At 57.7% G+C, this 115,343-nt stretch carries 97 protein-coding genes and 9 pseudogenes (2 of these 106 running past the window's edge); 65 read left to right on the top strand and 41 right to left on the bottom strand.

Annotated elements, in window-relative coordinates:
• The 6 genes from hisD to ACZ47E_RS19255 all read right to left on the bottom strand — a co-directional run.
• On the bottom strand, positions 1 to 336 hold the beginning of the coding sequence (gene hisD, locus ACZ47E_RS19280) for a histidinol dehydrogenase (protein ID WP_107327328.1). It extends 993 nt beyond the left edge of the window; 336 of the gene's 1,329 nt are visible here — the first part of the coding sequence; its start codon is at positions 334 to 336; its stop codon lies off the left edge, out of view.
• A gap of 37 nt (positions 337 to 373) precedes the next feature.
• Positions 374 to 1,174 (bottom strand): ABC transporter permease, encoded by an 801-nt coding sequence (locus ACZ47E_RS19275; RefSeq protein WP_100911121.1) that lies wholly within the window; start codon positions 1,172 to 1,174, stop codon positions 374 to 376.
• The gene (locus tag ACZ47E_RS19270) at positions 1,171 to 2,115 is read right to left on the bottom strand and encodes an ABC transporter permease (protein ID WP_112554247.1); all 945 of its coding nucleotides are present in this window, start codon (positions 2,113 to 2,115) and stop codon (positions 1,171 to 1,173) included. Before ACZ47E_RS19270 ends, ACZ47E_RS19275 begins: the two co-directional genes overlap by 4 nt.
• A 125-nt stretch (positions 2,116 to 2,240) precedes the next feature.
• Entirely contained in the window at positions 2,241 to 3,356 is a 1,116-nt protein-coding gene (locus ACZ47E_RS19265; protein WP_063947077.1) for an ABC transporter substrate-binding protein, read from the bottom strand.
• 33 nt (positions 3,357 to 3,389) lie between these two features.
• A complete protein-coding gene (locus ACZ47E_RS19260) occupies positions 3,390 to 4,520 on the bottom strand; it encodes an ABC transporter ATP-binding protein (protein ID WP_100911119.1) in 1,131 nt (376 codons plus the stop codon).
• Between the two features lie 282 nt (positions 4,521 to 4,802).
• Positions 4,803 to 5,570, bottom strand: coding sequence for an SDR family NAD(P)-dependent oxidoreductase (locus ACZ47E_RS19255; protein WP_100911118.1), 768 nt, complete (start codon positions 5,568 to 5,570; stop codon positions 4,803 to 4,805).
• 125 nt (positions 5,571 to 5,695) lie between these two features.
• Here ACZ47E_RS19255 and ACZ47E_RS19250 point away from each other — a divergent pair, with 125 nt between their 5' ends.
• Together ACZ47E_RS19250 and ACZ47E_RS19245 are read left to right on the top strand one after the other, a co-directional pair.
• A complete protein-coding gene (locus ACZ47E_RS19250; RefSeq protein ID WP_278067533.1) occupies positions 5,696 to 6,805 on the top strand; it encodes a histidinol-phosphate transaminase in 1,110 nt (369 codons plus the stop codon).
• Positions 6,806 to 6,950: 145 nt separating this feature from the next.
• Positions 6,951 to 7,256 (top strand): annotated as a pseudogene (locus ACZ47E_RS19245) (DUF4172 domain-containing protein); the annotation flags it as partial.
• A 70-nt stretch (positions 7,257 to 7,326) separates the two neighbouring features.
• Here the strand turns inward: ACZ47E_RS19245 and ACZ47E_RS19240 are convergent.
• The 4 genes from ACZ47E_RS19240 to ACZ47E_RS19225 all read right to left on the bottom strand — a co-directional run bounded on the left by ACZ47E_RS19240 (position 7,327) and on the right by ACZ47E_RS19225 (position 11,258).
• Positions 7,327 to 8,076, bottom strand: a complete 750-nt coding sequence (locus tag ACZ47E_RS19240) for a GntR family transcriptional regulator (protein WP_278067532.1) — start codon at positions 8,074 to 8,076, stop codon at positions 7,327 to 7,329.
• Positions 8,077 to 8,231: 155 nt separating this feature from the next.
• Positions 8,232 to 9,362, bottom strand: coding sequence for a sugar phosphate isomerase/epimerase family protein (locus ACZ47E_RS19235; RefSeq protein ID WP_278067531.1), 1,131 nt, complete (start codon positions 9,360 to 9,362; stop codon positions 8,232 to 8,234).
• A 102-nt stretch (positions 9,363 to 9,464) separates the two neighbouring features.
• Complete coding sequence (locus ACZ47E_RS19230; RefSeq protein ID WP_278067530.1) at positions 9,465 to 10,319, bottom strand: amino acid ABC transporter permease; 855 nt, start codon at positions 10,317 to 10,319, stop codon at positions 9,465 to 9,467.
• A 3-nt stretch (positions 10,320 to 10,322) separates the two neighbouring features.
• A complete protein-coding gene (locus ACZ47E_RS19225; RefSeq protein WP_278067529.1) occupies positions 10,323 to 11,258 on the bottom strand; it encodes an ABC transporter substrate-binding protein in 936 nt (311 codons plus the stop codon).
• Between the two features lie 633 nt (positions 11,259 to 11,891).
• On the opposite strand from ACZ47E_RS19225, the gene ACZ47E_RS19220 reads away from it, so the two are divergent.
• From ACZ47E_RS19220 to ACZ47E_RS19195, 6 genes are read left to right on the top strand one after another with little or no spacing between them, the layout of a single operon-like run.
• Positions 11,892 to 13,007 (top strand): ABC transporter ATP-binding protein, encoded by a 1,116-nt coding sequence (locus tag ACZ47E_RS19220; RefSeq protein WP_107341180.1) that lies wholly within the window; start codon positions 11,892 to 11,894, stop codon positions 13,005 to 13,007.
• Positions 13,008 to 13,026: 19 nt separating this feature from the next.
• Positions 13,027 to 14,067, top strand: coding sequence for an ABC transporter substrate-binding protein (locus ACZ47E_RS19215; RefSeq protein WP_278067528.1), 1,041 nt, complete (start codon positions 13,027 to 13,029; stop codon positions 14,065 to 14,067).
• A 9-nt stretch (positions 14,068 to 14,076) separates the two neighbouring features.
• A complete protein-coding gene (locus ACZ47E_RS19210) occupies positions 14,077 to 14,904 on the top strand; it encodes an ABC transporter permease (protein ID WP_107327340.1) in 828 nt (275 codons plus the stop codon).
• Positions 14,897 to 15,718, top strand: a complete 822-nt coding sequence (locus ACZ47E_RS19205; protein ID WP_107327341.1) for an ABC transporter permease — start codon at positions 14,897 to 14,899, stop codon at positions 15,716 to 15,718. Before ACZ47E_RS19210 ends, ACZ47E_RS19205 begins: the two co-directional genes overlap by 8 nt.
• A gap of 31 nt (positions 15,719 to 15,749) precedes the next feature.
• Complete coding sequence (locus tag ACZ47E_RS19200; protein ID WP_278067527.1) at positions 15,750 to 17,174, top strand: Xaa-Pro peptidase family protein; 1,425 nt, start codon at positions 15,750 to 15,752, stop codon at positions 17,172 to 17,174.
• Between the two features lies 1 nt (position 17,175).
• On the top strand, positions 17,176 to 17,850 hold the full coding sequence (locus ACZ47E_RS19195) for a flavin reductase family protein (RefSeq protein ID WP_464017132.1): 675 nt from the start codon (positions 17,176 to 17,178) through the stop codon (positions 17,848 to 17,850).
• A gap of 94 nt (positions 17,851 to 17,944) precedes the next feature.
• Here the strand turns inward: ACZ47E_RS19195 and ACZ47E_RS19190 are convergent, their stop codons facing one another.
• A complete protein-coding gene (locus ACZ47E_RS19190; protein WP_107341144.1) occupies positions 17,945 to 18,958 on the bottom strand; it encodes a LacI family DNA-binding transcriptional regulator in 1,014 nt (337 codons plus the stop codon).
• Between the two features lie 195 nt (positions 18,959 to 19,153).
• On the opposite strand from ACZ47E_RS19190, the gene ACZ47E_RS19185 reads away from it, so the two are divergent.
• The 12 genes from ACZ47E_RS19185 (at position 19,154) to ACZ47E_RS19130 (ending at position 35,143) form a co-directional block, all read left to right on the top strand.
• Positions 19,154 to 21,082: an ABC transporter substrate-binding protein gene (locus ACZ47E_RS19185; RefSeq protein ID WP_464017131.1), complete on the top strand. Its 1,929-nt coding sequence runs from the start codon at positions 19,154 to 19,156 to the stop codon at positions 21,080 to 21,082.
• A gap of 103 nt (positions 21,083 to 21,185) precedes the next feature.
• Positions 21,186 to 23,300 carry a family 10 glycosylhydrolase gene (locus ACZ47E_RS19180; protein WP_464017130.1) on the top strand — a complete coding sequence of 705 codons (2,115 nt, stop codon included), beginning with the start codon at positions 21,186 to 21,188 and terminating at the stop codon, positions 23,298 to 23,300.
• A 28-nt stretch (positions 23,301 to 23,328) separates the two neighbouring features.
• On the top strand, positions 23,329 to 24,315 hold the full coding sequence (locus ACZ47E_RS19175; protein ID WP_034499467.1) for an ABC transporter permease: 987 nt from the start codon (positions 23,329 to 23,331) through the stop codon (positions 24,313 to 24,315).
• A 10-nt stretch (positions 24,316 to 24,325) separates the two neighbouring features.
• Entirely contained in the window at positions 24,326 to 25,501 is a 1,176-nt protein-coding gene (locus ACZ47E_RS19170; RefSeq protein WP_278067525.1) for an ABC transporter permease, read from the top strand.
• Positions 25,502 to 25,512: 11 nt separating this feature from the next.
• The gene (locus ACZ47E_RS19165; protein ID WP_278067524.1) at positions 25,513 to 27,225 is read left to right on the top strand and encodes an ABC transporter ATP-binding protein; all 1,713 of its coding nucleotides are present in this window, start codon (positions 25,513 to 25,515) and stop codon (positions 27,223 to 27,225) included.
• Positions 27,226 to 27,236: 11 nt separating this feature from the next.
• Positions 27,237 to 28,022, top strand: coding sequence for a 2-oxo-tetronate isomerase (otnI, locus tag ACZ47E_RS19160; RefSeq protein WP_064263905.1), 786 nt, complete (start codon positions 27,237 to 27,239; stop codon positions 28,020 to 28,022).
• A gap of 3 nt (positions 28,023 to 28,025) precedes the next feature.
• Positions 28,026 to 28,877 (top strand): 2-hydroxy-3-oxopropionate reductase, encoded by an 852-nt coding sequence (locus ACZ47E_RS19155; RefSeq protein ID WP_278067523.1) that lies wholly within the window; start codon positions 28,026 to 28,028, stop codon positions 28,875 to 28,877.
• A 350-nt stretch (positions 28,878 to 29,227) separates the two neighbouring features.
• The gene (locus tag ACZ47E_RS19150; protein WP_100911101.1) at positions 29,228 to 29,512 is read left to right on the top strand and encodes a YMGG-like glycine zipper-containing protein; all 285 of its coding nucleotides are present in this window, start codon (positions 29,228 to 29,230) and stop codon (positions 29,510 to 29,512) included.
• Between the two features lie 206 nt (positions 29,513 to 29,718).
• Positions 29,719 to 30,393 carry a response regulator gene (locus tag ACZ47E_RS19145; RefSeq protein ID WP_044459318.1) on the top strand — a complete coding sequence of 225 codons (675 nt, stop codon included), beginning with the start codon at positions 29,719 to 29,721 and terminating at the stop codon, positions 30,391 to 30,393.
• Between the two features lies 1 nt (position 30,394).
• A complete protein-coding gene (locus ACZ47E_RS19140) occupies positions 30,395 to 31,744 on the top strand; it encodes a sensor histidine kinase (protein ID WP_278067522.1) in 1,350 nt (449 codons plus the stop codon).
• 247 nt (positions 31,745 to 31,991) lie between these two features.
• Positions 31,992 to 33,185, top strand: coding sequence for an efflux RND transporter periplasmic adaptor subunit (locus tag ACZ47E_RS19135; RefSeq protein WP_464017129.1), 1,194 nt, complete (start codon positions 31,992 to 31,994; stop codon positions 33,183 to 33,185).
• Positions 33,186 to 33,193: 8 nt separating this feature from the next.
• On the top strand, positions 33,194 to 35,143 hold the full coding sequence (locus ACZ47E_RS19130; protein WP_464017128.1) for a MacB family efflux pump subunit: 1,950 nt from the start codon (positions 33,194 to 33,196) through the stop codon (positions 35,141 to 35,143).
• Between the two features lie 255 nt (positions 35,144 to 35,398).
• Here the strand turns inward: ACZ47E_RS19130 and ACZ47E_RS19125 are convergent, their stop codons facing one another.
• From ACZ47E_RS19125 to ACZ47E_RS19115, 3 genes and pseudogenes are all read right to left on the bottom strand, one after another.
• Positions 35,399 to 36,136 carry an SDR family NAD(P)-dependent oxidoreductase gene (locus ACZ47E_RS19125; protein WP_278067437.1) on the bottom strand — a complete coding sequence of 246 codons (738 nt, stop codon included), beginning with the start codon at positions 36,134 to 36,136 and terminating at the stop codon, positions 35,399 to 35,401.
• Positions 36,137 to 36,228: 92 nt separating this feature from the next.
• Entirely contained in the window at positions 36,229 to 37,182 is a 954-nt protein-coding gene (locus ACZ47E_RS19120; protein ID WP_464017127.1) for a zinc-binding dehydrogenase, read from the bottom strand.
• A gap of 67 nt (positions 37,183 to 37,249) precedes the next feature.
• Positions 37,250 to 37,855, bottom strand: a pseudogene (locus ACZ47E_RS19115) (NADPH-dependent F420 reductase); the annotation flags it as partial.
• Between the two features lie 182 nt (positions 37,856 to 38,037).
• Here ACZ47E_RS19115 and ACZ47E_RS19110 point away from each other — a divergent pair.
• Together ACZ47E_RS19110 and ACZ47E_RS19105 are read left to right on the top strand one after the other, a co-directional pair.
• Positions 38,038 to 38,967, top strand: a complete 930-nt coding sequence (locus tag ACZ47E_RS19110; RefSeq protein WP_107327356.1) for a LysR family transcriptional regulator — start codon at positions 38,038 to 38,040, stop codon at positions 38,965 to 38,967.
• 166 nt (positions 38,968 to 39,133) lie between these two features.
• On the top strand, positions 39,134 to 39,898 hold the full coding sequence (locus tag ACZ47E_RS19105) for a 3-oxoacyl-ACP reductase family protein (protein ID WP_278067513.1): 765 nt from the start codon (positions 39,134 to 39,136) through the stop codon (positions 39,896 to 39,898).
• 267 nt (positions 39,899 to 40,165) lie between these two features.
• On the opposite strand, the gene ACZ47E_RS19100 is transcribed toward ACZ47E_RS19105, so the two are convergent.
• Positions 40,166 to 41,308, bottom strand: coding sequence for a LysR family transcriptional regulator (locus ACZ47E_RS19100; RefSeq protein ID WP_278067440.1), 1,143 nt, complete (start codon positions 41,306 to 41,308; stop codon positions 40,166 to 40,168).
• On the opposite strand from ACZ47E_RS19100, the gene ACZ47E_RS19095 reads away from it, so the two are divergent.
• The 8 genes from ACZ47E_RS19095 to ACZ47E_RS19060 all read left to right on the top strand — a co-directional run bounded on the left by ACZ47E_RS19095 (position 41,289) and on the right by ACZ47E_RS19060 (position 50,127).
• The gene (locus ACZ47E_RS19095; protein ID WP_278067441.1) at positions 41,289 to 42,275 is read left to right on the top strand and encodes a zinc-dependent alcohol dehydrogenase family protein; all 987 of its coding nucleotides are present in this window, start codon (positions 41,289 to 41,291) and stop codon (positions 42,273 to 42,275) included. The genes ACZ47E_RS19100 and ACZ47E_RS19095 overlap by 20 nt on opposite strands.
• Positions 42,272 to 42,604 carry an antibiotic biosynthesis monooxygenase family protein gene (locus ACZ47E_RS19090; RefSeq protein ID WP_278067442.1) on the top strand — a complete coding sequence of 111 codons (333 nt, stop codon included), beginning with the start codon at positions 42,272 to 42,274 and terminating at the stop codon, positions 42,602 to 42,604. The genes ACZ47E_RS19095 and ACZ47E_RS19090 overlap by 4 nt, the downstream gene beginning before the upstream one ends.
• 114 nt (positions 42,605 to 42,718) lie before the next feature.
• Positions 42,719 to 43,441, top strand: a complete 723-nt coding sequence (locus tag ACZ47E_RS19085) for an alpha/beta fold hydrolase (protein WP_107327361.1) — start codon at positions 42,719 to 42,721, stop codon at positions 43,439 to 43,441.
• A 98-nt stretch (positions 43,442 to 43,539) separates the two neighbouring features.
• Positions 43,540 to 44,652: a Gfo/Idh/MocA family protein gene (locus ACZ47E_RS19080; RefSeq protein ID WP_464017126.1), complete on the top strand. Its 1,113-nt coding sequence runs from the start codon at positions 43,540 to 43,542 to the stop codon at positions 44,650 to 44,652.
• A gap of 888 nt (positions 44,653 to 45,540) precedes the next feature.
• Entirely contained in the window at positions 45,541 to 47,439 is a 1,899-nt protein-coding gene (locus ACZ47E_RS19075) for a S9 family peptidase (RefSeq protein WP_464017125.1), read from the top strand.
• A gap of 12 nt (positions 47,440 to 47,451) precedes the next feature.
• Positions 47,452 to 48,201 carry a MerR family DNA-binding transcriptional regulator gene (locus ACZ47E_RS19070; protein WP_107341164.1) on the top strand — a complete coding sequence of 250 codons (750 nt, stop codon included), beginning with the start codon at positions 47,452 to 47,454 and terminating at the stop codon, positions 48,199 to 48,201.
• Positions 48,202 to 48,362: 161 nt separating this feature from the next.
• Entirely contained in the window at positions 48,363 to 49,280 is a 918-nt protein-coding gene (locus ACZ47E_RS19065) for a LysR family transcriptional regulator (protein WP_172873519.1), read from the top strand.
• 124 nt (positions 49,281 to 49,404) lie between these two features.
• Entirely contained in the window at positions 49,405 to 50,127 is a 723-nt protein-coding gene (locus tag ACZ47E_RS19060) for a L,D-transpeptidase (protein ID WP_107341182.1), read from the top strand.
• A 50-nt stretch (positions 50,128 to 50,177) separates the two neighbouring features.
• Here ACZ47E_RS19060 and ACZ47E_RS19055 read toward each other — a convergent pair whose 3' ends face one another.
• The 4 genes from ACZ47E_RS19055 to ACZ47E_RS19040 all read right to left on the bottom strand — a co-directional run bounded on the left by ACZ47E_RS19055 (position 50,178) and on the right by ACZ47E_RS19040 (position 55,228).
• The gene (locus ACZ47E_RS19055; protein WP_464017124.1) at positions 50,178 to 51,155 is read right to left on the bottom strand and encodes a LysR family transcriptional regulator; all 978 of its coding nucleotides are present in this window, start codon (positions 51,153 to 51,155) and stop codon (positions 50,178 to 50,180) included.
• Positions 51,156 to 51,185: 30 nt separating this feature from the next.
• On the bottom strand, positions 51,186 to 52,202 hold the full coding sequence (locus tag ACZ47E_RS19050) for an aldo/keto reductase (protein WP_278067446.1): 1,017 nt from the start codon (positions 52,200 to 52,202) through the stop codon (positions 51,186 to 51,188).
• A gap of 122 nt (positions 52,203 to 52,324) precedes the next feature.
• Positions 52,325 to 53,425 (bottom strand): Gfo/Idh/MocA family protein, encoded by a 1,101-nt coding sequence (locus ACZ47E_RS19045; protein ID WP_278067447.1) that lies wholly within the window; start codon positions 53,423 to 53,425, stop codon positions 52,325 to 52,327.
• Between the two features lie 123 nt (positions 53,426 to 53,548).
• Positions 53,549 to 55,228, bottom strand: coding sequence for an MFS transporter (locus ACZ47E_RS19040; RefSeq protein ID WP_278067448.1), 1,680 nt, complete (start codon positions 55,226 to 55,228; stop codon positions 53,549 to 53,551).
• 334 nt (positions 55,229 to 55,562) lie between these two features.
• Between ACZ47E_RS19040 and ACZ47E_RS19035 the strand changes: the two genes are divergently transcribed.
• From ACZ47E_RS19035 to ACZ47E_RS19010, 6 genes are all read left to right on the top strand, one after another.
• Entirely contained in the window at positions 55,563 to 56,288 is a 726-nt protein-coding gene (locus ACZ47E_RS19035) for a pirin family protein (protein ID WP_278067449.1), read from the top strand.
• 262 nt (positions 56,289 to 56,550) lie between these two features.
• Positions 56,551 to 57,669 (top strand): NAD(P)-dependent alcohol dehydrogenase, encoded by a 1,119-nt coding sequence (locus ACZ47E_RS19030; protein WP_107341184.1) that lies wholly within the window; start codon positions 56,551 to 56,553, stop codon positions 57,667 to 57,669.
• A gap of 43 nt (positions 57,670 to 57,712) precedes the next feature.
• Entirely contained in the window at positions 57,713 to 58,792 is a 1,080-nt protein-coding gene (locus tag ACZ47E_RS19025; protein WP_278067450.1) for an MBL fold metallo-hydrolase, read from the top strand.
• Positions 58,793 to 58,917: 125 nt separating this feature from the next.
• Positions 58,918 to 60,111 carry an aldehyde dehydrogenase family protein gene (locus tag ACZ47E_RS19020; RefSeq protein WP_278067451.1) on the top strand — a complete coding sequence of 398 codons (1,194 nt, stop codon included), beginning with the start codon at positions 58,918 to 58,920 and terminating at the stop codon, positions 60,109 to 60,111.
• Positions 60,083 to 60,373: an aldehyde dehydrogenase family protein gene (locus tag ACZ47E_RS19015; RefSeq protein WP_464017123.1), complete on the top strand. Its 291-nt coding sequence runs from the start codon at positions 60,083 to 60,085 to the stop codon at positions 60,371 to 60,373. The genes ACZ47E_RS19020 and ACZ47E_RS19015 overlap by 29 nt, the downstream gene beginning before the upstream one ends.
• 202 nt (positions 60,374 to 60,575) lie before the next feature.
• Positions 60,576 to 61,136, top strand: coding sequence for a hypothetical protein (locus ACZ47E_RS19010; protein ID WP_278067453.1), 561 nt, complete (start codon positions 60,576 to 60,578; stop codon positions 61,134 to 61,136).
• Positions 61,137 to 61,334: 198 nt separating this feature from the next.
• On the opposite strand, the gene ACZ47E_RS19005 is transcribed toward ACZ47E_RS19010, so the two are convergent.
• Entirely contained in the window at positions 61,335 to 62,234 is a 900-nt protein-coding gene (locus ACZ47E_RS19005) for a LysR family transcriptional regulator (RefSeq protein ID WP_112416852.1), read from the bottom strand.
• Between the two features lie 402 nt (positions 62,235 to 62,636).
• On the opposite strand from ACZ47E_RS19005, the gene ACZ47E_RS19000 reads away from it, so the two are divergent.
• Positions 62,637 to 63,230 carry a nitroreductase family protein gene (locus tag ACZ47E_RS19000; protein ID WP_278067514.1) on the top strand — a complete coding sequence of 198 codons (594 nt, stop codon included), beginning with the start codon at positions 62,637 to 62,639 and terminating at the stop codon, positions 63,228 to 63,230.
• Between the two features lie 513 nt (positions 63,231 to 63,743).
• Here ACZ47E_RS19000 and ACZ47E_RS18995 read toward each other — a convergent pair.
• From ACZ47E_RS18995 to ACZ47E_RS18985, 3 genes and pseudogenes are all read right to left on the bottom strand, one after another.
• A pseudogene (locus tag ACZ47E_RS18995) lies at positions 63,744 to 63,925 on the bottom strand (nitrate ABC transporter substrate-binding protein); the annotation flags it as partial.
• Between the two features lie 198 nt (positions 63,926 to 64,123).
• A complete protein-coding gene (locus tag ACZ47E_RS18990; RefSeq protein WP_278067454.1) occupies positions 64,124 to 64,855 on the bottom strand; it encodes a response regulator transcription factor in 732 nt (243 codons plus the stop codon).
• 98 nt (positions 64,856 to 64,953) lie between these two features.
• Positions 64,954 to 67,041 carry a sensor histidine kinase gene (locus ACZ47E_RS18985; protein ID WP_464017122.1) on the bottom strand — a complete coding sequence of 696 codons (2,088 nt, stop codon included), beginning with the start codon at positions 67,039 to 67,041 and terminating at the stop codon, positions 64,954 to 64,956.
• A 302-nt stretch (positions 67,042 to 67,343) separates the two neighbouring features.
• Between ACZ47E_RS18985 and ACZ47E_RS18980 the strand changes: the two genes are divergently transcribed.
• Positions 67,344 to 70,448, top strand: a complete 3,105-nt coding sequence (locus ACZ47E_RS18980) for an IPT/TIG domain-containing protein (RefSeq protein ID WP_278067456.1) — start codon at positions 67,344 to 67,346, stop codon at positions 70,446 to 70,448.
• A gap of 738 nt (positions 70,449 to 71,186) precedes the next feature.
• Positions 71,187 to 73,883, top strand: a complete 2,697-nt coding sequence (locus tag ACZ47E_RS18975) for an autotransporter family protein (RefSeq protein WP_464017121.1) — start codon at positions 71,187 to 71,189, stop codon at positions 73,881 to 73,883.
• A gap of 409 nt (positions 73,884 to 74,292) precedes the next feature.
• Here the strand turns inward: ACZ47E_RS18975 and ACZ47E_RS18970 are convergent, their stop codons facing one another.
• Positions 74,293 to 75,021: a DUF2971 domain-containing protein gene (locus tag ACZ47E_RS18970; RefSeq protein WP_464017120.1), complete on the bottom strand. Its 729-nt coding sequence runs from the start codon at positions 75,019 to 75,021 to the stop codon at positions 74,293 to 74,295.
• Positions 75,022 to 75,217: 196 nt separating this feature from the next.
• Positions 75,218 to 75,673, bottom strand: coding sequence for a pyridoxamine 5'-phosphate oxidase family protein (locus tag ACZ47E_RS18965; protein ID WP_107341176.1), 456 nt, complete (start codon positions 75,671 to 75,673; stop codon positions 75,218 to 75,220).
• A gap of 1,593 nt (positions 75,674 to 77,266) precedes the next feature.
• On the opposite strand from ACZ47E_RS18965, the gene ACZ47E_RS18960 reads away from it, so the two are divergent.
• Together ACZ47E_RS18960 and ACZ47E_RS18955 are read left to right on the top strand one after the other, a co-directional pair.
• Positions 77,267 to 77,551, top strand: coding sequence for a toxin-antitoxin system TumE family protein (locus tag ACZ47E_RS18960; protein WP_022563989.1), 285 nt, complete (start codon positions 77,267 to 77,269; stop codon positions 77,549 to 77,551).
• A pseudogene (locus ACZ47E_RS18955) lies at positions 77,548 to 77,871 on the top strand (HVO_A0114 family putative DNA-binding protein); the annotation flags it as partial. The gene ACZ47E_RS18960 and the pseudogene ACZ47E_RS18955, both read left to right, overlap by 4 nt.
• Before the next feature lie 72 nt (positions 77,872 to 77,943).
• Here ACZ47E_RS18955 and ACZ47E_RS18950 read toward each other — a convergent pair.
• Positions 77,944 to 78,864, bottom strand: coding sequence for a nucleotidyl transferase AbiEii/AbiGii toxin family protein (locus ACZ47E_RS18950; protein ID WP_077985963.1), 921 nt, complete (start codon positions 78,862 to 78,864; stop codon positions 77,944 to 77,946).
• A complete protein-coding gene (locus ACZ47E_RS18945) occupies positions 78,851 to 79,681 on the bottom strand; it encodes a type IV toxin-antitoxin system AbiEi family antitoxin domain-containing protein (RefSeq protein ID WP_108081358.1) in 831 nt (276 codons plus the stop codon). Before ACZ47E_RS18945 ends, ACZ47E_RS18950 begins: the two co-directional genes overlap by 14 nt.
• A 365-nt stretch (positions 79,682 to 80,046) precedes the next feature.
• On the opposite strand from ACZ47E_RS18945, the pseudogene ACZ47E_RS18940 reads away from it, so the two are divergent.
• The 3 genes and pseudogenes from ACZ47E_RS18940 to ACZ47E_RS18930 all read left to right on the top strand — a co-directional run bounded on the left by ACZ47E_RS18940 (position 80,047) and on the right by ACZ47E_RS18930 (position 82,656).
• Positions 80,047 to 81,241, top strand: a pseudogene (locus ACZ47E_RS18940) (IS256 family transposase).
• Positions 81,242 to 81,801: 560 nt separating this feature from the next.
• Positions 81,802 to 82,152 carry an MbcA/ParS/Xre antitoxin family protein gene (locus ACZ47E_RS18935; protein ID WP_022563984.1) on the top strand — a complete coding sequence of 117 codons (351 nt, stop codon included), beginning with the start codon at positions 81,802 to 81,804 and terminating at the stop codon, positions 82,150 to 82,152.
• 6 nt (positions 82,153 to 82,158) lie between these two features.
• Positions 82,159 to 82,656, top strand: coding sequence for an RES family NAD+ phosphorylase (locus tag ACZ47E_RS18930; RefSeq protein WP_045535503.1), 498 nt, complete (start codon positions 82,159 to 82,161; stop codon positions 82,654 to 82,656).
• Positions 82,657 to 83,434: 778 nt separating this feature from the next.
• On the opposite strand, the gene ACZ47E_RS18925 is transcribed toward ACZ47E_RS18930, so the two are convergent.
• Complete coding sequence (locus ACZ47E_RS18925) at positions 83,435 to 83,689, bottom strand: transposase (RefSeq protein WP_108081356.1); 255 nt, start codon at positions 83,687 to 83,689, stop codon at positions 83,435 to 83,437.
• A 267-nt stretch (positions 83,690 to 83,956) separates the two neighbouring features.
• On the opposite strand from ACZ47E_RS18925, the gene ACZ47E_RS18920 reads away from it, so the two are divergent.
• Both ACZ47E_RS18920 and ACZ47E_RS18915 read left to right on the top strand, forming a co-directional pair.
• Positions 83,957 to 84,412, top strand: a complete 456-nt coding sequence (locus ACZ47E_RS18920) for a pyridoxamine 5'-phosphate oxidase family protein (protein ID WP_045535501.1) — start codon at positions 83,957 to 83,959, stop codon at positions 84,410 to 84,412.
• A gap of 258 nt (positions 84,413 to 84,670) precedes the next feature.
• The gene (locus ACZ47E_RS18915; protein WP_045535499.1) at positions 84,671 to 84,991 is read left to right on the top strand and encodes a hypothetical protein; all 321 of its coding nucleotides are present in this window, start codon (positions 84,671 to 84,673) and stop codon (positions 84,989 to 84,991) included.
• 2,042 nt (positions 84,992 to 87,033) lie between these two features.
• Here the strand turns inward: ACZ47E_RS18915 and ACZ47E_RS18910 are convergent.
• The 4 genes and pseudogenes from ACZ47E_RS18910 to ACZ47E_RS18895 all read right to left on the bottom strand — a co-directional run bounded on the left by ACZ47E_RS18910 (position 87,034) and on the right by ACZ47E_RS18895 (position 88,544).
• Complete coding sequence (locus tag ACZ47E_RS18910; protein WP_108081354.1) at positions 87,034 to 87,576, bottom strand: HipA domain-containing protein; 543 nt, start codon at positions 87,574 to 87,576, stop codon at positions 87,034 to 87,036.
• A complete protein-coding gene (locus ACZ47E_RS18905; protein ID WP_108081353.1) occupies positions 87,564 to 87,869 on the bottom strand; it encodes a HipA domain-containing protein in 306 nt (101 codons plus the stop codon). Before ACZ47E_RS18905 ends, ACZ47E_RS18910 begins: the two co-directional genes overlap by 13 nt.
• A 201-nt stretch (positions 87,870 to 88,070) precedes the next feature.
• A complete protein-coding gene (locus ACZ47E_RS18900; RefSeq protein ID WP_022563974.1) occupies positions 88,071 to 88,274 on the bottom strand; it encodes a HipA N-terminal domain-containing protein in 204 nt (67 codons plus the stop codon).
• Positions 88,271 to 88,544 (bottom strand): annotated as a pseudogene (locus ACZ47E_RS18895) (helix-turn-helix domain-containing protein). Before ACZ47E_RS18895 ends, ACZ47E_RS18900 begins: the two are co-directional and overlap by 4 nt.
• Before the next feature lie 286 nt (positions 88,545 to 88,830).
• Between ACZ47E_RS18895 and ACZ47E_RS18890 the strand changes: the two are divergent.
• A complete protein-coding gene (locus tag ACZ47E_RS18890; RefSeq protein ID WP_045535496.1) occupies positions 88,831 to 89,151 on the top strand; it encodes a hypothetical protein in 321 nt (106 codons plus the stop codon).
• Between the two features lie 90 nt (positions 89,152 to 89,241).
• Here ACZ47E_RS18890 and ACZ47E_RS18885 read toward each other — a convergent pair.
• A pseudogene (locus tag ACZ47E_RS18885) lies at positions 89,242 to 89,645 on the bottom strand (type II toxin-antitoxin system VapC family toxin).
• Positions 89,642 to 89,875, bottom strand: coding sequence for an AbrB/MazE/SpoVT family DNA-binding domain-containing protein (locus ACZ47E_RS18880; protein WP_006700634.1), 234 nt, complete (start codon positions 89,873 to 89,875; stop codon positions 89,642 to 89,644). The pseudogene ACZ47E_RS18885 and the gene ACZ47E_RS18880 overlap by 4 nt, the downstream one beginning before the upstream one ends.
• Positions 89,876 to 90,064: 189 nt before the next feature.
• Here ACZ47E_RS18880 and ACZ47E_RS18875 point away from each other — a divergent pair, with 189 nt between their 5' ends.
• The 6 genes and pseudogenes from ACZ47E_RS18875 to ACZ47E_RS18850 form a co-directional block, all read left to right on the top strand.
• Entirely contained in the window at positions 90,065 to 90,193 is a 129-nt protein-coding gene (locus tag ACZ47E_RS18875; RefSeq protein WP_267900252.1) for a hypothetical protein, read from the top strand.
• A gap of 114 nt (positions 90,194 to 90,307) precedes the next feature.
• Complete coding sequence (locus ACZ47E_RS18870) at positions 90,308 to 90,868, top strand: P-loop nucleotide/nucleoside kinase family protein (protein ID WP_045535492.1); 561 nt, start codon at positions 90,308 to 90,310, stop codon at positions 90,866 to 90,868.
• A gap of 5 nt (positions 90,869 to 90,873) precedes the next feature.
• The gene (locus ACZ47E_RS18865) at positions 90,874 to 91,503 is read left to right on the top strand and encodes a histidine phosphatase family protein (RefSeq protein ID WP_034497753.1); all 630 of its coding nucleotides are present in this window, start codon (positions 90,874 to 90,876) and stop codon (positions 91,501 to 91,503) included.
• 106 nt (positions 91,504 to 91,609) lie between these two features.
• Positions 91,610 to 91,993 carry an ester cyclase gene (locus ACZ47E_RS18860; RefSeq protein ID WP_034497755.1) on the top strand — a complete coding sequence of 128 codons (384 nt, stop codon included), beginning with the start codon at positions 91,610 to 91,612 and terminating at the stop codon, positions 91,991 to 91,993.
• Positions 91,994 to 92,201: 208 nt separating this feature from the next.
• On the top strand, positions 92,202 to 92,861 hold the full coding sequence (locus tag ACZ47E_RS18855) for an outer membrane protein (RefSeq protein WP_022563966.1): 660 nt from the start codon (positions 92,202 to 92,204) through the stop codon (positions 92,859 to 92,861).
• Between the two features lie 395 nt (positions 92,862 to 93,256).
• Positions 93,257 to 93,356 (top strand): annotated as a pseudogene (locus ACZ47E_RS18850) (alpha/beta fold hydrolase); the annotation flags it as partial.
• A 134-nt stretch (positions 93,357 to 93,490) separates the two neighbouring features.
• Here the strand turns inward: ACZ47E_RS18850 and ACZ47E_RS18845 are convergent.
• Positions 93,491 to 94,453, bottom strand: coding sequence for a D-2-hydroxyacid dehydrogenase family protein (locus tag ACZ47E_RS18845; protein ID WP_022563964.1), 963 nt, complete (start codon positions 94,451 to 94,453; stop codon positions 93,491 to 93,493).
• Positions 94,450 to 95,475, bottom strand: a complete 1,026-nt coding sequence (locus ACZ47E_RS18840; protein ID WP_022563963.1) for an NADP-dependent oxidoreductase — start codon at positions 95,473 to 95,475, stop codon at positions 94,450 to 94,452. The genes ACZ47E_RS18845 and ACZ47E_RS18840 overlap by 4 nt, the downstream gene beginning before the upstream one ends.
• 258 nt (positions 95,476 to 95,733) lie before the next feature.
• Between ACZ47E_RS18840 and ACZ47E_RS18835 the strand changes: the two genes are divergently transcribed.
• Positions 95,734 to 97,317: a Na+/H+ antiporter gene (locus ACZ47E_RS18835; protein WP_022563962.1), complete on the top strand. Its 1,584-nt coding sequence runs from the start codon at positions 95,734 to 95,736 to the stop codon at positions 97,315 to 97,317.
• A 112-nt stretch (positions 97,318 to 97,429) separates the two neighbouring features.
• Here the strand turns inward: ACZ47E_RS18835 and ACZ47E_RS18830 are convergent, their stop codons facing one another.
• On the bottom strand, positions 97,430 to 98,242 hold the full coding sequence (locus ACZ47E_RS18830) for a nickel-binding protein (protein WP_022563961.1): 813 nt from the start codon (positions 98,240 to 98,242) through the stop codon (positions 97,430 to 97,432).
• A gap of 164 nt (positions 98,243 to 98,406) precedes the next feature.
• Entirely contained in the window at positions 98,407 to 100,350 is a 1,944-nt protein-coding gene (locus tag ACZ47E_RS18825) for an ABC transporter ATP-binding protein/permease (RefSeq protein ID WP_045534001.1), read from the bottom strand.
• Positions 100,351 to 100,567: 217 nt separating this feature from the next.
• Between ACZ47E_RS18825 and ACZ47E_RS18820 the strand changes: the two genes are divergently transcribed.
• The 10 genes and pseudogenes from ACZ47E_RS18820 to ACZ47E_RS18775 all read left to right on the top strand — a co-directional run bounded on the left by ACZ47E_RS18820 (position 100,568) and on the right by ACZ47E_RS18775 (position 112,349).
• Positions 100,568 to 101,776: an MFS transporter gene (locus tag ACZ47E_RS18820; protein ID WP_034497759.1), complete on the top strand. Its 1,209-nt coding sequence runs from the start codon at positions 100,568 to 100,570 to the stop codon at positions 101,774 to 101,776.
• 137 nt (positions 101,777 to 101,913) lie between these two features.
• Positions 101,914 to 102,423 carry a cytochrome P460 family protein gene (locus tag ACZ47E_RS18815; protein WP_022563958.1) on the top strand — a complete coding sequence of 170 codons (510 nt, stop codon included), beginning with the start codon at positions 101,914 to 101,916 and terminating at the stop codon, positions 102,421 to 102,423.
• A 181-nt stretch (positions 102,424 to 102,604) separates the two neighbouring features.
• A pseudogene (locus ACZ47E_RS18810) lies at positions 102,605 to 104,384 on the top strand (cytochrome c biogenesis protein DipZ).
• Between the two features lie 36 nt (positions 104,385 to 104,420).
• Positions 104,421 to 105,179: an alpha/beta fold hydrolase gene (locus tag ACZ47E_RS18805; RefSeq protein WP_022563956.1), complete on the top strand. Its 759-nt coding sequence runs from the start codon at positions 104,421 to 104,423 to the stop codon at positions 105,177 to 105,179.
• Positions 105,180 to 105,383: 204 nt separating this feature from the next.
• A complete protein-coding gene (locus ACZ47E_RS18800) occupies positions 105,384 to 106,430 on the top strand; it encodes an alpha/beta fold hydrolase (RefSeq protein WP_022563955.1) in 1,047 nt (348 codons plus the stop codon).
• A 94-nt stretch (positions 106,431 to 106,524) separates the two neighbouring features.
• The gene (locus ACZ47E_RS18795) at positions 106,525 to 107,265 is read left to right on the top strand and encodes a response regulator (RefSeq protein ID WP_022563954.1); all 741 of its coding nucleotides are present in this window, start codon (positions 106,525 to 106,527) and stop codon (positions 107,263 to 107,265) included.
• On the top strand, positions 107,262 to 108,605 hold the full coding sequence (locus ACZ47E_RS18790) for an ATP-binding protein (protein ID WP_464017119.1): 1,344 nt from the start codon (positions 107,262 to 107,264) through the stop codon (positions 108,603 to 108,605). Before ACZ47E_RS18795 ends, ACZ47E_RS18790 begins: the two co-directional genes overlap by 4 nt.
• A gap of 116 nt (positions 108,606 to 108,721) precedes the next feature.
• Positions 108,722 to 109,138 (top strand): organic hydroperoxide resistance protein, encoded by a 417-nt coding sequence (locus tag ACZ47E_RS18785; protein ID WP_108081350.1) that lies wholly within the window; start codon positions 108,722 to 108,724, stop codon positions 109,136 to 109,138.
• A gap of 289 nt (positions 109,139 to 109,427) precedes the next feature.
• Entirely contained in the window at positions 109,428 to 110,846 is a 1,419-nt protein-coding gene (locus ACZ47E_RS18780) for an aldehyde dehydrogenase family protein (RefSeq protein WP_034497768.1), read from the top strand.
• A gap of 180 nt (positions 110,847 to 111,026) precedes the next feature.
• Entirely contained in the window at positions 111,027 to 112,349 is a 1,323-nt protein-coding gene (locus ACZ47E_RS18775) for an epoxide hydrolase family protein (RefSeq protein WP_034497770.1), read from the top strand.
• Between the two features lie 117 nt (positions 112,350 to 112,466).
• Here ACZ47E_RS18775 and ACZ47E_RS18770 read toward each other — a convergent pair whose 3' ends face one another.
• The 3 genes from ACZ47E_RS18770 to ACZ47E_RS18760 all read right to left on the bottom strand — a co-directional run bounded on the left by ACZ47E_RS18770 (position 112,467) and on the right by ACZ47E_RS18760 (position 114,581).
• Complete coding sequence (locus ACZ47E_RS18770; RefSeq protein ID WP_034497773.1) at positions 112,467 to 112,673, bottom strand: hypothetical protein; 207 nt, start codon at positions 112,671 to 112,673, stop codon at positions 112,467 to 112,469.
• Positions 112,674 to 113,066: 393 nt separating this feature from the next.
• Positions 113,067 to 114,047, bottom strand: a complete 981-nt coding sequence (locus ACZ47E_RS18765; protein ID WP_034497775.1) for an alpha/beta fold hydrolase — start codon at positions 114,045 to 114,047, stop codon at positions 113,067 to 113,069.
• Positions 114,048 to 114,062: 15 nt separating this feature from the next.
• Positions 114,063 to 114,581 (bottom strand): Dps family protein, encoded by a 519-nt coding sequence (locus ACZ47E_RS18760; protein WP_034497777.1) that lies wholly within the window; start codon positions 114,579 to 114,581, stop codon positions 114,063 to 114,065.
• Between the two features lie 412 nt (positions 114,582 to 114,993).
• Between ACZ47E_RS18760 and ACZ47E_RS18755 the strand changes: the two genes are divergently transcribed.
• On the top strand, positions 114,994 to 115,343 hold the beginning of the coding sequence (locus tag ACZ47E_RS18755; RefSeq protein ID WP_034497780.1) for an FdhF/YdeP family oxidoreductase. Its footprint extends 1,945 nt past the window's final position; the window shows 350 of its 2,295 coding nt (coding positions 1–350); it begins with the start codon at positions 114,994 to 114,996; the stop codon falls past the right edge of the window.

Here is a 115,343-nt window from a genome sequence, read left to right as displayed (position 1 = left end):
TTCCTTCAGCCACATGGCTTCCGGCTTCTGCTCCTCGTGGAAATGGCGGATATTGTCGATGCCGAACTGGATGGATTCGATGACGCTTGCATCAACCAGCTTGAAGGCCGCGTCGAATTCGGCTTCGGTGACTTTGAGATTGGTTTCGGTCACGTCGGCCTTGTCGAGTTCGCGACCGAAGCGAGCCAGTGCACTGTCGCCTTCGGTGCGAACGGCTTCGAGGATTGGGGCAACCTTTTCGATGAAGCTCGAGATGTCGCTTTCCGAACGGCGCAGCAGGGCGGCCTTCTCATCGGCATCGAGCTTGGAATAGTCGTAGAAAGACACTGATGTCATCGTCTTGTCCTTGATAGCTGGCCATACGGCCGATTGGTCACTTCGATTTCAGGAAGATGTCGAGGCCGACGAGGCGGTCGAGCAGCGCGATCGCGATCCCGGCGCAGGCGATGAACACCACGGAAATGGCGGCAAGGTCCGGTGTGATGATCGAGCGGATGGAGTTGTAGATCTGGACCGGCAGTGTGACGCTTCGCGCGTCTACCAGAAGCAGGCTTACGAGGAACTCATTCAACGCCAGAATGAACATCAATAGAGAGCCGGTGATCACGCCCGGCAGGACGGCGGGAAGCGTGATGTATAGGAAACGCTGCAAGGGTGGCGCACCGCAATTTGCGGCCGCAAGTTCCAGATCCGGCGACAGGTTGCTGGCGCTTGCCGTCACCGCCCAGATCATGAAGGGCAGGTTGATGACCGAGCAGGCGATGCCGACGGGCCATAGCTTGCCAAGCACACCCATCTGTCCAAAGGCGAGCATCATGCCGATGCCGGAACCGATCAGCGGAATCGTGAAGGGAAGCAGCAGATAGATCTGGATGGAGCGGGCAAACCGTACCCGATATTTGGCGAGCGCAATACCGGCGAGCGTGCCGACGGGAATGGATACCAGGGTGCAGATCGCCGCGACGATCAGTGAGCGGAAGAAGGCCTGGCGCAGATCGGTGGCGTGGGCGATCTTGCTATACCATTGCAATGAAAACCCGTCCGGCGGGAAGGTGATGATGTTTCCGGAAGTAAACGAGGCACCGAGAACCACGATGGTGGGTGCCGACAACATGAGGAGCGCGGTGGAGACGAAGGCCCAGATGACGATGGATTTGCTGCGGCTGCCGGTCATTTGCGGTCGCCCCCCATGGCAAGCGTGCCTGCACCGAAGACCATGAAGACGACACCGACGAGAATGGAGCCAACCGCGACGAGCAGCAGCGAGAGTGTCGCGCCGAGGCCTTGGTCGGAGGTGCGGAAGAACTGGTCGTAGATCGCGTTAGCGATAAAATCCTGCGTCCCCCCGCCAAGGATCGCGGGAATGGCAAAGTCCGTAAGGGAGAGCGTGACTACGACAAGACCGGCTCCGACGAGGCCGGGGCGCGAAAGCGGCAGGACGACATGACGGAAGGTGCGAAGCCAGCTGGCGCCGAGGGAGGCGGCGGCGGCCTCGAGTTCCGCCGGAATGGCGGTCAGGGCAGGTGCCAGCATCAAAACAGCGAAGGGCAGCATGTATTGAACAAGGCCGAACAGAACAGCCGGGTAGTTATAGAGAAGGCGTATCGGTGAGACACCGACCAGGCCGAGAGCCTCGTTGACCATGCCCTGGTTGCCGAGAATGATCAGCCAGCCATAGGCGCGTACTACCTGACCGATGAAGAAAGGCAGGAACAGCGCAACCAGCAGGAATTTGCGCAGCGCCGAGGAGGACGTGCGCACCATGAGATAGGCGTAAGGGAAGGCGAATATCAGCGTGATGACGGTAACGATGAGCGAGCCTATAAGGCTGCGGCCCGCGACGGTGGCAAAGAACTTTTCCGTGAGCGCCCGCTGGTAATTGGCGAGCGTATAGGTCTCAGACATCAGAAACGTATTCGTGTCCAATGTCCGAAGACTCGTATCGCCGATCTGTATGAGGCCGAGGACCAGAAGGCCAACCAGCACGATGGCCGGCAGCAGCATCAGATAGGGCAAACCCTTCTTGAAGCTGGAAGGCCAGAAAATGGCCGCAAATCGTTCGAGCATATCCATGACGCGCCACGTCAGGGGATATGCGACACGGGAAGCGCGCATGAATACCGATCCTCGAGCGGTCCCGGCAAAGGCTATGGCGCATTTGCCAAAGAGACCGCGTTACCTCTTAACCTCAAGTGGAATGCCCGCCGTCACCTGAACGACGCGACGGGCGGGACAGGGCTTCAGCCCTGCATGATTTCCTTGAACTTGGCGAACCACTGGCTCTCGTTTTCGACCTGGATCTTGGACGAAACCCGGATCAGGTGTTTGAACTCTTCTTCGGTCGTAGGATAGGACGGGTCGCCCACGAGGTCGGCCGGCGGTTTGACGCCCGGAATGACGCCGGGAAGTCCGAGGCCATCAAGCCAGACCTGCTGGGCTTCCTGGGTCAGGGCGTGGTTGATGTACTGCTTCGCCCAGTAGAGTTCGTTCTCCGGCAGGCCCTTCGGAATCCACAGGCCGTCGGTATCGAATTTCGCACCTTCTTCCGGAACCACCCATGCGATCTCGATGCCGTTCTTCTTGGCTTCGCGGGCGTTGGTTGAAATGGTGCAGGCAGCGTCGATTTCGCCTTTCTGGAACCAGGTGGTGAAATCGGGGTCTTCGCCCAGCAGCGGCTGCTGCGCCTTGATCTTCGAAATGAAGTCCCAGGCGGGTTGCATGTTGCCGGGAATGTCCTCGAGCTTGCCGCCACCTGCGACCTGCGCCGGGAAATGGAAGCCGATGCCGTCATTATAGAGCGCGATACGGCCTTTCAGCTTCGGATCGAGAAGGTCCTTCCAGGACTTTGGTGCTCCGTTCGGGAATGCCGAAGGACGGTAGGCCAGCACATAGACGTAGCCATAGGTATTGACGATCGGATAGCCATCGAGACCGACCGGCTTGGCAAGATCCGTGGCATTCTTGAGATTGGGCAGGTCCGAGAGGTCTTCGGTGACGCCACGCAGCGCCGACTTCGTGGCATTCGTCGTGGTGTCCCAGTTAATATGGATCGGCGGAACGCGCTTCTGGGCGACGGCGGCCCAGACCTTCGGCTGGATTTCGTTATCTTCGGTCAGATCGTGGCGCACCGCGATGCCGGTTGCCTTGGTGAAGCTGTCGGAGACGCCCGCCTTCAGCGCATCTACCCAACTGCCACCCCAGGCGCGAACGATTATTTCGGCTGGTTTTTCCGGCTCCTGCGCAAAGGCGCGGCTGACGCCGAGCGTCGACAGTCCGGCATAAGCGCCGGCTGCGGAGAACGACGCTAGCAACGTGCGACGGCGGAGTTGGGCGGTCAGAAATTTATCATGCGACATTGAACATTCTCCTCTGGTCCGACCTTCTGGGGGTCATTTTTGAAAGATATGCATATCCCGTGCATTCCAGCCCAGTCGAACGTCGTCGCCCGGAGCGAATTGCAGATGTGATTCCGGATCGTGGTCGAACACGCGCATTACGACGCCGCCGAGAGCCTGGACCCGGATTTCATAAACCACGCGCTCGCCTTCGAAAATGCAGTCTTCGACCTTGCCCTCGACGACGGTTGACAGGCCTTCGAGGCGGCCATTGGCCGATGCGATGCGAATTTGCTCTGCGCGAACGGCCCCGGCACAGGCCGCGCCGACCGCGAGATTCTCGTCCGAAGCGACACCGAGAAGATTGATGCCTGCCGCCGTGATCGTGACATTGGTTGGTGTGACTTCGGCAACCTTGCCTTCGATGAAGTTGGTGACGCCGATGAAGTTTGCGACGAAGGCATTCGAGGGCGCGCGATAGGTTTCCACCGGCCGTGCCTTCTGCTGGATTTCGCCGCCGTTCATCACGATGACCTCGTCTGACACCACCAATGCCTCGCGCTGGTCGTGAGTAACGTTGATGGTGGTGACGCCGAGTTCCTTCTGAATACGGCGGAACTCCAACTGCATTTCCTCGCGCAGCTTGCGGTCAAGTGCCGCGAGCGGCTCGTCGAGCAAAAGCAGATCCGGTTCGAACACCAGGGCCCGGGCAATGGCGACACGCTGTTGCTGGCCGCCCGAGAGTTCGTTGATGCGGCGGTCACCGTAACCGCCGAGGCGTACGAGGTCGAGATAACGCTCGACCTTCTCGGGAATGGTGCGGGCATCATGTCGGCGCATCTTCAGGGGAAAGGCGACGTTTTCGGCGGCGGTCATGTGCGGAAAAAGCGCGAGCTTCTGGAACACCATACCGATCGCGCGCTGGTGTGGTGGCACGGCACTGACCGGCTGCCCGTTGATGAATATTTCGCCGCTGGTCGGGCGATCAAAGCCGGCAATCATCCGCAGCAGCGTCGTCTTGCCCGAACCGGAAGGGCCGAGGATGGTCAGGAAACGGCCCTTGGGAAGATCAAACGAGGCCTGCCTGACGGCGTGAACATTGCCGAAGGACATTCCCACGTCCCTGACGGACACTGCGATGAGGTCAGCGGAAGGATCGACCGAACGAAGTTCTGCTGCCCCCATGAGATTTCTCCTGTCGCGCTTTGATGGTGGGAAATCCCCTCAAAGCTACCTGTGCGCCTTCAGCGGTATGTGGCCGAGTTATATGTACTTGTATATACATATACGTACAACTAGCGTCAACCGAATTTGCGTAATTTTTCGCCTGAAATTTTGTTGCGCAATATTTGTGCAGATGCGAAAATGTTTAGCGGTCAACTCTGCGACTTTGTTTCTCATCGCGTCGAATGACAAGCGTCGAAGACGTCTATTCGGTACTATTTGGCATTCGTTTGTTTATCGACGTCAGATCGAGGCCAGATAGCCGCCGTCCACCGGAATGCAGTGGCCTGTAATATAGGCGGCCGCGTCGCTGCAGAGGAAAACGGCAACGCCGCCAATGTCACTCTCCTTGCCGAAGCGCCGTTGCGGGATCTTCTCCAGCATCCGCGACTGCCAGTCGTCATTTTCATAGAAAACCTCCGTCATAGCTGTGCGAAAATATCCCGGGGCAATGGCGTTTACCCGGATGTCATGCGCCGCCCATTCACTCGCAAGGGCATGGGTTATGCCGAGCAGGCCGGACTTCGAGGCGCCGTAAGGGGCGGCCGTTGGGATGCCGACATAAGATGTCAGCGAGCAGAGGTTGACGATCACGCCCCCGCCTGTTTCGGCCATGATGCGGCCGGCTGCCTGCGCGCAGAAGAATGCGCCCTTCAGGTTTGTCGACAGGATCGACTCCCAGAGTGCTTCGTCAACATCGAACGAAGCGCGGACGTTTTCGAAGCCAGCGTTGTTGATGAGGATGTCGAGACCACCAAGTTTGTCGGCAGCTTCCCTCGTCACGCGAGCGCATGCCTCGACGTCGCGAACGTCCTGGGTGAGCGCCACGCAGCGTCGGCCCAGATTAACGATGCGTGAATGCGTTTCCGAGAGCGCCTCGATCGTGCGCGCCGTGATGGCAATATCGGCGCCCGCCTGCGCGAGGGCGACCGCAATGGCCTGGCCGATGCCGCGACTTGCGCCGGTCACGAGCGCGCGGCGGCCGGAGAGGTCGAAATTCGGCTGTGTCATGGCGGCACCCTTTATTTATTTAGCTTGTCGATGACATCATTTTCATCATAAAATGTCTATACATATTTACGGATAAGATTTCCCGGTTTATCACTGGCCCATCCGCATCTCATGGAGACTGCAAAATGGAAAAGCCTTCAAGCCCCATCCGCGACGAAATCCGCGCGATTGCCCCTTACAATGCAGGTCTGACGATTGAAGAAGTGCGGGCAAAATACGACGTTGCCGCCATCGCGAAGCTGGGCTCCAACGAGAACCCGCTCGGGCCATCACCTGCGCTGCGTCACCTTTTTCCCGATATCGGCGAACTGGCACGTCTCTATCCCGATCCGCAAGGGCGGGCCTTGTGCAGTCAGCTTGCCGTCCGGTTTGGCGTGGACGACAGTCAGGTAATCCTTGGCAATGGCTCGGAAGACCTCATTGCCGTTATCTGCCGCTCCGTTGTTCGTCAGGGCGATACGGTTGCTACGCTCTATCCTTCTTTCCCGCTGCATGAAGACTACACCACGCTGATGGGCGGTGTGATCGAACGTGTGACTGTGAAGTCAGATTTAACGATCGATATCGATGCGTTGCTGGTGGCTATTGCGCGCAAGCCGCGCATGCTGATTTTCTCGAACCCGATGAACCCCGTGGGTTCATGGCTGACGCCGGCTGAACTCGAAAAGGTAATCGCTGCGCTCGACAAGGATACAATGGTCGTCGTTGACGAGGCCTATGCAGAATATGCGGCCGGCGAGGGCTATCCCTCGGCCGCCGATATGCTGCGGGATGCCAGGGTGAACTGGGTAGTCCTACGAACGTTCTCCAAAGCCTTCGGCCTTGCGGGTCTACGCATCGGTTATGGCGTCGTCAGTAGCGGCGAGCTCTGCAATTTTCTCAACCGCGCCCGAACGCCCTTTAACACCAACGCCATTGCTCAGGCTTCGGCCGTTGCCGCTCTCAACGATGATGCGCATCTGCGGAAATCCGTCGAACTGGCTCTTGTGGAGCGTGCGCGTGTCGCAGGCGAACTCAAATCGTTGGGTTACCGGATGGCGCCGTCGAAATGCAATTTCCTCTTCATCGATGTCGGGGTCAGCGCTGTGCATGTGGCGGAAAATCTGCTCAGCCTTGGTGTCATCGTGAAACCATGGAAACAAACGGGCTTCGAGACCTTCATTCGTGTCAGCATCGGCTCTCGCGAGGAGAATGATCACTTTCTCCGCGCCTTCAACCAAATCATGGTAGGTTAAGGTTGGTACTTCGTAGGCCGTCGATCTTAGTTTGTTGAGCAAGTAGTCCTCTCGACGACGCCTTTCGGCTGCTACCATGTGCCCTCTTTTCGACCCTTCTTAGCGCCGCCAGGCCAACATCCGCCTAGCGCGCAATAGGCCCTGTTCAGAAACGATCCTCGACGCTCAGCGGGCGACGCTTGAGCGCGTAGATTTCTTCATTCAGAAAGCAAAGTTCTATGATCGTTCTCGAGGTCAGTTGAACGAGCGACAGGAAAAAGTAGTCGCCCGCATCATCAAGGAAGGTACGGCAGGCTTCAAGGGGGGGCTAAGTGCCGAAAACTACATTTCGATCACAGACACATCCCGCGCTACAGCAACACGTGACCTTCAGCAGCTCGTTGAGACCTGTGCACTGACGCGTACGGGTGAACGTCGACATACCCGGTACTGGCTGTCATTGCAGAAATAAATTGCTGCTAGCTAATGAACTCCGCCAATGTGATAGTGATTGTTCGATTCCGCTAAAAAGCAAAAGCTGGTCAGGAAAAGCTCTCCAGCACTGCCAGGAAGGTATGGCGATCGCCTTGGCCTTCGGTCAGCCTTACCCGCCCCTCGATATCGGCGAGGTGATGGTCCATCAACTGCTGTGCCTTCGCCAAGTCTTTCGCCTTCAGCGCAGTGACGATCATGCGGTGGTGGTCGGCGCCGCAGTCGTCCTTCTTGTCTTCTTCATAGAGCGCCATGACGAGGGACAGGCGCGCGACGATCTTGGAGAGCATTTCGGTCATGACGGCATTTCCGCCAAGCTCCGCCAGGACGATATGGAATTTCCCGGAAAGCACCGTCTTCGACTTTTCGTCGCCGTGATGGTGAATATGCTCTTCCTCATCGGTCAGTTTTTCCAGTGCATCGAGTTGTTCGCTGGTGGCGCGGGCCATCACAAGGTCGAGGATCGCGTGTTCGATCTTGCGGCGTGCCTCGAACAGAGCCTTGGCTTCTTCGATGCCCGGTTCTGCGACGAAAGTGCCGCGGTTGCGCTTGCGCTCCAGCAGATGATCGCTTTCCAGCACTCCGAGCGCGCCACGAACCACGGTGCGGCTGACGCCGAAATGGTCGGCAATGGCATCTTCGAGGATCTTTGTGCCGGGTTTCAGAGCGCCTTCGCCGATGGCAGTGGCAAGCGTCGTGCGAATGCGCTCGGAGACGTCGTCATTGGCATTTTCTGCCGCTTCGGCGGTGCTCGGCGCCTTGGGGGCAGATCGCGGGATCTGCCGACGGGTCTTCTTCATGTCCTGCTCCGCATGCATTCGAGCGGTCGGTCGCTCGATCTGATTACATCCATACACATATTGTTGCGTACATTGATACGCGCTGGAAATCCACTTGATCTTGGGCTTGGCCGCGATGGCGGCAAAGATCTCCACCGTCATCGCGTGGGTCGAAATCAGGCTGCCTGCCGTTTTGCGGCGGATGCGGAAAGATCGATGCCATTATCGGCGCAGATCGTCTCGATATGCCTGGCCGAATTGCGAATGAAGACGATGGCCGCGTCGAAGCCATAGGCCTGCTTTTCATAGGACGGGTAGCCGTAGTTGGTCGCCTCATAGGTCTCCCAGTCCGGGACCTCGCCAGCAGCAACACGCTTTTCAAAGGCGCTGATGAGCGAGAGATAGGCGTCGAGCTCTTCGGCATCGAGGTCCGGGTGCGCAGCGCGCCACGCAGGGTCGTCAATCTCGATGCACTGACGTGGATTGGCCTTGCGCGGCTTGTCTTCGACCGAGGCGGCAACTTCCAATGAGAGATTGAGATCCGGGTTCGCCGCGGCCAGGATTGGAACGATCGTGGCAAAATCCACGATCCCGTGACCGACAGGGCGGGTCTGGAAATCGAGGCCGCCCGGAGCGAGGCCCACATAGGCGTCTTTGATATGGGTCTGGCGAACGTATGGCGCGACGCGTCTTGCAGCGTAAACCGGATGTTCCCCGCGCTGCAGGCCGTTAGCCGTGTCGAAGACAACGCCCATGCAATCCTCATCGACCTTTTCGATCAGCCTGAGGATTTCGAAGGACGTAATCTCGTCATGGGTTTCCATATTGAGATGGACACCATTGGCGCGCGCTACGGGAGCAAGTTTCAGCAGGACCTTCTCGATCGCCAGCAACTGCTCGTTCCAGGTGACGTCGGTGCGAAAGCGGTCGTTTGCCAGCCTGCCACGATACTCCGATTTGAAATTGCCCGGCGAGGTCCATAGTTCGCGGCAGCCGATGGAGGCGCTTGCCTCGATCATGCGGGTAAAGCCCAGAATGACGTCGCCATCGCCGATCGCACGGAACTCCGGAGCCTCGGCACTGCAATAGGGATTGATCTTGCCGACGCCACTTTCGAGGTAGAGCCCCAGTTCATCGGCTTTCTCGCGGATGTCGCGAAGGGCTCCCTTGTCGAGCGTCGGGCTCATGTCGAGAACTGTCGGGAAGAACAGGCCCGCAAGGCCAAGCTCCTTGACAAGGTCAAGGCTTGCGAGCGGTCCGCGTTTCACGAACTCGGGAAGCTTCTGGCTATCGATACCCAGTCTCATAATGGTCTCTCCTTGATGTTTCCTGATGGGATGCGCTGCAGTGGCGATCCCTTGGTTGGTTGATTTTCTGGCGTCATTGACTGCGCGCTGGCGCCCCGAAGCTCAATTTTTGCCGCTGTTCGAGCGGCCTTTTGGTGCAAGCTTCCGTTCCAGATAGTGCTGGCCGATGGAGGCGATCGTGGTGATCCCGAGATACCAAAGCGAGGCAACGCACAGGAGTTCGATGACGAGGAAGTTGCGGGCGTAGATGGCCTGCGCCTGTGTCAACAAATCCTGCATGCCGATGACGGAAACGATGGCACTCGCCTTCAGCATGCCGATCGCCTGGTTTCCAGTCGGCGGGATGATCAGCCTTACTGCCTGAGGGAGGACTACCTTTCGCAGAGTCTGCAATGGTCTGAGGCCCAGAGACGATGCGGCTTCGCGCTGTCCACGATCCACGGCATTCAGGCCACTCCGAATGATCTCGCTCATGTTTGCCGCCTCGTGCAGACCAAGCGCCAGGAAGCCGGCCAGGGCGGGTGTGACGATGTCGTTTACCGAAACCGACCAGGACCCGAATCCGATCTCGGGGACGAAGAGCGCGATGTTGAACCAGAAGAAGATCTGGACGATCAGCGGTACGCCGCGGAACCACCAGACAAAGGCGACGGCGATCGCCTTGAGAACGATGTTCTGGCTCGTCGCCATGATGGCAACGAGGCAACCGATGACGATGCCGGCGACCATGGCGCCGGCTGTCAGTTCGAGCGTCAGGACGACGCCGCCAAGAATGACGGGGTCAATCATGTAGCGCGGGATCTCGCTCCACTGGACGCTTTGATTGCGCCCGATAGCCAGGACCATGAGGGCCAGCACAAGGATCGCAATGCTACCGGTTGCGACCTGCCTCCAGAGTATCGGCCTGCGGACTGGAGGCACGATGGTCATGCTGATCGGTTGAGCAAATAGTGCCATGGCTCATTCCACCGGCATGGAGGCAGCATCGTTGAACTTGACGGTCTTCACGGCAAGCGGGCCAAGACTCCATTTCTCCATGATGGCCCGATAGGCGCCGCTGTCGACCATGTGTTGGAGCGAGGCGATCACGGCATCCCGGAGCTGTGGATTGTCCTTCGAGACCAGCATGCCAAGATAACCGACGGCGAGGCGGACATCGGGCAAGGCTTGCAGGCCGACGCCTTTGCCGGTCTGCTTCTCGGTGGTGTAGACGCTCGTTGCGTAACCGTTGACGGTCGCATCGGCGCGGCCCGTTCGCACGGCCTGCAGGACGTCAGGCATTTTCGGGATGGACATGATCTCGATGGGCGCGGTCTTGCATTTTGCCGAGGCGGCAACGACCAGCCTGTTCTGGAAGGTCCCGACCGGCACGGCGACCTTCTTGCCGCAGAGGTCTTCCATGTTCTTGATGCCGAGCGGATTGCCCCTGACCGTCATGATGGTTGTTGCGTCATACATGTAGTCGATGACATCGACCTGCTTTTCCAGTTCCACATCGTCGTTGATACCGGAAAGCGTGATGTCGAACCGCTTGGAGAGCACGGCGGGAACGATGGCTGCGCCCGCGCCGACATTGGTCATCTGCACATTAATGCCGAGAATGACGCCTAGCGCCGCCGCTAGATCGGCATCGATACCAATCAGCTTGCCAGCCTCGTCCTGGAAGCTGATTGGCGGCGTCAGATCCGTCGCAACCTTCAGCACCTTCTTTTCCTTGATCTCAGAAGGCAGACGGTCTGACAGTTGCTGATTAAAGGCGATGCCCGGAAGCTTCCCCACATCCTCCTCAGGCACCATCTTCACGGGCGTGCCTTCTGCGGCCTGCGTGGTTGAGGAGAGGAGAGCAAAGGCGATGCCTGCCAGGGCGGCTGTGACGGTCTTCTTGAAACTATGCATGCGGAACCCCTTCTTCACATTTCTATTGTCGTGAATTTTCAAGATTGGGTGATGCAATCAGCATGCCAGTTCGGGGTGATGGTTTTTATATATATGTTTTTATTGATTTATTTTGTACGCCGTAGAATCAACTTAATCTACGAACTAAGTTGCGCATGAATATTCGAAAGTATGTGATGAAAAAAATAGCCCGCATGGCGTTGTCGGATCATTCGTTTACAGTAACAACATTTAACCTATTGAAAAATATTTATAATCTTAAGATTTTTAAGAACGGATACGGTGCCTTGGTCGTCGAGAAAGCTCCGATACTGATACGATTCAAGAGCTCATGAGCCAAAGCTCTGCCCAACAAATCACCGTCATCTATCAAGGCTGCACAATTAATGAATTCCAGATGGTTTGCGATTTTTCATGATTGTGAAGTTGCGAAATAACTTAAAACAAAAATAATTACATATATTCATGTGGTTGCTACCATCAGTTCGGTGTTGGAAGCGTAGTTGGCACGCAGCTTGCAATTCCTTTCCCATGGACCAGCGCGAGCTCAAAATTGCCGATCAACCACATCTCCGCCTGATGAATACGAGAGCCACGTCCTCGTCTGTTCAGGCGCAAACCAAGGGGACATTCATGTCGCAGGCCTCGAATGCATCAGAAGGCAGGCAGCTCAGCGTTCGTGGCCTGACCCACAGCTACGGTGGACAGAACGCGATCAGCGACATCTCTTTCGAGATGAACGCTGGTGAGATTGTCGCACTCCTCGGACCGAGCGGCTGCGGCAAATCCACGGTGTTGCGGGCCATCGCGGGGCTGATCCAGCCGAAAAGCGGCGTGATCCAGCTCGGTGGAGAAGACCTTGCCAATGTTTCGGCCCGTGCGCGCGGTATAGGCATGGTTTTCCAGAACTATGCGCTGTTTCCACACCTGACGGTCGCCGAGAACATCGCCTATCCGTTGGCATGCCAGAAGGTTGGGCGCTCCGAGCGGCGTGAACGGGTCGAGGAGATGCTTTCGCTCGTACGGTTGAAAGGGTTTGGTCATCGGCTACCGCGTGAGCTCTCCGGTGGTCAGCAGCAACGCGTGGCGGTGGCCCGTGCCATTGCCGGACGGCCTTCGCTTCTGCTTCTCGACGAACCCTTCGGTGCCTTGGACCGGGCGCTCCGTTTCGACCTGCAGGTCGAGCTTCTCCATCTGCAGAAGACGCTGGGCATCACCACACTGATCGTCACGCATGACCAGGAGGAAGCGCAAAGTCTGGCAGGTCGTCTCGTGCTGATGAACAAGGGCAATGTCGAGCAGATCGACACCCCGATGGCCGTTTATGACCGGCCGAAAACGCTGTTCGTCAATACGTTTATCGGCCAGGCCAATGTACTGCATGGAACGGTGGATCGCCTGGATGCCGAGGCAACCCTGGTCACGCTTGCCAATGGCAAGGCTCTCGTTCTCCCCCGCCGCCTGAATTTCACCACAGGCTCGAAGGTGACGATCACCTTCCGTCCCGAAGACGTACGCCTGTCTGCGACCTCGAGCGCATCGGCCCTGCCGGCGCGACTGACCGTGTCAGTGCCGCTTGGGCCCACCCTTGTCCATGATCTCCTTCTCGAAGACGGGACAAACCTTCGTTCCTCGGAGGTCCGCGGACCTTCGACCTTCATTCCCGAGCCGGGAGCACAGCTCTTTGCCGAGATAGACACCATGAGGTGTCACGCCTTTCCGAGCGAACCGGAAGCATTCCGTGAATAACAACAACAGAGGTGAGCCGATGCAAGACTTCAACATCACAAGACGCCGTTTCGGACTGCTTGCCGCCGGTGCGGCCGTGGCAGCGACCGTTCCTTTCGCCGCCCGTGCGGCTGGTGGCACGGCGGTTGCCGCGACCTTCCCAGGCAACTGGGAAGACGGCTATCGCACCGTGCTGACGCCACTCGTGAAGGAGGCCGGCTTCGATCTAACGGTCGCTCCGGCAATGGCGCAGGACCAACTCGCCAAGGTCATGGCAAGCCCCGGCAACCCGCCCTATGACACGCTTCTCATGTCGCCCGGTCAGATGGCCATCGCCGTCGAGAACGACCTCATCCAGAAGATCGACCCTTCGAAGCTGAAAAACTGGGGAATGCTCGATCCGGCCTTCCAGGGCGAATATGGCCCGACCGTCACGGTAGAGGTCAACGGCATTGCCTATAATCCCGATCTCGTACCCGCGCCGAAGGGCTACCGCGATCTTTTTGAAAACCCGGTCTATAAGGGCTTGGTCTCGTGGACAGGCTTTGCCTCCAATACAGGCGTAATGGCCTATACCCAGATCGCCAAGATTTTTGGTTCAGGCCCCGCCGACATGGATGCCGTCTTCAAGCTGTTCAAGGAACACCCGGAACAGATCAAGGGCGTGGTGGCCAGCACGAACCACCAGATGACGCTGTTCCAGCAGGGCGAGATTGCAGTCTTCATGTGCTCGACCGGCAACGTCGCCAAGCTGAAGGCTATGGGGCTGAAGGCCGAATTCGTCCAGCCGGAGACGGGCTCGCCTGCAGCCCCTGTCAACATTCATCTGACCAAAGGCGCCAAAAACGTCGACGCTGCCTACGCCTATATGGATGCAGCGATTTCGAAGGCCGCCCAAGACAAGTTGAAGATGCCGCCACAGGAAATGTTCCCGACGAACAAGGAAGTGGAACTGACACCTGGCATCGAGGCTTATGTGAAGCGCGAACAGCTTGCCTCTCTCGTCTATCCGGACTGGGCTGCCATCAACAAGAACCGGCCGGAATGGATCCGCCAGTTCGACGCCCTCGTGGCTGGTTGAGGTAGCACCATGAAAGCGAGCGGCTTCCCCTACGTTATCCCGATGCTTCTGCTGTCGCTGGCGTTCTTCGCGACGCCGCTCGCCGTCCTTGTCGGGTTCAGCTTTATTGGACCCGACGGCCTGTCCCTGCACAATTATGCGCGCTTTCTCGGCGATGCGTTCAATTATCGCGTACTCGTCAACACCGCCAAGCTCGGGGTGCAGACCATCGTCACCACGACGCTGCTCGGTGTGCCGATCGCGCTGTTCTACTGGCACAGCGGCAAGACCACGCGTCAGATTATCATTTTCCTGACGCTGATCCCTATGTTGACCAGCAACGTGGTTCGCACCTTTGCCTGGATCGTGATTCTCGGACGGCAGGGCCCGATCAGCGAACCATTCGTGGCGCTTGGGCTGACTGACCGTCCCTTCACGCTGATGTCGACGGAACTTGGGCTTGTGATGGCCATGTGCCAGATCGACCTGCCGCTGATCATCCTTCCGCTGGTGGCGATTTTGTCGCGCATTCCCGTCACCTATACCGAAGCTGCGCAGGTTTCGGGCGCCGGGCCATGGCGCATTCTTGTCACGGTCCTGTTGCCGATGATGCTGCCTGGACTTCTGGCCGGTTGGATTCTCGTCTTTGCCAGCACCAGTGCTTCCTTCGTCACCCAGGCGGTGATCGGCGGCGCGCGCAACGTCTATGTGCCGCAATTGATCTACCGCGAGGTCGGCACGCTGTTCGACTGGCCGATGGCGTCTGCGATCGCCGTCGTGCTCCTCATGTCAACCGGCATCCTGCTCGTCGCCATGACCATGATTTCCCGTCACCGGAGGCTCGTCGGCCATGCGTAGAAAATCCGAAAACCCGGTCCCCGCCATCCTCTACAAGGTATTCGTCTTCGGCTTCGGCGGCCTGAGCCTGATCTATCTCGTGGCCCCGATCGTCATCGCGATCACCATGTCGTTTACTTCAGGACAGACGCTCAAATACCCACCGGAGGGTTTTTCGCTGCGCTGGTATGAGGCGTTGCTCGATCCTATCCGCTCCGGGACCGAACATATTGCCGCCGGCAACTCGCTGAAGATCGCAGGCCTTGCCGTCCTCGGCTCGCTGCTCTTTGCGGTGCCCGCCACGATCGGCATGGCCCGGCTGCACCGTCGGTCGGTCAACACAATCGAGCCGTTGCTCCTCGCCCCGCTGGTCTTGCCAAGCCTCGTTTATGGTCTGGCTGCGCTGATCGTCGCCAATTTCGTTGGCTTGCAGCCTTCGCTCTGGCTGACTGTCGCCGGCCATGTGGTGGTCTTTGGGCCTTTGATGTACCGCGCCGCTTCGGTCGTCGCGCAGGGTATCAATCCGTCGCTGGCAGAAGCTTCGACGGTAATGGGGGCTACGTGGTTCACCACACTGAGGCGCGTGATCCTGCCCTTGCTGACACCCGGCATTCTCGCTGGCGCATTCCTCGTCTTCATCCAGTCGCTCGACAACGTTTCCGTCTCGCTCTTCCTGGCCGACGCGCAGACGACAGTGCTGCCGCTCAGGATGTTTGCCCTTATTGAGGAATCGCTCGATGTGCGCGTTGCCGCCATGTCGGGCCTGCTGATCGGCCTGACGCTGGTGGTGATGCTGGTGGCAAGGCGGGTGCTGGCGCCTACGCGACAGGCCTGACGAACAAGAACAATATTGAAAGGAATAGCCCATGAACATGACCGCCACCAGAACAGGAGCCTATCGCATCGGCTCGCTGCTCGCCGATTTTCAGCCGGATTTCGATTTCGCAGCGCCCTTGCCCCTCCCGGTCGAGGAATTCGAGGATCGTCTGCGGCGTATCCGCCGCCAGGCAGTGGAGGCCGGACATGACGCCCTGATTGTTCATACCGGCGGTGTGGGCTGGTTTCACACGTCGAACCACTATCTGCGCTATATCTGCGACTGGATGCGGGAAGGCGTGCTAATCATTCCGACGGATGTCGACAAGCCAATGGTGCTTTTGTCCTTCTTTACCCAGTCCGTGCTCCTGCCGCCGGGAGGCGAGCCAGTGCTGGTCGAGGATATCTGGCAGATTGGCCCCATCGGGCGGGAGTATGCCGACCGTCCGGGCGACAGCGTCATCAAGACGGCGGAAAAATGTGCCGCACTCCTGGCGGGAATGGGGTTATCGAAAGCACAGGTTGGCCGTATTGGCGACCGCACCTCGCTGACTTTCTGGGCAGGTCTCGACGCATTGATGCCAGGCGTGAAGTTCGTTGCCGACAATGCCATTCTCGACCGCATGCAAAAGGTCCGCTCGCCGCGCGAAATCGAGATGTTTCGGGCCGCCGCCCAACTGGTCAGCATCGCCACGCAGGCGGCCTATCACGTGGCAAAACCCGGCGTGACCGACCACGAGATCTATGCTGCCTTCACCCAGGCACAACTCTCCTTCGGTGGCGAAACCGGTGACGGTTACCAGATCGGCATCAACGAGTTTGGCACCCATTGCGGCAAGCCTTACGGGCACGTCGTACGATCGGGAGACCTGATCAATCTCTATGTCTCCAACGTGACCTACCGAGGCTACACTGCGCAGACTGCAAGGATGATCGCAATCGGCGAGATCACCAGGCGCCAGGAAGAGGTGCTCGCCGCCTGTACCGAAGGTGTCAAGCGTGCGGAAATGCTGATCCGGCCGGGTGCCTTGATGCGCGATGTCAATAATGCGGCTTTCGAGCCCATGATCGAGCGCCGCTTGCTGGCGTCGCCGGAAGCCCGCACCATGCCCTACAACTGGGCGCCGATGGATGATGGCAGCGCGAGGCTCATTCCGCGCCAATATGTCAAGAATATCGACTGGGAGGCGCAAGGCCGCTCACTCATGCATGTCTATCCAGCGACACATGGCCCGCATAACCCCAACCTCGGTCATTCAGTCGGCATGGCTGGTGGGCAGAACAGTTTCAACATCTCCTCCCATAACTACGATCGAATGGAAGAGGGAATGGTCTTCGTGCTGCATGCGCAGTGGTTGGAACCGCTATCCGCCGGCTGCAATGTCGGTGACATGTATGTCGTGACCAAAGACGGGTTTGAAAACCTGTCGCGCCACACTCCGCTTGAAACCCACCGCATTGCTGCCGAGGCCTGAGATGACCGATACGACCGTTGCTCACAGCCATTTCGATTTCGCCAAGCTCACAGAGCGCGAACGTTACAAGATCCTGATCGGCACGGTCATTCCCCGCCCGATCGCACTTGTAACAACCGCAGACAGAGACGGCCGCCACAATGCCGGGCCGTTCAGCTTCTTCAATGTCCTGACCCATGATCCGGCAATCGTTGCGATCGGCGTCGAAAATTACGCAGACATGCGCTTCAAGGACACTGCCCGCAACATTCGCGAAACGGGTGAATTTACGGTGCATATCTGTGACAACGCACTCGTGGACCAGATGGAGATCTGCGCCATCAAATTCGGTCCAGGCATCAACGAGATGGAGGAGGCGGGGCTCGAAACCGTACCGGGTGAGATGGTGTCTAGCCCACGCATTCTCGCGGCACCCGCAGCACTTGAGTGCCGTCGTCACACGACGTTGCAAGTGGGGCCTGCCCGCGAGATCATCCTCGGCGAGGTCGTCGGCGTCTTCGTGCGCAGCGATGCCGTCAACGCATCCAACTTGCATATCGACCAGCAGATGATGGACGCCGTTGGCCGCATGGGTGGCCACTCCTATACCCGTACCCGCGACCAGTTCGACGTCAAGACGTTGACGCCCCAGGAATGGGAGAGTCGAAGGCTCTCTGGAACTGACGCGGCTGAGTAAAATCTTCGATCATCAGCGCCTTTTTCGGTTGGTAGCTGCATCGCTCAGAGCCTGATCCGTCGTCGGTTCGATTCCAATTAAGAGCGGGTTGTTTTCATCGCTCGAAGGGAGTCAACCATTTCGAATGTCTAGGGGCAGGCCCCGATGAGCGTCGCTCGATAAAGGTCGAGGCGATAAGAATGCGTTTTGCGACGACCGGCTGGCCTCTTGTCTCAATGCGTTCCAACAATAGCCGCATCGCTGTAGCGCCCATCTCCCCGCCTTGTACTCTGATGGTCGTCAGGGGAGGAGATATTTGGGTCGCAGCGGAAAAATCACCAAATCCGACAACGGACATGTCGTCTGGTATGCGGTAGCCACGTGCTAAAAGTTCGGAAACAGCGGTGAGCGCCAACCCATCGTGAGCGCAGAACAGGGCTGTTGGTGCAATTCCGGCAGTTTGAAGAGTTTGCAGTGCAGGGATAAAGCCTCCATCTTCGTCAAAGCGCAGGACATGCAGTCGCGCATCGGCATGTTGCTCTAAACTTTCGCGCAGACCGTGATATCGCTCCATACGACCGCGATAGCCTTCCTGCCCCTGCACGAAAGCGATGTCGCGATGCCCGAGTCCAAACAAATAATCGCCGACCGCTATCCCTGCTTCGTGGTCCGTGCCGCCGACATGATCGGCCTGTTCAAGTGGAAGCACCCACCCCAGTCGAACCGAAGGCAAGCCCGACGCTTTGACAATGTCCAGCGTCTTTTTTTCGTGCGGCCCAACAAGAATGATACCTGCGCTATCTTTCACCATCGCCTCGACCCTGTCGGCGTCATGCGTCCACTGCAACCGTACGGCTTGACCTAGTCGATGCGCCTCCTTCTGCATGCCGTCCTGCAGCATCGTCCGCAACTCGTAGCTCACGCTATCGACCTGATCGTGAAAGATCAGAGTAATCTCGCGTTGCTCGTCGGCGGGCTTCGGGCGCTGGTAGCCCATCATCGCGGCAGCGTCCTCGACGCGCTTGCGCGTCGCCTCACTGACTCCTGCTTTTCCTGAAAGTGAACATGAGACCGCAAATTTTGACAGGCCGGTGTGATTGGCGATGTCCTGCAATGTCACTTTGCGCATAACGCATCCTCCCGCCGTGGAGTTCGTGCCGAAATAAATTAAACATAACGCTTTACCTAACAAATTACATAATACAAGCTAAACAAATTCGGGGATGCAAGCTATTTTTTTGCACCGCAGCCGTCCGAAAAATCGCGGGATCGATCCTGAGGAGGAGAGATAATTCCGCGATGCGTGACTGGAGGAGGAAAACAAATGCAAGGATTAAATCGCCGCGCGTTTCTCGCTGCGAGCACCGCTGCCGTCATACTACCCGCTTTGCCAGCGTTCGCGCAGACCACGACCGTTAAAGACCCCGCCATGCTGGACGCCTTGGTCGGGGAGGGTAAGCTGCCCGCCGTTGTGGACCGCCTGCCGCTCAATCCGCTTGTCATCACGCCGCTTGACCGCGTCGGAACACATGGTGGTGACTGGAACAGCGCGATCGTCGGTGGTGGGTCCCTGTCGATGTTGTTTCGATATCAGGCTTACGAGCCGCTGTTGCGATATAAGCCCGACTGGTCGGGTGTGGTGCCGAATGTCGCAGAGCACTACGAAAGCAATGCCGACGCCACGGAGTTCACCTTCAGATTGCGCAAGGGCATGAAGTGGTCTGACGGTCAGCCGTTCACTACCGAGGACATCATGTTCTGGTACGAAGACATCTTCAATTACGAGGGCCTTAGCGACATCGGCCAGAACCATCTGCGTGCGGGCGGAAAAAAGGCCCGCTTCGAGGCGTTGGACGATGTAACGTTCAAGGTGATTTTCGCCGCGCCCAACGGTCTTTTCCCTCTGCGGCTGGCATGGGCGAACGACGATCAGACCACCCGTGCGCCGAAACACTACCTCAAGCAATTCCACATCAAGTACAACCCAAATGCTGAACAGGAAGCCAAGGCCAAGGGCGCGTCTGGCTGGATTCAATTGTTTCAGCGAGAAGCGGGCCTCGTCGTGGACAACGAGTTCTTTCAGAACTCGCAACGTCCCGTTATCCACGCCTGGAAGATGGCGGTTGCGCCAGGACAGAGCACCGACCGTGCGATCGCCGAGCGCAACCCGTTTTACTGGAAGGTCGATACCGAGGGAAATCAACTGCCCTACATTGATCGCATCGTCTACCAGATGGTCGCAGACGCACAGGTGTTGTTATTGAAGGCGATGCAGGGCGAAATCGATCTGATGGACCAGTATATCGCGACGCCGGCAAACCGGGCAGTGCTTTACGACTCCCAGGACCAGGGCCAGTTTGGCTTATATACGCTGACGTCGACCGAAACCAACGAGATGGTTTTCCAGCTTAATCTAAATCATCCGGACGAAGCCAAACGCAAGCTTTACGGCAACAGGGATTTCAGGGCTGCGCTGTCAATGGCGCTGGACCGGCAGGCGATTATCGATACAGTTTTCATCGGACAGGGAACGATCTCCCAACCGGCCGTGCGGGCGGAGGATCCTCTTTATAACGAACGTCTGGCTACGCAATTCACCCAATACGACCCCGACGCCGCCAACGCGCTGCTCGACAAAATCCTTCCCACCAAGGATGGTGAGGGTTTCCGGCAGGATGAAAACGGCAAGCGTGTGACGGTCATATTCGAGATCGACCAGGCTCGAACCACATTCCTTGACATTTTCCAGCTGGCGCTGCCGATGTTTCACGCGGTGGGTGTGGACGTGCAGATGCGAAGCATGGACCGTTCGCTTTGGGAGGTGCGCGTGCGTCAGGGCATCGACTATGACGCCACTGCACACCGCTTCGGCGGCAATGCCGGCATCGCTGCTATTCTCGATCCGCGCTATTTTATTCCCAACACGACCGAGGCGCTCTACGCCAAGGGCTGGCAATTGTGGTACCGCGATCCTGCTTCCAAGGGTGCGGTCGAGCCGCCTCAGCCGGTCAAGGACGCATTGTCACGCTATGACCGCGTGCTGGGCTCGCCGGACCCGGATGTGCAGCGCAAGCTGATGGCCGAAATACTGGAGATCGCGGCCGACCAGTTTTACGTCTTCGGCGTTTGCCTGCCCAGCGACAGTTACGGCGTGGTGAAGAACAACATGCAGAACGTTCCCAAATCCATGCCGAATTCGTGGGGATATCCCACACCCGGGCCCGCCAACCCCGAAACCTTTTTCAAGGCCTGATCCCACCGTTCCATTCCGGCATCAACTGAACCCGGATGGAAACATCAAACCTTTTAGCCGCCCCCAAAGGGCGTGACGGCATAATATTGTCATTGGAGAACACATGTTGCATCGACCAAACGCCATTTCCGGAGCTGCCGTTCGTTCTCCGGACTGGTTTAAATCCGCCACTCGCTGGACCCAATTGACCTTTGCGGAGGACGACCCGGCGAAATATGACCCCGAGTTCTGGATCGACGTCTTCAAGCGCACCAAGTCGAATGCAGTCTGCCTTTCCGCTGGCGGCTATATCGCCTATTACCCAAGCGAAATCCCCCTGCATTACGTGTCCAGCTTCATTGGCGATACCGATCCGTTTGGCACGATCGTGGAAGGCGCGCGCAAATTGGGAATGCACGTCATGGCGCGCGTCGACCCACATGCGATCCACGAGGATGCAGCACTGGCCCATCCCGAATGGGTGGCCATCAATCAGGACGGAAGTCCGCGTGAGCACTGGGCATTTCCCGGTATCTACGTCACCGATGCGCTGGGAAGTTATAACCGCGACTTCACAACCGACGTCATTCGCGAAGTCGTAACCAAATATGACGTCGATGCCGTGTTCGCCAACCGCTGGCAGGGCCATGGCGTGTCCTACAGCGACGACAATCGCAAACGTTTCAGGCAGGAAACTGGTTTTGATTTGCCGATGAGACCGGATGCGACGGATCCGGCATGGCAGGCGTGGGCGGCGTGGCGCAGAAGCATACTCACCGAGCTTGTGGTCTATTGGGACGAGACGGTCAAATCCATCCGTCCCCATGCCAGCTTCATTCCAAATATGAGCGGTTCGTCACTGATGGAATTCGACCTTTCGCTCATACAGAAACATTGCCCGATCCTGTTCGTGGACCACCAGGCGCGACAAGGTGTGGAGGTTGGCTGGTCTGCTGGACGGAACGGCAAACGCATTCGTGGAACGTTCCGTGACAGACCCGTTGGCCTCATCACCTCCATCGGACCAGAGGAAGAGTACCGATGGAAGGATTCCGTCCAGAGCGGTGAGGAAATCAAGCTCTGGATTCACGACGGCATTGCGCAGGGCCTTTTCCCATGGTTCACCAAATTCAATGCCTGCGTTCCTGACAACCGCTGGGTGCAGCCCGTTGCAGAAGCCTTTAATCTTCATGCGGACATTGAGCCATATTTGGAGGGCATGCAGCCAACTGCCGAAATCGCGATCATTGATCCATCCACGACGTTGCGGCACTGGGCACCGGAGCAACGTCATATCGCCGAACATAATGATCTCGGCTTTTATCATGCGCTGGTGGAAGCGCGCATTCCGTTTGAATTTTTATCCGATCAGGTCATGACCCCGGATGCGCTTGATCGCTTCAAGCTCATTATTCTGGCCAATGCCACCTATCTGTCGGACGGACAATGCGCGGCCATCGAACAGTATGTACGGCGCGGCGGGTCGATCGTTGCCGCGCATGAAACCTCGCTCTGTAATGAAGTCGGCGAGCGGCGCGGTAATTTCGGACTATCAAATGTCTTCGGTGCCTCGCTGGCATCGACGCCACGTGGCCCGGTCAAGAACACCTATGTTGCACTGTCCGATCCGCACCCTGTGAACGAGGGCTACGAGGGTGCCGCTCGCATTATCGGCGGCACACACCTGATTGCCGTCGATGCCAATCCGGACGTTGAAACGCCTTTCCTCTACGTCCCTGATTTTCCGGATCTGCCCATGGAGGAAGTCTACCCACGCGAAGCCCCGAACGGCGCTGCGGTGATTGCGCGTGAGACCGGCCATGGAGGTCGTGTGGTCTACATTCCATGGAACATTGGCGAGGTCTTCTGGAAAGTGCTTGCACCCGATCATGGTAGGCTGATCTCGAACGCCGTGAACTGGGCTCTTGGCCAAGACCATCGTGTGACGGTCGAAGGGAAGGGTATCATAGACATCGCCGTTTATGAAAACGAGGAATCGATGGCAATCTTCCTCGTCAACCTTACCAACCCGATGATGATGAAAGGTCCTTTGCGGGAGGTCTACCCTATCGGTGAGCAGACATTATCGATCGATCTGCCAAAAGGTCGCTCGTCTGCCACGGTGAAACTGCTTGTGAAAAGCGAGGCCGCGTCCTGCAAGATCGTTGGCAACCGTGCAGAAATCACCGTGCCCTCCATCCGGGACCTCGAGACGGTTCATCTGACCTGGCATTCATAAGCCGGATAGCGTGTAGCGGGAGGAACCCATGCTGACATATGTGGCAAAGCGCGTTCTTTACATGATACCGACCCTGTTCGGCATGTCCTTGATCGCATTCATGATCATTCAATTGCCACCAGGCGATTATCTGACCTCGCTTCTCTCCACCATGGCCGATGGCGGGCAAAATCTGGACGAGGCGACGATTGCGCGCCTGCGCGCGCAATACGGTCTCGATCAACCTGTCTATGTCCAGTATTTCGTGTGGATCAGCGGAATATTGACCCGGGGCGATTTCGGATACTCCTTCGAGTGGAACCAGCCGGTCTCGACCCTGATCTGGGACCGGATGGGATCGACGCTGCTGATCTCGCTGGCGAGTCTTTTACTGGTTTGGGCAATATCCCTCCCGATTGGGATCTATTCCGCGGTCAGACGCCATTCCTTCGGCGACCACGCCTTTACGCTTCTTGGCTTTATCGGGCTGGCCGTTCCGAATTTCATCATGGCGCTGACCTTGATGTATGCGAGCTACCGGTTTTTGGGACAAAGCGTTGGCGGCATATTTTCTCCCGCTTTCGTCGATGCGCCGTGGAGCATCGCAAAATTCAACGACATGCTCAGCCATATGTGGATACCTGTGATCGTCATCGCCATGTCAGGCACTGCCGCCATGATCAGAATTCTGCGGGCAAATCTGTCGGATGAATTGAGCAAGCCTTATGTCATCACGGCGCGTGCCAAGGGTTTGCCCGAGCGTAAGGTCATCGTGAAGTATCCCGTCCGCATTGCGCTCAATCCTTTCGTCAGCTCGATCGGCTGGGTGCTGCCGGATCTCGTTTCTGGCGTCACCATCACCGCCATCGTGCTGAACCTTCCAACGGCGGGACCGCTTCTGCTGCGAGCGCTGGTCGGTCAGGACATGTATCTGGCCGGAAGTTTCATTCTCTTAATGGGCGTGCTGACACTGGTGGGCATGCTGATTTCAGACATATTGCTGGCGGTGCTCGACCCCCGCATCCGGTTCAATTGAAGGGGTGGCCATGTCGATCAACCAGAACCCCACCATCGCGCTGGAAACCGGCCCCGCCATCAGCCCTCTGAAGTCCGGGCGCAAGGTAGTAAGCCTCGAGGCGGCAGGGCAATGGACGCTCATTCGCCAGCGCTTCTTTCGCCACAAGGTCGCAGCATTTGCTGCGGGTATTATTCTGTTGCTCTATTTCATCGGTGCCTTTGCCGAGTTCTTGGCACCGGGTCTGCCGAACACGTCGCGCCCGCAATATACCTTTGCGCCGCCGCAAAGCATCGCTTTATTTGCGCCGGCCGCCGATGGCGGTTCCCGCTTTCTGCCACACGTCAAGGGCTACAAGATCGAGATCGAGCCGAAAGCCCTCCGCCGCAGCTTCGTTGTCGATGACACGAAAATCATTCCTATCGGATTCTTCGTCAAAGGGGCGCCTTACAAGCTGTGGGGCATCATCCCGATGGAAACACATCTGGTTGGGCCGCTTGACGCCCGCGATCCGTTGTATCTGTTGGGTTCGGACCGGCTCGGACGAGACCTCATGAGCCGCCTCATCTATGGAACCCGCGTCTCCATGTCCATCGGCCTTGTCGGCGTTGCCATTTCGCTGACGCTCGGCGTCGTGATGGGTGCAGTCTCCGGTTATTACGGCGGCTGGGTCGATACCCTCATTCAGCGTATCATCGAGATCGTCAGTGCCATGCCGACCATTCCGCTTTGGCTGGGGCTGGCCGCCGCCATCCCCCTAAACTGGTCGCCGCTTTCGGTATATTTCGTCGTAACCCTGATTGTTTCGCTGCTGAGCTGGACGGGTTTGGCACGCGATGTGCGGGGACGATTCTTCGCGCTGCGCGGCGATGACTTCGTGACGGCTGCCCGGCTGGACGGTGCAGGGGAAAGGCGGATCATATTCCGCCACATCCTTCCATCACTAACCAGCCACATTCTGGCGGTGGTGACACTTGCCATTCCGACCATGATCGTCGCTGAAACCTCGCTGTCTTTTCTCGGGGTCGGTCTGAAACCGCCGGTCGTCAGCTGGGGTGTGCTGTTGCAGGATGCCCAGAACGTGCGCACGGTTGCCACGGCGCCATGGCTGCTGATCTGGCCGAGCCTTGCGGTGGTCCTGGCGGTGCTGTCCTTCAATTTCTTTGGCGATGGCCTGCGCGATGCAGCCGACCCTTACGATAGCTGAAAGGAAGTGAGATGACGAAGCACGAAACCTTGCTGGCGGTCCAAGACCTGTCCATCGATTTCCATCTCAGAACCCATGTGCTCCATGCCGTTCGCAATGTCAGTTTCAACCTTGAACGCGGCAAGACGCTTGCGCTGGTAGGGGAAAGCGGTTCAGGCAAATCTGTGACCGCCCGCGCCCTGATGCGGATCATCGACAAGCCCGGACAGATGACAGGCGGCCAGATCGTTCTCGATGGGCCCAACGGACCAGTCGATATCGCGAAATTTGCCGCAAGCAGTCGCGAGGTTCTGGCCATTCGCGGTGGACGGATCGGCCTGATTTTTCAGGAACCGATGAGTTCGCTGTCGCCGGTCCATACCATCGGCTCACAGATCATCGAAGCAGTGCGTCTGCACCGCCGCCTATCGAAGAAGCAAGCGCGGGAGCGATGTATCGAACTGCTGCGCCAGGTGGAGATACCGCAGCCGGAAGTGATGGCCGACAGATACACCTTCGAGTTTTCCGGGGGAATGCGCCAGCGGGCGATGATTGCCATGGCGCTGGCCTGCGACCCGGAAGTTCTGATCGCCGATGAGCCGACGACGGCGCTGGATGTGACGACGCAGGCCGAAATCCTCGATCTCATCAAGCGGCTGCAGGTGGAGCGCGGCATGGCGATGCTCCTCATCACCCACGACATGGGCATCGTTGCCGAAGTAGCGGACGAGGTCGCCGTCATGCGCTTTGGAAAGATCGTCGAAAAAGGGCCGGTGGACGAGATTTTCCACGCCAGTCAGCATCCCTACACACGGCAACTTCTGGAAGCGACGGTCAAGCTCGAGAGCGGCGCAGCCACGCGCACGCTGCCGGCGTCGCTGACGGCCAACGTGGCTCCGATCCTGTCAGTGCGCAATCTTTCCAAAGTCTACGGCGCGCCGTCCGGACTGTTTTCGTATGGCGGTGGGCGCGGGCTGGTGGCGGTGGACGATGCTAGTCTTGACCTATTTGCCGGAGAAAATCTCGGCATTGTCGGCGAAAGCGGATCAGGCAAAACCACACTAGGACGAATGATACTGCGGATCGTTGAGCCGAGTTCCGGCAAAATCGCGTATCGCGGATGCCCGGATGCGGCCCCGATGGACGTCACCACGCTGAGCAAATTCGATTTGCGCCGCTACCATCAGGATGTGCGTCTTATCTTTCAGGACCCATTTGCGTCGCTCAACCCCCGTATGACGGTGAAGCAGATCATCGGAGATCCTCTGGTCATCGCCGGTGGCATGTCCGGCAAAGTGGTGGAGACCCGCGTTGGCGAACTTTTGCAGAAGGTCGGGCTCGATCCCTTGGCGATGGAAAGATACCCACATGCCTTTTCCGGTGGCCAACGCCAGCGGATCGGGATTGCAAGGGCGCTCGCCGTCAACCCGAAGGTCATCGTCGCCGATGAGGCGACTTCGGCTCTCGACGTCTCGATACGAAGCCAGATCCTCGACCTGTTGCTCGATATTCAAAAGCAGCTCAATCTCAGCTTTATCTTCATTTCGCACGATATCTCGGTCGTGCGCTATTTCTGCGATCGCGTTGCCGTCATGCACAAAGGCAAGATTGTCGAGATCGGAGATGCGGAAACAATCTGCACCACGCCCTCGCACCCCTATACCAAGCGACTGATCTCTTCTGTTCCCAACCCCGACCCCCGCAACAAGCGCATGCTGCACCGCCTGCGCGCAGACCAAGTTTGAGGTCATTGCCAATGCCGAAATTCGCCGCCAATCTGTCCATGCTTTATACCGAACATCCGTTCATGGAACGGTTCGCCGCCGCCGCTGCCGATGGTTTTGCGGCAGTCGAATATGTCAGCCCCTACGAGGAGGCGGCAGAGACGATTGCAGCGGAGCTCAGGAGGTGCAATCTCACACAGGCTCTGTTCAACCTGCCGCCCGGCAACTGGGCCGCAGGCGAGCGCGGCATCGCCAGCCTGCCGGACAGGGTCTCCGAATTTGAGACGTCCGTTGAAACGGCGATCCGCTATGCAAAAGTTCTGGGATGCCGAAAGATCAATTGTCTGGCCGGTATTCAACCGCCCGGTGTCGATCCGCAAGTTCTGGAAGACACGCTTGTCGGCAATCTCGGTCACGCTGCGCAACGTCTGGCGGATTCCGGAATTGCCCTTGTCTTCGAGCCCATCAACACTCGCGACATACCCGGATATTTCCTCACCAACACCGATCAGGCCGAGCGGATCATGGACCGTGTCGGGCATTCCAACCTGCTGATCCAATATGATTTCTACCACATGCAAATCATGCAGGGCGATCTCGTCGCGACCTTCGAGCGCTTGCAGGACAAAATCGGCCACGTTCAGATCGCCGATAATCCCGGACGTCATGAGCCGGGGACGGGCGAGATCAACCACGATTTCATCTTCAGGCGTCTGGATGAACTTGGCTACGACGGATGGGTCGGCTGCGAATATCGACCGGCGTCGACCACCAGCGCAGGTCTTGACTGGTTGAAAGCATATCAACGGGAGGATTGAGCCATGAAAATAGGATTTATCGGATTGGGGGTCATGGGCCGCCCGATGGCGCAGCATCTGATCGATGCCGGACATGAGCTTTATCTTCACAGGGTCAAACCCGTGTCGAACTCCCTCCTGAAAAGTGGTGCGAGGGCATGCGGTTCAGGTGCAGAAGTGGCGCGCAGCGCCGAGATCGTGATTTTGATGCTGCCGGACACGCCCGATGTGGAAGCGGTTTTGTTCGGTGACGATGGCGTCGCGCACGGCCTCGATGCGGGAAAGCTCGTCATCGACATGAGTTCGATTTCACCGATTGCGACGAAGGATTTTGCCGCCCGTATTGAGGCGCTGGGATGCGATTATCTCGACGCGCCGGTGTCGGGCGGTGAAGTTGGCGCCAAAGCGGCGTCGCTGACCATCATGGTCGGCGGAAAACCGGATATTTTCGAGCGCGCAAGACCCCTGTTTGAAAAGATGGGCAAGAACATCACCCTGATCGGTGACGTTGGAAACGGTCAGGTTGCTAAGGTCGCCAATCAGATTGTTGTCGCCCTGAATATTCAGGCCGTTTCGGAAGCCCTTCGCTTTTCGAAAAAAGCCGGAGCGGACCCCTCGATCGTGCGCAAGGCCTTGATGGGTGGCTTTGCCGCGTCCCGCGTGCTGGAGATTCACGGCGAAAGGATGATCAACGAAACATTCGAGCCCGGCTTTCGCATACGTTTGCATCACAAGGACATATCGCTCGCGCTTGAGTCGGCGCGTCTGCTCGAGCTTATGCTGCCCAACACTGCGATTGTTCATCAGTTGATGAATGGCGCGCTGGAAAGAGGCCTGGGCGACAAAGACCATTCGGCGTTGATCAAAGCCTTGTAGTTCAAACGAGACCTCCTGATTGATAGTCGGCTTTCCAGCGTGAAGCGCGCAAAATCAGTAGATTGGTCCCTCGGTCGGGCCGCAAGACCGTTGGCGAGGAGCCGCATGTAGTCATTTCGGCTTCCCGTTCTGGAGCTCAGCGAGGAACAGCGAGATTCCGGATCCCATGGGTGGGCGGCGGTCACCTGAGAATGGGTGATCGCTAAGACGCGCGTCCTAAATGAATTTGCCCTTTCGACAGGTGTCGATGGCAACAGTTCTGCGTAACTTCCCCGTAATTTTCGGCGGCCATACGTCTCTGCCTCAAAAGTCAATCGACGACCGCCGTGGCGGCGAACGGAAGGATAGGCATGAAAAAGATTATCTCGGGCGTACTCGTTTGCGTGGTATTGACCGCGTGCAGCCAGACGGAAAAGGGCGCCGGCATTGGCGCGGCGAGCGGTGCTATAATCGGCGGGCTGGCAAGCGGTACCTGGGAAGGCGCAGCAGTGGGAGCCGCCGCAGGCGGCGCGGGTGGCGCTGTGATAGGAAACATCAGCGAACGTAACGACAGGAACCGCCGGGACCGTTGGGAACGACGGGATCACCGCGACTACAGCTGCAGATACCGGGATTATTACGGTCGCTGCCGCTAGAGATTGCAGCCGGCTGCCGCACGTCAAAGGCGAGAGTGATATCGAAAAACTCCGGCTCTTCACCCCCCGCAGCCACACCACTTTTATGACATCGGGAAATCTGACGGTCAGGACGTCACGAACGTTGAGCTTATCTCGATCACGGGCGGTCGTTTTGCTGTAAGGATTATCGGAAACGACAGTGCGACTGGAATGAGTAGGCGACTATGAAACTTCTACTTATCGAAGACGATCCAGAAATGACGGATGCCTTGAGGGTGGCCCTCTCGCAGCATGGCATTGTTCTTGATGCCGTTGGCGATCTGGCAACGGCGCGGGAAGCAATCGCCATGGCGGACTACGATATCGTCCTTATCGACCGGCAACTGCCTGATGGTGATGGCAGTACCTTTCTTGCGGATTTGCGTGGCGCAGGTTCAAACACGCGATCGATCATCATCTCCGCTCTGAGGTCCACCGACGAGCGTATATCCGGGCTGAATGACGGCGCTGATGATTATTTACCAAAGCCCTTCGAAATCGCTGAACTGGTCGCGAGAATGAGCGCTGTGCTGAGGAGGGCTCCGACAACGGGATCGTCCCTCCTGGCTGCCGGAAACGTTACCTACAATCGTGTGTCATGCGATGTACATGTCAATGGCGTCCGCCTTGCGCTCACCCGGAGGGAACTGCTGATCATCGAGACGCTTCTGAGAAACCGTGGTCGGACCGTGTTGCGCTCGTCCCTTGAGGGTCAGGTCTATTCCTTTGATGATGAGATCCAGTCGAACTCACTGGAATCCAACATGTCGCGGCTGCGCAGAAAGCTTGGCGAAGCGGAGGCCAACATCGTTATCAAAAACATTCGAGGCATAGGCTATTATCTTCATGAGCAGCAATAGGATGACCAGCACCTCCCTTCGCTGGCGTTTCACTTTCGGTTTTATTGTCCTGCAGCTCTGTGCGGTCATCGCCTCGCTCAGTCTGGTTTTCTATCTCCTTTCCGGCCTCAAGCCCGATGTGGCGATCACGTCCATCTGGCTGTCTCAGGAAATCGCAGATTCAGTCCGTCTCGAGCCGAATGGCCGAGCAAGTCTGATTCCAACGGCTGAACTTAAAGAGATTATGGAAGACTCGCCTAACCTTTGGTTCGTGGCAGACCTGGGCAAAGATATCGTTCTGGCACATGGCGTGCCTCCCGGGAAAATTGCCGATAGCATGCCATTCTTGCGGACGTTCAGAAGTGTCGAACTTCACGGCGATCTAGACGATCCGTTGAGTGTGGGCCGCATGGAGCGTTTCGACACCCAGGCCGGTGAGGCGACAATCTTTGCTGGCGGTGTTCCGATGTCTCAATATGGTGTGACCGTGCTGTTGGGGAACCTTGCTATCGGTATTCCGGCCCTGATCCTCGTGGCCATTTCGCTCATTGGCGCTCCGTTCGTCACACGCTGGGCTTTGCGATCCTTCAGCGACCTGACCGCGCGTCTCGACAGGATCGATCTCGACACACGTGGCGCCCTGGTGGAAGAGCGGGGTCTGCCCAATGAAGTGCTTCGCCTGGTGCGCGACATCAACAGGGCGCTGCGTCGTCTCGATAGCGGCTTCGAGGCGACGGAGCGCTTCTTCGTCAACGCGGCGCATGAACTTCGAACGCCGATCGCTGTCCTGCAGGTGAGGATTGATACGCTTTCACCAAGTTCTGACAAGACCCACCTGCAGACGGCCATCAAGCGACTGACAGCGATCGCGAACCAGCTTCTCGACACCGAGAAGTACCGACAGAAGCCCCAGCAGAACGCACCTGTCGATCTCAACAGCGTTGTTTCGAAGGTGGTTGCCGATCTTGCTCCCCTGGCGATCTCTGAAGGCTACGAGATTTCGTTCGACAGCGATGCGGAAGATCTGTTCGTTCCGGGTGATGCCGAAGCTTTGGAGCGTGCATTCGTCAATCTGGTCCGTAATGCAGTCCAGTACGGAGGCGGAAGAGGACAGATATCAGTGAGCATTGAGGCTGACGGTAGCGTGATGGTCGCCGATCAGGGTTGCGGAATCGCCAGCGATAAGCAATCGCGCATATTCGAACCGTTCTACCGGGTCAGCCCTCACGGCTCAGGCGCGGGCCTGGGTCTCAGCATGGTCAATGAGATCGTGACCCGTCACGGTGGTTACGTTGAGCTTTCGTCCGCGCCAGGTAAGGGCAGCACATTTGCCGTGCGCTGGCGCGAGAAGCGCATTTTCCAGCGTCGGTAGCGGCCGGTGCCTGCGCTAAGGGGTCAGGGCATCCGTATCCGTCGGCGTTGGATGGGCACGGCCGCGATCGCCTGATATGTGGCGGGCAATCTCAGCCCCGCCACCCACACTGCAAACACTCTTTGCCGATCGGTTGATTTTACGGTGCATGCCAAACGGAGCAGCCGCGACGACGGCTCCCCGTAACTTTCAGGTAACTCTCGTGACAGAAAAAGCCCGCAAATTTCATAGCATGGGCCACGACTAAATGACACGAAACATCACCCGCAAGCGTCTCATCCTGTCGGCGGTAACCCTTGTCGGTTTGCTGGTTGTCTGGTTCCTGCTTCTGCGTTCGCCGGCAAAGCCTGAACTGGTGACGGCGCAGGCGCGAATGGGTGACATTGAAGAGGTGGTGCTGGCGACCGGGGTTCTCGAACCGCTCGAGCTGGTGCGTGTCGGCGCCCAGGCGTCGGGACGCATTGAGCATCTTGCTGTCAAGATCGGTGACATCGTCGAGGCGGGCCAATTGGTGGCCGAGATCGATTCCCAGACCCGGCGCAACACCTTGCGGGACCGCGAGGCCGCCTTGGCCAACATCCGCGCCGTTCACGCCGCGCGCCGCGCCGGTCTGGTGAAAGCCGAGAAGGATTTGGAGCGTGAGCGTGACCTGCTGGCAGGTGGTTCCACGCCGCGCGCCCAGTATGACGCCGCGATTGCGACGCGAGACAGCGCGCGGGCTGAGGTTCAGTCGCTGGACGCTCAGGTCATCCAGGCGCAGGTCGCGCTGGAGTCAGCGGGCATAGAACTGGACTATACGCGTATCACTGCACCAATCGCGGGCACTGTGGTCGCGATCGTCACTGACGAGGGTCAAACCGTGAACGCCCTGCAGACTGCGCCGACCATCGTCATGATCGCGCGATTGGACACAATGACGGTACGCGCGGACATTTCCGAGGCTGACGTCGTGCGTGTGCGGCGAGGCCTGCCTGTCTGGTTCAGCATTCTTGGCGATCCGAAGCGCCGTTTCGATGGGGAGTTGCGACAGGTGGAACCGGCCCCGGCGTCCATCGCCAACGAGAGCAACGCCGCTGCTAACCGGATTAGCTCAACCAATGGCGCGGTCTATTACACCGGGCTGATCGATGTGGCGAATGCGGACGGGATCCTGCGGCCGTCCATGACGGCGCAGGTGTCCATCGTCTTGAGCCGCGTCAGCGGCGCCGTGCTGGTTCCGCTCAGCGCAGTGGAAGGGGCACCCCGGGCCGGTGATACGGCGCGCGTGCGGATACTGGACGCGATGGGCGAGGTACAGATCCGGCAGGTCCAGGTCGGCATCGACAACGGCGCGGACATCCAGGTCCTTGGCGGTCTTCAGGCAGGCGAGACCATCGTGCTTGGAGCGTCCACGGACGAACGCACGGATGGCCGGGCGCAACTGGCCGCAGCGAAGCGGTAGGGCGCGCTATGACGGAACCACTGATCCGCGTACGTGGAGTATCCCGCGCTTTCCCCGCAGGCGACGAGATGGTGCGGGTGCTGAAAGACGTTGACCTCGACATCGAGGCCGGCGAGATGATGGCCATCATCGGTGCTTCCGGCTCCGGCAAGTCGACGCTGATGAACATCCTTGGTTGCCTCGATCGTCCGACGGACGGCAGCTACTGGATCGAAGGACGCGAGACCTCGAAGATGTCCGTGGACGAACTCGCGGCACTACGCCGTGAGCGTTTTGGTTTCATCTTCCAGCGCTACCACCTGCTTGGCGATCTCAGCGCGGCCAGCAACGTCGAGGTACCAGCCATCTATGCCGGACGCAGCCGATCCGACCGGCACAAGCGAGCGATCTCCTTATTGACCCGACTGGGCCTGGCCGAGCGAACGGGCAATATTCCGGGCAAGCTTTCGGGTGGCCAGCAGCAGCGGGTGTCGATCGCCCGCGCGCTGATGAATGGCGGCGAGATAATTCTGGCCGACGAACCGACCGGAGCGCTGGATACGCACAGTGGCGCCGAAGTCATGAAGATCCTGCGCGAGCTTCATGCCGAAGGGCACACCATCATCCTCGTCACGCACGACAAGAAGATCGCCGAACATGCGGATCGGGTTGTAGAGATCAGCGACGGCGTCATCATTTCCGACGAGCGCAATATACCCAAATCCGCCGCGACGGCCCGTCCCATCCGCGAGCACGCGCCGGGCGCTGGCTGGCGTGGTGCAATTGACCGGATGACTGAGGCCTTCCGTATGGCGGGCGCGGCAATATGGGCGCACAAGATGCGCTCGCTTCTGACCATGCTCGGTATTATCATCGGTATCGCCTCGGTAGCGGCAATCTCGGCGCTGGGAGCCGGTTCGCAGCAACAAATCCTGAGTAGTATCAGTTCGCTCGGCACCAACACGATAGAGGTGCGGGCCGGAAAAGGTTTCGGCGATCTGGAAGCGGGCAAGATACGGACCCTGGTCCCCGCCGATGCAGAAGCGCTGATGAACCAGCCCTACGTCGACAGCGTGACGCCAACCGTCACGACAAGCGTAACTGTCAAGCGCGCCGCGGTGGCCGTCAATGCGTCAGTCACCGGCGTTGGCGCGGACTTCTTTCGTGTACGGGGTCTTGAGCTGGCGCATGGACAACTGTTCGACGCCCAGGATGTTATCGCCTACAGCCAGAATGTGGTGATCGATGCAAACGCCGCGCGAGACCTGTTTCCAGACGGGGCAAACCCGGTGGGGCAGGTCATCCTTCTGGGCACAATGCCGGCGAGGGTCATAGGCGTGACGAAACGGGAAAACTCCTTCGGCCCGGCGGTTGATACGTTGACTGTTTATGCGCCTTACACAACCGTTATGGGCCGCATGCTGGGTCGTCCGAACGTCGACGGCATAACGGTCCGTATCAGAGACGATGTCGATCCGGGCAATGTCGAGGCCGCAGTTTCGCGCCTTATCGAGCGTCGGCATGGCGCGAAAGACTTCTTCCTCACCAACTCAGCGACCATTCGCGAGACTATCGAGACCACCACGCAAACCCTGACATTGCTGATTTCGTCAGTCGCCGTGATCTCGCTGATTGTCGGCGGCATCGGCGTGATGAATATCATGCTGGTGTCCGTGACCGAACGCACCAAGGAGATCGGCGTTCGCGTGGCCGTTGGCGCACGCCGCTGCGATATCCTCTCCCAGTTTCTGATCGAGGCCGTCATGGTCTGCCTTGTCGGCGGCTTCATGGGAGTGATGCTCGCCCTCGGGATCAGCGCTCTTTTTAATTTCCTGAGCCCCGACTTCAAAATGATCTTCTCCTCTGGCTCCATCCTTGTGGCCTTCGCCTGCTCCACCCTGATCGGAATTGTCTTCGGCTTCCTTCCCGCCCGCAACGCGGCAAAGCTGGACCCAATAGAAGCCTTGGCACGCGAATGATGGCTGGAAAGGATGCGTGATGGCGTCGTGACGAATAGCAGTGGCCATTGCCGTTTGGAATTCCAATTGGGTCCGCCGCTCTGACTCGATCCTCAGCGCGAAGTGCCAATCCGCGCTTGAAGACATGCGATCTGCACTCCGTTCGACCACGCTATGCTGCTGCAAAGTGGAATGAGAAAGGAGAGCTACTAGGTGGTAGTATCCAGTTAGCTCCCACTCTCTTCATGTTTAAATCGTGGACCCGCGGGAGTGCGTTCAGGTCAACGTGCCGCCATCAACGGTCAGGATGGTTCCGGTGATTTGTCGGGCCGCGCCAGATGCGAGGAACGCTACGGCAGCCGCGACATCCTCCGGCTCGCCGTACCGGCCGAGCGGTATCAGGGCGCGCTGAAAATCTCCGAACTCGCCCTCGGCCGGGTTCATGTCCGTGTTGGTTGATCCTGGCTGAATGAGGTTGACAGTGATGTCACGGGGACCAAGTTCTCGCGCCAGACCGCGGGTAAACGATTGAAGTGCCGATTTGGTCATTGAATAAACCGTCGATGGTCCGACAATGCGTTCTGCGCCTGCGGAGCCGATTGTGACGATCCGGCCACCTTTGCCAAGATAAGGCATCGCGGCTTGCGATGCCAGGATCGGGGAGCGAGCGTTGACAGCGAAAAGAGCATCGATCTCGGCAACGGTGAAATCCGCCACATCCTTGTAGATCGCGATAGCCGCATTGTTCACCAAGATGTCGAGGCCGCCCAAGGCTTGCGCCGCTTGATCAACCGACCGCTTAACCGCCTCTGGGTCCATGCTGTCAGCCTTGATAGCCAATGCCTTGCGGCCTTTGCCCTCGATTGTTGCGACGACTTGCGCTGCCCGATCAGCGGCGCGTTCGTACGTGATCGCAACGTCGGCGCCTTTTTCTGCCAGAGCTATCGCTATCGCGGCGCCAATGCCGCGGGACGCGCCAGTCACAAGCGCACGTTTACCTGCTAGTTCACTCATTGATCATTCCTTTCATTGTCGATAGGGGAAATGTCCGCCCGGCCACATTGCGCAGGGCATCGTGCGGCCTGCCGCCGAACGATTATTTTGGTTCAAGCGATCAGGACCGGCAGACCGCTCAAGCGGCGATTGTCCATATCGTCATGCGCTCGGGCTATCTCATCAAACTGATAGCGGATGGTTTCGAGATCATCGAAAATGCCTGAGCGCAGCGCATCCCATAGCTCGGAAGTTGCGGTCTCAACTGCTCGTCCCCGGACATATTGAGGGGTCCCACCACTGCGGACAGCTACCCCCCGACGCACAAGATCTGGGGCCGGCGCTGGCTGACCCGTCGCGGCTCCAATCGCGGCAATCACGCCACCGTCACGTACACTCGATGCGCCCAGAGCAAAGGTCGCCCGGCCAACCAAATCATACACGATGTCGACACCGTGAGGTGCGATCGCACGGATCTTGGCGGCGATGTCTGGCTCGCCAGCGTGGAAGGCATGGGTGGAGCCGGCTGCGACCCTGTCGAACTTGTTCCGCGATCCCGCGACGCCGATCACGGTTGCGCCCAGCGACTTCGCCCAGCGAGACAGGATAGCACCCACGCTCCCCGATGCCCCAAGTACCAGCACCGTCTCGGCGGATTTCAGATCATGGAGACCACGCATCCCCATCCAGGCCGTCGCACCCTTCGCCAGGAAGGTCGCCGCAGTCTCGTTCGAGATATCGGCGGGCAGGCGGATGAGCGGCGCGGTCGGAATGATCCTCTCGGTGGCGTAGGCCCCTTCCGAAAAGAAGTAAGCGACCCGGTCACCGACCGACAGCCCTTCGACGCCGGATCCGACTTCGGAAATCGTCCCGGCCGCTTCAAAACCGGGAACCGCAGGCAACGCCATCGGATACTGGCCTTTCCGTATCATCGTATCGACAAAGTTGAGGCCGATCGCGTCTTGAATGAGCCTGACCTCGCCGGCACGTGGCGCGTGCAGGTCTTTCTCGATAACTTGCAAAACCGACGGTCCGCCCGCCGACTGCATTTGAATGAATCTTGTCACGATATTGTCTCCGGGCTTCAGATGGCGCGCCGCGCACCGATTGCACACGGCTGGAGCGCCGCGATGTTCAGTCGAACTTGACGAGATTGAGAGCGGGCAGGGGACCACCTGGGAACTGAAGCAGCTGGCTGCCGGCTGCAAGCCCGCCGAGATCGATCCCGAAAAAGCCTATGCGATGAATGATGGCAGAGACCTCAGCCTTCGCCCTCATATCGTCGCCCGAGTAAAACAGGACGCGCCTGCCTCCTTCCGAGTGGGGGTCGCCCGTCAGTTGAGTTGGCGTCAGATGGTTGAACGCCTTGACGACGAGCGCGCCTGGCACAAGGGCGGTGAAAATATCCGTAGAGGTGCGGCCGCCAAGGTCCGCAGGCCTGTAAAGCGGCGCTTCGATGGAGTTGTTGGCGTCGATTACGATCCTGTCGTCAAAGTTCAAACCGGCGAGCGCGCCAGGTATCTTTGACCAGGGGACTGCCACGAGAACGATGGCTTGCGCCGCGGCCTCTTGGACGCTTCCAGCCCGGATCGTGCTTCCAAGTTTTGAAACAAGCGCCGTGAGGCTTTCCGGTCCTCGGCTGTTTGCGATCACGGCTTCGATTCCTGCCCTGCCGAGCGCAGTGGCAAATGCGCTCCCGATATTGCCGGCTCCGATAATTCCAATGGTCATCACCCACTCCTTTACGGTTCGTGAGAATTCTGTCTGCGCCGGTCGGTTTTCCCGCTACATCCTGGGCCTGATGCCGGTGGCGTTGCAGAAATTCGCTTTTGCTGTTGATTGGAATATGGCTGGCAAATACACCCAGCATAAGTCATAGATGGATTGTTTTAGTTTCAATCAATGCTTGAAAGTTACGTTTAATGGAGACACTGGCAAACCTCGAAGCGTTCGTTCGAAGCGCAGAAGCGAGCAGCTTTTCTGGGGCTGCACGGCGTCTCTCGATCACGCCGGCGGCAGTCAGCCGGAATGTTGCAATGCTGGAACGCAACCTCGGTATACGGCTCTTTCACCGCTCAACGCGGAAGTTGACCCTGACCGAGGCGGGGGAGTCGTTTCTGACAAGCATCGGCGACAGCCTGAACCACCTTCAGGGGGCAATCGACGGGGCATCACAAACGAAAGGCGAGCCCGTCGGTGTTTTGAAGCTCAGCATGAGTTTGTCATTCGCGATGGGATACGTTCTCCCCGCACTGCCCGACTTTCTGGCCCGTTATCCGGGCGTCCGACCTGACTGGCATTTCGACAGCCGCAAGGTCGATCTTATCGCTGAGGGTTTCGACGCCGCGATCGGCGGTGGTTTCGAACTCAATCCTGGCATCGTTTCCACGACGCTCGCACCCGTGCACGTTATCGCGGTGGCATCGCCCAGCTATTTTGCTGCACGTCGCCGGCCGGCCAGCCCCGCCGATCTGGCCGATCATGCCGGAATCTTGATGCGGTCCTCGAATTCGGGCCGGATCAGGCAATGGATGATGCGGGACGCTCAAGGACGCGAAGAGCGCGCGCTCCTCAACGAGACGATTGTGATGAGCGACGCCGCTCCCATGGTGCAGGCGGCGATCGCGGGGTTGGGCATTGCATTGTTGGCTGTACCCGATGTGCTGCCACATATGGAAAGTGGCGCGCTCGAACGTGTCCTTCCGAAGTGGTATGCCGATGCCGGATCTATCTCGCTCTACTACTCCGGCCGCGCGCTCCAACCGCTAAAAACACGCGCTTTCATCGACTTCTATACTGAGTATTTCCGTCGCGAGCGCCTCAGTGCCCGGCTTGCAGGCAGTCTCGGCTGATGTCCAAACGCCTTGTTAGCTTCCTTTGAAGCCGTGGTCGTTTGACTGCGTCGAATATCCCATATTCAACACATGCTTGAAGATGATCCAACCGATATGATGCTAATATTCTAGGACAGGGATGGGCAAATATATCACTCCACGGACACGCAAAAGGAGTGAAAAAATGACTGAATTAGCCTCGTCTCGATATCTTCCACTGAACGGGAAGATCGCACTTGTCACCGGTGGATCGCGATCTATCGGCGCATCGATCGCACAGCGTCTCGCAGCGGATGGCGCTCAGGTTGCCTTCACCTATCGTGGATCACCTGCGAAGGCTGAGGAAGTTGCTGTCGCCATAGAAAAAACGGGCGCGCGCGCGCTGGCTATTGCCGCTGATGCCGCTGATCCGGACGCGATACGCGCCGCCGTTGCCGCGACGGTCGATAAGTTCGGCGGCCTCGACATTTTGGTGAACAATGCCGGTATTGCCCTTGCCAGTCCCATCGACGACATCGCCTTCGATGACTATCAGGCAATGCTCGCTATCAACGTAACCGGCGTTTTCGTTGCCACGCAGGAGGCCGTGCGCCATATGAAGGATGGCGGCCGTATCATACAGATCGGCAGTTCGATCACGAAATATGCCGGGGCGCCCGGGCTGTCAGCATACGGCCTCACAAAAGGGGCCGTCGCCGGTTTCAACCGGAGTTTGGCTCATGACCTCGGGCCACGCGGCATCACAGTCAACACGGTGCATCCAGGCCCAACCGACACTGACATGAACCCTGTTGATGGCGAATTTGCCGCTATGCAGATCTCGCGTATCGCGGTGGGCCGCTATGGAAAGCCCAAGGAAATTGCGGACGTGGTCGCATTTCTTGCAAGTCCGGAAGCCTCGTTTGTAACAGGTGCCGACATCCGGGCCGATGGTGGCTTCACGTCCTGAAAATGCCGGGGCGAAATGCAAAATTGCTGCGCCAAGCGCAGCGAATTCGACGCCTCACCAATAATCAACGGCTCAAGGCCGGCTTGAACGACGCGGTTGCAAGACGCCGCAGCGGCTTGGCACGATCAAAAACAAGGGTCGCCTTTGGTGGTTTCACCGTTGCGATCTCGATCTGGAATGCGCGCCCAGCCGCCGTTCAAGCGCAAAACCGAACCGTTTCATATGAACCCGTGTTCGCGCGTATCGGAACCGGACAATAAACACGCATCATCGACGGTGATCGAGGATGTTTTCCAGTCCTTTATCCCAGTAGGGTTGATTGCCGAAGCGATTTACAAGCCAGTCGATGAACACTCTCACTTTCGGTGCCAGTTCGCGAGAGCTTGGATACAAGGCCCAAAGCGTCTGGGTTGAGACCAGCGGGTACTCCGGAAGGACCGGAACCAGCGCGCCGGACTGTAGCTCTTCCGACGCGCACCACGTGGCCATCAGCGCGATGCCCAGCCCGGCAGAAGCGGCATCGCGCACTGCAGTGCCGTCATTGATGCGGAGACCCGGAGTAACACGTCGTTCGATCACCATCGAACCGTTCCCCCGAAATGTCCAGAGATCGAGCGTGCCGACGACGAGGCAGGTATGTTCCGCGAGGTCGTCGGGCGTGCTCGGCCGGCCGCGTTTTTCGAGATATTCGGGTGACGCGACCAGCACCCGATTGTCGGGAGCAAGCCGCCGCGCGACAAAGGATGAGTCGCTGAGCTCGGTATAACGAACCGCCACATCAAAAGCACCTTCGACCAGATCAACGATGCTGTCCGAAATGCGCAAATCAAGTGCCAAACCGGGATATTGCCTGCAAAATTCAGCCAGGCCCGGCACAATATGCATTCGCGCGAACGAGGCAGGGGCCGCTATTCGCAATGTGCCGCGAGGCGCTGCTTGCTCTCGCCCAAGTGCCGCTCGGGCGGCCTCCGCAGCGACGACAATATGTTCCGCATGCGGCAGGAACGCCAGACCGTCTTCAGTCAAAGTTGCTTGCCGTGTAGTGCGATGGACGAGCCTTGCATTGAGTTTTCGCTCGAGAACCAACAGTTTGGCGCTAGCGCCAGCGGGCGTCAGACCCAAGTCGCGAGCTGCGGCACTGATGCTGCGAAGTTGAGCAATCCGCACGAAGAGATTTAATTCGTCCACGTCCATTCGTCGACTTTCAAAATTTTCTTGAAGGTGATCCTTAATATGGGCCACTACCGAAAGCAATCGCGATAAATCACATAGAACATCGAAACGGCGTCGACGCTTCGAGGCCGCAATGCTGCGACGGCGGAGCAGGTTTTCCGTCCCATGCCGACGCCGGCCACAAGAATCATTACCTTCGATAAAAGAGGAGCCTGAAATGAAAGCGATGTCACTCAAATCCTTCGGCGGTCCAGAAGCCTTTGAGCTCGTCGAAATTCCAAAGCCAGTTCCTAAGGCGGGGCAGGTTTTGGTGCGGGTCCATGCCACATCGATCAATCCCCTCGACTACCAGGTTCGGCGAGGCGACTATCGCGACCTGGTGCCGTTGCCTGCAATTACCGGTCATGACGTATCGGGCGTTATCGAAGCGACCGGTCCGGGCGTAACAATGTTCGCTGCAGGGGACGAGGTCTGGTACACGCCGCAGATTTTCGACGGGCCAGGCAGTTATGCCGAATACCACGTTGCGAACGAAAACATCATCGGGCGCAAACCCAGCTCGCTGACCCATCTTGAGGCTGCGAGCCTTAGCCTGGTTGGCGGAACCGCCTGGGAAGCGCTTGTCTCGCGTGCTGCCCTGAGGGTGGGTGAAAGCATATTGATCCATGGCGGCGCTGGAGGGGTTGGGCACGTCGCTATCCAGGTTGCGAAAGCCATCGGAGCAAAGGTCTTTACGACCGTTCGCGAAGAAAACTTCGAGTTTGCGCGAAATGTGGGAGCGGACGTCGTCATTGATTACAGGAAAGAGGATTATGTCGCCGCCATCATGCGGGAGACCGAAGGCCGCGGAGTAGACGTCGTGTTTGACACCCTCGGCGGCGAAACATTGTCCCACAGCCCGAAGGCGCTTGCACAACTCGGCCGCGTCGTCTCGATCGTGGACATCGCACAGCCTCAAAATCTCATTGAGGCATGGGGCAGGAACGCGAGCTACCACTTCGTCTTCACGAGGCAGAACCAAGGCAAGCTCAACGAGCTGAGCACTCTGGTGGAACGCGGTCAGCTGAGTCCGCATATTGGCGCCGTCTATTCGCTCGCCGACCTTCCGCTTGCCCATGCGCTGCTCGAGAAACCAAACAACGGTTTGCGCGGCAAGATCGCGATTGCCATTGACCCGCAAGCCGACACAAAGGTGCAATCATGATTTACGAGATCGCTGTGCTGCCTGTCCAAAAGGACAAGATCAGCGAGTTCAGGCAAGCGTTCGGAGGTGTTGTTCCTTTGCTCACACGTGCGCGGGGTTACCGCGGTCATGTCCTCGCCCAGGGGATCGAAACGCCGGAGGTATTCAATCTGATCGTGCGATGGCGGTCGCTTGACGATCATACTCCGGGTTTCGACGCGAGCGAAGACCATGAGCAGTTCATGGGACCCATACAGGAATACTTCTCGGGGGAACCGACGGTCTATCATCTCGAGGACGACAACAGCGGCTCGCGTGACTATCTTCCTGGGAAAAGCGGCGCGGCTTAGAGCGCACAACGGCAAGGGTTGCGCTAATAGCAACGCCGGGTTTCTCTGACGCCGACTTCCGCGATGCCACCATGTCCCTATTCTCCTGGCAACAACCAGCAAGGAGATCGCGACATGCCTGCAGTTCTCGTCCACGGCGTACCCGACACCCACCGGATCTGGGACACCGTTCGCTCTCATCTTGAACGCAGTGACATCGTCACGATCGATCTTCCCGGCTTCGGTCATCCGTTGCCGTCGGATTTCAGGTCAACAAAGGAAGAATATCTCGACTGGCTTATCAACCGGATCGATGAGTTCGGCGAACCCGTAGATCTGGTCGGTCATGACTGGGGCTGCCTGCTGACAGGCCGTCTGACGTCGATCCGGCCGGATCTGGTGCGGACCTGGACCGGCATCAGTGGGCCGATCGATCCGGAATATCCGTGGCACTATCTCGCCAAGATCTGGCAGACGCCAGGTGAAGGCGAGCAATGGATGAAGGATCTCGACCTCGAGGAATTTGCGGCGAAACTCGTCGAGGCGCAGATGCCGAAAGATGCGGCGGATGAATCGGTTCGGCATCTCGATACCACCATGCGGGCAAGCATTCTCGCACTTTACCGTTCCGCAATCGAGGTCGGGGAGGAGTGGAAGCCGGATCTACGCAGGATAACGGCGCCAGCACTCGTGATCTGGGGCCTGGACGATCCGTTTCTGCCGCACCGCTTCGCCGACGAGCTCGGCAACGCCGCGCACGCACGCGCCGTCGTTAAGCTGCGCGCCTCGCATTGGCCGATGATAGAGCGTCCGGCCGATGTCGCGCGCGAACTCGAGGCCCATTGGAGACACGCTTAACTCCCCGCGCTTGCGCCCAATCATTTGTCGGGAAACGAAACCATGTGACGCAGCAAGGCTAGCATTGCCCGGGCTGCACCAGACAGGAGCACGCCTACATGACCAATTCACCAAACACCCGGATCGGCGTCGGCATCGTCGGCGCCAGTGCCGATCGAGGCTGGGGCGGAGTTGCGCACGTCCCGGCACTGCGGGCGCTCGATGCATTCCAGATTCGCGCCGTCAGCACGACGCGTATGGAGAGTGCGAACGCGACCGCTAGCCGACTGGGCGCCGATCTCGCCTTTGACACACATCAGGCACTGGTCGTTCGGCCGGAGGTCGACCTGGTGGTGGTTGCGGTCAAGGTTTCGGATCACCAGCAGATCGTTTCCGACGCGCTCGCCGCGGGCAAGATGGTCTATTGCGAATGGCCGCTCGCGCGAAATCTATCGGAAGCCGGAGCGATAGAGGGGCTTGCCCGCAAACGGCGGCTGCGTACGGTTATTGGCCTGCAGGGCGGCCTGCATCCGCCAATCCGCTACCTTCACGACCTCATCCGTCAGGGCGTGATCGGCATGCCGCTCAGCACGAGCATCCGAGCGCATCTGAACGACGACATGTGGGTCGGCCGATACGACCCGCCATTCGAGTACATGGCTCTTGCAGCGAATGGCGCGACGCTTCAAAGCATCATGCTCGGCCACGCGCTCCAACCATTGGCCCATGTGCTCGGCGGATTCGAGAGCTTGTCCGCCATCGTCGCCAATCAGCGCGGCGACGGCGTCCGCCTTTCGGATGGCTCGTCCCTCCCGAAGGATGCGCCGGACGAGATCATCGTCGCCGGCGCTCTCGAAGGTGGGATCGTCACTTCTCTGCACTACAGCGCCGGACAGTCCGCCGGCTTGGTGTGGGAGATCCAGGGCACGGAAGGCAGTCTGCGCGTGGAGACGGCGTCGGGCAACATCCACTTCGGTGATATGACCATCACCTTGCGCCGCGGCAGCGAGCCTGTCCAGCAGCTACAGGTCCCAGCAGCATATGCGGCTCCCGACCTGCAACTCGAAGCGCCCGCGGCGGGGGTCGCCCGGCTCTACGCCCAACTCGCCGCCGACCTCCGCGACGGAACCGCAGATGCACCAGACTTCGCGGTCGCGCTCGATCGTCACCGGGTGCTTGAGGCGATCACACAGGCCAATCTGACGGGTCATCGCCAGCATCTCAACCCCTAAAAACCCAGGGAGGGTTCTAGCATGTGCTGTGGCTGATCTTTGCGCGTGCAACCCGAAGGCCGAGCAACGGCGTAAGCACCAGCGTGCTTTCGTATCACGCTCCAGGTCGATGGGTGGGCGCCGGGCAATGCAAACGAAGTCCGACTTCGGTACAGTGGTGTGGTCGGATCCCAGCGTGTGTCCGGTGTTGGAAAGCGGCTTCAACACGTCGCGGACCTTTATCGAATACGAAGATCAGAACCAGTTGAGCCACCGTTTTCCGATATAGTGGCTTTGACGAGATCCGGTTTGCGTAAAGGGGCGCATCATTGGTGAGAGGCTGGGCGCAAACGTCTCCGCTCGAGCCTCACACCGAACTCGGAACTAGTCCCGTCGTCGCTCTCTTCTCATGCGCTCATGCTGCCGGCGTGCATCTTCTGCCATGATTTGGCTTAGCCTTGCCGACTCAAGGGCCCGCAGTTGCGCGTCGTCGCGACGCTGCTGTTGCTGGAGCATGCATGCGGTATGTGACGATGATCCGTATCGTGCGCCCATTCCAGAGCAGGTGTCGAGATCGGCGTAGCGTTCCTGTTCCGGTGTCTGGCAACCGGTCAGGATAAGGAGGCCTGCGAACATTGTTCCGGCAGACAGGCGTCGAATGACGATGTGATCTTGGGAGGCTTTGCTCATTTGGTGTACCTTTTTTTTAGGCAAGTCAGTCAATTGCGAGAGCGAAGCGCGATCCCGCCAGACCCATATGGAATCTCACAGTTACGCAGAAATTACGTGATTCCGCGCCAAGCTGGCTTTCACGGTTGACCCCGACGCGACGTCATAGTTCAGGCAGTGTGTCGATATTGTTTGGGTCTGGCGGCCCGCGATGGCGCCGTCGGCGATGCGAGGTTCGACATGACTGCACCTGATCTCATCCCGATTGAAACGCTTTTTGGAATGCCAGAATTTTCGCGAGCGCAGATTTCGCCCGATGGCCGGCTGGTGGCCTATCTGGCGCCCTGGCATGGGCGGTTGAATATCTGGGTGCGGCCAGTCGGACAAGGCGCGGCGCGGCGACTGACTAGCGATGACATGCGCAATATCGACAGCTTCAGTTGGACGCGTGATGCTCGCTACATCCTCTTCGTACAAGACACCCAGGGCGACGAGAACTGGCACCTTCATCGTGTGGAGGTGGACGGGGCAGAGACGGTGGGCGGGAAGGCTAGGACTGTCAACTTGACGCCCTATTCCGGTGTGCGGGTAATGGGACTGGACTTGTCCGCCGCGTTTCCAGGCAAGGCTTTCGTGCAGATGAACCTCAGAAGTCCGGGTTTGATCGACCTGTACGAGGTCGATATCGAAAGCGCTGAAACCAGGGTCGCTGCCATTAGTCCCGGTCGGTTCGTACGCTGGATCATTACGCCGAACGCACTGCATGCCTTCATCATCAACGACGGGGGTGACCACGAACTGGCTCGGTACGAGAACGGTGCTTTCACCGCGTTGGCGAAGCTGAGCGGACGCGACCAGCCAATCGGCCCGATGCCGCTTATGGTGGCGGCGGATGGAAAGAGCATCTTGGTTGGCTGCAACGCGGGCAGCGACCACACCTATCTTGCTGCCATTGACCTTGCGACGGGCACGCACAGGGTAGTCGACAGCCAGCCCGATTTCAGCCTCGATACGCCGCGGCCAGAGGCCGATCCGCGCTTTCCCTCGAGCCTGATAACCAATCCTGTGACAGGCGAGCTGCTGGGACTGCGTTATCTTGGCAAAAGACAGCTGATACGGCCTCTGAACGCGCATTTTGCCGCCGTGCTAGACAGCCTACAGCGGCTGTCAGAGGCGGAAATAGGGTACATTTCCTGCGATGCCGATGGGCGACAATGGGTGGCGGAATTTTGGGATGACCGGCATCCCGGCACGACATGGCTTTACGAACATGAGAGCGGTGAAGCGTATGTGCTTGGCGAGCGATTCTCAGCGCTCAAAGCCGAGCGGCTGGCGAGTGTGCGACCCGTCGATGTGCTGTCGCGCGACGGATTGACGTTGCCGTGCCATGTCACGCTGCCCGTCTGGTTCGCTGCCAAGGATGAGCCGCGTGCGCTGCCGACCGTACTTCTGGTCCATGGCGGGCCCTGGTATCGCGACGCCTGCATCTATGATCCGGAAGTGCAGTTCCTCGCCAACCGCGGCTATGCCGTGCTGCAGGTGAATTTTCGCGGCTCGACCGGCTATGGCAAGGCGTTCATGCAAGCAGCTATAGGGGAGTTCTCCGGGCGCATGCATGACGACCTGATCGACGGGCTCGACTGGCTAATCGGGCAGGGTATTGCCGACCCGGCACGGGTAGCGATCTACGGGTGCTCCTATGGCGGTTACGCCGCGCTGGTGGGCGCCAGCTTCACGCCGGAGCGCTTCGCCGCAACCATTTCCTACTCCGGCATGTCCGATCTCCGGATGCTGGTGGATGGGGCCGTCCCGTTCGTACGACCTGCGCTGATCAACACCTACCTTTCTTACATGGGCGATCCTGATATTGAGACGCAGAACCGGGACATGCTTGCACGCTCGCCGGTCAGCCGGCTTGATTGCATTTCCAAACCGCTTTTGGTGGTTCACGGCGCGAACGACGTGCGCGTTGCAAAGGCACAGGCGGATCTGGTGGTGGAAAGGGTGCGTGCGAATGGTGTGGAGGTCGACTATCTTCTCAACGAGCGCGAAGGACACTGGTTCATCAACGAGGATAGCAATATTGAGCTTTATCGGAGGATCGAGCGCTTTCTTGCACGGCATTTGAGGGGCGAGTAATGAGGGCGGCGCATGCGCAGTAAGGAGATTGCAGGACTGGCGGGTGTAAGCATCCGCACGCTGCGGCACTACCACCAGATCGGACTTTTGCCGGAGCCGCCAAGACAGAACAATGGGTATCGCGCTTACAGCGTGCCGCATTTGATCCGACTGCTGCGTATCGGTCAATTGACAGCGCTCGGTTTCTCGCTCTCGCAAATCCCAGCCTTTCTCGACGGTCGTGCCGAAATGAGCGAGGACAGTTTGGACGCCCTTCTTGAGGGGCTCACGCGGCAGATCGAACTTCTGGAGCGTCAACGCCGGACTGTCACAGCCCTGCGTGACGGCAAAGGACCGCCCGACATGGCGCCGGAATTTGCTGCCTCTCTGATGCCGCTGGAGGTCGGGCGAGACCCTAAAGCGGTGCGGGCTGGTCGGGAACAATCCGTACTCCTGTCACACCTTTTGGATCAAGGGCAGCGCGCAGAACTGGCCCGGCTCTATGATCAACTCGCGGATCTCGAATATGGTGCTACCGTGCGAGAGCTGGGGGATCGTTTCGACGCGTTGGGGCCAGATAGTGACGACGTCGAGATTTCAGCTCTTGCCGAAGATTACATCGCCCATCTTGGATCATGGATGAGAGACTTCGACAACGCGTTGAGCGGCGGCAGGAAGCGTCAGGCGGCAACGCTGCTTTGGCTTCATGCCCTGGAGAATACGAACGATCAGCAGAAACAATTACTGAGGGAAATCAACAGCGGGCTGAAATCCAAGCGGTGATTGTGCGGTTTGCGCTGATAGTCGCGAGATGATTGACCGGTCGCGGGCGGCAATCGGATCCATGACGTTGAAATGCGCCCCTGTCCCGCGTCCAGACATCATCAAGCCATATTCCAAACATCTGGTTATGGCTGGGGTCAATCATAATCAAGAGCAATATCATGGATATCAACGTTGCTTTAAAAGCCTTCATCCGCACCGTCGAGAAGGGGTCGATTACTGCTGCGGCACGGGACCTGGGGGTAACGCAGCCGGCGGTCACGAAGCATATTTCGAACCTCGAGCGGCACGTTCAAGCCAGGCTTCTGGAGCGCTCGTCGAAAATCGTTCGCCCGACGGCCCATGGGCTCGAATTATACGAGGCCAGCCGTGTTGCGATCGCATCGATCGACGCGGCGCTGGAGGGCGTTCGCATCAACACAGGTGAAATCGAAGGCAATCTAAAAATTCACGCCCCATCCTGCATTGGTGTTGGTCATCTCGAACGGATAGTCGGGGAATTTCAGGATAAGTATTGCGGGATTTCCGTTGAACTGGCTCTCGACGAGCGCACAGTCGACTTGGTCTATGATAATTTCGATTTGTCAGTTCACTACGGGAAAATCGAGGATCAGGACGTCATCGCACGCCGCATCGGATGGGTGGAGCGATTTCTCGTCGCTTCCCCTCTCTACCTGCAACAGGTAGGGCAGATTGACGACACGGGACGACTTTCAGAGCTTGAGGTTATTGGCACTCCGAAGATGCTTGCCCAGCGCAATACTATTTCCCTGTTGGGAGCTGATGCGCGCGCCGAAGACGTCACCGTCAGGCCATTGCTCATAACGAACAATGCGCATGTCATGATTGCAGCACTTTTACGAGGACGGGGTGTGGGACTTGTGCAGAAGAACCTCGTATTGGACTTGTTGGCCAGCGGCGAGCTTGTAAGGGTGCTTCCCGAATATTGGCTGCGATCTACCGAAGCATTTCTCGCCTATCCGTCCACAAAGTTCATGCGACCGGTCGTCCGGGCATTTACGGACTTTGTTATGCCGCGGCTCAGGAACATTGACGGGATCTCCCCGGTGCAGCGGTAGCGGCGCATGGCATAGCCAACGGTTATGACGGCTATCACTCATGCAGATATGGAATATTCCCTCTGTTGGAGGATACCGTGCGATGCAAGCACGTGTGCCAGCCGCAATCCGAAAGTCGCCTTCCATGATGCAGAACCGAAACAGTTTCATATCCCGTCGTACGTTCATAGTCGGCTCTTTAGCCGCGCCGGTCATACTCGGCGGATGCACAACAGTCCAAGAAAGATCGGCGCCAGGCTCGCCCCAGCCCATTGCCACTCCGCAGCCTTCACCGGTCGACCCGGATCTCGCTTCCCGTTACGCTGCATTTGAGGACGGGGGACATGTCGTTCCTGCAGTTCCTTTTGAGCGAATGAACCCGGAATATCTCAGGCAGCGCGTTGCTGACCCGACCGGGGAGGCGCCGGGAACTGTTGTCGTCGATACGCCAAGGCGATTTCTCTATCTGGTGGAAAACGGCGGAACTGCGTTACGATATGGCGTTGGCATCGGGCGCGACGGATTTTCATGGGAAGGGAACGGATATATCCACTGGCGTCAGCATTGGCCAAGATGGAAGCCGCCAAGCGAGATGATTGCGAGGCAACCCGAACTGGAAAAATACTCTGTAGCAAACGGAGGGATGGATCCTGGACTGCATAACCCGCTCGGCGCTCGCGCTCTTTATATTTTCCAGAACGGAAAAGATACGCTGTATCGTCTCCACGGCAATCCCGAATGGCAATCCATCGGCAAGGCTGTTTCATCCGGCTGCGTCCGCCTTATGAACCAGGACATCGTTGACCTTTACGACCGCGTTCCGTTCCACGCGCCAATCGTCGTGCATCAGACGCCGATGGCCGTGTGATGGCAAACTGATCGTGACGCGTTCGCTGCTTGCCGCGATACGATGGCCGCCTAGTAATACTGCGGGGCAAGATCGCTGCAGATATTTTCTGAAGAGAGCCACACGTGGGGAAACGCCGCGAGCAGACCGTTTCTCAGCCATTGCTGGGCCGGGTGCCCGTCATTGCGACGATGCCAGGACAGCACGAATGGGACAGGGTTTAGGGGGAGCGGGAAATCGAAGACTGCAAGACGCTCCGCAAAGCCTGAATGAGCAACCACGCTTTCGATGACGGTCGCGACCATATCCGACGATGCAACCAATGCCGGCGCGGCGTGCATATGGGGAATAGTCACGGCCGCCCGCCTCCTGAAATTCTTCGAAGCCAGTGCGGCATCGGCGACATCCAGTCCCTCATTATCGGGTGCCACCAGAATATGCCTCAGAGACAGAAACATCTCGCGATCGAAAGGGCGGCCGAGGATTGGATGATCCTTCCTAAGGATACAAACGAACCGCTCCTGGAAAAGCCGGGCACTCAGGATTCGGCTCGTGGGCGTGGGGGGAATGCCGACCGTCAGATCAACGCCGCCGCTGTCGAGCAGGGAAACCGCGTCATCACGGCTGCTATAATCCCTGACCTTGATATCAATTCCGGGGGCTTTTTCCTCAAGCAGCGACAGGAGGCGCGGCAATATGACTGAACCTGCATGTGCCGAAACGGCAATGGAAAAAGATACGGTCGATCTGCCGGGATCAAAACCCTGCGTGAATTGCAATGTCCGCTGGATGTCCCGCAGAGCAAGTGAGATCGGTTCGGCAAGTTCTACCGCTCGCGGTGTAGGTTGAAGTCCGTTCGGCCCGCGAACGAATAATTCGTCCCGCAGCAGAAACCGCAATCTCGACAAAGCCGCGCTCATGGCCGGTTGGGTCCGGCCAATACGGCTTCCGGCGCGTGTCACATTGCGCTCGGAATTGAGGGCATCAAAGGCAACGAGAAGATTGAGATCGATACCGTGTAAATTCATGGGATGGATAATTAAACTCATCCTTCATCGATCTCAAGCATCTTTTCCACGTCAGCGAGAGTGTCCGTTTCCGTCATTCAGCAACCAACCCGGATACTCGACAGGCAGACGACTGACCTCATCGAGCTTCGCCAAGTCGGTATCGTCCAGCGCAATCGATGCGGACTGAATGTTTTCCTGCAATTGCTCGAAGCGCTTGGCACCGACGATGACGGTCGAGACGATGCTTTGCTTCAGCAACCAGGCGATCGCGATCTGCGCCGGGCTAGCGCCGTGTTTCTCCGCGACGGCTTTAAGGATCGCGATCAGGGGCTCCCCCCGGATGCGATCGATGGGTGGAAAATCCAATTCCGTCTGTCGGCCGCCTGCTGCGTTACCACCGGCGGAGTACTTTCCGGTGAGATAGCCGCCGGCAAGTGGACTCCACACCATGAGGCCAACACGTTCCGATGAGAGCAGCGGGCCAATCTCGCGTTCCAGATCGCGCCCGACAAGCGTATAATATGCCTGCAGTGATGTTACGGGCGCGAGGGCTCTGGCGCGTGTTATCCCGATCGCCTTCATGACCTGCCACGCGGCCCAGTTCGAAAGGCCGATGTAGCGAACATCGCCGGCCCGGACGAGTGTGTCGAGCGCCTCCAGCGTTTCCTCGATCGGCGTCGCGGAATCGAAGGCGTGAATCTGGTATAGATCAATGTAATCCACACCCAGCCGGCCGAGGCTTGCCCGGCATTCGGAGATTATATGACCACGCGAAGCGCCGCGATGGTTCGGTCCGTCACCCATGGCGGAGGCGACTTTGGTGGCGATCACGACATCTCTGCGCGACACGCCAAGGTTCCTCAACGAGCGTCCCAGTATTTCTTCGCTACGTCCGCGGGCATAGACATTTGCTGTATCGAACAGGTTTATGCCGGCGTCGAGAGCGACCTTGACCAGTGCATCGGCATCCTCCTGGTCGAGTCTCCCCACCTTGCCCCATAATCCGTCCGTCCCGCCGAACGTCATGGCGCCGAAGCACAATTCCGACACGAACAACCCGCTCTCACCGAGCTTGCGCATTTGCATGATGTGGTCCTTTTTCTGATGTTGGCCGATGTTGCGCACGGTCTCGTTGAGCGCATTTCCGTACGGCTTGCGCTTACGGACGGCTCGACACTCGTTGCGAATGCCGGGCCGTCTGGGACATCTCAACCAATGTGCTGCCGCTCACCTGTTCTTGCCGCAAGCTCGACGGCTGCGATCAAACGGCTGTTATGGCGGGCATGGTCGAAACCTGGAGTGGTGTATGTACCATTCGTCAGATCCCGCCCCAGGGAGGCATAAACCTCCCCGACATTGATAGCGGCTCCTGCCCAGAAATCGGCGGCTGTTGGGCTGACACCATTGGAGACCGGCCTGTCGGGCGCAGCAAATTCCAGGCTTGACGAAATTGAAATGTCTCCGACCTGTACGCCTGCCAGGTGATTGCCGGTGAGCATAAGCGAGCCCTGCGAGCCACGGATCTCAAAAACGAAACTCGCGTCTTCTGCAGGGACGCCAGCCAGAATCTGAACGGACACAGGCGCACCACTTGCCGTCTTTGCGATCAGATCGAGATGATCCGGAACCTCTCGCTTCGAAGTCTCACCTGTATCGACGATCTCGATCTCCGGCCAGAGCAACTCCGTGCGCGCATCGACCTCGGTAATGTTACCAAGCACTGCCTCGATGACGTCCAGCACGTGGCCTGCCGTAATCGTCATGAAGCTGGCGCCGGAAGCGGCCTTGTTGAAATAGTCGTACACGCTTGGAGATTGAGGACCGTAGCCGAATGTGGTCGCGCCGACACGTGCGGACATCAAGCGCCCGAGTTTTCCTGAACCGACCAGTTCGGCCGCACGCCGGACCGCAGGATTATGCCGGCCTTGCAGGCCGATCGCGGTATGCAAAGACCCCACTGCCGCAGCCATCTCGTTTGTTTCCGACAGCGTTGCGCCCAGAGGCGCTTCGCAATAGACCGATTTGCCTGCCTGCAGGGCGGCCATCACGAGCTCCTTGTGTGCCGGCACTTTCACGGCGACCGTGATGACCTCAATGCTCTCATCTCTTATCATCGCATAGGGATCGGCAAACCAGAGTTCTGCGCCGAATGCTTCGGCCGCCGCCTTGGCGCTTTCCTCGCGTCGGGTCGCGACTGCCGCCAGCGTCAGGTGAGGTTGTGACGCCAGGGCTGGCACATGCGATGCGCCCGCCCAACTTGCGTGAGTGTCCGCTCCAATAATACCCACACGAAATTTCTTATCCGACATCTGTAATGCTCCAGGTCACGTTACCGAACGCTCCCCGGCGTCCTGGGCAAGATGTAATCGACCCTCGGCACTGCGATGAAATCGATAAATAGTATGAGCGAACATCCACGCGGTGGATATCACCTACCGCTCCTGTGGCCACACTGCGACCAAAAGAAGTATTGCCCCGGTTGTCGCAATAGCGCTCAAGACCACTCGCGCCTGAAACGAAAGCGTCGGCGGGTGCCAAGGCATTCCTGACTGCCGCTTGGTCGGACCAACCGGATCGATATGGGCAGCACCGTTAGTGGACATGTGTTTATCACGGCGAATTTCCGCCAGCTTATGGCGAATGCGAATTACGAGGAGCACAGCCAGATAGGCCGCGGTTAAGAAAGCCAACACCGCCGCTAGGCGCAAGGCGTTTTGTTGGGCAAGGACCCAATTTTGCGAAGCAATCGCGATGCCGTCGATACAGGCGCCGAACAGGGCCTGGCCGGTGAGAGCGCCCATCGAATTGACTGCCCCAAAAAGGACGGTAAAACTCAAGAGTTCTCGGCTGCCTTTCTGCAGCGCGCTCGTGATGCCTAACACCAGCGCGGGCCCAAGAAAAAACATGGCGGCGAATGAGATCACCGCTTGGGACAGGTAAAACCAGGGCAGATGGTCAAGGCTCGTGGCCGAGCTGTCGGCAAGTGTCGCAGCAGCTATCGCGGTGACCGCCAGCGTCATGGGGATCGCCAGTTTTTCGACATTTACCGTTATTGCGCTCACGATCACGCCCACAACAGCGCTGACAAAGGTGACTATCGAAAGTGTTCTGAGGTGTTCGTCGCTGCCTCCTAGCGCCGTTAAAAATCTGGTTGCAACATTCTGTTCGGCAAGGACGATCCTGGCCATGAGGATTGCAAAACCAAAGCGGACAATATCACCGCTCCCAAGCCAACGCAGGTTGAGGAGAGGTGTGGTCCGGCCGTTCTCGAGTATCAGCGCGGTGATGATAACTGGAAGCGCAAGTGACAGAAACCAGATTATCCAAGGCGCCTCGAACCATCCTTCCAGTCGTCCGAGCCCCAACACTGCTGCAATCATAGCGAGGCTACCACCCAAAAGCAGAAAGGTGAGGAAATCCAAAGGTTCGAATGCTCGCTCTCGCTCGGCGGGTGGCAGCCGAAATGCACCGACGGCGGCGAAGGAGAGAAATGCAAGCCCGGCTTCGAACAGAAATATCGACTGCCAATGCGCGCTGACAGACAGCCATGGCGAGACGACGCTTGCGAGCGGGAACGCGCATTGCGAGATACCAAGGCCAAGTATGAGGCCCCGGATGCGCCAACGGCCTGGAAGGGCCTGCATCACGTAGAACAAGGACAACGGCGTTAACGCCGCCGCAACAAAGCCGCTTGCAGCCCGGATGGCAAGTGTGAGCCAGTGATCTGCGGTCAACAGATGGGTAAGGGAGAGGAGGGCATACAGGCCAAGGGCGAGCTGCGTGAATACACGCAGGCCATATTGCTGCCGGAGCTTGATCAGCAGCAGATTGGCGGAAATATTGGTCATGGCATAGGCCATTGGCAGCCAGGCCGCTTGAACGGAGCTCAACGCCAAGCCTGCCTGTAGTTCCGTGACGTTGACCATGACCAGCGCGTTGCCAAGCCCGCCTGTCAGGCCGACCAGAATTGCAACGAGGGCATAGGCGGTCCGCAGCGTCACGGCATGCTCAGGCGTCGCCGGCGACCCAGCGACGACTGGTCTTTCATGCTCGGGAAAGTCCCATGTTTCCTCACGGAAAAAGCTGCCAACTCGGCGCGTCAGTCTCATCATCGTGCTCTCTTGTTCGATTGACCGCATCAATCCGCCGCAGTCTAACCCAACTTCGATGGCCTGCGGCGTTGCTGGTTTGGCAACATAAGGTTCGAACTATCGCGACTTGCTGCGAGCAGTCATTCGCTCAAAATCAGCGACATCATTCGAGGCGCCCTTCATTCGCAATAGAGCGGATGGGCGCACTTAACTTCAGGAGGCAAAGATGCTTCACAGGTCCATCAGCAGGATTACGACGACACCGCCTCTCGGGCCCGGTTTCGCAGGCGAGCGGCACAAGGCGGCCCTCGTCGTCGCGCCAGGAGATTTTTCCGCAACTGATCCGTTCTTCTTGATGGCGGACGACCATGTGACCGGAGAGGGGCAATTCGGCGAGACCCACCCACATGCCGGCCTGGAGACCGTCACGTTCATGCTTGACGGCACGATGGCAGATACCGGTGGGCGTCTAATTGAGGGCGATGTGGAGTGGATGACCGCCGGAAGCGGCATCGTCCATTCGGAAGATGCCCAGGTCTCGACAGGAATGCGTCTGCTTCAGCTATGGCTGGTTCTTCCCGAGCAGGACCGCAATATGGCGCCAAGGGTGCAGATCCTGAGGCGCGACAAAATGCCGGGACACCGCGGCGATGGCTTCGTGGCGACCGTTTACAGCGGCCGCTCGGCAGGGATCGTCGCGTCGACGAAGAATGCCGTGCCCGTAACCCTGGTCGACATTCGGCTTGAGGCGGGAGCCGAGTTTGAGCAGGTTTTGCCGTCATCCTATAATGGCTTTGTCGTGGTCATCGCGGGCGAAATCGAAGCAGGCACCGGAGCGACGACGCTAACGACGGATAAGGTCGGTTGGACCAATCCGGTGGCAACTGACGGTGAAAGCGCCATAAGGCTGAAAGCGGGTGAAGATGGCGCGCGCGTGCTTTTGTATGCAGGCCAACCGCAAAAAATCCATGTCGTAGCACAAGGCCCATTTATCGCAGGCTCCAAAGAGGAGCTTGCCGGCTACTATGCCGCATACCGCCAAGGCAAATTCCCGAATGCCGGCACGATGCGACCTGCCTGATATCGCTTTCCAGCCGCCACGAAACCACAAGGGGTTTCGTTATCAGGAACCCGACGTTCCGCCATTGCTGTCTTTAGCCGTTCGACAGCACGGCTATGTGTGCGAACAGCAGACCCGCAAACGGGCTGAGAACACAAGCCGCTTCACCACCACTCGTTCGAAACTCAAGCGGATTTCATCAAGCCTTCCGAACATGGATCGCCCTTGGTCCGTGAGCGGGATCATTCGCCCCGGTATCCGCAATCAGCCCATGGAGGAACAGATGACCCAATCCGCCACCGCAGCCGTACTGGAAGAAAAAAACGGCCCCTTCATCCTCCGTGAAGTGAAGCTTGAGGCGCCGCGCCCCGACGAAGTGCTCATCCGCATGGTTGCTACGGGCATCTGTGCAACCGATGCGCATGTCAGGCAACAGCTCATGCCGACGCCGCTCCCCGCGATCCTCGGCCACGAAGGCGCCGGCATCGTTGAACGCGTCGGATCGACCGTATCGCATCTCAAGCCCGGCGATCATGTCGTTCTTTCCTATCACTCCTGCGGCCACTGCAAGCCCTGCATGTCTTCCCATGCGGCCTACTGCGACCACGTCTGGGAAACGAATTTCGCCGGCGCCAGGCTCGATGGAACGATCGGCGTTGCAGCGTCCGACGGGAACAGGCTCAATGCGCACTTCTTCGGTCAGTCCTCATTCTCCACATATGCGCTCGCTCACCAGCGCAATACCGTCAAGGTCCCGGACGACGTGCCGCTTGAACTGCTTGGGCCGCTCGGTTGCGGCTTTCAGACCGGCGCCGGCTCCGTCTTGAAGGCGCTCAACGTGCCGGTAGGCGCATCTATCGCCATCTTCGGTGTAGGGGCAGTCGGCCTGGCGGCGGTCATGGCTGCAAAGATTGCCGATGCGGCTGTCGTTATCGCCGTCGATGTCAGTACCGAACGGCTGAAACTCGCTTCCGACCTCGGCGCGACGCATTGCGTCAACCCGCGTGAGCAAACCGATGTTGCCTCGGCGATCAGGGATATCGCTTCTCGCGGCGTCGAATACGTCCTCGACACGAGCGGCCGGAAGGAGAACCTCGATGCCGGCATCGGCGCTCTTGCTCCGATGGGGCAGTTCGGTTTCGTCGCCTTCAACGGCCATTCGGGCGCGGTTGTCGACGCATCCCGGCTCACGGTAGGGCAAAGCCTCATCGGGATTATCCAGGGCGATGCCATTTCCGGCCTGATGATCCCGGAACTGGTCGGTCTCTATCGAAACGGTCGTTTTCCCTTCGACAGGCTGCTCACTTTCTACGACTTCGCCGACATCAACGGGGCGTTTGACGATGTCGCGGCGGGGCGCGTGATCAAGGCTGTCCTGCGCTTTCCCCCGCAAGCCGCTTAACCACCCACTTCTTTCGATATTGCGAACATTGAGGATTGAGTAAATGTGCGACCGACACCAGAAGCTGATCAAAGCAACCGACGAGCCCAACTTTTTCGGGATCGACCATTACGGCTTTCCGGAGGCCGGGGAGCACCCGGCTGATCCGCCGGGATATTATCCTGAGTATTTCTCCTCCGACCGCTTCCAGAGGCTCGGCTACCATGTCGAGGAGCTTCGTGGCGGTTTCTATTGGGTCACCAGCGGCGGCTATGACGCGGCCTTCGTCGTGACCAGCGATGGTGTCGTCGCTATCGACGCACCGCCGACGATCGGTGAAAACATGCTGGCCGCGATCGAAGACGTTACGGACAAGCCGGTAACGCACGTGATCTACAGCCATTGGCACACCGATCACATCGGTGCCGCTTCGGTTTTCGGGCCGGATGTCGAGATCGTCGCGCACGACATCACCAGGGAATTGCTGAAGCGGTTCCCCGATCCAAACCGACCGGTGCCAACCCTGACATTCCACAAGGATCATTTGCTTGTCGTCGGCGGGGTGACGTTGGAACTCTCCTACAAGGGCGAGAACCACTGCCCCGGCAATATCTTCATCTATGCGCCGGCGCAAAAGGTACTGACCGTCATCGATATCGTCAGCCCCGGCAGCGCCACCTTCATGCATTGCGACGCATCGCAAAATATCACTGGCTGGTACGAAGCCCAGAAGCAACTGATGGAATATGACTTCGATTTCCTCGTCGCCGGCCATCACATGAAGTACGGGACGCCGGAAACGGTCGCGGCTTCAATCGAATATTTCCAGGACGTCCTCGACGGAGCGCAGGCGGCCGTGGCTCGATTCAGCCGGTCGGATGCGCTCGTGAGCATCCTGGAGGGCGCGGGCTGGGACCAGGTGTTTTCCGGCACCGAGAACTGGATCAATTCTATGGCCAATTTCGCCACGAAATACGTCCTGGAAAAGAAGAGCAGCAATGGCCAGCTCTGGTCCGAGCGGCTTGCCGGCGTGACGACCCAGACGAAATACCACGCCTATACCGTGCTGGAATCTATCCGCCTGGAAAGGCCCCGGCCGAATTATCGTTTGCGGGGCGAAAATCCGCCACCGTTCCTGACCTAACCGGGTTCGTCCGCCACCCCAACCCGGAATCGGGCGGGCAAGGCCTGCCCCGATATATGCGGAGGTCGCCACTCAAAGGGCGGGTCATATCTCGCGCACCCTTGCAACGTCAGAAAGACAAGTCAATGACCACGATTTCCGCACATAACTGGATCGACGGCACCTTTGTCTCGTCTTCCAAACGCGGCCGCTCCATCGATCCAGCGACATATGAGACGATCGGAGATTATCCCGATGATGGCGGAGCGGCCGCGCACTCTGCCATCGAAGCCGCAAAACGCGCGTTCCGCGAAACCCCCTGGCGCGACGATGCCGAGCTTCGTGCAAGGGTGCTCGATCAGATGGCATCGGCAATCGAGCGAAATCGCGAACGCCTGATCGACATCCTCTCGCTTGAGAACGGCAAACTGCTCGGCGAGGCGGCACTGGAGATCGACGGAAGTCCGAGCAAGCTTCGATACTGGGCTGCGATGGCGCGTACGGAGGCAGGGCGGGCGACATTGCCCAAGCCCGGCAGCCTCTCCATGATTCTACGCCAGCCGATGGGAGTGGCGGGGATTATCGTTCCCTGGAATTCTCCTGTCATTCTTGCGGTCCGTTCCTTCGCTCCGGCACTTGCCGCCGGCTGCGCGGTCGTCGTCAAGATGCCCGGCCAGACGGCGCAAATCGCCAGCGTCCTGGCCGAGGTTCTCGCGGAAGCGAAAGACCTGCCGGGTGGTATCCTGAACATGTTCATCGAGAGGAGTACGGAGGGCGCAGCGCTTCTGGTGGAAAGTCCCGATGTGCCGACGATCAGCTTCACGGGAAGTACGCAAACCGGCCGCACCATCGGTGCCATCGGTGCGAAGAGGATGAAGCGGTTCGGGTTGGAACTCGGTGGCAAGGCTCCGATGATCGTATTTGACGACGCTGATATCGACGCCACGCTACCGGTTCTCGAAAAGGCACTGACCATCTTTGCCGGCCAGTTCTGTATGACGGGCTCGCGGCTGCTCGTACAGAATTCGATCTACGAACGGGTCCGCGACGGCCTCGCCGAACGGCTGCGTGCCGTCAAAGTCGGGCCGGCATCCGATCCGGCAAGCGACATGGGGCCGCTAATCGATAAGCAGAACGTCGCCCGCGTCGATAACGTGGTGAAAAATGCACTGTCAGCGGGTGCAACTGCGGTCGTTCGAGGAGGTCCCGTGACACAAGGCCCTTTGGCGAAAGGTGCTTTTTTTTCGCCCTTCGATGCTGGAGGTCTCCGACAACGGCCTGCCGGTCGTCCAGCAGGAAACATTCGGTCCTGTGATCACCATCCAGCGGTTCTCCGATGAGCGGGAAGCAGCCGCGCTGGCAAACGATAACGACTATGGCCTGTCCGCCTCGGTCTGGACACGGGACCTTGACCGCTCGTTACGGGTCGCACAGGCGCTCGAAGCCGGAACCGTGTTCGTCAACGACTGGGCCAAGGTGTATGACGGGACGGAGGAGGGTGGCTTCAAGCAATCCGGTCTCGGGAGGCTGAACGGCGTTGCCGCAATCGAGGACTTTATCGAGTACAAGCACATCGCTCTTAAGCCGGGTTTGTTGCGATAAAAGGAGCCAGTTGGTCAGAAGGTGTGCTTCCTTCAAGCCAGCGCATCGATTGCTGGAGCTTCAATTGAAATTCGCATTCGGTCTTCCGGCGTAATCTCCACTTAATGTTACCAATCCAGTTTGGCTGACCGATGCAGACATCTGACAAAATTGGTCGGCATCTCCTCTGATTGAATACAGCAACTTCCGAGAGGATAATGATTTGCAAGACAAGGTCGACGCTTTGATGCAGGCGGAAAGAACTATGATGGATGCGATACATGCAGCCATCATCCAGGCGGCAAAGGAATCGGAGGCTGCATTTCAGCCACTTGGACCACCAACCACCGCCCAAGCCTACTTCGCGGATGCCGCCATGCGTCAGCTGTTTTTGCACGTGTGTGGTGCGAATGCGGACACGGCCAAGGGTGGTGATCCAGACCACGCCTGGGAAATACTCTATTTGGGGCGCGGCACGGCCCGCTATTGGGAAAAAGAACGCGGAATTCGGTCGAGACGCCGAAAGGCAGAGAGCCATGCGGAACTCGAAATAGAGAGACGCGAGAAATCTGCCCTTGCGCTAAGTGCTCAGAAGTTCGCAACCGACACTGTTATCCGCGCACTGGTCGAACATGCCAGCATTTCCGACCCCGATCTGCGCGATCGTATAGCGGCCTCCGTCAAGCCGCGTGTCAGCGTCACCGATCCACTTTCGCAAGTCGGGCAGGAATTCCGCGATTTGGCTAAGGTTTCGCTCGCCCGCCTTATTGGCACGGCCACTTGAAAGCCATCGGCAATACGGAGCCACCGCCCGCTATCCGGTCAAGACCGCCTGGTCCTGCGGTTCTCCTTGCCGGTCGTGATCTTCAATGGACGTTAGGATTACGGCACCTTGGGTTTCTGAGACTTAGAGTAGCCGGTCTTAAAGGTGCCGTGTCTTGAACTCCCGGCGGCGGTTATTGAGTTCGACGAGCGGCAGTCATTACACCTCACGTTCGAATTTCTCATACAGGAAGTTCACCAGCGCGCGCACTCGAGCGATGCCTGCGCGCGCTGGTGGCATCAATATGTGCAAATCTGCTCCCGCGTGACTATAGCCTGGGACGACGACTTCGAGCTCACCTCTGGCAAGCGACTCTTGAACCATGAAGAGGGGCAGTACCACGATACCAAGTCCGCCGCGCGCCGCGGCAAGCATCATTTGACCGTTGTCTGTGCGGAATTGTGAGTTCACGCGGACTTGTTCCCATCCATCCGGACCTTGAAAACGCCAGCTGACCGTATCGAAGGAGTAGAGTATGGCGTTGTGCGCAGCCAGTTCAGCGGGCTTTGAGGGGCGTCCTCTGGCTTCCAGATAGGATGGACTGGCGACGACAGCCCAACGTACCTTTGCAAGTTTTCTCGTGATCAGCGCGGAATCGGGTATGCTTCCGATCCGTACGGCCAAATCATACGCCTCTGCGACAAGATCCGGCTGACGGTCCTCAAAGCGGACATCGAAATGGATCCTTGGGTGGAGGAGGGCAAACTCTGCCAGCAGCGGAGCGAGACAGAACTCTCCGAAAGCGACGGGAACCGAAACTCTAACCTGACCAGATGCTTCGGTCGTCGACCTTACGACCATCTCCTGCGCTGATTCCAGTTCGGCCAACCCAGATGCTGCTCTTACATGGTACTCGCGGCCGACGTCTGTAAGGGTTGTTCCCTTCTGGGAACGTGTGAGGAGCGTTGCGCCTAGAAAATTCTCCAACCGACTGACCCGGCGGCTGACGATCGATTTAGCGATACCCAAACGGCTAGCCGCACCAGCGATACTCCCAGTTTCGACCACCCGAATGAAGGAGATCAAGTCCAAGATCTCGACAGACTCAGGTTCCGACATTAGCAACTCCCCCCTCAGGTAAGTGCGGCTACTGCAACATCGGGTGCGCGAAATTGTCAAGTCTCCACGTTCGGTGCTCACACTGACGTCCTACAGCGACCCTGCAGGTCTTGTTGAATAAACGAAACGGGCAAGTTCCGTGCTTGGTAAAATTCGGTGTCCGCCGTCGCCCTGGAAACCGAGCAGTATGGCTGCAGCGGCTCATTGGAGCGTTGCCGCATCGACCTCACCTTGGCGGATCGCATAACGCTGCATAGGGTGCTGGCATCGTTCTTTTTTCCGCAACAATGGGTTTCGCTTTGGCAGCCTATTTTTCCCACGATCGGGGTCGCATGATTGAATTGATAGAAAAGTCAGGAGAGAAAGTTGAACCTCCCAACGCATAATCCCGATAGCCGCAGTATGACGGTGCAACTTCTTGCAAAACGTCGGACACAGTATTTTCTGGGCAAAAACATCGCGTTCTCTGACGAAGAGATTGATGCAATTATTCGCGAGGCGGTTCGCCTGTCACCCTCAGCCTTTAATTCGCAAAGTTCGCGCGTTGTGATCCTGCACCGCGATGAAAATCAGAAACTCTGGAACATCGTGAAATCGGAGTTGAGTCATATCGTTGAAGGAGAGCCTAAGATGCACGCCTTCAGAAAAATCGACAGCTTCGCTGCCGGAGCAGGCGCAGTTCTTTTCTTCGAGGACCGAAATGTGGTCAGGATATTACAGGATCAGTGGCCTTTGTACGCTGATCACTTTCCAGATTGGTCCGAGCAAGCCTCCGGGATGGCGCAACTTTCGGTCTGGATCGCGCTTGCCGGCGTGGGAATTGGAGCCAGTCTTCAGCACTACAACCCGCTGGTTGACGCAAAGATCAAAAGGCATTGGGACATACCGGAGACATGGCGGTTACGCGCGCAAATGCCGTTCGGCTCCAACGAGGCACCTTTTCCAGCAAAGACGACTATCGCCGATGGTGATCGCTTTCGAAGCTTCTTTCGCTAGACCTGCCGAAGAACGGCGATGCCTGATTATATAATGTATCTAGATGTTTAGGCAAATTGGACCGCAGTTTCAAGGTTCAAATGCCATCAAGAACAATACGATTTGAATTGCCACTCCAACAGACCTCCGCTCACTCTTCCCGATAGCTGGCCCGTTCCTATCAAGTTCCCGGAACGGAGGAAGTTGCGATCCGAATTAGACGCATGTCAACTACGACCTGAACGTATCGGCAATCCTGGAATTTGGTAGCGACTAGGAGGAAAAATATATTGAAAGGGGGAGTCCTTCTGACCTCCTTTCTCCGAGAGGCACAGCCGAGCGAGTTCGCCATTCGTACTTGTGAACGGACCGCGTCAGTGTGGCAAGACGACGTTGGCTCAACCCTGTTCCAGACAGATCGTCCGTATTTCAAGTTAGATGACGAAACGACCTTAGTATCAGCAAAGACCGATCCAGTCGGCTTCGTTCGTCAGATTGATACCGCCATCATAGACGAGGTGCAGCGGGCACCGGAGGCGTCGTATCAGCGTATTTCTCGCGTTTTTGAGCCACATGCGCTGCGAAGCGTCGATGAGTTCGCTCGGTTCGTCCATCACCCACGGGTATTCGCGCACGATGTGCGCCTTGGACCCGATAAGATGCATGCCGCGCACGTAGCCGACTTCGTTGAAATAAGCGACTTCCGACGTCCGGTAACACGCCCCGCGGATCGTTCTATAGAATGCCAACCAGGACCAACACATGCCCGAATTGCGGTCGCGACGGGATATTCCCTTTCAGGATAGCGGCAGTGCATCTGGCATCCTCCCCGACTTTCTGTGACTTCAATCAGTGGTTCCGGACGCCGCCAGGAAACGCCATCGTTGCGAGAACCTGCTTTGGCGCAAAGCCGGTTACTTCATGATGTCAATTTCGACAGAGAATTCGACGCCAGCTCCGTGCGCGACATGGATTGGCAGATCCAAGCCTGCGTCCCTTGCCTTGGAGCGCAGTCGACGGACCACTGCATCCAGACTTCGAGTTTCGGGGTTCAGATCCAGATAGCCCATTGCCGATGTTAAATCAGCCCTGGAAACGATACGACCACTCGCCTTTGCCAGGCAAAGGATCATCTTTGCCTCTCGAGAAGACAACTTTATCGCAATTCCTTGGGGAGAAAAGAGACGCCAGCTCGCGCAATCGATACGCCATGTTGGTCGCGACGTATGAGCGGGCTCTCGGCTGTTCTCGATCCGCCTTATGCGATCCCTCAGATTTCTTACGGCATATACTAATTCGTCTCCGTCGACCGGCTTGGTGAAATATAGATTCGCTCCCTCCGCATACCCACGGATCCTGTCATCACGAAGAGTGCGAGCTGTCAGGATGATAACTCCAAGATCGGTCTTTTCAGTCAAAAAACGCGTCAGCTCAAAGCCGTTAGTGTCTGGCAGGTTTAAATCTACGATAGCAACATCGAATACACCTGCTTGAATAACTGATGCGAACTCTGAGCCGCTTCCAACTGAGGTGACAAAAAATCCGTTTAGCCGGAGAAAATCTGTAAGGCTCTGTCTCAGTTCGAAGTCATCCTCAACGAGAACAACACGAACGACCTGCCTCTCGCTTTCGGATTTTGCTTTCAAGTTCTCCGATGACTGGTCGAGGCCTTGCTTCCACAAATGATATAACTCCTTGATATTCTTATGGCCCGGAAGCGGGAAAACGCGCCAGTTGACATGTCCTAGTCGAATTTATCGAATACGGGCAGCACGATAGCTGCCTCAGTGCCCCCTTCGGCCCGGTTAGAAAGCATGAACTTACCATTGTGGGTCTCAACGGTACGCGCAACAAGCGATAATCCAACGCCCGTTCCTTCAATGTAACCGACATTCTCACCCCGGGCGCCGATTTTTACCAGTTCGTCCATATTTCCGTCTTTGAGGCCGATACCTTGGTCCGTCACACGCAGGAAGATTTTTTCGTCATGGCACGCCGCATTTAGCTCGACGGTAGATTTACCGGTCGGAACCGAGAACTTGACCGCATTCTCCAGGAGATTAACCAACGCCAGCCGCAGCATATCCCTGTCAGCCAACACAAAGGTATCTTCGGAAACGTTGTCGACTGTAATGGTGATTTTAGCCCTTGGATTAAGGTCACGCGCGATAGATAACGCCGCGTCAATCAGCGAAGTCACCTTCGTTTTCGAGAAAGTCGGCTTGTAACTCGGACCTTGCAGCCTGCTTCGAGTTAAATTGACTTCAAGGACCTCGATAAGGCGCTTGACGCCGGCACTCGCTCTGTCCAGCCGCTCGCGATTGGCAACATCACTGTTTGGCAAGGTCAGACGAACGCTTTCAAGATTGGTCTTGATTACCCCGAGTGGTGTCCGATACTGGTGCGAAATCACTTCCATGAAGCGAACCTGTTGCTCCTGTGCCTTCAATTCGGCATCAAGTGCTGTTTCCGCCAGAAGCTTCGCTTTCTCTAGTTCGAGCGTGCGTTCTCGAACGAGATTTTTGGCCTTTTGTTCTGAGACGGTTGCCATCTGAAGGGCGCGACGATCAGCCTCCCTCGTCGCAGCCTCCGCATTTCGAAGCCGTACCGACAGTGAACCCGTCAACAGTGTGAAGTGCACGATGCTCGCGAGCGCATACGAACCGGCAAACCAGCTTGGCAATGGCAAGACACCGTAGCGCTGACTGTTCGTTATGATCAACCCGACCCAAAGTGCCGTAAAGGCCGAAAGGTTAAGCCCGTTTTGCCCGTTGCGCCGACGGACGAAATCAAGAATAGCTATGATCATAGCGGCCGTCGTTAGCAGCAGGATCACCGGCCCGGCAACGAGCGTGAAGTACCGGTTCACACCGATGAATACACAGACGACTCCGATAATCCCAACGATTGCGGCGCAACGAAAAAGAAAATTGATGCGTGGATACCGCTGACTGAGTTCCAAAATGGCGGCAATTGATATGGCGCCAAATGTGAGCCCGAACCATGATGAGCTGCTTGTAAGATAGTCGTTGCCAAGGCCGCCAGCGTCGAAGAACAGCAGACGCGCCAGACCCAGACTCCCAAAGTAAGTTGAGATCACCGCGAGGATATCCAAGGCGATGAAGAGATAAAATTTCTTGCGGTCGAAGTAGAAAAAGAAGAACTGGATAACGAGCAATATACACATGCCGCCAAACCACATGCCCCGAACGATGTTTTGAACAATCGACCTATATTCATAATCGGACGTGGACAGCAGTTCTGCAGAAACATTCAGACTCGCATCCTGATTGCGCGCGCGGATGTAGATGATGGTGGTCTCGCCTGGATCCAACTCCAGAGGGAGTATATTTGCGGAGGTATTGAAGTGCACCTGCGATCGGGGGGAGTGGTCTCCCATTTCGTAGTGATTGAAGTCGTCTGCTGTCATGCCCTCTTTTTGAACGCCAACGTAGACTTCAAGCTCGTCCGTGAAGTTTGGCATGAGGGACAGAAGCAGGTTCTGCGAGCCCTCCGCCTGCGGAGGTAGCGCGAGTGCAAAGCGCATCCATGCTGACGTCTGCACGAAACCCAGATTGATGTCGTGTCGGGCAATTGGCGAAAAGAGAAAGGGCCGCTTGAGTACGTCCGGCAATGTTACGGTCTCGTCCTTAAATAGGGCGACACCGATGAAGCCGTCCAGAGAAAGTGACCGTTGCGCGTCCGGTGGCACAGTCAGAACCCGCATATCGGCAGCGTCGCTATCTGCGCTGGTGGTAGCCGTTACCAAAAATAGCGCGAGCACTAATGTAAAACAGGTCCTTAGTATCGACATCATCCAATCATGGCGCAAGAAAAGCCTGTGCTTTCAGCGGGCAGCCGGTAACTCATTCTTCCTCTGCTGATCAAGCCTGCCCTTGCCTTGTCGGCCTGGCCGCTCGCTCGAACGTAACCCACGCTGATACCTGATTCTGCGTGCCGTACGCGCTCTGCGTTGCATTAGCAGCCCGATGTTACCGGCAAAGCACAACTATCGTTCCAATCCGTACCAATCCGTTTCGATTGCGCTCTTTCGAAACCTGGCGAACCAATTTAACGCGTGTGGAACCAGGCGATCTCGTTCCCACCATACAGAACCGGCGGACACACTCTGAAATGAATGGCACCAGTGCAACTTACCTTTCCGCAAAAAAGTCGTTCGTTTTGAATTTCATGAAGGTTGGGGTTTCGGCGTTTGTTCTCGCCGCTTTTTTTATGGCCGGTATTGCGGCAATAACCACTCCCGCATTTGCGCTCTCAGCTGCCTGCACGACGCTCAACAGCAATAGCGGAACAACGAGCTATTCTGCGAATTTTCCTGCATCCGATTTCGCAGCAGGTGAGACGATTACCGTATCTTTCACCGACAATGGCACCGATCCAAAAACTGTTCCAGAATTCAACTCCGGTCAGATCAGATTAAACAATCGCGACAGCAGTACCGTTTTCTATAAATACTCCACTTATTCGGGGTCCGCTGGCCCACATTCTGGAAGCCATAATACCCTCAGTACAGATGGCCTCGGCATCATTGTTGACGCAAAAGGTCATCTGAGCGGCGTTACGATCGTTTGCTCTGCTGCTGTAGCTGAACCCACAATCAACGCAATTGTGCCGAGCACTGGCATAACGACGGGTGGGACTTCCGTTACCATCACAGGTACGAACCTGACAGGTGCGACAGGCGTCAGCATCGGCGGCGTGGCCGCAACCAACGTCTCAGTCCTTTCATCGACCAAAATCACAGCAACGACACCAGCTCATGTTGCAGGTCCGTCTAATGTCGCCGTGACCACGCCGGGCGGTACAGTCGTTATGGTCAACAGCTTCACCTATGTCGCCGCAAATCCGCCGGTCGCCAACGCGGTTTCCAAAAGCGTCTTTGTGGACTCTTCCGACAACATGATTGCACTGGATGTGACAGGGGGGCCAGCGACTTCGGTCGCTGTCGCGACGCAGGCGAGCCATGGCTCCGCAACCGCGTCGGGACTGTCGATAACCTATACACCCGCGGCCGGATACTTGGGCCCCGATAGCTTTACCTATACCGCCAGCAATATTGATGGCACATCGGCTGAGGCAATTGTCACCATAACGGTTGTCGCGGCAGCACCGACCCTTACCGGCATTACGCCAAATACCGGGACCACGGCGGGCGGCACCGCCGTTACCATCACAGGCACACACCTTTCCGGGACGACGCGAGTGAGTGTCGGTGGCGTGGCGGCAATTGACGTCACAGTTGTTTCATCGACCACGATCACGGCCACTACACCGCCGCATGCCGCAGGTCTGGCCAATGTCGCCGTCAGTACACCTGGTGGTGATGATATTCTGGTTAACAGCTTCACTTATATCGCAGAGCCAATCGCCATGGCGCCGGCAAGCGGAGCGCTGGCAGAGGCGACGAAGGGTACAGCCTACAATCAACCGCTTTCTTTAAGTGGTGGAACGGCGCCATTCCTCTTCGGAACATCAGGGTCGGTGCCGGCAGGCCTGACCGTTAACCCAGCGACGGGGACCATTTCCGGAACGCCAACCGCGACGGGAACCTATGAATTTTCGGTTACAGTCGTTGACGCGAACAATCACATCGGTTCAGCCAGCTATGTACTGACAGTTGTTGCTTCGCAGACCAGTTTCGTGTTCACGCCACCTGCCGGCGCCTTGAAAGACGCCATGGCCGGTGAAGAATACAGCCAGCCTGTCAGCACAACGGGCGGCAACGGCGCTCTTCTTTATAGCCTGGTCGCCGGTGCACTTCCTGATGGTATGACGCTCAACCTTTCGACCGGTGAACTGACAGGCCCATTGGATGCGAATGCCGAAGCGAAAAGTTACGCCATTACCATTCAGGTACGGGATGGCAGCGGAGCCACCGGAATGGCGAGCTACACAATGGAAGTTAAGGCGCGTGCCGTAACCGTTGTTGATAAGGTCGTCACAGTCGAGGCCGGTTCTTCGCCTGCGGATGTGTATCTTAACCGTGGCGCCACCGGCGGCCCGTTCGTGCAAGCCGACTTGACCTTCGTAGAGCCGCCAAATGCCGGCACTGCGGCCATTATCCAGGGGCAACTCGCACAGAGCGGTCCCGTAACGACACCGATAGGATGGTATCTTCAGTTCACACCGAACCCGGCCTATAAAGGGCAGGTTCGTGTAGGGTTCAGGCTGACAAGTGCTCTCGGCGTCTCCAACACCGGCACAGTGACCTACAACATCGCCTATGACACAGAGCAGGTCGCATCCGACACCGATCGGTTGGTGCGCAGTTTCGTCCAAAGTCGCCAGAGCATGATCTCCTCCATGATCCATGTTCCAGGTCTTCTGGAGCGGCGGCGGATGGCCGAGGCCACCGATCCCGTTACTGCACGCCTGACACCGTCCGAAAACGGCATGACGGCCCACTTCTCCACCAGTCTTGTTCAGATTCAATCGGCACGAAACAGCGCGGATGGCATTGCCGGCGGTTACTCCTCTGCCTTCAATATCTGGATCGACGGCTCCGTCCTTGCCCACAATGATAACGATATCAACGGCGGCAAATGGGGAAGCTTCGCCATGATCAATATGGGCGCCGACTATCTGCTGAGCGAAAAGGCGCTCCTCGGCCTCTCCTTCCATTACGACCACATGACCAGCCCGACCGATGAAGACGCAGAATTGAAGGGGAATGGCTGGCTGGCCGGTCCTTATGCGTCTTTCGAAATCGGCAAGGGCGTGTTCTGGAACGGCAGCTTGCTCTATGGCGGATCGTCCAACGATATCGATACACTGTTCTGGGACGGGTCGTTCGAGACGAAGCGCTGGATGGCGGATACCTCGATCGAAGGCGAGTGGGATCTCGGAAACGCTACAACGCTGACGCCGAGGCTCCGAGCAGTGTATTTTACAGAAAATGTCGAGGACTACACTATCGGAAACGCCGCAGGCGACACCATTACCATCGACGGATTCGATGCGAAGCAGTTCCGGATCAGCCTTGGCTCCGAGATCGCTCGCTCCTTCACCCTTGAAAGGGGCGCAACGCTCAAACCGAGCTTCGCAGTAACGGGAGGTTTTGCAGCTCTCGATGGATCGGGCGCTTTCGGCACGGCGAAAGCCGGCCTGTCATTGCAAACGGAAGAGTTGTGGACACTCGATGCAAGCCTGCTCTTCAACATCGAAGGTGAGGGTCGGAAATCCGTCGGAGCGAGGGTTGCTGCTGGAAGACAATTTTGACCGACACGAACTTTTAAACCCAAGGCCGTTTCGATATCTTGTCAGGGGCACATTCCAATGTTGGGGCGAAGACGTGGAAAGAGACAACGATACAACCATCGAAACTTCGTTATGCGGCGTTGGGGGGAACTTTGACGGTTACAGTCACGAACCATCCGTCTAAGGGAAAGTCCTCCACAAATCGAGCATCGAGGGTTCGTTGAGTCAGCTCCGCGAACATCGTTCAGTAGCTGATGTCGATCTCTTTCAGCGCACAGCTTCCTTTTCGCGCTCGGTGATGCAGTTATAAGGATCTGCCAAAAACATATGACGGCGTGCCCGCGTGTTAAGGTTATAAGTGTTTGACAGAAACCCGTAGCGCCCGAGAACCGCGAACCCGCAAAAGATGTGCGTTTTGGCGGTCGCCGGCACGCCCACGGAGGCACTGACAGCGCTTCTTGGTCACGGACGCGCCGATCAACAGTGGAAGAGCAGCTCGCCAAGTTGAGGCCGCGAACCCGATCAAAGCTGCCATCACGGGCGCAACATGAACACCGGAAACCCCCAAAACTAACCTGACAAATGTCACAACTCGTGGTGGTTGCGTTTAGTAAGCTTTCAATTAAATTCGAAAATACGCGATTTCTCCGCACTGTCTACAATAGACGCGGCGAGAGATTGATTTGCGAGGCTAATGTGGCGGCTGTAAACCTATCATGCACACTTTGATCGGTTGGCAAATCATACACGGGGGCGTTGATGTGTGATATCCGACACGATACCGAGCAATTGTCCTTTTCATCGCGCCGCGAAGGTCTTTCGAAACTAAGCTTACCTTTGACCGCACTGGCTCTGACGTTGCCTTTCTCGGCTACGGCGCTTGCCGATTGCTCGCCGCTCTTGCCTTCGCCCGGCGATACCGTCGTCTGTAACGGCAACCCCGCCGGTTTCACAACGGCCGGGCTCGGCGCGCTGAATGTACAGATCGAGCAGGGTACCAACCTCAACGGGCCATTTACTGCCACTGCCATGGGCGCGTTAGCTGTAAACTCCTCAGGCAATCTGCAAAGCGTTGCCATTACCGATGCAAACAGCCTTATGTTCGACAATCGTGGCACCATCAATGGCGGACTGGTGGTGAATGGCAGCGGTAATTACACCGTCCATAATTTCGCCAACTCCTTCATCAACTCCGCTTTCAGCTTCACCGGTAACAGTGTCAATATCGTCACCAATGACGGCACGCTGAACAATGGCATCACCGTGAACGGCGATGGGCGGACAACCGTCACCAATAATGCGGGCGCATCGCTCAACAGCGGTATCTTTGTGACCGGCGCAAGTCAGACTTACGTCCAGAACTACGGCACGATCCAAAGCACTATTGCACTGGGAACGGGTGACGACACCATCATCAATTACGATCCAGGTCAGATCAATGGCAGCGTGTCGCAAGGCTTCGGCGAGGATGTCTTCGACATGCGTGGCGGACGTGTCAGCGCAACCGTCAATCAGGATGACGGCAACGACCGTTTCCTGCTCTACGGCGGCGAGGTGACGGGATCACTGGGGGCAGGTTCCGGTACTGACAGCATGTACTGGAGTGGCGGCCTGATCGGTGGCATCGACATGGGGACCGATGACGACACAGCCTATTTTGCCGGGCTCACGGATACCAATCTCAGGGGCATCCAGATTGACGGCGGCTTTGGTAACGATGTCCTGACCTGGTCCAACACCGTGGGCAGCAACCCCGGCCGTTTGATAAACTGGGAAAGGATCGAGCTGACGAACGGATCCCAGCTGACGATGAACAACAATCTGACGTTGGGCGACACGGGAACGCTGGCAGGCGGCTTGGTCATCGATGGCTCAAGCTATCTGAGGGCCGGCAGCGGGACCTGGAGCATATCGCCGGCGGTTAGCGGCAATCTGGCACAGGTCCAGAACTTCGGTGTCATCGATCTGACAAGTGGCTCGAATTCGACCTCGGACAGTCTTTCCGTCATTGGCAACTATCGCGGCTTCGGCGGGCAGCTCTGGATCAATACGGTGCTGGCGAGCGATAACGCACCCTCCGACAAGCTGGTGATTTCGAGCGGAACGACAAGCGGAGCCACGGGTCTTGTCGTCACCAATGTCGGTGGCAGCGGTGCCGAAACCAATCAAAATGGTATCCTCGTTGTCGAGGCGATAAATGGCGGAACAACCGGCGCAGGTACCTTCAATCTTGCCCGACGCGTTTCAGCCGGTGTTTATGAATACCAGCTGGTCCGAGGCGGCGTGACAGCCGGAACCGATAATAACTGGTATCTGCGAAACAATTTCCTGGGCATCGACGCAAGCAACCCGGATCTTCCGGAATGGTTGTTGCCTGGGGGCGGCGACGAAAATGGCGAAGAAGCTGACGGTGGCAACGGCGGTTCCGGCGGCAGTGGAAGCGGCGGTTCTGGCGGTGGCGGCGGAGGCGCGGGAAGTGGTAGCGGCGACGGTGACAGCGTCACCTTGATCCGCCCCGAAGTGCCAATCTTGGGCGCGACGCCAACGGTCGTTCGTGGTCTCTTGCGTGTTGCGCTCGGCACGTTCCATGAACGCCATGGCGAACAGTCCTGGTTCAGCGATGAGGCAGGCAGGGACATTGTATGGACCCGGTTTTTCGGCGACCATTATCGTCAGGACCTCAGTTCATTTGCCGACCAGCGCTACAATGGTAAACACTGGGGCCTGCAGTTTGGCGTCCCGGTCTACCGCGCCGAGCATGAGGATGGGCAGCTGGACACAGTTGGCCTTATGGCTGGTTATGCGCGCGGTTGGGGCGACATGCGCGCGCGCAATATCTACAATCGCGTGATCGAAATCGGCGATATCGATGTCGATTCCTATAGTCTGGGTGCCTACTGGACGCATACCTGGGAAGACGAGTCTTATGTCGACGCCGTCCTGATGCACTCTTGGCTGAACATCAATACGAAATCCGTGGCAGGCTACAGCGCCAACTTCCACGGGCGGGAATGGACAGCGTCGCTGGAGACCGGCAAGAAGTTCGGCGTTTCGGAAAACTGGGTGATCGAGCCGCAAGCGCAAATTTACTGGCAATATCAAAACTTCAACGACGCCAACGATCCGGGTGGTCGTATCGCCTATGACAATAACAGTTCCTGGACGGGCCGGATCGGCATGCGCCTCGAAGGTGCCTACACGATTAACGAGCGCCCCTTTAACCCGTTTTTACTGGCGAATGTCTGGCACCAGTTCAAGGCGACGGATACGATCCGGTTCAATGAGACGACTCTTCGCCCATCCTGGGAGGAAACAAGCCTGGAACTCGGCCTAGGCTTTACGTCGAAAGTATCAGAAAACACGTCCGTTTACGCCAATGCCTCATACGAGTTTAATCTGGGAGGCGAGGACTTCCGTGCATTCTCGGGACGGGTAGGAGCACGTATCGTCTGGTAGTTAAAGAAACTGAAATGATTTGGTTGCGGCCGACAACGAAGTCCGCGACGTCGCTGTTCTTCCCGCAATGTGACACAAACCTGACGCCGTCCGATTTACTGTTCGAATAATTAGGCCTCCATTATCCTGCAGCTTCGACCACGGCGAACGATGATATTCAGTCAGGGTGAAAATGTCGGGCCGACTATGCCTCACTATCTTGCTCGAATTAAGTGACCGTAACCTCTTACATTTTCATTTAGGGCGGCCGACGCTTTGGCCCTTCCGATGCAACTGTAGAGCTGTGCACAGTCGGGACAACTGTCGTGGCGTTGATCGCCGGTCTGGTTGGCCGGCTTCATTACATTCTTGGCAAAACACGCTTCATAGCGACCGATAGGGTATCTCCGACAGGCTTAAACTGATCTCGCTAAAAGCTCTTACGGCTATAGCGGCAGCTTGAAGGTTGCGTTCTCTTTGTGAGCTCGGCCCTACGACTGCTGTCGATTCCGATATTGCTACCACGCTCGCCTTTGGGGTCGAGGTCAAGCGAGACTTCAAAGTAGGGGACGAGCATCGTCGCCGTGCATCGCACTTTTACAGAAGGATGATCCAGCGGGACGAATTTTGAGACAAGGCGCCACTCGTTCTCTTCACGAAACGACGGGTCCTTGAAGGCGCAGGCGAGTTGCTGGTAACGCGTGACCAGTTCGTGGGCCGATTGATCGACGTCATGATCTGACAACACCACTTTTACTCGGATGGCCGCCAGCCAATTGGCAACGAACTCTTTAGCGAGTAGAGCTTTTTGCGATTGTTCGTAGATGCAGCGTATGAGCCGAAATTCTGCCCTTGCAGCGATTTTCTGCAAGTCGCTGACCACAAAACCAAGGCATATCCCGCCGCCGCCGCTATAGCCTCGCCATTGGCTGAGCAGGTCATCGTCTTCGGCAAATGAAACCGTATAGACAAATCCTTGTCGGTATATTTCCACAAGCTCGATAGCCCGAAGAAGGACGACTTTTTCGGTGGGGTCTGCGTGGCCCGCTTCCGAGGCAAGTTCTTCGGTCAAATAGCGGAGACCGTAGGAAAATTCTTCCGAGTCATTAAGATAGTGAACGGGGAATGACGGCGTGAAATTCCAGCTCCAAAGCGTCATTCATTTGCATTACTGGCCCCAGGATGTGACGCCGATGCATCACGGCGCGTGGACCCGGCATGCTCTGGAAAGCTCCTCGATTCCGGATCTGCCCAGAAAGTTGGGAGACAGGTTAGATTAGTCGTAGACAGGCTCCAACCCAACTGAGGACGTTCAGTTGCCGAGATCCCGGGTCGAGCTCGACAAGCTGCGTCACTCATACCGCACCTTTCATGGCGGCATCGCTTGCCAGTTCGATTTTTCCATTCTCCTCGCCATCCCAGAACTCGATCGTGCGTGCCGACACCTTGATCAGAACTATACGTGGTGTGTCGGCGCCCTGCGGAAACCACCTGTCCAGTCCACTAGTCCAATGGGCGTCGAACTCGGGCCTGTCTCTGATCAGGCTCGCCTGACCGTTGACAGAAACAAATATTCCCGGTTTGCCAAGAATACCGGGTGGAGCAGTGAAAGTCAGTGTAACCGATGAGTCTTTGACTATCTCCTGGACTTTCTTCGTGTCTTCATAGGAGAAGAACCATGAGTCACCATCATATTCCACATCGCCGTTGTTGCTCATTGGTCGACTATTGATCTGCCCGGCGGGATCGTGTGTGTTGAACATGCAGAAGTCGATCTTGCTGAGTTTTCTGGAGAGCTCGCTTATCTTCATTGGTCAATCCTTTTCTTACATCACGAATTCAACCATTTTTGAGGTCTGAGGTTCCGCCGGTCGCAGCGCATGACCGTGATACGTGAGAAATACGGGCTGTTCGCGAGGGACTGCTCGCCTTCGGGAAGCCAAGGCTTCCATATCTCGACCGTGAGCGAAGCATTGTTCACTGACGAAAATTTCGGCCAGGCTGATAATTTTTGAAGCGCGAAGGCGATCGTTAGCGGCAGGTTTATATAATGAGTGCCAGACAGACGCCTGTTAAAAGGAAAGTCTTGTCATATAGCGGGTGACCCGTGGGGGAGGCAGCTGTGATGATCACGTTTGTGGGTGATGATGGAAAAACTGTGCAGGCGAAGAGAAGGTGAAGACTGCCACGGGCTCTGAGGGATCACCTGAGCGCATGGCGCTGGTTGCCCTGTCAAAGGCCTCAGCGAGGGCCGTTCGTGTCGAAACCGACAATACGCCTATAGCCCTTGCCATAAAACACTCGATACTCGAACAGGTGCGAACCCAGTCATCTTGCAAGTTATATTCTGCGAACGGATGAGGACCAGAACGTATTGTCTCAATTATTGTCCGACCTAGAACGACGCGCCTCGTGCTTTAACGAGGAAGTCCCGACCATAATTCTGGCCGCCCCCTCATAAAGCGGGAGTCCGAGCGAGTAGCCGCGTAGAGGGATAACGCACATTCGGAACGGGAAAATACCTCACACCAACGATTTTTTGTTCCCGTTCATCCCCGCCCCGTGTGCCTCACTTATACTGCCCTTGTTGTGTGAAGAGCCGGAAGACGTTCCGGTTTTGAAACGGAGCCAGCGCCGGTTGTGAGAGAAAGGCGTCACTCTCATATTTCGGGTGCTGACAGAGATTACCGTCTGGCAGTGACCGGAGGAGAGATGGAATCTGGTTTGTGGTGGGCCTTTCTATTTCTCCGAAACGCATTGGCTGAAGGATAAGCTCTGGCAGGCATAAACCGCTGAAGCGGGGCACTGATAAGTGTCTTTATTTTCCACAGGCGGCAATTTTCAGTGCCCCGTTGCAATGCCCATCGAGCTGAAAGGCTGATGGGGAAAAGAGATGAAGTTCACAACACGGTCGCAGCTGCGTCGCGTGATAGGAAAGGTGTGTTCAAATGGTTCTCTATGAAATGTACGTCCTTGCAACTCGCGCAGATACTGCCCTGATGAGGAGGAGGCTGGCACGATCTCTCTATGCCAGGGCAAAGCTTCTAAATCGGAATCTCAAGAAGCAATATTTACGCGACCAGAAGGGGAGCTTTGAGTCGATGGCCGATAGCAAGAGGGCAGGCCAGTTGCGATCTGGGCGACCTCCATAAACATATATTTATATAATAACCAACATAAAACATATAAAATATGCGCTGGCGGATTGTATATTTTTGACTGAAAGCGGATTTATATGTTTAAGAGTGACCTTCCATGCCTAAAGTCAATGGCGCGCCGTGATCAATCGTTCACTCAAGTCTATATGTGGTAATATATTCCTCTATCAAAGTATAAAAATAATAATATATGTATTTGCTGGATGTATATTAGTAAAATATTCCAAGCGCAAATACCCTACAAACATGATTGCCACGATCCCTGTCGAACGTTCGAAAACTGTTTTGCCAGACGGCGCAAATGTCGAGATCGTTGTGTGGAAGGTGCCCGAACCCGTTAGCCCCCACCTGTTCAAGTATCGACTGTTTTATGGCAAGGACGGCAGGCGTTTCGTCGGGTTCGACAACAAACGCGGCAAAGGCGATCATCGTCATCTTGACGGCGAAGAGCATCCCTACATGTTCACAACGACCCATGCCCTCCTGTCCGATTTTCGGAAGGAGATAATCACGAGGAGGCAGAAACCATGAGAGAAGCCTTGATTCAAATCAGAGCAGACAGCGAAGCTTCACTCGATGAGGCTTTCGACAGGGCAACCAGCGCCATGCGCTCAGGTAATCCCTCAGACCCCGTGGCAGTCTTCACCTTCTCGTCGCCCGCACAGCTTTTTTCTGTCATCACACCCAAAAGGTGGGAGTTGATTGAACATCTCCAGAAGATCGGCCCATCCAGCATACGCGGACTTGCCCGATCCGTCGAACGTGACGTCAAGCGTGTGCACGAGGACGTGTCCGCGTTGTCCGACTGGGGTATCTTCGAACAAACCGAAGACGGAAAGGTTCACGTACCCTACGACGTGATCCACGCGAATTTCGACCTCAGAGCGGCAGCCCTGATCAGGGACCATACCGCAAAGCACCTATCACTTTGTGCGCCTTTCAAGGGAGGCCCGCAGCAATTCAACCAGGTCGGATCGTTGGTCGGGATTGAGTTTATCCAGATTGCGCTGCCGCCAGCGGATCGCCGGAAGTTCCGCGACATGGCTGATCCTCAATAGTGACCAGTCCGGTTCACCGAGCTCAAAGCCGATCAAAAATGCACGGTGATGATCAGGCATTCCTCCGATCAGTGTCTTTATCATTTCATGCTGCGTCTTGATAAGTTCTTCTATGGCAATGACCTCCTCGGTCATGCCCTCAAAGCCGTTGCGGTATTCATTCGCAAGGTCTTTGACGCGGCCCGACAGCACTTCACCCATCGGGCGATTGTGGCTAAGCAGATAAATAATGAACGCTTCGCGAAGTTCATCGCTCAGGCCCTCATGGGTAAGCAAACCCCGCACATCGAAAAGGTCGCGCGGATGTTGGCGGTCCAGCGCGGCAACAAGCTTGCCCGCAAAAAGGTCTTCGAATGAAACGACATTGGTTTCCGCAAAGCCGAACACCTCTTCAACGGCTTCGGTGACGGGGGCGATGAACGGTTCGTGAACGACACCCCGCAGGACGGGTGAGACTTCGATCTTCACCTGCGTTCCCTCTGCCATCACAAGAAGCCGCAAGACAGCGCCATCATGCACATTTTCGGTGACGCGTGCGCCGCGCAGATCTGCCAATGCGGAAGTCTTGATGCGTTTCATGGCAGCGTCGATTTCCACCAGCGCCTCAGACCTTTCGTGCATGGGCAAATACATCAGGTCGATATCAACGGAGAGACGCGGCAGGTCTCGCACAAACAGATTGATCGCCGTACCGCCCTTTAGAGCAAAGCATGTCTCACGGGCAACGATGGGAATGAGGCGCATCAGCAGCCGGACCTGGGCTTGGTACTGGTCACGAAACGGCATCGAGGTCCTCTGGTACGGTGATGAGATAGGCCGGATCAAGCTTGCCGCCAGGGACAAGCATACGTTTACCCTTGCCCATATCGATTGCCGTCTTATCCAGACGCTTGAGCCAGGCATGGCTGTGGCGATCCGCAAAGAAGAAGAAAAGCCGCTTGACCTTCACGCTGGTGCAATCCTTCAGCAGCTTTTGCAGCCGCCTTGGACTGAAATTTGCAGCATTTTGCATGATCATGTCGGCCTGATGAAAACTCTCGTGGCGCGGCAGTTCGTCGAGCATTTCGAGATAGGCCCGTTCGGGCCGTGAAAGCATCAGCGGCCAGTCCCAATGCCCCCACGCAACAGTGGTCAGGCCACTTCCTTGTCCATCGACGGTATGACATGCAAGGCCGCCTGGCCCTTGGCTGGTCGGATCGTTGGGGAACAAGGTCGCGCTGTTGTGATAAACAAAGCGCTGGGGAAGGTTCAGCTTGCCCAGCCAGGCAGGTGGCTTTTCAACACCGTAAAGGTGGACGGTCTTCATCTCATAAGAGAGGTAATGCGCATAGCCCTGTAGCTCCAGCGCAGTGCGGCCGCCAACGTAAAGCGGCATTCTCGAAAGCAGAGTCTGGAGCGATATGACCACCTGCTGCCAGTTCAGTTCGCCGCGCGGTTTTCTATAGACGCTGCGCACTGGCTGTTCCAACCAATCGTTCTTGACATAATAAGCGCGCAGATTGCTGGCTATGCCGCGCTCCTCAAGCCATGCGGCATCTACGACCAGTCCCTCGGGAAGATCTCGTTCAAGTCGGTTTAAAAGTGACGTGCGTTGCTCAGCCATACTGAGTATAATAATGCATATTCAAACCTGATTCAAGTTTACGAAAAACATCATAAACTCAATCAAACTGACTTAATAACCAAAATGTCAAACTAACCTGTCTTTGCCTTGCACCGTGCTGCAAGCCCTCTGTTCCCTACCCCAAGCAAGCATACCAGGTCTCCTCCGGTTACACTCAGCTTCAGATTAAACACTCAATGCTGGATTGACCTGTTATCTCCGGCGCACCCGCTGCTTGAGGGGACGATCGATGACATCATCGATATTTTGGATCGTGTCCCGCCGCGTGGTGTAGCTGACAGGGTGGTCACCGGCGTTTTCCGCTAGGGTCGGGTTGCTTAGAGCCAACCTGAGGGACACCACCGATGACCGACGACATGATGAACCTGCGCTCGCTTGTTGAGAAGAGTGCTGATGCCGATTTGCTGCGCGAGATGATCGGCTTTGCTGCCGAGAAGCTGATGGCGCTGGAGGTCGGAACGAAGACCGGCGCGGGCTATGGCGAGAAGAACGGCTTCCGACTTGCCCAGCGCAACGGCTATCGCGACCAAGATTGGGAAACACGGGCTGGCACAGTCGAGCTGCGCATTCCCAAGCTTCGCACAGGCAGCTACTTCCCGAGCTTTCTTGAACCACGCCGGATGGCCGAGAAGGCGCTGACGGCGGTCATCCAGGAGGCTTACATCCGGGGCGTTTCGACCCGATCCGTCGACGACCTCGTCAAGGCGATGGGTATGTCGGGCATCTCCAAGAGCCAGGTGTCCCGCCTGTGCGAAGAGATCGACGAGAAGGTGAAGGTCTTCCTCGACCGTCCCATCGAGGGCGAGTGGCCATACCTCTGGATCGATACCACCTACCTGAAGGTTCGTCGTGGCGGTCGTATCGTCTCTGTCGCGGTCATCATCGCCGTGGGCGTCAACACTGATGGTCGGCGCGAGGTGCTTGGCATGGAGATTGGTACTTCCGAGGCCGAGGCGATCTGGACCGAGTTTCTTCGAAAGCTGACCAGGCGGGGTCTGCGTGGCGTCAAGCTCGCCGTTTCCGATGCGCATGAGGGCATCAAAGCCGCAGTATCGAAGGTGCTCTGCCACTTGGCAGCGCTGCAGAGTCCACTTCATGCGCAATGCGCTGGCTCATGCGGGTAAGAGCGGACGGCGGGTCGTCTCCGCCTTCATCGCCACGGTTTTCGCTCAGGACACGCCGGACGCGGCAAGCAGCCAATGGCGCAATGTAGCAGACCAGATCAGGCCGAAGGTGCCGAAACTCGCCACGCTGATGGATAGTGCCGAACAGGATGTGCTCGCATACATGACCTTTCCCAAGCAGCACTGGGCAAAGCTTCACAGCACAAATCCAATCGAACGCCTTAACGGCGAGATCAAGCGACGCACTGAAGTCGTCGGCATTTTCCCCAACGACGATGCCATCATCAGGTTGGTCGGAGCATTGCTGCTCGAGCAGAATGATGAGTGGGCCGTTCAACGATCTCGCTACATGACACTGGAAACCATCGCCACGATGAGCGATGATCCACTCATCAGCCTGCCAGCAGCAAGCTGACACTCATCCGGCCCTTTGGGATAAGCCGTGGTCGTCTAAGCTACACCACGCCCTGGGACATGATCATATTCTGTGGTGGCCGACCTGGAAACAGGCGTTCAAATTCCGCCTCCGCCTCAAGCATCGGGGTTGTTTTCCACCCATCGGTTTACAGGTCGCGTCTTTCGTTTCAATACGGCCAGCCAGCACCAAAGAAAGATCCGTTCCGAGTGCGCGGACGCTCAAACAACAGCAACTGCAACAACAAAACATTCGGCGCCGCATAGGTAACGGTAACCGGACTGCGCCAATCACTACCGGAAACCGATTGCCGGCATTTCGGCAATCGACGTCTGAACAATCACCCTTGCCACGGATCGACAACGATCGCGCCGGCGCCATCGAAATCCCGAACATTCCGCGTCACAACGGCAAGAATACGGCCCTGCACGACTGGTCCAGAACGGCGACAGCATCCAGTGTGGAGACATAGCGGCTTGCAGAGATAAGGGACATCTTGAATGCCTGTAATTTTGACGTTATATTGCGTCAGTATCTTTGGCAAATTTGAGGAGGCGAGCATGGCTCTCGCACAATATGCTGACAACGGGCTGTTCGCGCCGGGAAAAATCGCCGACGTTCTCCATACAACAAGCGACGATATCGCGCGCAGTGCCGGGTTGGGCAAAGATGCGGTACAGCGCAAAGAACGCATCAAGTCGGACAAAACCCAACGGCGACTGCGCGAAATGATCGAAGTCATCAACAAGGTTGAGGCCCGTTTCGGTTCTGCGCTCATGGCATATGCCTGGTATCGTTCAGAGCCTCTCTCAGGCTTTTCTGGCCACACAGCAATGCAGCTTGTTCGAGACGGGCGCGCTCACGAAGTACTCGAATACATCGACGCGATCGACGCTGGCGTACATGCCTAACCCCTGATGAACTACCAGGGCAAGCTCTACCGAGCCCTTAATCCGGTTTACGCTCGTGAGCCGCTCTCCGGACGAGGTGCCGAGCTTTATGGCGGCAGATTCAATCCAAAAGGCATGCCTGCACTCTACACGTCAGTGACAGTCATCACGGCATTGAAGGAAGCAAATCAGGCAGGCAGCTTACAGCCCACAACTCTCGTCTCCTACGATGCGGCCATCACACCGCTGTTTGATACTCGCGATGGCGCCCTGCTTCATGATCATGGTATTGACGCTCAAACTCTCAGCACCCCGACTTGGCGAGACGACATGAATGTGTTCGGTGAAGCCCCCACACAACGTCTCGCCCGGTCTCTGAAAAACGAGGGCTTTTGCGGTTTGATCGTCAGGAGCTTTGCTCCGGGGGCGACTGATATCGACCTCAACGTCGTCCTTTGGACATGGGGAGACACCGTCCCACATCAGTTGATCCTGATTGATGATGAGCAGCGCTTGTCACGCTGAAATCGCTGTGAAATCTCCGCGGGCGGCAAGAATGGTCTAAAACACCCATTATAATGGGTCAATTAATTGAAAATCCGCCGTGAATGACCCACTGAAATGGGCCAATATACGCAGGCTGACGCTCATGCTGCGCGACGGCGGACATCTAGTCCGGCTCGCCACTGCATCCGATGACAGGAGCGAAGATGACGGCGCGGAAACGAGGCTGGCGCCGCCTTGCCCCGTTCTATCAAGACTTCATATTCAATAACTCAGGAAATTCGTAATACCTCAGCCGCTTGTCACGGCAGCGGTAATCGTTCTTTGAGGAGTCCACGCTCACGTTGTGTTTTAAGGCTACGCCGATATAGGACCCGAAATGCGGAGCACTACGTTCGCAGTATCCGCTCACCTTCGGCATCGAGCTCATCATGCCGCGCCGGTAAGTAAGCGAGTTAGGCGAGAATTTCGCGGTCTTCACGTTCAGTTCTCGCTATCATTTCCCCACCAGTCCGCCGTCGTCGCACTTCAATCGTCCAGGGCACGCAGGTCAGAACCCCGCTGGATTGGGTCTCCGTCTGCGGCCAATGACTCTTTCACACGCAGCATGGGGGTATTCCCGTCACCGTCACCGACCTCGATGTGTCCCGGGCATCTTCGCCAAAGAGAATGCTGCGGCGCGCAGCGTATGCGCTGACACCGCGAACCGCGTCAACCGTTGAACCGAGCGCACATGCCAGGGATTACCGGGGTCTTAAACTCGAACTTGCGCAGCCAGCTGTTCAGGCGCACTCGAAATTCAGATCTGCCCAATAGTCGAATGAAGCCCTGACCTGCCTCTTAGGTTCGACTGTGCCGCTGCGCACGAGGGAAGAATATGTCTTTCCGCCGCGGGCCGATTTTTCAGTGATATGCCGATGCGACGCGCCATTGCCGAGACACTCGCTCCAGGCTCCATCGCCTCAGCCACCGCTCGCTCCTTGAAATCATCGGACCAACGCCGCCGAAACTGCCGCGGCGCGCCCTCGAAACGTTTCGGAACGGCCTCGATCATATGAAAGTTTCTAGTTCCAGAGATAGGCGCAGATAGAAGCTCACAGCTGGCGGATAGTCATTACGCAATAGCTGTGCTAGCGCCACTGACGCCAGATGGGGTCAGCTTGCCGCTTACGGTCGAGATATGCAAGCCTTGGCTTCCCGAAGGCGAGCAGTGGCTCGCGAACAGCCCGTATTTCTCACGTATCACGGTCACGCGCTGCGATCGGCGGAACCTCAGACCTCAAAAATGGTTGAATTCGTGATGTAAGAAAAGGATTGACCAATGAAAATAAGCGAGCTCTCCAGAAAACTCAGCAAGATCGACTTCTGCATGTTAAACACACACGATCCCGCCGGGCAGATCAATAGTCGACCAATGAGCAACAACGGCGATGTGGAATATGATGGTGACTCATGGTTCTTCTCCTATGAAGACACGAAGAAAGTCCAGGATATAGTCAAAGACTCATCGGTTACACTGACGTTCACTGCTCCGCCCGGTATTCTTGGCAAACCTGGAATATTTGTTTCTGTCAACGGTCAGGCGAGCCTGATCAGAGAAAGGCCCGAGTTCGACGCCCATTGGACTAGTGGACTGGACAGGTGGTTTCCGCAGGGCGCCGACACACCACGTATAGTCCTGATTAAGGTGTCGGCTCGCACGATCGAGTTCTGGGATGGCGAGGAAAATGGAAAAATAGAACTGGCAAGCGATGCCGCCATGAGAGGTGCGGTATGAGTGACGCAGCTTGTCGAGCTCGACCCGGGATCTCGGTAACTGAACGTCCTCAGTTGGGTTAGAGCCTGTCTACGACTAATATAGCCTGTCCGCCAACTTTCTGGGCATCCAGATCCGGGTCCGAGGAGCTTTCCCGAGCATGCCGGGTCCACGCGTCGTGATGCATCGGCGTCACATCCTGGTGCCAACTTTGGGGCCAAAAGCTCACCTTCAGGGTCTTCCGTTGACGCCCGTCAGCCGACCCGGCAACCTCACACAATGACCGCGACGGACAGTTTCATTGCCGAACTAGTCCGCGACGCCAACAGGCTCGATCACCTCGACAGCTGGCAGAAGCGGCGCGTGCTCGAACGGGCCGTCACGACAATTCGCGACATGCGAGAAACAATCGGTATGCCATCCGGCCCCGGCCGTGACAGTCTCGTTGACCTCCACACCGTTGCCCTCTCCATCGAACGCGGATGGCGCGGCGATGAAGAAATCCGGAACGCACTGCTGCAGGCAGCCGCCGTGATCCGCGACCTGCATATCATTCTCGACAGCAAAACCGAAATCAGCCTCGTCAAATCTGCCGGTTGAATATCCCCTTGCTCCCAGACTTGCCCTGCTTCGTCAGCGACGCGTCATCGCCATGATCCCCGTGTCAAAGCCGTCACCAGCATGGCTGCGCAGTCTGCCAGAACGCTGCCGTTTGCTGCACGCCCTCGCCAGCCTGAACCGTCGCGCCAGACCGCGAACAAAACCGGCAGACCCCTCCCGCACAATCCTGCGAAGTTCCCGTGCGGCGGCCGGAATGGTCGCCCGCCCTTTGTCGGTGACCGTCCTTTGTCATTCCGTCAGGGCCATCTGCATCGGTGCCGGACATCCGCTGGCGTAACACGGTGGATGCATGAACGCTTTTCAGGCACGGGCGGCGACAGCGATTTTAGAACCAGGGGTACGGGAGGTCGCTATGCTGGCTAAAGTCACACCGAATACCGTCAGTCGTGTAGAGCAAGACGAAGCGGACGCTCGAGGTGCGCAACCTGTCACCATCGAAGCGATCAAACGCGACTACGAAGAGCGAGGGATCGTTTTCCTCGGCGAAGATCCCATACCGTATGGTGTACCCGGGGTAAGGCTCAGCAAATAGTGAAAGGTTGAAGTTCCGCCTCTTCCCAAGTCAGACTACCGGGACTGTTTTATCGAACTGACATAAGCTCACAACCCGCGCGCTATGACGAGCCTTTCACGGAGATCAAACGGCGGAACAAAATCCGACACCCCGTCGACCTTCGACTTTGTTACCATCCAGAAAACAATTACCAGATTGCCTTGCCCTGATGTTTGCCTTCTCTGAACACTACCCGCACCTGCAGTTCAACTTTGGAATGTAGTGACCCATCCAGGATTGCAGACGTGTAGCGGCATAACGTACCATTGATGCGCACGCATTTCGACCAGAATGGCGTTCGCCGTTTAATATGGCAGGATAGGCTATTGGTATACCGCCCGGACCGGGCGCCAACTTATGTACGAACCCGACATCAATGGGGGACCGTGCTGACTCCTCTCAGCATATGAAGATGAGCCATCATGCATACATCCGCAGCGTGTGGAACGGTCTCTCTTTCCGCCCCGATAACCGCTGCTCCCAAAGCATTGCTCGACCTGTAACCGCGCAAAATAAAAGAGTGGGAGAACAGGCGATTAGGTGGAATGGAGAACATGTGAATAGGTAAACAGGAGAACAGGAGAACAGGAGAACAGGAGAACAAGAGAACAAGAGAACAAGAGAACAAGAGAACAAGAGAACAAGAGAACAAGAGAACAAGAGAACAAGAGAACAAGAGAACAAGAGAACAAGAGAACAAGAGAACAAGAGAACAAGAGAACAAGTCAACGGGCGGACAGGTGATTAGGCAAGTAGCGTCTGGAACAAACTTTGAGAAAGCAAAGAACCCGAATTCCGGTCATCACGGCAGCCTCGGCCGCTCCAGGCTCAAGGATCCCACGCTGGACTACCGGTACTTTTTCCGAACGGCGCGGGCTGAGGGAGCGAGCCGACGTGATCGGCCAGCGGTCGACGAAAAGACAAACCTCCCCGCGACAGGCGTTGGAGCAAATCGCAAACATGGAAGCGCGAGAGTCGTGATGTCGTTGAGGGTTACTCTCCCAACCTGAACCTCGTGCTTCGCTCGATTAGACTCGACCCGTCGGGACATCCCATTAGTGAAGTCCGATTTGACCGGTTTCAGACTGGTTGGAGCAACTGACACTCTAGTGGCCGTAGAACAGGACTGCGTCGCCGGATGTCCGAGGCATTCGCCTACCCAATCTTGTCGAGTTAGGATTTATCACCAAAGCCTGCTTTCTGCACAACGGCCATGCCTGCTTCGACGCGTGGGCCCAACGCGCTCGACTACCGCGATGGCCGGACGAGAAGCAGCGGCGTCGCGCCTCCAAATCGGTCGTTCATGCGGTTCCGAAACCGTCTTGAAAGAAGTCGTCCGTACGCGCCAACGCGAAGGACCAAGAAGGGCGGGCGTTTTCATGCGTGACCAGAGAGGAACTTTTCGGTAGACGGACCATATAGCTATGCACTCAGAAAACGAGCGAATGGGCTCGGGTCGGGCTCCAGCTCATCGACCACCTAATCGATCCTGAATTCTTCGACACCGCTTTCGAACGCTGTGCGTAAGCCGCTCGAACACCCTCGTCGGATCGCTGGCCGAACCAGAAACCTCCTGTGCCACCGCATCGCATCCGACGCTGACCAGTTGTGCGAGCTCCTCCACCCGTTTCAACGTTGATGCACCGCTCAGTCCAACGTCATCAGCCAGTGCCTGCCAATCGGCACGTCGCAGGTCAGGCGCATGGAACCGGCCAGAAATCCCCTGAGGCAGACTTTGATCGACCTGCCGATAAGCGGCTGCGCACATAAGGTCATAGAGAGGAGCCATCTTCGCGGACCCACCGGCACCGATCAGGATCGAGTAATTTTTCGCATGCGAATCCGAATTGCAGATCAGAACATTCAAGATCACCGCGTCGAGAAGTTTCAACCGCTCGCCAGGAGAAACAAGATCGCTGACGGCGTCAAACATCATCTTCATGGTCACGCCGCGGCCGGTCGAGGATCGCTCGTATTTCTGCGACGGGAAATGTCCCGTTAACTGGCAAATATCCTCCTGATGCGCAACCTGCGGATCTCCCCTTGAGGGTCGGTAAAGCGATCATAGCGTTTCACGAGAAGATAACGTCGCTTGCCAGCTACTCCGATCGTCGCCTCGGCAGCCTCCAGACCGCAGGCACGCGCAAGCGACAGGCAAAAGGCTTCGTTCTCCACGCTCCCCGCAAGGCGTTTCGTATTAGGCTTGAGAATATGCGTTGATGGCGTCCCATCAACCGGAACTGAAATATGGCCGTGCCCGTCGACAAACACCGGCAGTTTCTCCTGGACGCCCGCAAGCGACATGGAAACACCGCGCTCTCCGACCAGAAAAGTTTGGCAGGAAGTTCACCGAGAATACGCTCCAGCGCCTGCTCATCCGGCACGGGCTGGAGGTTGACACCCGCTTTACGCGGTTCGCCGATCGACAGCGCTCCCGCCGTGTCACGTCCGATATGACCAAGCACCGACAATGTCCTGTGGAGAAACCTTGAGGCGTTGTCCGATCTAGGCAAGATGTGTTTCTGGAAGCAGATTGGCAAGCCAGGGCAGCAGCTTGGCAGTACCCACGGGCCCGGAGCGCAGCGGCATGGTGAGCGACACCGGAAAGGCCGTGCGGCGCGCTTCCCAGCCCGGATCATAGTCCAACGTCCATTCGCCATCAAAAGTCAGATGGGCGACAGGCAAGGTCTCGTAGTAGATGGTTGTCATCGATCAGCACCAAACATCGGCAAAAAGCCAAGGTCATCGTCCGGCGCGGCTGGCACAGCCTGGACCGTCTTGAGATCGCCGATCTCAATGCCGACGGTGCGCGCGACGATCAGGGCATTTTCGAGCTGGCAACTCGGCTTGCCCGATTCAAGCTCGACGATGAAGTCGTTCACCCGTTCCGGAACGGGCAGCAAGCCCGGTTTGCGTCCAGCCAAGAGATTTGCGTTTCTCCTTGATAGCATCGCCGAAATCGCGTGCGGACCTGAACATCGTGAACCTCTATCTCTTATCTTACCGTACAACTATTGTTTTCATCAACATTGCCAGATAAATTACTACACCGGCACTTACAGTAACCTTAATTATATACATTAGAAATATCGCATAAATACATAATATTCCATCCATAATCTATTATGAGTATAGCGGATAACCCTGTTCACCCCGCGTTCCGCCCTTTGGGACTGGCATCACAGTAAAGCCCCAAAACCGCAGTCCAAGGCAGCGCTGCAGGACTTCTGTTGACGCCAGCCGGCCGTCCCGGCAACCTCATACCATGACCCAGACCAACTGTTTCATTGCCGAGCTCATCCGTGATGCCAACCTGCTCGACCATCTCGACGGCTATCAGAAGCGCCGTATGCTCGAACGCGCGCTCACAACAATTCGCGACATGCGCGAAACAATCGGTATTCCATCCGGCGCCGGCCGTGACAGTCTCGTTGACCTCCACGCCGTTGCACTCTCGGTAGAACGTGGATGGCGCAGCGATGAGGAAGTGCGAAACGCTCTGCTGCAGGCAGCCGGCATGATCCGCGACCTGCATATCGTCCTCGACAGCAAAACCGAAATCAGCCTTGTCAAACCTGCCGGTTGAAAGCGTTGCAGCTCGCCTGACCGGCGGCACCAGAGCCGAAACCGCCCCTGAAACCGGTGAGTAATCACAAATGCTAAGGCTCGCGCATTCCTACGCTTCAGGCGAGATCAGAGCGACCGTTGGAAAATACGATCGGTAACGAGCCACATCTCGCGTCAACAAGGGAAGGTTTTGTATTGCCGCGTGGGCGCCTATAAAAAAGTCAGGCAAAACACCGTTACGGGTACCGCCACCGCGGCGATATCGGTAAAGGCCTTTCCCGCCAGAAATAACGCCGCGCGAGGGAAAAGGCTGAACTTCAACCCCGCCTGATCAACAAAAGCATCAAGTTCTTCTATCCGCTCATATCGAACAGACAGTTCCGCGTAGACAACGTCATTGATGAACAGCGGACCCGAAACGCTCGCCAGTTCGAGCTGCTCAATCGACCAGTCGGCCCAAACCGGGTCGTCCGTCACAAGATCAAGCAGGACATTTGTATCGACAAGCGTCACTCGTCACCACGGGTCAGCGCCATGATGGCGTCGGTACCCAGACCTTCACCAGCATGTCCGCGCAGCTTGGCGAAACGCGTGAGTGGCTGTTTCTTGTCTGCCCTGACGAGAACTATCCTTCCATCGGGGGCCCGAACAAAATCGACCGAGCTACCTGGCGAAATCCCTAAAAGCTCACGTACGGCTTTTGGAATGGTGACCTGCCCTTTGGCCGTTACCGTTGTTGCCATCTCAAACTCCCGTAATACCGGCGTAGAAGATGGTATTACTTCTGTGCCTCTGTTTCAACCAATCTCGCGATGAAATCAGTCACCAACGCCCAGCCACCAAATCATACCCGACAACATTCAGCCTATCGCCGTTAGGATTACATTAACCATGCCGGACCACTCTTCCGTTAGCAACGATGGAGGTTGGCTATGGCTTACGACTGGGACCGCAATGAACGCGACGGCCGGTTCGATGAACTGGCGGCAGGACTAATATTCTTCACAATAATCACCCTGCTTCTGGCGTCAGCTTATCTCGTGACAAGCCTTGCCAGCTAGGGCGGTTCATTGCCTGCGTGCCGGCCAATATAGAATACGCCAGATTGGCAACATCGATAGCACAATGATCACATCATCATCCGCTTTATGCCTGCCAAAGGTCAGTAATGGAACATGACGGACGATCTTGGCGGCCATATCCTGCTTCTCTCCGGCCATCCCGGCTCTGGCAAGTCGACAATCGCCGGAACGCTGGCTCACTTGCCCGGCGTGCCAAAGGTGCATTTCCATAGCGATGATCTGTGGGGATATATCAAGCATGGCCGCATCGATCCCTGGCTGCCGCAATCCCATCAGCAGAACCAGATGATCATGCAGATTGCCGCCGACGTTGCCGGTCGCTACGCGAAGGCGGGCTACTTCGTGATCCTCGATGGCGTCGTGCGACCGGACTGGCTTCCGGCCTTTACGGCACTTGCCCGGCCGCTGCATTACATCGTCCTGCGCACGACAGCGGCAGAGGCGGTAGAACGCTGTCTAGCCCGCGGTGGTGACAGCCTCAGCGATCCTGATGTCGTCGCCGATCTTCACTCGCAGTTCGCCGATCTTGGTGCCTTCGAGCACCATGTCCTGTCAATGTCAGGCATGGACAAGGGCCAGGCTTTGCAATCGGTCATCAATGCGCTGCAATCGGCACGTTTCCGTATCGATGCTTTGGATGAAAGCAATCGATAACGAATGTGCAGGATGAAACAAGCGTGGCTCTACCGACCATCTACCTCCTTCGTCACGGCGAAACCGTCTGGAACTCTCTTGGCCGGTTTCAAGGACAATTGGATTCACCTCTCACGCAGCGTGGCATCGAGCAGGCGGATCATGTAGCTCACTTGCTCCGCGAAACGCTCTGCAACGATGACCAGTTGTTCCAGATGCAGATCAGTCCGCTTGGGCGCGTGCGCCAGACCGCGGACCGCGTACAGGCCAAGGTGCCACTCCCGTATATAGAAGATGACCGACTGGTTGAGGTTACGACCGGCTCCTGGGACGGGATGACGCGATTTGAGATCGACAACGAGTTTCCCGGCCATCTTGACGGGACAAACGCGTTCGACTGGTATTTCGGGGCGCCAGACGGCGAAAGTTTCGATGACGCCTGCAAGCGCGCGACGTCATGGATCTGGGATATCCGGCATCCGACCATCGTCATTTCCCATGGTCTGTTCGGGCGGATCCTTCGCGGCGTGTTTCTCGGACTTTCAAAGCGGGAGATGCTCGAACTGCCCGTTCCGCAGGATGGATTTTACCGGCTAGACGATGGCAGGTGCGATCTCGTCACCGGTTCCCCGTCCATACCTGCACGTGTTCAATGACGGAGCACAGTTCGCTGTCCCAACGGACCGCGAGCAACGCGCAAACTGCTGACATCGACCTCGGCGCCGAAGCAGGCTCGACCCTTCGATCGATACGGAGAAACACATGCCGACACTTCAGGATATCTATCTTTCCTATCTCGACTGCCTCAATCGTCAGGCTTTCGATGAACTCGGAACCTTCGTCGCCGACAATGTCGAACACAACGGCCGACCATTCGGATTGTCGGGCTATCGCGACATGCTGGAAAACGACTTTGCCGACATTCCCGACCTGCGGTTCGAGGCAGAGATCCTTGTCATCGAGGCGACACGGGTTGCCGCCCGGCTTCCGTTCGATTGCATGCCCAAATCCACCTTCATGAGCCTTCCGGTCAATGGCAGGAGGGTTCAGTTCTGCGAGCATGTGTTCTACGAATTTGAGCACATGAAAATCCGCAGGGTCTGGTCGGTCATCGACAAGCCCGCAATCGAACGTCAGCTTGGCTGAGAGCCCTGGCCTTGCAAAGACATCGGCTGCCGGCAAAGGCCTGTAAAATTATCCTGACGAGCGCGAGCGCAAGCGACTTCCCACCGCGCCCGGGCAGCCTCGATTTTATGCAGACCGCTGCACGGATCGTAGGCGTTGCACAAAGGTTACATCATTTCTTAGGCAAAAGGCATATAAATGATCTCTCATGTAAGGGAGTTCAGAGACTATGAAGAAAATCGTATCGACTATCGCATTCGTGCTCGCGGCATCGACTGCAATGGCGGCCGATGCCGTATCAGAAGTACCTGCAGCCCCGGCAGCAGAGGTTGCGCCGCTGTTCAGCTGGACCGGATTTACCGCCGGTGTCCAGGCAGGTTACGGCTGGAACAACAATGACGCTTCGATCGTCGGCCTTCCCGGCGAAACGTCCGCAGACTTCGACGGCGCTCTCGCCGGCGGTTTCGTCGGCTTCAACTATGACCTTGGCAACAGCTGGGTCGTTGGCCTTGAGGCTGACTTCGAAAAGAACTGGGGCGATGATTCCGCCACCATTCTCGGCACAGGCTTCGACTACGGGTTTGACTGGCAGGGTTCGGTTCGCGGCCGGGTCGGATACGCATTTGACCGTGCACTGGTATACGGTACCGCAGGCTGGGCCTATGCTCGCGGCTATGCGGAAGTCCCGGGCATTGCCGACGTGAAGGAAACCTTCAATGGCTACACCGTCGGCGTTGGTCTCGACTATGCATTTACCGACATGGTGTTCGGACGCGTTGAGTACCGTTACACCGACTTCGGCGACAAGGATTTCAACTTCGGTGGCGCTGCAATCAACGCGGATGTCGACCAGCATGCAATCCGCGTCGGCCTCGGCGTAAAGTTCTGATCCACCTGGACAGCAACAACAAAAGCCCGGCCTTCGTGCCGGGCTTTTTCCTGTACCTTTTTAAAAGCGGCAGCAAGGAACCGGGGCCGGCAAGTGCGGGCAACCGGTTCGTCAGCGTATCCGCAGCACAATTACTGAACATGCCGACCAGGACCGAACGCGGACGGACACGTTCCTTCTTCCGCCAGCAGACGCTCAGCCGGTCTCATCCATGATCTTCCCTTTGAGCGAATCCTCAAGCAGTTGACGATCGGCACCACGCAGCGCCATCCGCGGCAATTGACGCCGCAGCAAGTCCCACAGCATCTGCGCATCCGTCCGCCGATTTTTGCAGTTGGTAGAGCATTCTCGTGCCACGCAGCACCTCCAGCAGCACCTAAAGTTCCCGTTCCTTCAAGGCCTTCTCGGAAACCGACCAGACCGAGAACCTGAAGAATCTCCGTTCCGACGCTTGTTCTGCACGGTGAAGACGACCAGATCGTTCCGATCGCCGACCTGCTGGCCCTCATCAAGGGCTGATACTTTTGTGACATCAGAATGTGGCCGATCATTCGGCCGCATTATTATTTGGGCGAGGCCAGATGGTGCCGCCAGGCGGTGCGACGGGAACCAAGGGTCAACTCGGAAGTTCACAAAACCCGCAGTGGCGTTCCGTTCAGCCATGCGACGAGATTGTCCACGGTATCTCGATAGAAAATCCGATATGAGTTTTCGGTAACAAACCCGATATGAGGCGTCGCGATCACATTGCCAAAAGTCCGAAGCGGATGATTACTGGGCAAAGGCTCATGATCAAACACGTCCACTGCAAGACCTGCGATCCTCTTGGTTTCCAGGGCAGCGATCAAAGCTCCTTCATCGACAAGCGGACCTCGTGACGTATTCACGAGCCAGGCTGTTGGCTTCATCAAAGCCAGCTGCTCCTGACCGATTACGCCCTTCGTTCGCTCCGACAGAACAAGATGCAACGTCACCCAGTCGGACTCGCGAAGAAGCGTCTCTTTTTCAACCCGTCGCACACCGGCAGCTTCTGCCGCCTCATCGGTCAGATTCTGGCTCCAGGCGATCACGTCCATACCGAAAGCAAGCCCGACCTTTGCGATCTGGCGGCCGATCCTGCCCAGACCGATGACACCCAGCGTGCTGCCCGAAAGGTCGCGCCCGACCGTGGTTTGCCAGCCACCACTCCGAAACGAGGCAATTTCTGTGGAAATATGGCGTGCCGCCGCAAGGATGAGTGCCCAAGTCAGCTCCGGGGCGCCCGATCCGTTCGCACCCGTCGCCGAAACAACGATGCCAAGATCACGGGCCGCGGCAAGGTCGATTGAGGCGTTGCGCCCTCCAGTCGTTGCGATGAACCGCAGGTTCGGCAGGCGCTTGAGAACACGTCGCGGCAGCGGCGTCCGTTCGCGCATGACGCAGACAGCATCGAACGGCAAGAGACGATCAACCAGGCGTTCTTCGTCCGCGATGTGGTCATTGAAGATCGTGATTTCGGCACAGTCTTTCAATGGCGACCAGTCGGCGCTGGTGATCGCCACATTCTGGTAATCATCCAAAACCGCGATATTTCTTACGTCATGGCGGCTCATGAGACGACGCCACCGATTTTGACGATAAGCTTGCCGAAATTCTTGCCTTTCAGCATGCCGATGAAGGCGTCAGGAGCATTCTCCAATCCATCGACGACATCCTCGCGGTACCTGATCTCGCCGCTAGCGACCCTTGGGCCAATCTCCGCGAGAAAGTCATTGAAATGATCGGCCGCAAATTCAGTCTGGATGAAACCTCGAACGAGAAGGCTCTGTCTCAGGATCGCCGACATCGTTGCCGGAAGACGGTCTGTCTGCGACGAGTTTGCACCGTTATATTGAGAAACGAGGCCGCAGACGGGAACACGCCCGAACTGGTTTAGAAGAGGCAGTACCGCATCCCAGACGCGTCCTCCGACATTCTCGAAATAGACATCAATCCCGTTTGGAGAGGCCGCGTTCAGATCGCTGACAAAATTCTCCGAGCGATGATCAACCACGCTGTCGAAGCCAAGTTCATCCTTCACGAATGCACATTTGTCGGGCCCACCGGCTATACCGACTGCCCTCGCCCCGTAAAGCTTTGCAAGCTGTCCGACCATGGAACCAACGGGGCCAGAGGCTGCAGCGACAGCAACCGTCTCACCCTGCTTCGGTTTGCCAATGAACTTCAGACCACTCCATGCAGTAAATCCCGGCATGCCAAGGACGCCGATCGCGGTCGTGACCGGCGCGCCGTGCGTCTCGACCTTTCGTAGCAAGTCCCCATTGATGACCGCCCCCGTACACCAACCGGTCCGCCCGCGCACGATGTCGCCGGGCGCAAAACCGTTGTGCCGTGACTTCACCACCTCGCAGATCGTCTCGCCTTCCATGATACCGTCGATGGGTACAGGCGCCGCGTACGATTTGGCATCGCTCATACGCCCACGCATGTAAGGGTCGAGCGAAAGATAGAGAACGCGGACCGTGACATCGCCCTCGGCTGCTTCGCGCAGCTCGGCATCCTCAAGGCGGAAATTTTCATGCGATGGTTCTGCCAAGGGTCGGCTTGCCAGCACAATACGTTTTATCGTCATCATAAGGTTCGTTCCTCGTTTATTAGCCCAAGTCTTGGGCCGCCCTCGGCTTGGATATTCCACCGCTTCTCGAACTCCACGGGTGGCGGCATCCCATTCCTGATGTGCTTGCGTTTTGGGTTGTAGATCATTTTGATGTGCGGCGCTGCCTAAAGAACCGGTGATAATTGCCGGAACTCAGTCAAACCAGCAAAAATGACTGCGTTGCTTTTTCGCAAATCTCGTCATTTGATGTGAGTCCGACGCGGATTGGGGGCGCATATGGACGGTACGCATCTCTTCGAACTCGTGATCGCGATGTTTCTCGCCATCATCGTGCTGCACTACATCGCACATCGCATGGGCCTGCCGCCATCGGTAGCGCTACTGGTGGGCGGGGGAACGCTGGCGTTCCTTCCCGGCTTGCCCACGATCGCTGTCAATCCGGAACTGGTTCTTGTTATCTTTCTACCGCCACTGCTTCTCGACGGAGCGTGGTCGATCGCCGTCGATCGCCTGAAACGACACGTCTTCGGAATTGCATCTCTCGCGATCGGTGCAGTGCTGTTCACGACAATCGTCATCGCGGTCGTTGTCCACCTCCTGATGCCGTCTCTGCCATGGGCGGCCTGCGCAGCCCTTGGCGCCATCGTCTCACCTCCGGACGCCGTGTCAGCCCGTGCCGTGCTGGAAAGGGTTAAGATTCCGAGGCGTCTGCAAATCCTTCTTGAAGGTGAGAGCCTTCTCAACGACGCCAGCGGGCTCGTGCTCTTTCGTTTTGCTGTAGCGGCTGCGGCCGGAAGTACATTCAGCACCACCGACGCGATCGGCACCTTCATTTTTCTGGCCCTTGGAGGCGCCGCAACCGGCGTGGTCGTTGGCTTCGCATGGGTAAAGCTCGTCCGGCACCTTGGCGACGAGTACCTCATCATTGCCGCCACCGCAATCTTGTCATGGATCGCCTATCTTTTGGCGGAACAGATCCATGCGTCCGGTGTAATCGCCACCGTAACGGCCGGGCTGATAGCGTCATGGCATCAGCACACCGTCTTTTCTGCGGCGACGCGAATGCGCGGCACCTCATTCTGGAACGTCCTTGTTTTCCTGATGGAGGCTATGGTTTTCATCCTGATAGGACTATCGCTGCGGGACGTCGTTGAACGTGGCGGCGGCTTTGGCTCACTGGTTGGTTCGATGGCACTCCCCGCGGCCGCAATCCTCGTTTCGCTCGTCATCGCGCGGTTCGTGTGGATATTCACATCGGATCTGGTCATCAGGTTTTTTCACGGGGTCAAGGTCGCTCGCTCGACGCCCCTCGGAGCAGGAGGGGTGACGGCGCTCGGCTGGGCAGGCATGCGCGGCGTCGTGACGCTGGCACTTGCGCTCAGCCTGCCGGAGGATTTTCCCGGACGTGACTTCATTCTGGTCATGGCATTCGCGGTTATCGTGGGAACCGTTCTCATACAGGGAACGACGCTTGGGTGGATTATCGCCTGGGCGGGGCTTGGCAATATCGAACCGGAGCGCGCACCGATGACGATGAGTGAGGCTGAAGCCGCCATGGCGCAGGTCCAGCTCGCAGCCGTTCAGGGGCTTGCCTACGACGAAAGTGGGGAACTCATCCATCCCCAACTCCTGAAGAGATACGAACACCGGCTGGCAGCAAGTGTCAGATACGCCGAAAGTACCGAGAAATATTCGCCACTTCTTCATGCCCACTTCGATGTCGTTCTTCAGGCTGTCGCCGCCGGCAGAAAGGAACTTATTCGTCTGCGACGCGAAGGAAAGATCGACGATGAAACTCTAAGGGAGCTTGAGCATGATCTCGATCTTGAAGAGCTCGGCGCAATTTCTGCGAAGGCGTGACTGGCTGGATGCTTTCCAACTTAAGGAAACCAGCACCTATAAGCAGCAGGAAGCCAAGGAAAGCATCGCAACGGTAGTGCCGCGTCAGGATCAGCCCTGAAGAACACCATAATCAATGCAACCACTCGCAACGATAGGCTAGGACCGGCTTGGCGAAGCCTTTAAGCCTGTATCGATGGCCATATACGGGGACATCGGCGCTGCCATATTCCTGCAGGGTCTTGTCCGATATCAGGATCTGATCGCTATGGGCGGCAGCACAAAGCCTTGCAGCCAGTTGAACGGTCGTGCCGAAGAAATCATTGCTGTCTTCAACCGGCTCACCACAATCCAGCCCGATGCGGATGTGAATGGGTTCGCCCCTGTCGCTGTTGTAGCGATGGAAGGCGCGCTGAATATCGATTGCACAGTCGACTGCAAATGGCGTGGAGGAGAACACTGCCATTATGCCGTCCCCGGTGTGCTTTACCTCCCGTCCTGACCGTCTTACCAGACAGCCACGCACGAGCGCATCATGCGCGCGGACGAGTTCAGCTGCCATACGATCGCCCAGGCGAGCGGTCATTTCGGTTGAACCGACGATGTCAGTGAAAAGTATCGCACGGTGGCCAGCATCCATGTGTTTGGGGGCAGGCTCGAGCGGCGTCGGGTCCTGTATTCGCCCGAGAAACGCCTCCACAGCCGACAGAGCGACTTCCACAACTTCGCTGGCGACGAAACCGTGCGCTTCGCGGTGCACGCATTGCGCGGTTTCAGCATCCGGCGCATCCATGAGGCAGAAGGCGGTACCGCGCCTTTCATCGAACCAGTAGGTTAAAAACCTGACGCCATACCGGTCCTGAATGTCGATATCCTTAAGATGCGCGGCGGCAATATCGGCCGCAGAAACTCCGGCGAGCTCATGCCGGTCCATGAAGATAGGCATTGTTTCCTCCCGAGAGTATGTCGTTGCCTCATCTGGCGGCCAGATTACGACGTCACCGATTGACCGTCCACCGTTCATACGGGTGACGTGGAAAACATAGAAGCACCGAAAGAGCGATACTCATTCGCATTATATCAGGGGGTGGAGGTGCTGCGCGACTTTCGTCACCTGCGTTTGACCATGCGGCGGAGCAACGAGCCGGACCGGGCCTTCCTCGGAATGAGGTGGATATCGCTGACCAGCTTCGCGCCACCTTCCCGGCGTTCCAGCGTAATCTTGCGGCTGTGGAAGGCCTCCAGCTCAGCGCGATGTGCCACGCTGATGATCGTAGCATCTGGTAATTCGTCGATGACCGTCTGCATCATCCTGTCCTGGCTTTTTTCATCCAGGGCGGCGGTCGCTTCATCCATGACGATGATATCGGGATCGTTCAGCAGCAGGCGGGCAAAGGTGAGACGCTGTTTTTCACCACCGGAGAGCGTCTGGTCCCACGGCGCCTCTTCTTCCACCTTGTCCTTGAGGTGGCCGAGACCGACCTTGTCGAGAGCTGCGCCGATCTCGTCGGCAGTCCAGCTCTCCGCTGCCTGCGGATAACAGACCGCCCGACGAAGCGTTCCGGACGGAATATATGGCCGCTGCGGCAACATGAACAGCCGGCTACCGGCACGAAAACTGACGCTGCCGCCGCCCCATGGCCACAGGCCGGCGATTGCCCGCACGAGCGTGCTTTTTCCGGATCCGGATTCACCTGCGACGAGCACCCGCTCGCCGGGTCCGATTTCGACATCGGTTTCCTTAACGACAGCAGTACCATCGCCCAGCGAAACGGATACATCCTTGAGGCTCAGCATCGTCTCACCCTCCGTTTCACCGCGCACGATCCGGCCGAGCGTATCGCTCTGTTCGGCCCGCTCGAGGCCGTCAAGCGACATCATCAGCGATGCGACACGCCTTGCGCAGGCATTCCAGTCCGCCAGCCGGGGATAGTTATCGACCAGCCAGCCGAAGGCGGACTGAACGATGGTGAAAGCCGATGCCGCCTGCATGACCTGGCCCAGCGACATGCTTCCGTCGAGGAACTTCGGCGCGCACAGCAGGACCGGAACGACGGGCGCAATCAGCATCGATCCATGCGACACGACGGTGGTACGCATATATTGCTGCGCCATTCGTTTCCACTGATGCCGGACATTGCGGAACCTGCTGTCGAGATCGCTTCGCTCTTCTTCTTCGCCACCCAGCAGCGCAATGCTCTCGCCATTTTCCCTCACACGGGTCAGCGTATAGCGGAATTCCGCCTCGAGCTGGTTCTTGACTTCCGAGACTTTGACGAAGTTCCGGCCGATCCACGCAATCGAGCTTGAGGTTATAAGCGCGTAAATTACCGCTGCCACCACCAGAAAGCCGGGTATCGTTATCCAAACGCCGCCGATCGGCAACGTCAGCGCGCCGCCGATCGTCCACAGGACGATGATGAAGGTGGATGCCGATACGAAGGCGGCAATGACCCCTGCGACGAAATCCACCGGCGCTTCAGTGGCGATCCTCATGTCCTCCGACAGCCTCGCCTCCGGATTTTGATGGTCGCCGTCAATCAGGTTAAGCTGGTAATAGCGGCCATTTGCAATCCACCGGGAGACCAGCACCTTCGTCAACCAGGAGCGCCAGCGCCGCTGGATCCGCATCCTGACATAGACCTGCGATGTTACGATCAGGACGCTGCCCAGAACCAGCGGCGGGAATATGGAAGCGAGAAAATAGACCGTGGACGCATCCCGTTTTTCAATCGCGTCGAAGATGCCACGATTCCAGACGTTGACACCGTATTGGAAAGCGACATTGATGCCGATCATCACCAACAGGCCGATGGAGAACGGCCATGCCAGCCCGTCGCCACGGCGGCTCCAGAAGCCGCGCGCGCTGATCCAGAAGCGTTTCAGCAGATATTTTTTGCGGGCCTTCTCGGCTTCCTCGGGCGTCAGGCCCTCAGCAGGTTCGATTTCCTCCGGCGGCAGCGGCTCATCGGCTGCATTCTCGACATGTACTTTCCCTGCACCATTCTTGCCGGTGCCATCGGCTCGTTTCGAATTTGCGTCAGCATCGGTCATGGACGGCTAAACGGATGGCGGTTTGAAAGGTTGCCCGCCGGCAAAGATTTCCCGCGGGCAGAAAGGCGCACGACCCCCGGACACATCCCTGCGTCAACGCACGCGCCTGCGTTGTGCGCCGCACAAATTTGGACAAATAGGCATGAAATTCGGACTTTTAGATACATATCATCCAGCAAAATTCCTTTAAAACTCTCCCAACTCAAGGAGAGATACCATGACCGACACCACATCAGAGTTTGACGGGACAACAATGTCCCTCGACATCGAGGAGCAACCCGCGTGGACAGCCGCCACATGGTTCGCGGTTCTTTCGATGGCGGCCACCAGCTTTGCGCTGGTATCGGCCGAGTTCCTGCCGGCGGGACTGTTGACGCCGATGGCGCGTGACCTCGGTATCACCGAAGGGACCGCCGGACAGGTCGTCACGGCCACGGCATCCGTCGGCGCAGTGACGGCGCTGTTGAGCAACGTCCTCATCGGCAGGCTGAACCGCAAGACCGTGCTTGTCGGTCTGAGTGCACTGGCGATCGGCTCAAACCTTCTTGCTTCCTTTGCAACCGATTTCTGGCTTCTGTTGCTGGGCCGGGCCGGGCTCGGGATTGCTCTCAGCGGGTTCTGGGCGCTTTCGGTTGCCGTCGTGGCAAGGCTTGTCGGCGCAAATGCGACCGGGCGCGGCATGGCTATCGTTACCCTCGGCGTTTCGCTCGCCACAATCGCCGCGCCTTCGATGGGAGCCCTTATCAGCGACTGGCTGGGATGGCGCACGGCAATGTCGATGACGGCAGGGCTTGCCGTCATTGCCATGCTGCTGCAAATCCTCAGCCTGCCGTCGCTGCCTGCAAGCACCAGTAACAGCCTTTCCGATGTTTTCCGGCTGACGCGGCGGCGTAGCGTTCAGCTGGCCATGCTCGCGATCCTCCTGCTCATGACGGGACATTTCGCCGGATCGGTCTATGTCCGTCCCTTCCTCGAGCAGGTGACGCTCCTCGGTACAACGCCGATTGCTCTCGCACTGCTTGGATTTGGCGTCGCCTCGGTGATTGGCAACGTCGCGGGTGGCCGGATGGCTGATGCCAGTATCCGTCTCGCACTCATCGTCACCGCCGCGCTGATGGCATTTGCAACGATTTCCCTGGTTCTTTGGGGCGTCCATACCGGTGCCGCATTTGCTCTCGTCGCCCTTTGGGGCCTTGCCTTCGGCATGGCGCCTGTCGTGCTGCCGACCAACCTTTCCCGGGGCGCGCCGGATGCGCTGGAGGCGGCAGGCAGCCTGATGGTCGTTTCTTTCCAGGTGGCCATCAGCATCGGTGCAGTGTTCGGCGGCTATATCGTCGATTCCTACGGCGCCACCGCGCCGCTGGCTCTGACCGCGATCCTCGCGACATCCACCGTCGCGCTCGCGCTGCTACAGCGCGCCGATTGATATGTGTGTGCCGGCGCTTCCCTCGCCGGCACAATCGCTGCTACGATCTGATACATAAATCCCGGTTTCAGGAAACATGCCGGATACCTGCCGCGCAGATCATCGTCTGATCGTTTTCGGATCAGGCAGGATTTGTCATGAAGAACCAGATTTTCTTTGCCGTCACTCTTGCAGTTGCGGCAGCAGGTTTCGGAGCCGCTTATTCAAGCCTTGCGGACAGCCCGCCGGAAAACGCCTCACCCCTCTATGGCGTTACGCTTCCCGAGGGATATCGAGACTGGCGCTTCATCGCTCCCGCACAGGAAGCGCCGCCGCTCGATGAGCTTCGTGCCGTTCTGGCAAACGACATCGCCGTGAACGCTTACAAGAGCGGAACCCTGCCCTTCCCTGATGGCTCGATACTGGTGAAGCTTGCCTACAAGCGGCAGCAATCCGCGGAATTTCCACCAGCCACGGTGCCGGGCGCGGCAACCACCGTGCAGGTGATGGTCAAGGACTCCAGGAAATATCCTGACAGCCATGGCTGGGGCTTCGGGCGCTTCGTCAACGGCAAACCGGTCGATACCGCACAGCACGAGACTTGCCTTTCGTGTCATGTCGGCAACGTCAAGGACCACGATTTCGTTTTCACACGATACGCGCCCTGACGAGCAAAGGGCCACGCCGCCGTTACCCTTCATGGTCGACGGTCCGTCCGCTCGCCTACACTCCCATACAAAATCACCCACACACCGACACATCAGAGATACGCGACGCCGGGAAGGTGGCGCCATTACCGGCTCACCTTCGCCGCCCGGTGCCCCTAATCCCAGCTGAAAGGAAAAGATAATGACGCTTCTGGTCGTTGCCTATCTCGGGGGCGTGCTGACAATTCTCAGCCCCTGCATCCTGCCTATTCTTCCCTTCGTCTTCGCGCGGGCCGGCCAACCGTTCCTGCGCAGCACGCTGCCGCTGCTCGCCGGAATGTCGATCACCTTTGCCGCCGTTGCGACGCTCGCTGCCATCGGCGGCAGCTGGGCGATCAACGCCAACGAATATGGCCGGCTCGCCGCCCTTTCAATGCTCTCCCTTTTCGGAATTGGGCTGATGTCACCGAAGTTCGCCTCTGTCCTGTCCCATCCGGTCGTTGAATTCGGCAACCGACTTGCCAATGCCGCCGGCAAGCCCGATGCCGCCCCGACGGTCACTGGCTCCCTGCTGCTCGGCATCGCCACCGGGCTCCTGTGGGCGCCCTGCGCCGGCCCAATCCTCGGGATCGTGCTGACCGGTGCGGCCCTGAAGGGCGCCAATCTGGAAACCAGCCTGCTGCTTTCCGCCTATGCCGCCGGTGCTGCGACATCGCTTGCCGTCGCCGTCATCATCGGAGGCAGGGTGTTTGCGGCGATGAAGCGTTCCCTCGGTTTCAGCGAGCGTGTTCGCCGGGCAACCGGGGCAGCGGTGCTGGCAGGCGTTGCCGCCATCGCCCTTGGACTGGACACCGGTTTTCTATCGCAGATTTCCTATGCCAGCACGACATCGTTCGAACAGCACGTTCTTGATCGTCTCGACGCCGCCAGAGGGCCCGAACAGAAGGTCGAAGTAGCGAAGAAATCCGCAGCCACAGCGCCGGACGGTGACGCTGCCACCATGCGCCCGGCACTGCCGGTTGAAGGCCCCGCTCCGTCCCTCGATGGTGCTGTCGAATGGCTGAACTCCCCGCCGCTCGCCCGTGAAGACTTGCGCGGCAAGGTCGTGCTCATCGACTTCTGGACCTATTCCTGCATCAACTGCATCCGCACCCTTCCTTATGTGCGTGCCTGGGCGGAGAAGTACAGGGATCAGGGTCTCGTCGTCATTGGCGTGCACGCGCCCGAATTTGCCTTCGAAAAGAAGATCGACAATGTCAGACAGGCCGTCGCCGGCTTCAAGATCGAGTATCCGGTAGCAATCGACAATGATTACAGGATCTGGCGCGCCTTCGATAACAGCTACTGGCCAGCGCATTACCTGATCGATGCCAAAGGCCAGATCCGTTACCACCATTTCGGTGAGGGAGACTACAGGGAGACCGAAGAGGCGATTCAGGATCTGCTGCGCGAGGCGGGCAGCACCGGCGCATCCGCCACCGACACTGTGACGCCTGAGACAAAGGGGGCTGAAGCCGGCGCGGACATGAGCCACATGCTCTCCGGCGAAACCTATGTAGGCTACCGTCAGGCGCGAAGCTTTGCATCGAACGAGACAATACGTGCAGACGCGCCCCAAGACTATTCGGTCACGGCGCCTGCCCTCAATGAATGGGGGCTCTCCGGCGAATGGACGGTTGGCGCGGAAGCGGCCACCCTTGATGCGGCCAAAGGCGGTATCACCTACCGCTTCAGCGCCCGTGACCTGCATCTGGTGCTGGGTCCGATTGATTCCGGGAAAGCCGGTCCGTTTCCAGGTGACCGTGGATGGCCATCCGCCGGGTCCTGATCATGGCGCCGATACGGATGCCAATGGCAATGGCGTCGTCACATCAACCCGCCTTTACCAGCTCGTTCGCCAGTCCGGCACCGTGACAGCAAAAACCTTCACCATCCGCTTCCTCGACCCCGGTGTGCAGGCCTACGCCTTCACCTTCGGTTGACCCGTTTTTATCCGGCCACATGAAAGGAATAACACGATGCATCATCGTCTCATGCCAAGATTCGCGCTCGCCTTTGCAACCGCGCTGATTGCGTTTGCCGCACAGGCAGCGGAGGTAAAGAATATCGTCATCGTCCACGGGGCGCTTGCAGATGGTTCTGCCTGGCGCAAGGCAACGGACATCCTCGAAAGCCGTGGTTTCAACGTCACCATCGTCCAGGAACCCATCACCTCGCTTGCCGATGATGTGGCAGCAACAAACCGCGTGCTCGATCTCCAGCAGGGCCCCAGCCTGCTGGTCGGACACAGCTACAGCGGCATGGTGATTTCGGAAGCTGGCAATCGGCCCGATGTGGCGGGGCTGGTGTATGTCGCCGCCTTCCAGCCGGAAAAGGGAGAGAGCCTTCTTGACCTCGCCACAGCAAAACCACCCGCCGGAAGCGGCATAAAGCAGACGAAGGATGGCGCCTTCCTCTATCTGGATCCGGCGGTCTTTGCGCAGGATTTCGCCGCCGACCTGCCCCGCGACGAGGCTGCCTTCATGGCCAAAAGCCAGGTCTTCGCCGCCAAGGCAGCCTTCGCAGCCAAGTCGGGCGAACCAGCCTGGAAAACAAAGAAAAGCTGGTCGATCATCGCGACGCAGGACAGGTCGATCAACCCCGATCTCGAGCGTGACATGGCAAAGCGCGCCGGCAGCGCGGTGACCGAGATCGCCGGGAGCCACGCAGTCTTCGCATCCAAGCCCGAAGAGGTCGCAGACGTCATCACAGAGGCTGCCCGGCGGTCCGCGAAATAAACACGGATCTGGTGGAACGCCACCACAGCCGCTCCTGACATCGGGAGCGGCTGATCTGCATTCAGAGGGCAAGCTGAATGTATCAGTCTGTATATAGAAGGCTCGCTGCTACAAAACCATTCACATCAGGTTCGCCCGGGACACATCGGGGATACACGTACAGCGTTAACTGCCTGTCATCCAAAAAGGACAGGAGAGACGAGAATGAATTCCGAGATCAATTTCCAGCGCCGCCGGTTCTTCGGCATTGCCGCAATGACTGTTGCCGCCGTAGAGTTCGGCGCGGCGGGCCTGGCCCAGGCCAAAGGCGAGGCGCCTTCAGCTACCCCGTCAGCACCAACAGGCGAAAAAACGTCCTTTGGGCCCCTGAAGCAGGTCAAAGCGGGTGTACTCGATGTCGGTTACGCCGAAGCCGGGCCCGAGGAGGGCCCGGTCGCTCTGCTGCTGCACGGATGGCCTTATGACATCTACAGCTATGTTGACGTTGCGCCCATCCTCGCTTCGGCAGGATATCGCGTGCTTATTCCCTATCTGCGCGGATACGGCACCACACGTTTTCTTTCTGATGAAACGGCACGCAACGGGCAGCAGGCAGCACTCGCGGTTGACATGATCGCCTTTCTCGATGCCCTTGGCGTGAGACAGGCCGTCGTGGCGGGCTATGACTGGGGCGCTCGCACGGCCGATATCATGGCGGCACTCTGGCCCGAGCGCTGCACCGGCCTCGTGTCGGTCAGCGGCTATCTGATCGGCAGTCAGGAAATCAACAAAAAGCCACTTCCGCCCAGGGCGGAACTTTCCTGGTGGTATCAGTTCTACTTCGCGACGGAACGCGGCCGTGCGGGTTACGCCGCGAATACCCGCGACTTCGTTCGCCTGATCTGGCAAACGGCCTCCCCGACCTGGAAATTCACCGACGAAACCTTCAATCGTTCCGCTTCCGCGTTTGACAATCCCGACCACGTGGCGATCACCATCCATAATTACCGCTGGCGGCTGGCACTTGCCGAAGGCGAAGCCAAATATGACGACTACGAGCGCCGGCTTGCGAAACTTCCCCTCATCACGATCCCGACGATCACGCTGGAAGGTGACGCCAATGGCGCACCGCATCCGGACCCCTCCACTTACGCATCAAGGTTTTCGGGCAAGTACCAGCATCGCAATATCAGCGGCGGCATAGGGCACAACCTGCCGCAGGAAGCGCCCGAGGCATTCGCCAAGGCCGTTCTCGACGTCGCAAAGCTTTAGGCTTGCCGAAGCCCGCGAACCGTTGTCTTACTGCTGTTGGCAGCGGGCAATGCAGTAGCGGGCCACTGAAACGTCCGCACGATGAAGGCATCCAATGGAACATATCGATCACATTCTCGTCGTGGACGACGACAGGGAAATCCGGGAGCTGGTTTCCAGCTACCTGAAGAAGAACGGCTTGCGAACAACGGTGGCTGCCGACGGACGGCAGATGAGAAGTTTTCTTGACGGCAATACCGTCGATCTGATCGTGCTCGACGTGATGATGCCGGGCGATGACGGTCTGGTTCTCTGCCGTGAGTTGCGGGCCGGAAAGCACAAGGCCACGCCGGTTCTAATGCTGACTGCCCGCGATGACGAGATGGACCGGATCATCGGGCTCGAAATGGGCGCCGACGATTATCTGTCGAAGCCCTTCGCCGCCCGGGAGCTTCTCGCACGGATCAAGGCAATCCTGCGCCGCACCCGGATGTTGCCGCCCAATCTGCAAATCAGCGAAGCGGGGCAGCTCCTGACCTTTGGCGACTGGCGTCTTGACACGGTGGGCCGCCATCTGCTGGACAGGGACGGTACGACCGTGGCACTGAGCGGCGCTGAATACCGGCTTCTCAGGGTGTTCATCGATCATCCCCAGCGCGTCCTCAACCGCGACCAGTTGCTGAACCTCACACAGGGGCGCGATGCCGAAATCTTCGACAGATCGATCGATCTTCTTGTAAGCCGCGTGCGTCAGCGGCTGGGAGATGATGCGCGGGAACCCACCTACATCAAGACGGTGCGTGCGGAAGGTTATGTCTTTTCCGTTCCGGTGGAGATTTCGGAGCCAAGGGCATGAAAGGCCGGCATCTGATTGCCGGCTGGTGGCCACGCTCGTTGCGGTCCAGACTCTTTCTCATCCTGCTTGCCGGGCTTGCCATTGCCTACGGGTTGTCGTTCAGCATCCTCTTTGCCGAACGGTATATGTCTGCCAAAGCAGTCATGCTCGGGACACTGGAGCAGGACCTTGCGGTATCCATCGCCATCATAGACCGCCTGCCTGCGGAAGAGCGGGCGGGATGGGTGAACCGCCTCGGCCGCAGCAACTACCAGCTCATACTCGGTCCGGGCCTTCCCGGCGTCGCCGACATGTCCGGGCGCGGGGCAGAAATCGCGCAGAGGATCGAAGAGGCCGCCGGGCACCGGTTTCCGGTCAGGGTGGAATCCATTCCCGGCGACGGCAAGAGGCTTCAGGCTCATCTGACGCTGTCGGACGGCTCGCCCCTGACAATTGACGTAACACCACGGGGTGTCATGCCCATCGCCGAATGGCTGCCCTACGTCTTCGCCGCACAAATGGCGCTTCTCCTCCTCTGCACCTGGTTTGCCGTGCGGCAGACGACCAGACCCCTCAGCGCGCTGGCAGCCGCGGCGGAAGCGCTCGATCCGGGGGAGAAGGGGTTGCCGATGAGTGAGAGCGGCCCGAGCGAAGTTGCCCACGCGGCTCGTGCATTCAACGCCATGCGCGATCGCGTCGCACAATATCTTGAAGAACGCGTGCAAATCCTCGCGGCGATTTCACACGACCTGCAGACGCCCATCACTCGAATGCGGCTGCGGGCCGAAATGGCTGATGATACGCCGGAAAAGGAAAAGCTGGTCAGTGACCTGCGTGAAATCGAACGTCTGGTGCAGGACGGGATCGCTTATGCGCGCAGCGCCCACGGCAACGGCGAGAAGTCCTCTCGCATCGATCTGGCATCCTTCATCGACAGCATCGCCTACGACTATCAGGATACCGGAAAGGCGGTCACGGTTTCAGGCATTGTGCGCGGCACGGCGTCTACAAAACCGCACGCATTGCGACGGATACTCACGAATTTCATAGATAACGCCCTCAAATTTGTTGGCAGTGCCGAAATAAAAGTGGATCGGCATGCTGAAGGCGCCGTTGTCATCACGGTGCTCGACAAAGGACCGGGCATTCCCGACGAGATGCTGCACAACGCCATGCAGCCATTCTTCCGGATTGAAACATCGAGAAATCGCGACACGGGCGGAACGGGCCTCGGGCTTGCGATTGCGCAGCAGCTTGCCGGAACGATCGGCGGCGCGGTACGCCTCTATAACAGGCAGGGTGGCGGGCTGGCGGCCGAGGTTTCTTTTCCCTCACACGAAGGCAGGCCGAGCACCTCGTAACGCGCCGATACGTTTCGATACAGTTTCGCGTTTTCCGGAAACATGGCCGATACGCTGATCCCTCACAAAGCTCCTATCGCAAAACGCCGCGGCAGCGGCAATCAAAGGAGCCTCCCATGACCAGAATCGAGATTGTTCTTTATACGGGCAAGACCCGCACGACCGGCGGCCGTGACGGATCGGCGCAAAGCGACGACGGCGCGCTTTCCATCAAACTCTCGCCTCCGGGCAGCGGCAAGCCGGGAACCAATCCCGAACAGCTTTTTGCGGCAGGCTGGTCGGCATGTTTCATCGGCGCAATGACAAAGGCAGCGGCCAGGCGCCAGCTTCGCCTTCCGGCTGACACCGCCGTCGATGCTGAGGTTGACCTCGGCACGACGGGTGGCGAGTTCTTCCTGCAGGCCCGCCTGTCCGTCAGCATGCCGGGCATCGATCGTGCCACGGCGCAGGCGATCGTCGAGGATGCGCACCAGATCTGCCCGTACTCCAAGGCAACGAGGGGAAACATCGATGTCACACTCAAACTCGCATAAACCGCTTTTCCGCCCGCGTTGGCTCGTCATCGCCCTCGTGCTCTCGGCAATATTCGCGGTGTCCTGTGTCTATGACGCAAGTTCAGACGAGCCTTCGCCGCTTGCGGGACTTCTGGGCGCGCTTTCAGCGATGTGACCCTGGGAGCGGCTCGGCGCATGTCGCAGCCGCTTCACACTTTCACCTCCGCGTGCCCCTCCAATCCACTTACGGAAGTTCCTTTGGGGGCAGTTCGCCGCGTTACGCTGCGACCATCGAACCGAACTTCCGACCTTCAATGAGGCCAGATCAATGCGAACAATAGAACAGATCTACGTCGACGGTGAATTTGTCATCCCGGTCGGCGATGAGCGGCTGGACCTTTTCAATCCGGCAACCGAAGAAAAAATCGGCGAGGTCCGTCTCGGCAACACCCATGATGCAAGGGCGGCGGTGGCAGCTGCAAAACGCGCTTTTCCGGCCATGGCGGCCTCGACCAAGATGCAGCGTATCGATATGCTGCGCAGCTTGCGCGATGTGGTCGCCGAGAGGCCGGATGAGCTTGCGCAAGCCATGACCGAAGAATACGGCGCACCCGCTTATTTTACGGCGTTCTCTGTTCAGAACGCCGCTTCAGTTTTTGATGTGATGGCCGAGACCGTTAGGAACTACGACTTTGACCGTGTTGTGGGCAAAAGCACGGTCAGGATGCTGCCCCGCGGCGTTCTTGCCGCTATCACACCTTGGAATAGCAATTTCGGATTTATCGCCACCAAGGTTGCCCACGCGATCGGCTCCGGTTCGTCCCTCGTCATCAAACCGGCAGAACAGAGCGCATTTCAGACGGATTTATTCCTGAGGAGGCTGCACCGGGCCGGCCTTCCGGCGGGGGTCTTCAATGTCATTAACGGCACGGGGCCCGTGGTCGGTGCGGCGCTGACGCAGAATCCCGACGTTGCGACCGTCAGTTTCACCGGCTCCACTCAGGCCGCAAAAATAATTCAGCGCTCCGCGATCGACGGCATGAAAAGATTGGTTCTTGAGCTCGGAGGAAAGGCGCCCACAATCATCCTTCCGGACGCCAACCTCGAAACGGCGATCCCTGTTGCCCTGATGTCAGGTTTTGCAAACAGCGGTCAGGCCTGCGTCGCGGGCACCCGCATCATCGCCCCTCGGTCCCGCCTTACAGAGATTTCGGAGAAGCTCCGGATGGAGACTGGGAAATTCAAGGTCGGCAACCCCCGCGATCCGGAGGTTCGGATAGGACCTCTCGCGAACGCTGCGCAGTGGGAGAGGATTCAGGCCTATATCCGACTCGGCATCGACGAAGGGGCGACCCTGCTGACGGGCGGCACCGGGCGGCCGGCTGGAATGGAAAAGGGCTGGTTCGCCCGTCCAACAATCTTTGCCGGGGTCAGGAACGACATGCGCATCGCCCGCGAGGAGATCTTCGGCCCGGTCCTCTGCCTTATTGCCTATGACAACGAAGACGAGGCCATCGAGATCGCTAATGACAGCGATTATGGACTTCAGGCATATGTGCTCGGATCCGACCTCAGGCGCGCCGAAAAAATTGCCGAAAGGTTGGTGGCAGGCCGTGTCGTCATCAACGGCGCTCCTCATGATCCCCGCGCGCCCTTTGGCGGTTTCAAACAGTCTGGCATTGGCAGGGAAATCGGTGCCTTCGGCCTCGATGGTATGCTCGAACCGCGCGCCATTCTCACTCCGTGACACCAATTTTTTCCAAGCCGATACCGGCGCGCTCCGGTCTGCTGCACGCCGCAGCGTCAGCCGTCTGAAAGCCGACGTTCGGTGACGCAACACCAGGTCGAACCTAGCAGCCGGGACACGAGCAACATCTACCAGTCTCGGGTGCGAATAATTGCAAAAACTCATCATATGGAGAGAAATATGACCTACATACTTCATCCGGCGGAAACCGGGCGCGGCACAGCGATGGTGCTTGGGTCTGCCATAGCCGTACTGATGGCCTTTTTCCCGGCCCTGGCAGCGGAAACTGCCAAACCATCCCAATCACAGACAGCCCGGGAAGACGATAGCATTCACCCGTTCCAAGTGCATATTGACCAATCACAGATTGACGACCTCAAGGCGAGAATCAAAAATGCACGCTGGCCGGACAGGGAGACCGCGGGGGATATCTCCCAGGGCATCCAGCTCTCGCGGGTTCAGGACCTCGTTCGATACTGGGGCAGCGCCTATGACTGGCGAAACGCCGAGAACGAGCTCAACGCATTGCCTCAGTTTATCACCAGTATCGACGGTGTAGACATCCACTTTATTCATGTGCGCTCACGCCACCCCAATGCCCTGCCTGTCATCGTTACCCATGGCTGGCCGGGTTCAATCTTCGAGTTCACGAAGGTTATCGGCCCGCTGACGGATCCGACCGCTTATGGGGGCAAAGCCGAAGACGCATTCGATGTGATCATTCCGTCGATACCCGGTTATGGTTTTTCAGGTCATCCAACAGATCTCGGCTGGGGACCGGATCGTGTTGCACGCGCTTGGGACGTTCTAGTGAAGCGTTTGGGCTACACACGTTATGTCTCCCAAGGTGGCGACCATGGCTCGGTCATTTCCGATGCTCTCGCACGCCAAGCTCCGAAGGGTCTGCTTGGCATCCACCTCAATATGCCGGCCACAGTTCCCGGAACGCTGATGAGGGGTATCAGCAGCGGTGACGCTGCGCCGGCAGATCTCTCGCCTCCCGAACGAGATGCCTACAACGCTCTGCAGACGTTTTTCGGCAGAAACGCTGCTTACGGCGCGATGATGGTCACGCGACCGCAGACGATCGGATATTCTCTCTCGGACTCTCCCATTGGTCTCGCATCGTTCATCTATGAGAAGTTCGCGCAGTGGAGCGACAGCAATGGTGAACCCGAAAGTGTTCTTTCAAGGGACGAGATGCTCAACGATATCACCTTATACTGGTTGACCAACAGCGGCGCCTCTGGCGCACGCTTCTATTGGGAAAACAACAACAACAACTTCAGCGCGGACGCCCAGAAGACCCGCGACATTAAGATCCCCGTCGGTATCACGGTGTTTCCCAAGGAGATCTACCAGGCGCCCGAGAGCTGGAGCAGGCAGGCCTATCCGTCACTCGCCTATTATCATCAGGTGGATCACGGCGGGCATTTTGCAGCCTGGGAGCAGCCCGATATTTTCTCCCGTGAGCTGCGGGAAGCTTTCCGAAAACTGCGCTGAATCCCGTCAGACAAGCGCGGGATCAGCCCGCGCTTCACCACCTATTGCGTCTGGTCTTTCTATAACGCAAAGAAGCCGCCCCCGATTTGGGGCGGCTTTATACCAAGCCGAGCCATTTCAGGCGGCAGCAGCAATCCGTTCCTTCATCCACTGATCCAGCGACAGTCGCAGGGTTAAACGTTCGACCTCATCGGTTGAGGCAATTCCAATCAGGTATCTTGCGGCATCGACGGCCATGGCGCAGCCGATCGGAAGACGATTATCTTCGCAAAACTCATTTAAAACCTTGCGGATCTCCAGGAGCGATACGACTTCGTTGGACATCACGGTTCTCCATACTTGATAGCGACGTTGTGCCAATCGATGGGCAAGTCTTGTGTCTGGAGTTTTTCGTCAAAAGCCGGGAATGTTACCCGGATGTAGTTTCACCGGTTTGCGATACAATAAACGACTGTCAACGGTGGCGATCGACGCACACGGCTGGCACTTTGGTGCTGGGACTTGACCGAGACTGCTTCAGCCCGGCGTCGCCCTCAATATCCCGCCCTGTTCTGCACGAGAGCGGAAGCTCAAGCTGGATATCCTCCATCTCCGGCAGGCTCGCGATCCCGTCACGAAGGAGAGGAGTTTCATCAGCTGGTCTGAACGGCATCGAAATCTCCTTCTCCGCGGGAACCGGCCGCCGCCCGCTTTCGCTGGCAGCGGCGCCTTACGCGATCAGCCTTTCACAAAAGCCAGCAGATCGGGATTGATAACGTCTGCATGGGTGGTGAGCATACCATGCGGGTAACCTTTATACACCTTCAGCGTCCCGTTCTTCAGAAGCTTGACCGACAATTCGGCGGAGGCCGCAATCGGCACGACCTGATCGTCATCGCCGTGAAGGACAAGCGTGGGCACCGAGATTGCCTTCAGGTCTTCCGTCTGATCGGTTTCCGAGAAAGCCTTCACGCCATCGTAATGGGCCTTGGCGCTACCCATCATGCCCTGACGCCACCAGTTCTGGATAACACCGGGATAGACCTTCGCGTCCGGACGATTGAAACCGTAGAAGGGGCCGGTCGGGACATCTAGGAAGAATTGGGCGCGATTATCGGCGACGCCCTTGCGGAAACTGTCGAAGACTTCGATCGGCAGGCCGCCGGGATTGGAATGCGTCTTCAGCATCAGCGGCGGAACAGCGGAGACGAGCACGGCCTTGGCGACACGGCCGTGCGGCTCGCCGAATTTTGCGACATAGCGGGCGACTTCGCCACCGCCTGTTGAGTGCCCGATATGAACCGCATTTCTGAGATCGAGATGTTCGACGACGGCAAAGGCATCGGCGGCGTAATGATCCATGTCGTGCCCATCGCTCACCTGCTCCGACCGGCCGTGGCCGCGGCGGTCATGCGCCACGACGCGATAACCGTTCTCTACAAAGAACAGCATCTGCGCGTCCCAGTCGTCGGATGACAATGGCCAGCCATGATGGAAGACGATCGGTTGGGCATCCTTCGGGCCCCAGTCCTTGAAATAGATATTGACGCCGTCCTTGGTCTTTACGAATGATTCAGTCATTGGAAATGCTCCTTCGGTGGGAGATGGGGTGGAGTTTGAAAAAGCTGTCGATGGTATGGCCATCGCCGTGGAAAGTGCCGCGCCCGCCAGCAGCAGGTGCCGTCTGGAAAGCGCGAGCTCGATGAGATTGCCGGCCATTTCCTTGTCCTGCGTTCAGCGCGCATGGCGCGTGGTTTCAAACAGAAACCATGTGCGCCGCTCGGTCTCGTCGATCCAGTTCTCGATCAGACTGGTGGTCGCGTGGTCGTTGAGGTCGGAGGTAAGGCTGTGCGTTTGCCGAAGGATGGCGGTCAGCTGTTTGTTATCCTCGCGCAGTTCGGCAAGCATATCCTCAGGCGTGACGAAGTCGGCGTCATTATCGAGGAGGCGCTGGAGGCGAGCGATATGTCCGATGGAGCGGATGGTGGTACCGCCGATCTTGCGCGCCCTTTCGGCGATGTCGTCGGTCATGGCAAAGATCTGGGCGCCCTGTTCGTCAAGCAGCGTGTGATAGTCGCGGAAATGCGGACCGGAAACATGCCAGTGGAAGTTCTTGGTCTTGACGTAGAGCGTAAAGACATCCGCCAGCAGGGCGGTCAACGCCGCGGCAATGTCGCGGCTTGCCTCCGCTCCGAGATCGGTCGGGGTTGCAAGTGGAAGCTTGCGGTTTCTGGAAGCTGTTGTCGTGTCCATGATCGTTCTCCTTTGGCACTTGACCGCCCGTTGTTGAGCGTCCCTGTTGCGGCTGTCTGATCGGCCTCGAGAATAGGGAGAAGAACGGGTGAGGAGAAATCGGCTGCTGGTACAGTCTACCCGATACCTAAGTGTAGTTTCGGCTAGCGCCGGCCCGGGATAACGTTTGCCCGTCGCCCCGCCCCTCGGCGATTGGCTCACAGAAGCCAGAAGCTCCGGCGTCCCCTCCCCGGAGCCGCGGATCTCCCTCCCGATCCGCAAAAGGCCGCCCCCGCCGCAGGAGGCGGCCTTTTCGTTTCGCCCTCTGGTGAGCAGGCAACCTATGCATGAGTATGATGTTTAAGCTTGCGTACGTGGGCTACCGTCGTTGCCCACGACAATCGCCAGGCTGCAAAATCGAAGGACTTCCTACATGACAGAACAACGCCCGGAAGGTATCGAAAAATATGATCATCCCGCCGGCGGCTGGGATGCGTTGAAAGCCGTCGCGAAAACCCTCGCCCACCAGCAGATCGTCGCCCAGGGCACCATGACGCTGCTCAAGGCAAATCAACCCGAAGGCTTCGACTGTCCCGGCTGCGCCTGGCCCGATCCCAAACACACCTCATCGTTCGAATTTTGCGAAAACGGCGCCAAGGCGATCACATGGGAATCGACCGCCAAACGATCCGGACCTGAATTTTTCGCACAGCACACGGTCTCCGAATTGTGGCAGTGGACCGACCACAAGCTCGAGGATGCCGGAAGGCTGACCCTTCCGCT

Source organism: Agrobacterium sp. 5Ca39, from assembly GCF_055382365.1.
This window is presented reverse-complemented; position numbering and strand designations above follow the sequence as displayed.

Excerpts from the sequence above, each read along its gene's own strand:
- ACZ47E_RS19265 (WP_063947077.1), bottom strand. The coding sequence starts at position 3,356 with ATGTCGCATGATAAATTTCTGACCGCCCAACTCCGCCGTCGCACGTTG.
- ACZ47E_RS19030 (WP_107341184.1), top strand. The coding sequence starts at position 56,551 with ATGACCCAATCCGCCACCGCAGCCGTACTGGAAGAAAAAAACGGCCCC.
- ACZ47E_RS19220 (WP_107341180.1), top strand. The coding sequence starts at position 11,892 with ATGTCGCAGGCCTCGAATGCATCAGAAGGCAGGCAGCTCAGCGTTCGT.
- ACZ47E_RS18760 (WP_034497777.1), bottom strand. The coding sequence starts at position 114,581 with ATGGACACGACAACAGCTTCCAGAAACCGCAAGCTTCCACTTGCAACC.
- ACZ47E_RS19025 (WP_278067450.1), top strand. The coding sequence starts at position 57,713 with ATGTGCGACCGACACCAGAAGCTGATCAAAGCAACCGACGAGCCCAAC.
- ACZ47E_RS19130 (WP_464017128.1), top strand. The coding sequence starts at position 33,194 with ATGACGGAACCACTGATCCGCGTACGTGGAGTATCCCGCGCTTTCCCC.
- ACZ47E_RS19140 (WP_278067522.1), top strand. The coding sequence starts at position 30,395 with ATGACCAGCACCTCCCTTCGCTGGCGTTTCACTTTCGGTTTTATTGTC.
- ACZ47E_RS19155 (WP_278067523.1), top strand. The coding sequence starts at position 28,026 with ATGAAAATAGGATTTATCGGATTGGGGGTCATGGGCCGCCCGATGGCG.
- ACZ47E_RS19170 (WP_278067525.1), top strand. The coding sequence starts at position 24,326 with ATGTCGATCAACCAGAACCCCACCATCGCGCTGGAAACCGGCCCCGCC.
- ACZ47E_RS18870 (WP_045535492.1), top strand. The coding sequence starts at position 90,308 with ATGACGGACGATCTTGGCGGCCATATCCTGCTTCTCTCCGGCCATCCC.
- ACZ47E_RS19275 (WP_100911121.1), bottom strand. The coding sequence starts at position 1,174 with ATGACCGGCAGCCGCAGCAAATCCATCGTCATCTGGGCCTTCGTCTCC.
- ACZ47E_RS19255 (WP_100911118.1), bottom strand. The coding sequence starts at position 5,570 with ATGACACAGCCGAATTTCGACCTCTCCGGCCGCCGCGCGCTCGTGACC.
- ACZ47E_RS19075 (WP_464017125.1), top strand. The coding sequence starts at position 45,541 with ATGACTGCACCTGATCTCATCCCGATTGAAACGCTTTTTGGAATGCCA.
- ACZ47E_RS19240 (WP_278067532.1), bottom strand. The coding sequence starts at position 8,076 with ATGAAGAAGACCCGTCGGCAGATCCCGCGATCTGCCCCCAAGGCGCCG.
- ACZ47E_RS19020 (WP_278067451.1), top strand. The coding sequence starts at position 58,918 with ATGACCACGATTTCCGCACATAACTGGATCGACGGCACCTTTGTCTCG.
- ACZ47E_RS19085 (WP_107327361.1), top strand. The coding sequence starts at position 42,719 with ATGCCTGCAGTTCTCGTCCACGGCGTACCCGACACCCACCGGATCTGG.
- ACZ47E_RS18820 (WP_034497759.1), top strand. The coding sequence starts at position 100,568 with ATGACCGACACCACATCAGAGTTTGACGGGACAACAATGTCCCTCGAC.
- ACZ47E_RS18775 (WP_034497770.1), top strand. The coding sequence starts at position 111,027 with ATGACCTACATACTTCATCCGGCGGAAACCGGGCGCGGCACAGCGATG.
- ACZ47E_RS19045 (WP_278067447.1), bottom strand. The coding sequence starts at position 53,425 with ATGTCGGATAAGAAATTTCGTGTGGGTATTATTGGAGCGGACACTCAC.
- ACZ47E_RS19105 (WP_278067513.1), top strand. The coding sequence starts at position 39,134 with ATGACTGAATTAGCCTCGTCTCGATATCTTCCACTGAACGGGAAGATC.
- ACZ47E_RS19165 (WP_278067524.1), top strand. The coding sequence starts at position 25,513 with ATGACGAAGCACGAAACCTTGCTGGCGGTCCAAGACCTGTCCATCGAT.
- ACZ47E_RS18830 (WP_022563961.1), bottom strand. The coding sequence starts at position 98,242 with ATGCCTATCTTCATGGACCGGCATGAGCTCGCCGGAGTTTCTGCGGCC.
- ACZ47E_RS18890 (WP_045535496.1), top strand. The coding sequence starts at position 88,831 with ATGACCCAGACCAACTGTTTCATTGCCGAGCTCATCCGTGATGCCAAC.
- ACZ47E_RS18880 (WP_006700634.1), bottom strand. The coding sequence starts at position 89,875 with ATGGCAACAACGGTAACGGCCAAAGGGCAGGTCACCATTCCAAAAGCC.
- ACZ47E_RS19195 (WP_464017132.1), top strand. The coding sequence starts at position 17,176 with ATGACCGATACGACCGTTGCTCACAGCCATTTCGATTTCGCCAAGCTC.
- ACZ47E_RS18905 (WP_108081353.1), bottom strand. The coding sequence starts at position 87,869 with ATGTCGCTTGCGGGCGTCCAGGAGAAACTGCCGGTGTTTGTCGACGGG.
- ACZ47E_RS19205 (WP_107327341.1), top strand. The coding sequence starts at position 14,897 with ATGCGTAGAAAATCCGAAAACCCGGTCCCCGCCATCCTCTACAAGGTA.
- ACZ47E_RS18855 (WP_022563966.1), top strand. The coding sequence starts at position 92,202 with ATGAAGAAAATCGTATCGACTATCGCATTCGTGCTCGCGGCATCGACT.
- ACZ47E_RS18975 (WP_464017121.1), top strand. The coding sequence starts at position 71,187 with ATGTGTGATATCCGACACGATACCGAGCAATTGTCCTTTTCATCGCGC.
- ACZ47E_RS18915 (WP_045535499.1), top strand. The coding sequence starts at position 84,671 with ATGACCGCGACGGACAGTTTCATTGCCGAACTAGTCCGCGACGCCAAC.
- ACZ47E_RS19210 (WP_107327340.1), top strand. The coding sequence starts at position 14,077 with ATGAAAGCGAGCGGCTTCCCCTACGTTATCCCGATGCTTCTGCTGTCG.
- ACZ47E_RS18945 (WP_108081358.1), bottom strand. The coding sequence starts at position 79,681 with ATGGCTGAGCAACGCACGTCACTTTTAAACCGACTTGAACGAGATCTT.
- ACZ47E_RS18960 (WP_022563989.1), top strand. The coding sequence starts at position 77,267 with ATGATTGCCACGATCCCTGTCGAACGTTCGAAAACTGTTTTGCCAGAC.
- ACZ47E_RS19055 (WP_464017124.1), bottom strand. The coding sequence starts at position 51,155 with ATGAGTTTAATTATCCATCCCATGAATTTACACGGTATCGATCTCAAT.
- ACZ47E_RS18970 (WP_464017120.1), bottom strand. The coding sequence starts at position 75,021 with ATGACGCTTTGGAGCTGGAATTTCACGCCGTCATTCCCCGTTCACTAT.
- ACZ47E_RS18805 (WP_022563956.1), top strand. The coding sequence starts at position 104,421 with ATGCATCATCGTCTCATGCCAAGATTCGCGCTCGCCTTTGCAACCGCG.
- ACZ47E_RS18930 (WP_045535503.1), top strand. The coding sequence starts at position 82,159 with ATGAACTACCAGGGCAAGCTCTACCGAGCCCTTAATCCGGTTTACGCT.
- ACZ47E_RS18800 (WP_022563955.1), top strand. The coding sequence starts at position 105,384 with ATGAATTCCGAGATCAATTTCCAGCGCCGCCGGTTCTTCGGCATTGCC.
- otnI (WP_064263905.1), top strand. The coding sequence starts at position 27,237 with ATGCCGAAATTCGCCGCCAATCTGTCCATGCTTTATACCGAACATCCG.
- ACZ47E_RS19080 (WP_464017126.1), top strand. The coding sequence starts at position 43,540 with ATGACCAATTCACCAAACACCCGGATCGGCGTCGGCATCGTCGGCGCC.
- ACZ47E_RS18780 (WP_034497768.1), top strand. The coding sequence starts at position 109,428 with ATGCGAACAATAGAACAGATCTACGTCGACGGTGAATTTGTCATCCCG.
- ACZ47E_RS19000 (WP_278067514.1), top strand. The coding sequence starts at position 62,637 with ATGACGGTGCAACTTCTTGCAAAACGTCGGACACAGTATTTTCTGGGC.
- ACZ47E_RS18790 (WP_464017119.1), top strand. The coding sequence starts at position 107,262 with ATGAAAGGCCGGCATCTGATTGCCGGCTGGTGGCCACGCTCGTTGCGG.
- ACZ47E_RS18935 (WP_022563984.1), top strand. The coding sequence starts at position 81,802 with ATGGCTCTCGCACAATATGCTGACAACGGGCTGTTCGCGCCGGGAAAA.
- ACZ47E_RS19125 (WP_278067437.1), bottom strand. The coding sequence starts at position 36,136 with ATGAGTGAACTAGCAGGTAAACGTGCGCTTGTGACTGGCGCGTCCCGC.
- ACZ47E_RS19110 (WP_107327356.1), top strand. The coding sequence starts at position 38,038 with ATGGAGACACTGGCAAACCTCGAAGCGTTCGTTCGAAGCGCAGAAGCG.
- ACZ47E_RS19230 (WP_278067530.1), bottom strand. The coding sequence starts at position 10,319 with ATGGCACTATTTGCTCAACCGATCAGCATGACCATCGTGCCTCCAGTC.
- ACZ47E_RS18765 (WP_034497775.1), bottom strand. The coding sequence starts at position 114,047 with ATGGCCGGCAATCTCATCGAGCTCGCGCTTTCCAGACGGCACCTGCTG.
- ACZ47E_RS19185 (WP_464017131.1), top strand. The coding sequence starts at position 19,154 with ATGCAAGGATTAAATCGCCGCGCGTTTCTCGCTGCGAGCACCGCTGCC.
- ACZ47E_RS19135 (WP_464017129.1), top strand. The coding sequence starts at position 31,992 with ATGACACGAAACATCACCCGCAAGCGTCTCATCCTGTCGGCGGTAACC.
- ACZ47E_RS18795 (WP_022563954.1), top strand. The coding sequence starts at position 106,525 with ATGGAACATATCGATCACATTCTCGTCGTGGACGACGACAGGGAAATC.
- ACZ47E_RS19175 (WP_034499467.1), top strand. The coding sequence starts at position 23,329 with ATGCTGACATATGTGGCAAAGCGCGTTCTTTACATGATACCGACCCTG.
- ACZ47E_RS18785 (WP_108081350.1), top strand. The coding sequence starts at position 108,722 with ATGACCAGAATCGAGATTGTTCTTTATACGGGCAAGACCCGCACGACC.
- ACZ47E_RS19035 (WP_278067449.1), top strand. The coding sequence starts at position 55,563 with ATGGCGGACGACCATGTGACCGGAGAGGGGCAATTCGGCGAGACCCAC.
- ACZ47E_RS19200 (WP_278067527.1), top strand. The coding sequence starts at position 15,750 with ATGAACATGACCGCCACCAGAACAGGAGCCTATCGCATCGGCTCGCTG.
- ACZ47E_RS19050 (WP_278067446.1), bottom strand. The coding sequence starts at position 52,202 with ATGCAAATGCGCAAGCTCGGTGAGAGCGGGTTGTTCGTGTCGGAATTG.
- ACZ47E_RS19065 (WP_172873519.1), top strand. The coding sequence starts at position 48,363 with ATGGATATCAACGTTGCTTTAAAAGCCTTCATCCGCACCGTCGAGAAG.
- ACZ47E_RS18980 (WP_278067456.1), top strand. The coding sequence starts at position 67,344 with ATGAATGGCACCAGTGCAACTTACCTTTCCGCAAAAAAGTCGTTCGTT.
- ACZ47E_RS19150 (WP_100911101.1), top strand. The coding sequence starts at position 29,228 with ATGAAAAAGATTATCTCGGGCGTACTCGTTTGCGTGGTATTGACCGCG.
- ACZ47E_RS18950 (WP_077985963.1), bottom strand. The coding sequence starts at position 78,864 with ATGCCGTTTCGTGACCAGTACCAAGCCCAGGTCCGGCTGCTGATGCGC.
- ACZ47E_RS18815 (WP_022563958.1), top strand. The coding sequence starts at position 101,914 with ATGAAGAACCAGATTTTCTTTGCCGTCACTCTTGCAGTTGCGGCAGCA.
- ACZ47E_RS19095 (WP_278067441.1), top strand. The coding sequence starts at position 41,289 with ATGAAAGCGATGTCACTCAAATCCTTCGGCGGTCCAGAAGCCTTTGAG.
- ACZ47E_RS18840 (WP_022563963.1), bottom strand. The coding sequence starts at position 95,475 with ATGATGACGATAAAACGTATTGTGCTGGCAAGCCGACCCTTGGCAGAA.
- ACZ47E_RS18770 (WP_034497773.1), bottom strand. The coding sequence starts at position 112,673 with ATGTCCAACGAAGTCGTATCGCTCCTGGAGATCCGCAAGGTTTTAAAT.
- ACZ47E_RS18965 (WP_107341176.1), bottom strand. The coding sequence starts at position 75,673 with ATGAAGATAAGCGAGCTCTCCAGAAAACTCAGCAAGATCGACTTCTGC.
- ACZ47E_RS19215 (WP_278067528.1), top strand. The coding sequence starts at position 13,027 with ATGCAAGACTTCAACATCACAAGACGCCGTTTCGGACTGCTTGCCGCC.
- ACZ47E_RS18920 (WP_045535501.1), top strand. The coding sequence starts at position 83,957 with ATGAAAATAAGCGAGCTCTCCAGAAAACTCAGCAAGATCGACTTCTGC.
- ACZ47E_RS19040 (WP_278067448.1), bottom strand. The coding sequence starts at position 55,228 with ATGATGAGACTGACGCGCCGAGTTGGCAGCTTTTTCCGTGAGGAAACA.
- ACZ47E_RS18900 (WP_022563974.1), bottom strand. The coding sequence starts at position 88,274 with ATGACAACCATCTACTACGAGACCTTGCCTGTCGCCCATCTGACTTTT.
- ACZ47E_RS19180 (WP_464017130.1), top strand. The coding sequence starts at position 21,186 with ATGTTGCATCGACCAAACGCCATTTCCGGAGCTGCCGTTCGTTCTCCG.
- ACZ47E_RS19060 (WP_107341182.1), top strand. The coding sequence starts at position 49,405 with ATGATGCAGAACCGAAACAGTTTCATATCCCGTCGTACGTTCATAGTC.
- ACZ47E_RS19005 (WP_112416852.1), bottom strand. The coding sequence starts at position 62,234 with ATGTCGGAACCTGAGTCTGTCGAGATCTTGGACTTGATCTCCTTCATT.
- ACZ47E_RS19070 (WP_107341164.1), top strand. The coding sequence starts at position 47,452 with ATGCGCAGTAAGGAGATTGCAGGACTGGCGGGTGTAAGCATCCGCACG.
- ACZ47E_RS19190 (WP_107341144.1), bottom strand. The coding sequence starts at position 18,958 with ATGCGCAAAGTGACATTGCAGGACATCGCCAATCACACCGGCCTGTCA.
- ACZ47E_RS18835 (WP_022563962.1), top strand. The coding sequence starts at position 95,734 with ATGGACGGTACGCATCTCTTCGAACTCGTGATCGCGATGTTTCTCGCC.
- ACZ47E_RS19090 (WP_278067442.1), top strand. The coding sequence starts at position 42,272 with ATGATTTACGAGATCGCTGTGCTGCCTGTCCAAAAGGACAAGATCAGC.
- ACZ47E_RS19235 (WP_278067531.1), bottom strand. The coding sequence starts at position 9,362 with ATGAGACTGGGTATCGATAGCCAGAAGCTTCCCGAGTTCGTGAAACGC.
- ACZ47E_RS19225 (WP_278067529.1), bottom strand. The coding sequence starts at position 11,258 with ATGCATAGTTTCAAGAAGACCGTCACAGCCGCCCTGGCAGGCATCGCC.
- ACZ47E_RS18845 (WP_022563964.1), bottom strand. The coding sequence starts at position 94,453 with ATGAGCCGCCATGACGTAAGAAATATCGCGGTTTTGGATGATTACCAG.
- ACZ47E_RS19260 (WP_100911119.1), bottom strand. The coding sequence starts at position 4,520 with ATGGGGGCAGCAGAACTTCGTTCGGTCGATCCTTCCGCTGACCTCATC.
- ACZ47E_RS19270 (WP_112554247.1), bottom strand. The coding sequence starts at position 2,115 with ATGCGCGCTTCCCGTGTCGCATATCCCCTGACGTGGCGCGTCATGGAT.
- ACZ47E_RS18860 (WP_034497755.1), top strand. The coding sequence starts at position 91,610 with ATGCCGACACTTCAGGATATCTATCTTTCCTATCTCGACTGCCTCAAT.
- ACZ47E_RS18925 (WP_108081356.1), bottom strand. The coding sequence starts at position 83,689 with ATGATCGAGGCCGTTCCGAAACGTTTCGAGGGCGCGCCGCGGCAGTTT.
- ACZ47E_RS19145 (WP_044459318.1), top strand. The coding sequence starts at position 29,719 with ATGAAACTTCTACTTATCGAAGACGATCCAGAAATGACGGATGCCTTG.
- ACZ47E_RS18825 (WP_045534001.1), bottom strand. The coding sequence starts at position 100,350 with ATGACCGATGCTGACGCAAATTCGAAACGAGCCGATGGCACCGGCAAG.
- ACZ47E_RS19250 (WP_278067533.1), top strand. The coding sequence starts at position 5,696 with ATGGAAAAGCCTTCAAGCCCCATCCGCGACGAAATCCGCGCGATTGCC.
- ACZ47E_RS18875 (WP_267900252.1), top strand. The coding sequence starts at position 90,065 with ATGGCTTACGACTGGGACCGCAATGAACGCGACGGCCGGTTCGATGAA.